This window comes from Mycobacterium sp. NGS45, from assembly GCF_059812645.1.
The window spans coordinates 1-112,431 of record NZ_JCALDB010000003.1; the positions used below are offsets into that span (position 1 = coordinate 1).

General features: G+C 66.3%; 112 protein-coding genes and 2 pseudogenes (1 of these 114 only partly in view). 63 read left to right on the top strand and 51 right to left on the bottom strand.

Going from position 1 to position 112,431, the window contains the following annotated elements:
* A pseudogene (locus AC5Y3P_RS03775) lies at window positions 1–589 on the top strand (hypothetical protein); the annotation flags it as partial.
* A 124-nt stretch (window positions 590–713) separates the two neighbouring features.
* Here the strand turns inward: AC5Y3P_RS03775 and AC5Y3P_RS03780 are convergent.
* Window positions 714–1,226, bottom strand: coding sequence for an Rv2253/PknI dimerization domain-containing protein (locus AC5Y3P_RS03780; protein ID WP_500044576.1), 513 nt, complete (start codon window positions 1,224–1,226; stop codon window positions 714–716).
* A gap of 212 nt (window positions 1,227–1,438) precedes the next feature.
* Here AC5Y3P_RS03780 and AC5Y3P_RS03785 point away from each other — a divergent pair, with 212 nt between their 5' ends.
* Window positions 1,439–1,942: an Rv1363c family protein gene (locus tag AC5Y3P_RS03785; protein WP_500044577.1), complete on the top strand. Its 504-nt coding sequence runs from the start codon at window positions 1,439–1,441 to the stop codon at window positions 1,940–1,942.
* Here AC5Y3P_RS03785 and AC5Y3P_RS03790 read toward each other — a convergent pair.
* Together AC5Y3P_RS03790 and AC5Y3P_RS03795 are read right to left on the bottom strand one after the other, a co-directional pair.
* On the bottom strand, window positions 1,911–2,564 hold the full coding sequence (locus tag AC5Y3P_RS03790) for a PaaI family thioesterase (protein ID WP_500044578.1): 654 nt from the start codon (window positions 2,562–2,564) through the stop codon (window positions 1,911–1,913). The two genes, AC5Y3P_RS03785 and AC5Y3P_RS03790, sit on opposite strands and share 32 nt — an antisense overlap.
* Window positions 2,561–4,105 (bottom strand): FAD-binding protein, encoded by a 1,545-nt coding sequence (locus tag AC5Y3P_RS03795; RefSeq protein WP_500044579.1) that lies wholly within the window; start codon window positions 4,103–4,105, stop codon window positions 2,561–2,563. The genes AC5Y3P_RS03790 and AC5Y3P_RS03795 overlap by 4 nt, the downstream gene beginning before the upstream one ends.
* Window positions 4,106–4,243: 138 nt before the next feature.
* On the opposite strand from AC5Y3P_RS03795, the gene AC5Y3P_RS03800 reads away from it, so the two are divergent.
* Window positions 4,244–4,906, top strand: coding sequence for a PadR family transcriptional regulator (locus AC5Y3P_RS03800; RefSeq protein WP_500044580.1), 663 nt, complete (start codon window positions 4,244–4,246; stop codon window positions 4,904–4,906).
* Window positions 4,907–4,942: 36 nt separating this feature from the next.
* Here the strand turns inward: AC5Y3P_RS03800 and AC5Y3P_RS03805 are convergent, their stop codons facing one another.
* Window positions 4,943–6,622 carry a 3-ketosteroid-delta-1-dehydrogenase gene (locus AC5Y3P_RS03805; RefSeq protein ID WP_500044581.1) on the bottom strand — a complete coding sequence of 560 codons (1,680 nt, stop codon included), beginning with the start codon at window positions 6,620–6,622 and terminating at the stop codon, window positions 4,943–4,945.
* Window positions 6,623–6,757: 135 nt separating this feature from the next.
* Between AC5Y3P_RS03805 and AC5Y3P_RS03810 the strand changes: the two genes are divergently transcribed.
* A complete protein-coding gene (locus tag AC5Y3P_RS03810) occupies window positions 6,758–7,915 on the top strand; it encodes a 3-ketosteroid-9-alpha-monooxygenase, oxygenase component (RefSeq protein WP_500044582.1) in 1,158 nt (385 codons plus the stop codon).
* On the top strand, window positions 7,912–8,190 hold the full coding sequence (locus AC5Y3P_RS03815) for a hypothetical protein (RefSeq protein ID WP_500044583.1): 279 nt from the start codon (window positions 7,912–7,914) through the stop codon (window positions 8,188–8,190). Before AC5Y3P_RS03810 ends, AC5Y3P_RS03815 begins: the two co-directional genes overlap by 4 nt.
* Window positions 8,191–8,355: 165 nt before the next feature.
* On the opposite strand, the gene AC5Y3P_RS03820 is transcribed toward AC5Y3P_RS03815, so the two are convergent.
* The 10 genes from AC5Y3P_RS03820 to AC5Y3P_RS03865 form a co-directional block, all read right to left on the bottom strand.
* Window positions 8,356–9,411, bottom strand: a complete 1,056-nt coding sequence (locus AC5Y3P_RS03820) for a hypothetical protein (protein WP_500044786.1) — start codon at window positions 9,409–9,411, stop codon at window positions 8,356–8,358.
* Between the two features lie 171 nt (window positions 9,412–9,582).
* On the bottom strand, window positions 9,583–10,539 hold the full coding sequence (locus AC5Y3P_RS03825; RefSeq protein WP_500044584.1) for an alpha/beta hydrolase: 957 nt from the start codon (window positions 10,537–10,539) through the stop codon (window positions 9,583–9,585).
* Between the two features lie 10 nt (window positions 10,540–10,549).
* A complete protein-coding gene (locus AC5Y3P_RS03830) occupies window positions 10,550–11,428 on the bottom strand; it encodes an SDR family NAD(P)-dependent oxidoreductase (RefSeq protein WP_500044585.1) in 879 nt (292 codons plus the stop codon).
* A 6-nt stretch (window positions 11,429–11,434) separates the two neighbouring features.
* Window positions 11,435–11,941 (bottom strand): nuclear transport factor 2 family protein, encoded by a 507-nt coding sequence (locus tag AC5Y3P_RS03835; RefSeq protein WP_500044586.1) that lies wholly within the window; start codon window positions 11,939–11,941, stop codon window positions 11,435–11,437.
* 115 nt (window positions 11,942–12,056) lie between these two features.
* A complete protein-coding gene (locus tag AC5Y3P_RS03840) occupies window positions 12,057–13,082 on the bottom strand; it encodes an acyl-CoA dehydrogenase family protein (protein WP_500044587.1) in 1,026 nt (341 codons plus the stop codon).
* A gap of 11 nt (window positions 13,083–13,093) precedes the next feature.
* Window positions 13,094–14,245, bottom strand: coding sequence for an acyl-CoA dehydrogenase family protein (locus AC5Y3P_RS03845; protein WP_500044588.1), 1,152 nt, complete (start codon window positions 14,243–14,245; stop codon window positions 13,094–13,096).
* Window positions 14,245–15,030 (bottom strand): crotonase/enoyl-CoA hydratase family protein, encoded by a 786-nt coding sequence (locus tag AC5Y3P_RS03850; RefSeq protein WP_500044589.1) that lies wholly within the window; start codon window positions 15,028–15,030, stop codon window positions 14,245–14,247. The genes AC5Y3P_RS03845 and AC5Y3P_RS03850 overlap by 1 nt, the downstream gene beginning before the upstream one ends.
* Window positions 15,027–16,451, bottom strand: coding sequence for an aldehyde dehydrogenase family protein (locus AC5Y3P_RS03855; RefSeq protein ID WP_500044590.1), 1,425 nt, complete (start codon window positions 16,449–16,451; stop codon window positions 15,027–15,029). The genes AC5Y3P_RS03850 and AC5Y3P_RS03855 overlap by 4 nt, the downstream gene beginning before the upstream one ends.
* Before the next feature lie 16 nt (window positions 16,452–16,467).
* Window positions 16,468–17,583, bottom strand: coding sequence for a zinc-binding dehydrogenase (locus AC5Y3P_RS03860; RefSeq protein ID WP_500044591.1), 1,116 nt, complete (start codon window positions 17,581–17,583; stop codon window positions 16,468–16,470).
* Window positions 17,584–17,773: 190 nt separating this feature from the next.
* Complete coding sequence (locus AC5Y3P_RS03865; RefSeq protein WP_500044592.1) at window positions 17,774–19,339, bottom strand: acyl-CoA synthetase; 1,566 nt, start codon at window positions 19,337–19,339, stop codon at window positions 17,774–17,776.
* 117 nt (window positions 19,340–19,456) lie between these two features.
* On the opposite strand from AC5Y3P_RS03865, the gene AC5Y3P_RS03870 reads away from it, so the two are divergent.
* Together AC5Y3P_RS03870 and AC5Y3P_RS03875 are read left to right on the top strand one after the other, a co-directional pair.
* Window positions 19,457–21,379: a flavin-containing monooxygenase gene (locus AC5Y3P_RS03870; protein WP_500044593.1), complete on the top strand. Its 1,923-nt coding sequence runs from the start codon at window positions 19,457–19,459 to the stop codon at window positions 21,377–21,379.
* On the top strand, window positions 21,376–22,263 hold the full coding sequence (locus tag AC5Y3P_RS03875; protein WP_500044594.1) for an SDR family NAD(P)-dependent oxidoreductase: 888 nt from the start codon (window positions 21,376–21,378) through the stop codon (window positions 22,261–22,263). The genes AC5Y3P_RS03870 and AC5Y3P_RS03875 overlap by 4 nt, the downstream gene beginning before the upstream one ends.
* 105 nt (window positions 22,264–22,368) lie before the next feature.
* Here the strand turns inward: AC5Y3P_RS03875 and AC5Y3P_RS03880 are convergent, their stop codons facing one another.
* Window positions 22,369–22,992, bottom strand: a complete 624-nt coding sequence (locus AC5Y3P_RS03880; protein WP_500044595.1) for a Dabb family protein — start codon at window positions 22,990–22,992, stop codon at window positions 22,369–22,371.
* A complete protein-coding gene (locus AC5Y3P_RS03885) occupies window positions 22,985–23,350 on the bottom strand; it encodes a hypothetical protein (protein ID WP_500044596.1) in 366 nt (121 codons plus the stop codon). Before AC5Y3P_RS03885 ends, AC5Y3P_RS03880 begins: the two co-directional genes overlap by 8 nt.
* Before the next feature lie 101 nt (window positions 23,351–23,451).
* Between AC5Y3P_RS03885 and AC5Y3P_RS03890 the strand changes: the two genes are divergently transcribed.
* On the top strand, window positions 23,452–24,690 hold the full coding sequence (locus AC5Y3P_RS03890; RefSeq protein WP_500044597.1) for an NADH:flavin oxidoreductase: 1,239 nt from the start codon (window positions 23,452–23,454) through the stop codon (window positions 24,688–24,690).
* On the opposite strand, the gene lipP1 is transcribed toward AC5Y3P_RS03890, so the two are convergent.
* The 5 genes from lipP1 to AC5Y3P_RS03915 form a co-directional block, all read right to left on the bottom strand.
* Window positions 24,656–25,603, bottom strand: coding sequence for a LipP1 family hormone-sensitive lipase (gene lipP1, locus AC5Y3P_RS03895; RefSeq protein ID WP_500044598.1), 948 nt, complete (start codon window positions 25,601–25,603; stop codon window positions 24,656–24,658). The two genes, AC5Y3P_RS03890 and lipP1, sit on opposite strands and share 35 nt — an antisense overlap.
* The gene (locus AC5Y3P_RS03900) at window positions 25,600–26,481 is read right to left on the bottom strand and encodes an IclR family transcriptional regulator (protein WP_500044599.1); all 882 of its coding nucleotides are present in this window, start codon (window positions 26,479–26,481) and stop codon (window positions 25,600–25,602) included. Before AC5Y3P_RS03900 ends, lipP1 begins: the two co-directional genes overlap by 4 nt.
* Window positions 26,482–26,776: 295 nt before the next feature.
* On the bottom strand, window positions 26,777–27,679 hold the full coding sequence (bphC, locus tag AC5Y3P_RS03905) for a biphenyl-2,3-diol 1,2-dioxygenase (protein ID WP_500044787.1): 903 nt from the start codon (window positions 27,677–27,679) through the stop codon (window positions 26,777–26,779).
* A 30-nt stretch (window positions 27,680–27,709) separates the two neighbouring features.
* Window positions 27,710–28,891, bottom strand: coding sequence for an acyl-CoA dehydrogenase family protein (locus tag AC5Y3P_RS03910; protein ID WP_500044600.1), 1,182 nt, complete (start codon window positions 28,889–28,891; stop codon window positions 27,710–27,712).
* Window positions 28,892–28,962: 71 nt separating this feature from the next.
* Complete coding sequence (locus tag AC5Y3P_RS03915) at window positions 28,963–30,027, bottom strand: 2Fe-2S iron-sulfur cluster-binding protein (RefSeq protein WP_500044601.1); 1,065 nt, start codon at window positions 30,025–30,027, stop codon at window positions 28,963–28,965.
* Window positions 30,028–30,156: 129 nt separating this feature from the next.
* Here AC5Y3P_RS03915 and AC5Y3P_RS03920 point away from each other — a divergent pair, with 129 nt between their 5' ends.
* Window positions 30,157–31,767 (top strand): flavin-containing monooxygenase, encoded by a 1,611-nt coding sequence (locus AC5Y3P_RS03920; RefSeq protein WP_500044602.1) that lies wholly within the window; start codon window positions 30,157–30,159, stop codon window positions 31,765–31,767.
* Between the two features lie 43 nt (window positions 31,768–31,810).
* Here the strand turns inward: AC5Y3P_RS03920 and AC5Y3P_RS03925 are convergent, their stop codons facing one another.
* Entirely contained in the window at window positions 31,811–32,713 is a 903-nt protein-coding gene (locus AC5Y3P_RS03925) for an LLM class flavin-dependent oxidoreductase (protein WP_500044603.1), read from the bottom strand.
* 225 nt (window positions 32,714–32,938) lie between these two features.
* Here AC5Y3P_RS03925 and AC5Y3P_RS03930 point away from each other — a divergent pair, with 225 nt between their 5' ends.
* Window positions 32,939–33,493, top strand: a complete 555-nt coding sequence (locus AC5Y3P_RS03930; protein ID WP_500044604.1) for a TetR-like C-terminal domain-containing protein — start codon at window positions 32,939–32,941, stop codon at window positions 33,491–33,493.
* A 19-nt stretch (window positions 33,494–33,512) separates the two neighbouring features.
* Here the strand turns inward: AC5Y3P_RS03930 and AC5Y3P_RS03935 are convergent, their stop codons facing one another.
* The 4 genes from AC5Y3P_RS03935 to AC5Y3P_RS03950 all read right to left on the bottom strand — a co-directional run bounded on the left by AC5Y3P_RS03935 (window position 33,513) and on the right by AC5Y3P_RS03950 (window position 38,565).
* The gene (locus tag AC5Y3P_RS03935; protein WP_500044605.1) at window positions 33,513–34,373 is read right to left on the bottom strand and encodes an alpha/beta fold hydrolase; all 861 of its coding nucleotides are present in this window, start codon (window positions 34,371–34,373) and stop codon (window positions 33,513–33,515) included.
* Between the two features lie 11 nt (window positions 34,374–34,384).
* Window positions 34,385–35,983, bottom strand: a complete 1,599-nt coding sequence (locus AC5Y3P_RS03940) for an FAD-binding protein (RefSeq protein ID WP_500044606.1) — start codon at window positions 35,981–35,983, stop codon at window positions 34,385–34,387.
* 178 nt (window positions 35,984–36,161) lie between these two features.
* Window positions 36,162–37,010, bottom strand: a complete 849-nt coding sequence (locus tag AC5Y3P_RS03945; protein WP_500044607.1) for a class I SAM-dependent methyltransferase — start codon at window positions 37,008–37,010, stop codon at window positions 36,162–36,164.
* A 22-nt stretch (window positions 37,011–37,032) separates the two neighbouring features.
* Window positions 37,033–38,565 (bottom strand): amino acid permease, encoded by a 1,533-nt coding sequence (locus AC5Y3P_RS03950; protein ID WP_500044608.1) that lies wholly within the window; start codon window positions 38,563–38,565, stop codon window positions 37,033–37,035.
* Window positions 38,566–38,691: 126 nt separating this feature from the next.
* Between AC5Y3P_RS03950 and AC5Y3P_RS03955 the strand changes: the two genes are divergently transcribed.
* Complete coding sequence (locus AC5Y3P_RS03955; protein ID WP_500044609.1) at window positions 38,692–39,717, top strand: putative nucleotidyltransferase substrate binding domain-containing protein; 1,026 nt, start codon at window positions 38,692–38,694, stop codon at window positions 39,715–39,717.
* Window positions 39,718–39,816: 99 nt separating this feature from the next.
* Here AC5Y3P_RS03955 and AC5Y3P_RS03960 read toward each other — a convergent pair whose 3' ends face one another.
* A complete protein-coding gene (locus AC5Y3P_RS03960) occupies window positions 39,817–40,383 on the bottom strand; it encodes an exonuclease domain-containing protein (protein WP_500044610.1) in 567 nt (188 codons plus the stop codon).
* Window positions 40,384–40,608: 225 nt separating this feature from the next.
* Between AC5Y3P_RS03960 and AC5Y3P_RS03965 the strand changes: the two genes are divergently transcribed.
* From AC5Y3P_RS03965 to AC5Y3P_RS03985, 5 genes and pseudogenes are all read left to right on the top strand, one after another.
* Entirely contained in the window at window positions 40,609–41,076 is a 468-nt protein-coding gene (locus AC5Y3P_RS03965; protein WP_500044611.1) for a homocitrate synthase, read from the top strand.
* Window positions 41,077–41,152: 76 nt separating this feature from the next.
* Window positions 41,153–42,883, top strand: coding sequence for a PE-PPE domain-containing protein (locus tag AC5Y3P_RS03970; protein WP_500044612.1), 1,731 nt, complete (start codon window positions 41,153–41,155; stop codon window positions 42,881–42,883).
* Window positions 42,884–43,146: 263 nt separating this feature from the next.
* Window positions 43,147–43,590 (top strand): annotated as a pseudogene (locus AC5Y3P_RS03975) (IS607 family transposase).
* A complete protein-coding gene (gene tnpB / locus AC5Y3P_RS03980; protein ID WP_500044613.1) occupies window positions 43,583–45,043 on the top strand; it encodes an IS607 family element RNA-guided endonuclease TnpB in 1,461 nt (486 codons plus the stop codon). The pseudogene AC5Y3P_RS03975 and the gene tnpB overlap by 8 nt, the downstream one beginning before the upstream one ends.
* A gap of 44 nt (window positions 45,044–45,087) precedes the next feature.
* Window positions 45,088–45,924: a class I SAM-dependent methyltransferase gene (locus tag AC5Y3P_RS03985; protein WP_500044614.1), complete on the top strand. Its 837-nt coding sequence runs from the start codon at window positions 45,088–45,090 to the stop codon at window positions 45,922–45,924.
* Between the two features lie 6 nt (window positions 45,925–45,930).
* Here the strand turns inward: AC5Y3P_RS03985 and AC5Y3P_RS03990 are convergent, their stop codons facing one another.
* Genes AC5Y3P_RS03990 through AC5Y3P_RS04030 form a run of 9 tightly spaced genes read right to left on the bottom strand, consistent with a single transcriptional unit; the run spans window position 45,931 to window position 53,242 of the window.
* Window positions 45,931–46,176, bottom strand: coding sequence for a HypC/HybG/HupF family hydrogenase formation chaperone (locus AC5Y3P_RS03990; protein WP_316510493.1), 246 nt, complete (start codon window positions 46,174–46,176; stop codon window positions 45,931–45,933).
* Window positions 46,176–46,667, bottom strand: coding sequence for a hydrogenase maturation protease (locus tag AC5Y3P_RS03995; protein WP_500044615.1), 492 nt, complete (start codon window positions 46,665–46,667; stop codon window positions 46,176–46,178). Before AC5Y3P_RS03995 ends, AC5Y3P_RS03990 begins: the two co-directional genes overlap by 1 nt.
* 4 nt (window positions 46,668–46,671) lie before the next feature.
* The gene (locus AC5Y3P_RS04000; protein WP_500044616.1) at window positions 46,672–46,923 is read right to left on the bottom strand and encodes a DUF6893 family small protein; all 252 of its coding nucleotides are present in this window, start codon (window positions 46,921–46,923) and stop codon (window positions 46,672–46,674) included.
* Window positions 46,811–48,127: a hypothetical protein gene (locus tag AC5Y3P_RS04005; RefSeq protein WP_500044788.1), complete on the bottom strand. Its 1,317-nt coding sequence runs from the start codon at window positions 48,125–48,127 to the stop codon at window positions 46,811–46,813. The genes AC5Y3P_RS04000 and AC5Y3P_RS04005 overlap by 113 nt, the downstream gene beginning before the upstream one ends.
* Window positions 48,128–48,144: 17 nt before the next feature.
* A complete protein-coding gene (locus AC5Y3P_RS04010) occupies window positions 48,145–48,783 on the bottom strand; it encodes a DUF6084 family protein (protein WP_500044617.1) in 639 nt (212 codons plus the stop codon).
* Window positions 48,780–49,403, bottom strand: coding sequence for a DUF5947 family protein (locus AC5Y3P_RS04015; RefSeq protein ID WP_316510489.1), 624 nt, complete (start codon window positions 49,401–49,403; stop codon window positions 48,780–48,782). Before AC5Y3P_RS04015 ends, AC5Y3P_RS04010 begins: the two co-directional genes overlap by 4 nt.
* Window positions 49,400–50,335, bottom strand: coding sequence for a NifU family protein (locus tag AC5Y3P_RS04020; protein ID WP_500044618.1), 936 nt, complete (start codon window positions 50,333–50,335; stop codon window positions 49,400–49,402). The genes AC5Y3P_RS04015 and AC5Y3P_RS04020 overlap by 4 nt, the downstream gene beginning before the upstream one ends.
* A 3-nt stretch (window positions 50,336–50,338) precedes the next feature.
* Window positions 50,339–52,135, bottom strand: coding sequence for a nickel-dependent hydrogenase large subunit (locus AC5Y3P_RS04025; protein ID WP_126334649.1), 1,797 nt, complete (start codon window positions 52,133–52,135; stop codon window positions 50,339–50,341).
* A 51-nt stretch (window positions 52,136–52,186) separates the two neighbouring features.
* Complete coding sequence (locus AC5Y3P_RS04030; RefSeq protein ID WP_126334648.1) at window positions 52,187–53,242, bottom strand: NADH-quinone oxidoreductase subunit B family protein; 1,056 nt, start codon at window positions 53,240–53,242, stop codon at window positions 52,187–52,189.
* Between the two features lie 223 nt (window positions 53,243–53,465).
* Here AC5Y3P_RS04030 and AC5Y3P_RS04035 point away from each other — a divergent pair, with 223 nt between their 5' ends.
* Window positions 53,466–53,747: a hypothetical protein gene (locus AC5Y3P_RS04035; protein WP_500044619.1), complete on the top strand. Its 282-nt coding sequence runs from the start codon at window positions 53,466–53,468 to the stop codon at window positions 53,745–53,747.
* 3 nt (window positions 53,748–53,750) lie between these two features.
* Here the strand turns inward: AC5Y3P_RS04035 and hypB are convergent, their stop codons facing one another.
* The 5 genes from hypB to rpe all read right to left on the bottom strand — a co-directional run bounded on the left by hypB (window position 53,751) and on the right by rpe (window position 58,762).
* Window positions 53,751–54,524 carry a hydrogenase nickel incorporation protein HypB gene (gene hypB, locus AC5Y3P_RS04040; RefSeq protein WP_126334647.1) on the bottom strand — a complete coding sequence of 258 codons (774 nt, stop codon included), beginning with the start codon at window positions 54,522–54,524 and terminating at the stop codon, window positions 53,751–53,753.
* A 14-nt stretch (window positions 54,525–54,538) separates the two neighbouring features.
* The gene (locus tag AC5Y3P_RS04045; protein WP_126334646.1) at window positions 54,539–54,874 is read right to left on the bottom strand and encodes a hydrogenase maturation nickel metallochaperone HypA; all 336 of its coding nucleotides are present in this window, start codon (window positions 54,872–54,874) and stop codon (window positions 54,539–54,541) included.
* 181 nt (window positions 54,875–55,055) lie between these two features.
* Window positions 55,056–55,940 carry a phosphoribulokinase gene (locus AC5Y3P_RS04050; RefSeq protein ID WP_500044620.1) on the bottom strand — a complete coding sequence of 295 codons (885 nt, stop codon included), beginning with the start codon at window positions 55,938–55,940 and terminating at the stop codon, window positions 55,056–55,058.
* Window positions 55,941–56,015: 75 nt separating this feature from the next.
* On the bottom strand, window positions 56,016–58,070 hold the full coding sequence (gene tkt, locus AC5Y3P_RS04055; RefSeq protein WP_500044621.1) for a transketolase: 2,055 nt from the start codon (window positions 58,068–58,070) through the stop codon (window positions 56,016–56,018).
* A complete protein-coding gene (rpe, locus tag AC5Y3P_RS04060) occupies window positions 58,067–58,762 on the bottom strand; it encodes a ribulose-phosphate 3-epimerase (protein WP_500044622.1) in 696 nt (231 codons plus the stop codon). The genes tkt and rpe overlap by 4 nt, the downstream gene beginning before the upstream one ends.
* 163 nt (window positions 58,763–58,925) lie before the next feature.
* On the opposite strand from rpe, the gene AC5Y3P_RS04065 reads away from it, so the two are divergent.
* Entirely contained in the window at window positions 58,926–59,597 is a 672-nt protein-coding gene (locus AC5Y3P_RS04065) for a response regulator (protein WP_126334643.1), read from the top strand.
* Window positions 59,598–59,602: 5 nt separating this feature from the next.
* The gene (locus AC5Y3P_RS04070) at window positions 59,603–60,799 is read left to right on the top strand and encodes a GAF domain-containing sensor histidine kinase (RefSeq protein WP_316517319.1); all 1,197 of its coding nucleotides are present in this window, start codon (window positions 59,603–59,605) and stop codon (window positions 60,797–60,799) included.
* Here AC5Y3P_RS04070 and AC5Y3P_RS04075 read toward each other — a convergent pair.
* A complete protein-coding gene (locus tag AC5Y3P_RS04075; protein WP_500044623.1) occupies window positions 60,787–61,785 on the bottom strand; it encodes a class I fructose-bisphosphate aldolase in 999 nt (332 codons plus the stop codon). The genes AC5Y3P_RS04070 and AC5Y3P_RS04075 overlap by 13 nt on opposite strands.
* A gap of 169 nt (window positions 61,786–61,954) precedes the next feature.
* On the opposite strand from AC5Y3P_RS04075, the gene AC5Y3P_RS04080 reads away from it, so the two are divergent.
* The 4 genes from AC5Y3P_RS04080 to AC5Y3P_RS04095 are packed head-to-tail and all read left to right on the top strand — an operon-like array spanning window position 61,955 to window position 65,763.
* Window positions 61,955–63,385, top strand: coding sequence for a form I ribulose bisphosphate carboxylase large subunit (locus AC5Y3P_RS04080; protein ID WP_316510473.1), 1,431 nt, complete (start codon window positions 61,955–61,957; stop codon window positions 63,383–63,385).
* An 18-nt stretch (window positions 63,386–63,403) separates the two neighbouring features.
* Window positions 63,404–63,829 (top strand): ribulose bisphosphate carboxylase small subunit, encoded by a 426-nt coding sequence (locus AC5Y3P_RS04085; protein WP_316510472.1) that lies wholly within the window; start codon window positions 63,404–63,406, stop codon window positions 63,827–63,829.
* Between the two features lie 3 nt (window positions 63,830–63,832).
* Entirely contained in the window at window positions 63,833–64,864 is a 1,032-nt protein-coding gene (gene cbbX, locus AC5Y3P_RS04090) for a CbbX protein (protein ID WP_500044624.1), read from the top strand.
* Window positions 64,861–65,763, top strand: coding sequence for a LysR family transcriptional regulator (locus AC5Y3P_RS04095; RefSeq protein ID WP_500044625.1), 903 nt, complete (start codon window positions 64,861–64,863; stop codon window positions 65,761–65,763). The genes cbbX and AC5Y3P_RS04095 overlap by 4 nt, the downstream gene beginning before the upstream one ends.
* Window positions 65,764–65,767: 4 nt before the next feature.
* On the opposite strand, the gene AC5Y3P_RS04100 is transcribed toward AC5Y3P_RS04095, so the two are convergent.
* The gene (locus AC5Y3P_RS04100) at window positions 65,768–66,829 is read right to left on the bottom strand and encodes an AraC family transcriptional regulator (protein WP_500044626.1); all 1,062 of its coding nucleotides are present in this window, start codon (window positions 66,827–66,829) and stop codon (window positions 65,768–65,770) included.
* 263 nt (window positions 66,830–67,092) lie between these two features.
* Between AC5Y3P_RS04100 and AC5Y3P_RS04105 the strand changes: the two genes are divergently transcribed.
* From AC5Y3P_RS04105 to nuoN, 31 genes are all read left to right on the top strand, one after another.
* The gene (locus tag AC5Y3P_RS04105; protein ID WP_500044627.1) at window positions 67,093–67,644 is read left to right on the top strand and encodes a DUF1641 domain-containing protein; all 552 of its coding nucleotides are present in this window, start codon (window positions 67,093–67,095) and stop codon (window positions 67,642–67,644) included.
* A gap of 100 nt (window positions 67,645–67,744) precedes the next feature.
* Window positions 67,745–68,716 carry an NADH-quinone oxidoreductase subunit B family protein gene (locus AC5Y3P_RS04110; protein ID WP_126336907.1) on the top strand — a complete coding sequence of 324 codons (972 nt, stop codon included), beginning with the start codon at window positions 67,745–67,747 and terminating at the stop codon, window positions 68,714–68,716.
* A gap of 75 nt (window positions 68,717–68,791) precedes the next feature.
* On the top strand, window positions 68,792–70,399 hold the full coding sequence (locus AC5Y3P_RS04115; protein ID WP_126334635.1) for a nickel-dependent hydrogenase large subunit: 1,608 nt from the start codon (window positions 68,792–68,794) through the stop codon (window positions 70,397–70,399).
* On the top strand, window positions 70,347–71,240 hold the full coding sequence (locus tag AC5Y3P_RS04120; protein ID WP_126336906.1) for a hydrogenase maturation protease: 894 nt from the start codon (window positions 70,347–70,349) through the stop codon (window positions 71,238–71,240). Before AC5Y3P_RS04115 ends, AC5Y3P_RS04120 begins: the two co-directional genes overlap by 53 nt.
* A gap of 5 nt (window positions 71,241–71,245) precedes the next feature.
* Window positions 71,246–71,518, top strand: coding sequence for a hypothetical protein (locus AC5Y3P_RS04125; RefSeq protein WP_316510466.1), 273 nt, complete (start codon window positions 71,246–71,248; stop codon window positions 71,516–71,518).
* Window positions 71,518–72,786, top strand: coding sequence for a hypothetical protein (locus tag AC5Y3P_RS04130; RefSeq protein WP_500044628.1), 1,269 nt, complete (start codon window positions 71,518–71,520; stop codon window positions 72,784–72,786). The genes AC5Y3P_RS04125 and AC5Y3P_RS04130 overlap by 1 nt, the downstream gene beginning before the upstream one ends.
* Window positions 72,783–73,658 (top strand): NifU family protein, encoded by an 876-nt coding sequence (locus AC5Y3P_RS04135; RefSeq protein WP_500044629.1) that lies wholly within the window; start codon window positions 72,783–72,785, stop codon window positions 73,656–73,658. The genes AC5Y3P_RS04130 and AC5Y3P_RS04135 overlap by 4 nt, the downstream gene beginning before the upstream one ends.
* The gene (locus AC5Y3P_RS04140) at window positions 73,655–74,845 is read left to right on the top strand and encodes an NHL repeat-containing protein (protein WP_126334631.1); all 1,191 of its coding nucleotides are present in this window, start codon (window positions 73,655–73,657) and stop codon (window positions 74,843–74,845) included. The genes AC5Y3P_RS04135 and AC5Y3P_RS04140 overlap by 4 nt, the downstream gene beginning before the upstream one ends.
* 11 nt (window positions 74,846–74,856) lie before the next feature.
* Window positions 74,857–77,214: a carbamoyltransferase HypF gene (gene hypF / locus AC5Y3P_RS04145; protein ID WP_500044630.1), complete on the top strand. Its 2,358-nt coding sequence runs from the start codon at window positions 74,857–74,859 to the stop codon at window positions 77,212–77,214.
* Window positions 77,215–77,218: 4 nt separating this feature from the next.
* On the top strand, window positions 77,219–77,464 hold the full coding sequence (locus tag AC5Y3P_RS04150; RefSeq protein WP_126334629.1) for a HypC/HybG/HupF family hydrogenase formation chaperone: 246 nt from the start codon (window positions 77,219–77,221) through the stop codon (window positions 77,462–77,464).
* Entirely contained in the window at window positions 77,464–78,186 is a 723-nt protein-coding gene (locus tag AC5Y3P_RS04155; protein WP_500044631.1) for a HypC/HybG/HupF family hydrogenase formation chaperone, read from the top strand. The genes AC5Y3P_RS04150 and AC5Y3P_RS04155 overlap by 1 nt, the downstream gene beginning before the upstream one ends.
* Window positions 78,183–78,863: a D-sedoheptulose-7-phosphate isomerase gene (locus AC5Y3P_RS04160; protein WP_126334628.1), complete on the top strand. Its 681-nt coding sequence runs from the start codon at window positions 78,183–78,185 to the stop codon at window positions 78,861–78,863. The genes AC5Y3P_RS04155 and AC5Y3P_RS04160 overlap by 4 nt, the downstream gene beginning before the upstream one ends.
* A complete protein-coding gene (hypE, locus tag AC5Y3P_RS04165) occupies window positions 78,860–79,972 on the top strand; it encodes a hydrogenase expression/formation protein HypE (RefSeq protein WP_500044632.1) in 1,113 nt (370 codons plus the stop codon). Before AC5Y3P_RS04160 ends, hypE begins: the two co-directional genes overlap by 4 nt.
* A 65-nt stretch (window positions 79,973–80,037) precedes the next feature.
* Window positions 80,038–80,310: a HypC/HybG/HupF family hydrogenase formation chaperone gene (locus AC5Y3P_RS04170; protein WP_126334626.1), complete on the top strand. Its 273-nt coding sequence runs from the start codon at window positions 80,038–80,040 to the stop codon at window positions 80,308–80,310.
* A gap of 11 nt (window positions 80,311–80,321) precedes the next feature.
* Window positions 80,322–81,467 carry a hydrogenase formation protein HypD gene (gene hypD / locus AC5Y3P_RS04175; protein WP_126334625.1) on the top strand — a complete coding sequence of 382 codons (1,146 nt, stop codon included), beginning with the start codon at window positions 80,322–80,324 and terminating at the stop codon, window positions 81,465–81,467.
* Window positions 81,464–82,219: a DUF6390 family protein gene (locus tag AC5Y3P_RS04180; RefSeq protein WP_126334624.1), complete on the top strand. Its 756-nt coding sequence runs from the start codon at window positions 81,464–81,466 to the stop codon at window positions 82,217–82,219. Before hypD ends, AC5Y3P_RS04180 begins: the two co-directional genes overlap by 4 nt.
* Complete coding sequence (locus AC5Y3P_RS04185) at window positions 82,216–83,061, top strand: hypothetical protein (protein ID WP_316510461.1); 846 nt, start codon at window positions 82,216–82,218, stop codon at window positions 83,059–83,061. Before AC5Y3P_RS04180 ends, AC5Y3P_RS04185 begins: the two co-directional genes overlap by 4 nt.
* Before the next feature lie 117 nt (window positions 83,062–83,178).
* Window positions 83,179–83,538: an NADH-quinone oxidoreductase subunit A gene (locus tag AC5Y3P_RS04190; RefSeq protein WP_126334622.1), complete on the top strand. Its 360-nt coding sequence runs from the start codon at window positions 83,179–83,181 to the stop codon at window positions 83,536–83,538.
* 4 nt (window positions 83,539–83,542) lie between these two features.
* The gene (locus tag AC5Y3P_RS04195) at window positions 83,543–84,097 is read left to right on the top strand and encodes a NuoB/complex I 20 kDa subunit family protein (RefSeq protein WP_126336903.1); all 555 of its coding nucleotides are present in this window, start codon (window positions 83,543–83,545) and stop codon (window positions 84,095–84,097) included.
* Window positions 84,094–84,756, top strand: a complete 663-nt coding sequence (locus tag AC5Y3P_RS04200; RefSeq protein WP_264002726.1) for an NADH-quinone oxidoreductase subunit C — start codon at window positions 84,094–84,096, stop codon at window positions 84,754–84,756. Before AC5Y3P_RS04195 ends, AC5Y3P_RS04200 begins: the two co-directional genes overlap by 4 nt.
* Window positions 84,756–86,075: an NADH dehydrogenase (quinone) subunit D gene (nuoD, locus tag AC5Y3P_RS04205; protein ID WP_316510460.1), complete on the top strand. Its 1,320-nt coding sequence runs from the start codon at window positions 84,756–84,758 to the stop codon at window positions 86,073–86,075. Before AC5Y3P_RS04200 ends, nuoD begins: the two co-directional genes overlap by 1 nt.
* Window positions 86,076–86,103: 28 nt before the next feature.
* Window positions 86,104–86,754 carry an NADH-quinone oxidoreductase subunit NuoE gene (gene nuoE / locus AC5Y3P_RS04210; RefSeq protein ID WP_126334620.1) on the top strand — a complete coding sequence of 217 codons (651 nt, stop codon included), beginning with the start codon at window positions 86,104–86,106 and terminating at the stop codon, window positions 86,752–86,754.
* Complete coding sequence (gene nuoF, locus AC5Y3P_RS04215) at window positions 86,735–88,057, top strand: NADH-quinone oxidoreductase subunit NuoF (RefSeq protein ID WP_500044633.1); 1,323 nt, start codon at window positions 86,735–86,737, stop codon at window positions 88,055–88,057. Before nuoE ends, nuoF begins: the two co-directional genes overlap by 20 nt.
* Window positions 88,054–90,408, top strand: a complete 2,355-nt coding sequence (locus AC5Y3P_RS04220) for an NADH-quinone oxidoreductase subunit G (protein ID WP_500044634.1) — start codon at window positions 88,054–88,056, stop codon at window positions 90,406–90,408. The genes nuoF and AC5Y3P_RS04220 overlap by 4 nt, the downstream gene beginning before the upstream one ends.
* A complete protein-coding gene (gene nuoH / locus AC5Y3P_RS04225; RefSeq protein ID WP_500044635.1) occupies window positions 90,405–91,712 on the top strand; it encodes an NADH-quinone oxidoreductase subunit NuoH in 1,308 nt (435 codons plus the stop codon). Before AC5Y3P_RS04220 ends, nuoH begins: the two co-directional genes overlap by 4 nt.
* Entirely contained in the window at window positions 91,705–92,229 is a 525-nt protein-coding gene (gene nuoI, locus AC5Y3P_RS04230; protein ID WP_500044636.1) for an NADH-quinone oxidoreductase subunit NuoI, read from the top strand. Before nuoH ends, nuoI begins: the two co-directional genes overlap by 8 nt.
* Window positions 92,226–93,023 (top strand): NADH-quinone oxidoreductase subunit J, encoded by a 798-nt coding sequence (locus AC5Y3P_RS04235; RefSeq protein WP_500044637.1) that lies wholly within the window; start codon window positions 92,226–92,228, stop codon window positions 93,021–93,023. Before nuoI ends, AC5Y3P_RS04235 begins: the two co-directional genes overlap by 4 nt.
* Window positions 93,020–93,319, top strand: a complete 300-nt coding sequence (gene nuoK / locus AC5Y3P_RS04240) for an NADH-quinone oxidoreductase subunit NuoK (RefSeq protein ID WP_126334614.1) — start codon at window positions 93,020–93,022, stop codon at window positions 93,317–93,319. Before AC5Y3P_RS04235 ends, nuoK begins: the two co-directional genes overlap by 4 nt.
* Window positions 93,320–93,341: 22 nt before the next feature.
* Window positions 93,342–95,222 (top strand): NADH-quinone oxidoreductase subunit L, encoded by a 1,881-nt coding sequence (gene nuoL, locus AC5Y3P_RS04245; protein ID WP_500044638.1) that lies wholly within the window; start codon window positions 93,342–93,344, stop codon window positions 95,220–95,222.
* Window positions 95,219–96,736 carry an NADH-quinone oxidoreductase subunit M gene (locus AC5Y3P_RS04250; RefSeq protein ID WP_500044639.1) on the top strand — a complete coding sequence of 506 codons (1,518 nt, stop codon included), beginning with the start codon at window positions 95,219–95,221 and terminating at the stop codon, window positions 96,734–96,736. Before nuoL ends, AC5Y3P_RS04250 begins: the two co-directional genes overlap by 4 nt.
* Complete coding sequence (nuoN, locus tag AC5Y3P_RS04255; RefSeq protein WP_500044640.1) at window positions 96,733–98,265, top strand: NADH-quinone oxidoreductase subunit NuoN; 1,533 nt, start codon at window positions 96,733–96,735, stop codon at window positions 98,263–98,265. Before AC5Y3P_RS04250 ends, nuoN begins: the two co-directional genes overlap by 4 nt.
* Before the next feature lie 15 nt (window positions 98,266–98,280).
* On the opposite strand, the gene AC5Y3P_RS04260 is transcribed toward nuoN, so the two are convergent.
* Window positions 98,281–99,165 (bottom strand): phosphoribulokinase, encoded by an 885-nt coding sequence (locus AC5Y3P_RS04260; RefSeq protein ID WP_500044641.1) that lies wholly within the window; start codon window positions 99,163–99,165, stop codon window positions 98,281–98,283.
* Window positions 99,166–99,191: 26 nt separating this feature from the next.
* Window positions 99,192–100,265, bottom strand: a complete 1,074-nt coding sequence (locus AC5Y3P_RS04265; RefSeq protein ID WP_316510453.1) for a class 1 fructose-bisphosphatase — start codon at window positions 100,263–100,265, stop codon at window positions 99,192–99,194.
* Window positions 100,266–100,382: 117 nt separating this feature from the next.
* Here AC5Y3P_RS04265 and AC5Y3P_RS04270 point away from each other — a divergent pair, with 117 nt between their 5' ends.
* Both AC5Y3P_RS04270 and usfY read left to right on the top strand, forming a co-directional pair.
* Window positions 100,383–100,817 carry a DNA-binding transcriptional response regulator gene (locus tag AC5Y3P_RS04270; RefSeq protein ID WP_316510452.1) on the top strand — a complete coding sequence of 145 codons (435 nt, stop codon included), beginning with the start codon at window positions 100,383–100,385 and terminating at the stop codon, window positions 100,815–100,817.
* Window positions 100,817–101,125 (top strand): protein UsfY, encoded by a 309-nt coding sequence (gene usfY, locus AC5Y3P_RS04275; protein WP_500044642.1) that lies wholly within the window; start codon window positions 100,817–100,819, stop codon window positions 101,123–101,125. Before AC5Y3P_RS04270 ends, usfY begins: the two co-directional genes overlap by 1 nt.
* A gap of 141 nt (window positions 101,126–101,266) precedes the next feature.
* On the opposite strand, the gene AC5Y3P_RS04280 is transcribed toward usfY, so the two are convergent.
* The 4 genes from AC5Y3P_RS04280 to AC5Y3P_RS04295 form a co-directional block, all read right to left on the bottom strand.
* Window positions 101,267–102,898 carry a SulP family inorganic anion transporter gene (locus AC5Y3P_RS04280; RefSeq protein WP_500044643.1) on the bottom strand — a complete coding sequence of 544 codons (1,632 nt, stop codon included), beginning with the start codon at window positions 102,896–102,898 and terminating at the stop codon, window positions 101,267–101,269.
* On the bottom strand, window positions 102,895–103,266 hold the full coding sequence (locus AC5Y3P_RS04285) for an ArsR/SmtB family transcription factor (protein ID WP_500044789.1): 372 nt from the start codon (window positions 103,264–103,266) through the stop codon (window positions 102,895–102,897). The genes AC5Y3P_RS04280 and AC5Y3P_RS04285 overlap by 4 nt, the downstream gene beginning before the upstream one ends.
* Window positions 103,267–103,342: 76 nt before the next feature.
* A complete protein-coding gene (locus AC5Y3P_RS04290) occupies window positions 103,343–104,539 on the bottom strand; it encodes an NAD(P)/FAD-dependent oxidoreductase (protein WP_500044644.1) in 1,197 nt (398 codons plus the stop codon).
* A gap of 37 nt (window positions 104,540–104,576) precedes the next feature.
* Window positions 104,577–105,956 carry an MBL fold metallo-hydrolase gene (locus AC5Y3P_RS04295; RefSeq protein ID WP_500044645.1) on the bottom strand — a complete coding sequence of 460 codons (1,380 nt, stop codon included), beginning with the start codon at window positions 105,954–105,956 and terminating at the stop codon, window positions 104,577–104,579.
* Window positions 105,957–106,165: 209 nt separating this feature from the next.
* Here AC5Y3P_RS04295 and AC5Y3P_RS04300 point away from each other — a divergent pair, with 209 nt between their 5' ends.
* The 5 genes from AC5Y3P_RS04300 to AC5Y3P_RS04320 all read left to right on the top strand — a co-directional run bounded on the left by AC5Y3P_RS04300 (window position 106,166) and on the right by AC5Y3P_RS04320 (window position 109,108).
* Window positions 106,166–106,759, top strand: a complete 594-nt coding sequence (locus AC5Y3P_RS04300) for a rhodanese-like domain-containing protein (protein ID WP_500044646.1) — start codon at window positions 106,166–106,168, stop codon at window positions 106,757–106,759.
* 5 nt (window positions 106,760–106,764) lie between these two features.
* Complete coding sequence (locus AC5Y3P_RS04305) at window positions 106,765–107,658, top strand: sulfite exporter TauE/SafE family protein (RefSeq protein ID WP_500044647.1); 894 nt, start codon at window positions 106,765–106,767, stop codon at window positions 107,656–107,658.
* Between the two features lie 97 nt (window positions 107,659–107,755).
* Window positions 107,756–108,025 carry a metal-sensitive transcriptional regulator gene (locus tag AC5Y3P_RS04310; protein WP_500044648.1) on the top strand — a complete coding sequence of 90 codons (270 nt, stop codon included), beginning with the start codon at window positions 107,756–107,758 and terminating at the stop codon, window positions 108,023–108,025.
* Between the two features lie 32 nt (window positions 108,026–108,057).
* Entirely contained in the window at window positions 108,058–108,477 is a 420-nt protein-coding gene (locus tag AC5Y3P_RS04315; RefSeq protein ID WP_500044649.1) for a DUF302 domain-containing protein, read from the top strand.
* Between the two features lie 163 nt (window positions 108,478–108,640).
* Window positions 108,641–109,108, top strand: coding sequence for a homocitrate synthase (locus tag AC5Y3P_RS04320; protein WP_500044650.1), 468 nt, complete (start codon window positions 108,641–108,643; stop codon window positions 109,106–109,108).
* Window positions 109,109–109,110: 2 nt separating this feature from the next.
* Here the strand turns inward: AC5Y3P_RS04320 and AC5Y3P_RS04325 are convergent, their stop codons facing one another.
* Entirely contained in the window at window positions 109,111–110,598 is a 1,488-nt protein-coding gene (locus AC5Y3P_RS04325; protein ID WP_500044651.1) for a cytochrome P450, read from the bottom strand.
* A gap of 125 nt (window positions 110,599–110,723) precedes the next feature.
* On the opposite strand from AC5Y3P_RS04325, the gene AC5Y3P_RS04330 reads away from it, so the two are divergent.
* Window positions 110,724–111,368 carry a TetR/AcrR family transcriptional regulator gene (locus AC5Y3P_RS04330; protein ID WP_500044652.1) on the top strand — a complete coding sequence of 215 codons (645 nt, stop codon included), beginning with the start codon at window positions 110,724–110,726 and terminating at the stop codon, window positions 111,366–111,368.
* Window positions 111,369–111,398: 30 nt separating this feature from the next.
* Window positions 111,399–112,298 carry an SDR family oxidoreductase gene (locus tag AC5Y3P_RS04335; protein ID WP_500044653.1) on the top strand — a complete coding sequence of 300 codons (900 nt, stop codon included), beginning with the start codon at window positions 111,399–111,401 and terminating at the stop codon, window positions 112,296–112,298.
* Here AC5Y3P_RS04335 and AC5Y3P_RS04340 read toward each other — a convergent pair.
* Window positions 112,246–112,431 carry the 3' end of an AAA family ATPase gene (locus tag AC5Y3P_RS04340; protein WP_500044654.1) on the bottom strand. Its footprint extends 942 nt past the window's final position, so the window shows 186 of its 1,128 coding nt (coding positions 943–1,128); its start codon lies beyond the right edge, outside the window; it ends in the stop codon at window positions 112,246–112,248. The genes AC5Y3P_RS04335 and AC5Y3P_RS04340 overlap by 53 nt on opposite strands.

Below are 112,431 nucleotides of genomic sequence, written 5' to 3' on the forward strand. Positions count from 1 at the left end.
GCGCACCAACCCCTATCACCACCCCGAAGACTTCCTCACACCACCGAACCCACCGGATCCAGCACCGGAACCAGCACCACCCGTGGACCCGACTGCCGCCGACCCACCCGGGACCGACCCGCCCCTGGGCGCCGACCCACCCGCGGCGGATCCGGTTGTGACCGGCCAGGCCCCGACGCCACCTGGCGCACCACCGGCCACGGCCCCAGCCGCCACCGAGCCAGCCGACACCGAGGCGCCCGGGCCGGACTCGGCGGCCACCGAGCCCGCCGCCGAGCCGCCCGCCGACGAGGCGCCCGAGCCGGACCCGTGGCTGCTCGCCGACCACCCCAGCGCCCAAGACCACCCCAACGCGCAACCGAAACCGGTCTACGACGACCACGACCACGACGACCACGACCACGACGACGACGAACTCACCGCCGCCGAGATCGACGCCCTCTACGCCCAACACGACGACCAAGACGACGTCGAGCACCCCGAGGACTACGACCCAACCACCGACACGTTCTACAACTGCGACATCGACGAACTCGCCGCCACCGACCCCGACCGCGACCACCTAGACGAACTCATGCGCATCATCTAGGGGATTTCCCCGTCAAAGGTGTTGCAGCAGAGGGTGAACCGTCGAGATAGCGTCAAGCAGAGGGCGCTGGAGACGGACACTGGACAAACAGGACGGCCGCAGCGCGCTTCGGCGTCAACCGCGCTCAGCTGACCTTGACCAGTTTGAACGGCATGTTGATGTACACCGGCTTGTTGACCCCGCACGCGCCGCTGGGTCCGGTCGTGATGTCCTCGCCGACCAAGGTGGTCGATGTCGGGTCGGCGTTGGCGCCGTCGGGGGTCATGGCCTTGAACCGGAAGGTCTGCAATCCCGGAGCGGTGCTGCCGTCCGGGCACGGCACCCATCCGTCGATGGTGTGCTTGACGTACCACACACCGCTGCGCTGGTAGATCGGTGCGGTCCAGCCCCAATCGCTGTGCACAGTCCCGGTGCACTCGCCTGGGTAGCTGCATTCGGTGCTGACCGTCCAGGTGCTGCGCAAGCTGGCTTCGTCGCGAAAGACTTCGGTGTTGCGGGCCCACTCGCCATTGGAAGTGGCGGTGTAGGTCCCGTTGATTCCCCAGTCGGTGCCGTCGGCGTGAGCGACGGCAGCGCCGCTCAGGGCCACGGCGGCTGCGGCGCTGATCATGGTGATGGGTACAGGGACACGCAGCATTACCTGCTCCTCGACTGGTTCGGCGCAAAACCGTGGGGCGGGGAAAGTAAACCGCGACGCGAGCTGGTGCTGCGCCGAGATGTCCACTCAGCGGACGTCCAGCGCCGTGCAGGCGCCCGCTGGATGGGAACGTCGCGGCCGTAGCTCAGCGCTGCCGCTTACCGTACCGACGCCGGTCCGGTCTGACCGGCCCGAGGGAAAGCGTGTGCGGCATGGGTAGCTTCAAGGTGCTGCGTCGCCGGACCGCACTCGCTGCGATTGCTGCGCTGCTGTGCCTGGGCGCGTTACTGATCGCGGGCGCATCGATGGTCCGCGCGCAGCAAGTCATCGACGCCGAGGAACACAACCGGGCCGAATTCGCAGCCGCAGCCCGCCAAGTGGTGGTCACCCTGCTCTCAGTCGACGTCAACGACCCACAGGGCAGTGTGCAGCGGATTACCGAGAATGCCACCGGAGCGTTCCTCGACGATTTCCTCAGCGCCACCGACGACTTCATCCAGGTAGCCCGAGATGCGCAGGTGACGACGACTGCCACCGCGGACGTTGCAGCCGTGGAGTCGATGACATCGGACAGTGCAGTCGTCCTGGTCGCGGCTGCCACCACGATCACCGACGCACAAGGCCGCGCGGAGGCACCGCGGTACTGGCGTCTTGCCGTCGACCTGCAGCGCGAAGGCGACCAGATCAAGATGTCGAAGGTGGAGTTTGTGCCGTGATGGCGCCCTGGTCCGACCAGCCCTTCTTCGGACGAATGAACACCCCGTCGGCGCGCACCGTGACTAGGCCTTCGGCATCCAGGAGATGGCCGGTGGCAAAGGTCTTTCCGGGCTCTTCGTTCTCGATCCAGGCTTCGGCCCGCACCCGTCCCAGGGGAGTGGGCGCCACGTAGCGGAGGGTCAAAGTACCGGTGAAGGCCGGGTCGCCGGGCCGGTGTGCGGTGGCGCTGAGTACGTGGTCGAGCACCAACGCGCATACCCCGCCGTGCACCTGACCGACCGGCCCCTCGTAGCCGGCGCCGAGGACGAGATCGGCCGTAGCCCGACCGCTGTCGTCGCGCTCGATTCGCAGCGGCGGCGCGATGGCGTTGCGCACACCGAATGCCACGTTGCCCCAATGCAGTTGCCGACCGTCGGTGGTGGTCCGTACTCCGGAGTGGGGGAGATCCGGGGTGCTCAACAAAGCGGTGGCCTGCTCGATCAACACGTGCGCGCGCCGCACATCGTGCTCGTCGGCCTCGCTGCGGATGGTGACGTCGATGAGCTGGCGTAGCGACTCGGTCAACGGCCGGAAAGCCTGCTCACAGCGTTGCGCGTGCTCCGGGGTGAGGTGCTGATTCACGGCTGCACCTGCCCGGCCATGTCGAGGGCCGCGAGATGGCTGAACAACATCGACGCACCGATCGGGTTGCCGCCGCCGGGGTAGGTGGTTCCGCTGACCGCCGCCATGGTGTTGCCGGCTGCGTATAGCCCGGGCAGTATGGTGCCGTCGGCGGTCAGCACCCGACCGCACACGTCGGTGCGCAACCCGCCCTTGGTGCCCAGATCCGAAAGACCGAACGCGGCTGCGTGATACGGCGGCGTGTCGATCGGCACCAGGGGAGACTCACCGTTGGTGAATACGCGATCGTAGGCCTCGTCGCCTCGCCCGAAGTCCTCGTCGATTCCGGCCGCCGCCAACTTGTTGAACCGCTCGATGCTGGCGCTCAGATTCTGTCGCGGGACACCGATGGCGTCGGCGAGGTCCTCGATCGTCTCCGCGGTGCGCCAAAGGCCAGCGGCGCGGTATTGCTCCGGCTCGACCATCGAGACGTTGGTGGCACCCACCGGCGGAACTTCGCCGGCCCGGCTGTCGTAGATCATCCAGAACGGCAATGTCGTTTCACCACACTCCAATTGACGCAAGACCTCGCGGCCGATCCGGTCGTAGGGCGCCGACTCGTTCACGAAGCGCCGCCCGTCCTGGTTGACGAAGATGCCGCCGGTGAACCACAACGCGAACGCCGACCGTCCGTCTGGATGCGTCATGCCGGGGGACCACCAGGCCTGATCCATCAGGTCGGTGTCGGCGCCCACCGCGATGGCCGCCCGATGGGCCGCTCCGGTGCTGCCGGGCCCGCCCATGGTGTCGTTGGCAGCACCGGGCACACCGTACTGTTCCCGCATCGCGGCGTTCTGTTCGAAACCGCCGGCCGCCAGCAGCACCCCGCGCCGGGCCTGTACCCGCACCGGTGCGCCATCCTGCTCAACGACGGCCCCGATCACCACACCGTCCTCGAGGATCAGCTCGGTCAGTGGGGCGTTGCGCCAACAGCAGACGTTCGGCAGCTTGTCCAGGGCGGCGAGGAAGCGGCCGATCAAGGCGCGCCCGCCGATCAGCAGCTCAGGGGCCGGAGCACCGAGGCGTTCGGTGTCCAGCGGTCCGCGCACCGACCCGGCGTACTGGCCGAGTTCACGATCCGCCACCGGCACCGGGACGGTGTGCCGATAACCGTCAGTGCGCGCTGCAGGGGCTTTGCCGTAGTAGTCCGGCCAGGGCAGCACCATGAACTCGAAGGCGGGGTCGGCCTCCAGGTATTCGATCAGCGCGGCGCCCCCGCGCACGTAGGTTTCCTGCAGGTCGCGGGGCGTTCGGTCGCCGACCACGGCGTGAAAATAGGTCAGCGCGTCCTCGATGGTGTCGTCGGCGCCGGCGCGCTGCAGGACCGGATTGCACGGATACCACATTCCGCCGCCGCCGGAGAATGCGGTGGTGCCGCCGAACAGGTCGGTGGCCTCGACCAGCAGCACAGAAAGACCTTCACGTGCTGCCGTGTACGCACCGGCGATGCCACCGCCGGATCCGACGACGAGCACGTCGACGTCCACGTCGAAATCGGCCATGGGCCCGCCCTTCCTCGATGCACCGGCATGCGGATGTCGTGGTAACTGTCGCGTCCGCGAGTTCTTCAGGCAATGCGACTTCCCGGTCAGCGGTAGCGGGGCGCCGCGGCCGCGTGCCTCGGTTGCTAGCCTTGGCCGGTGACGGAAGCGGCCGACGGGGCACCTGAATCAGTGAGCGTATCGCCCACCGGTTGGGCGTTGCTGGGGATGCTTTCCGGTGAGGATGAGCTTTCCGGGTACGACATCAAGAAATGGTTCAACTGGACGGTTCGGTTCTTCTACTCCAGCCCCGCATACAGCCAGATCTACTCCGAACTCAAGCGGCTGGAACAACAGAGCCTGGTCAGTTCGCGGGTCGACAGCGGCGTCCGGAACCGCCGGATGTACAAGATCACCAAGACGGGCCTGGCGGCCGTCACCCGCTGGGTCAACGAAGACACGGTGGAACCTCCCACCCTCAAACACAATCCGTTGCTGCGGGTCATGCTCGGTCATTTGTTGAAGCCCGGTCGGCTGCGTGAAGTGCTCACCGAGCACGCCGACTACGCCGAGCAGATGCATCAGACCGCGGCAAGCGAGGCGCGCGCGGCCGGTGCGGAACCCGCCTGGTCCTATGCCCGGCTCGCGCTGCGCTGGTCCGAGCAGTATTACGCCGCCGAACGTGAACTCGCGCTGCAAATGATCAAGGACCTCGACGAGGTCGATGAGGCGTTCGCGCAGGGCGGCCAGAAGTTCCCGGTCCGCGAGTACTGGTATGAAATCGAGCGTCAGCGCATCGCCGCCGAGGACGACCAGGACTGACGGTTTGTCGGTCAGGTCGATGTCGGAGGGGTCAGCTCAGTCGAGTCGCCCGGCCGCATGGTGTGCGGCGATGTACCCGAACACCAAACCCTGGCCAATCGTGGCGCCCGCACCCGGATAGCTTGCCCCGAACGTGTTGGCGGCGGTGTTGCCGATCGCATACAGCCCGTCGATCACCGAGCCGTCCTCGCGCAGCACCCGGCCGCGGGTGTCGGCGCGTAATCCTCCGCACGTCCCAAGGTCGCTGAGCACGACCTTGACCGCGTAGAACGGTCCGGGGCCGAGCGCTCGCAGGTTGGGATTCGGGGTCACGGTGGGGTCGCCGTAATAGCGGTCATAAGCGCTGTCCCCGCGACCGAAGTCGGTGTCCACTCCGGTGTGCGCCAGTGCGTTGAAACGGTCCAACGTGGCCAGGAGAGTCGCCGGGTCGACGTCGATGGCGCGCGCCAGCGTGCCGAGATCGTCGGCGCGGTGCGCGATGCCGGCGTCGTACCAGGCCTGCGGAATCGGCATCCGCGGAAACAGTTCGGCGGCCAGGAGATAGTTGTTGCGGTACTGCTGATCGAAGAGCATCCACATTTCCTCGACCGGTTGGCCGGCCCGCTCCCGTTCGAGCAGCTGCTGGCCGAACGACATGTAGTCGATGGCCTCGTTGACGAAGCGTCGCCCGGACTGATCGACCAGCAGGCAGCCGGGAAGGGAACGTTCGGCCAGCATTACCGTCGGCTCTCCGCCGGGCAGTGGGGCGAACGCAGGGAACCACCACGCCTGCTCCATCAGGGCGGTGTCGGCGCCACAGCTGTCCTGGGCCACACGGATGGCGTCGCCGGTATTGCCCTCCGAGCCCAAACTCGCGTGCTCGCCGAGCCGTTCGGACTGGAACTTGTGGCGCCACCGCATCAGGTGGTCGAAACCGCCGGCTGCCAGCACCACGCCGCGGCGCGCGGTCACGGTGACCGCGGTTCCGTCGCGGTCCACCACGGCGCCGGTCACCCGGCCGTCCTCGACGACCAGATCGGTCATCGGCGCGTCGGTCCAGACCGGGATGCCGGCGCGTAGCACCCCGGTGAACATCCCAGCGGCCAAGGCCTGTCCGCCGGCGGCGTAGCGGCGCCGCAGCGCCAGCCCGCCGATGCCCTGGAAGGCGCGGAGCAGGATGCGCGGTACAGCCTTGCGCGGCGTGCGGGCCATCAGGTTGAGCCAGCGGTAGTCGGCGCCGGTCACCGGCATCGGGAAGGAGGACTTCATCACACCGGGCCGCAGCCGGGCCAACTCCGGGCCCAGGCGAGCGGTGTTGAACGGCCGGCATTCGCAGGTGCGCCCCAATGCGCTGCCGCCCGGCAATTCCGGGTGGTAGTCCGAATAGTCCTTGGCCCAGAAGAATTTCATCGGGGTGGTGCGGCGCAGCATGCCGATCGTGGCTGCACCGTAGTCGAGAAAGGCGTGTGCCCGATCATGCGGGGCGCTGTCGCCGACGACGGCATCGAGGTAAGTGCGTCCGGCCTCCGACGTATCGCCGGCTTCTGCTTCGGCCAGGATCGGATTGGCCGGCATCCAGAAGGCGCCACCGGAGCGAGCGGTCGATCCGCCGACGTAGGAGGTCTTCTCCACGATCAAGGTCGACAGTCCCAACTCGTGAGCGGCCAGGGCCGCGGCCATTCCGGTGCCGGAACCAATGACGAGGAGATCGACGGTGATGTTCTGCAGATCGGTCACCAGACGATTCTCAGCGGGATCGCGCTGCGATTCAGCAGTGCGGCCCGGTCAGTGGAACACCACGCCGATCGGTGACTCTTGCGGTGTTACAACGAGTCTGCCCGTGCAACACATCGAACAGCGAGGATGACCGAAATGACATCGTTGCAGCCCGGCGACGTCGACGAGGTTCGTCAGATCGAGGCTCAGGCCGCACCGACCCGATTTGCGCGAGGTTGGCACTGTCTGGGCCTGACCCGTGATCTCGGCGACGGAAAACCGCACGCGATCAACGCGTTCGGCGGCAAGTTGGTGGTCTTCCGCACCGAGGACGGCAAGATCAACGTGCTCGACTCCTACTGCCGGCACATGGGCGGCGACCTGTCCGACGGCGAGGTCAAGGGCAATGAGATCGCCTGCCCGTTCCACGACTGGCGCTGGGGCGGCGATGGCCGTTGCAAGAAGATCCCGTACAGCCGCCGGGTGCCCAAGCTGGCCCGCACGGCCACCTGGCCCACCTTGGAGCAGGACGGCATGCTGTTCGTCTGGCACGACCCGGAGAAGAAGGCGCCACCGGCCGACGTAACCATCCCGGCCATCGAGGGTGTCGGTACCGACAAGTGGACCGACTGGCATTGGTACACCACGGTGGTGCACACCAACTGTCGCGAGATCATCGACAACATCGTCGACATGGCGCACTTCTTCTACATTCACGGTGGACTGCCGACCGGTTTCAAGAATGTCTTCGAAGGCCACGTTGCAACCCAGTTCTACCGGAGCGAAGCCCGGCCGGACCTGGGCTCCGGGGAGGGCGCCGAGATCCTCGGGACCACCTCGGTGGCCTCGTATTACGGGCCGTCGTTCATGATCGACGATTTGACCTACCACTATCCGCATGGCGACCAGCGCACCGTGCTGTTGAACTGCCACTATCCGATCGATGCGAATTCCTTTGTGCTGCAGTACGGCATCACGGTGGAGAAGTCGGAGGCGGTGCCCGAGGACCTGGCCATCCAGATGGCGGTCGCGCTCGGCGACTTCGTCAAGATGGGCTTCGAGCAGGACGTGGCCATCTGGAAGCGCAAGGCGCGCATCGACAATCCGTTGCTGTGTGAAGAGGACGGACCGGTCTACCAGGTGCGCCGCTGGTACGAGCAGTTCTACGTCGACGTCGCCGACGTGACACCTGACATGGTCGATCGGTTCGAGTTCGAGATCGACACCACCCGGCCTCGCGAAGCCTGGCTGAAAGAGGTCGAGGAGAATCTTGCAGCGGGCCGGCTACCGAGGCTGGTCGGCGTGAACAAATGACGGTGCGGCCCGACAATCGGCTCAGTGATGCACCGATGCTGCCGGTGACCTGCGGTTCCTGCGGGGCTACGGTGCTGGCCCGCAAGAGCAGTTGGGAGCAGACCAGCGTGCAGTGGGACGCCGCGGCGAGGCAGCGTTGCCGGCGTCTGCGATCGGCTGATGCCGACGGGCGGGCCGTCGTGACAGAGCAGTTCTTCGGGCTGTGTCCGCAACTGCGCGAATCCATCGAAGTGGCAGTGCGTCAGGGGACCTTGCGAGTCCTCGACCAGGCGTAGCCGAGTCTGACTGCCAAAGGGAAGCCACGAGAGGCGCTTTGGCACTGGTCGCGCCCCGGCGCACCACGCGCCTGATCGCCAAACAGATCAAATCCGTTCGCTGAGACGAAGACCCGCCGCGAAAACAGGTTTCACGGCGGGTCTCAGCGTTTGATCGGACGTTGGTCAGGCGAGTTGGAACGCGCTCAGCGGAGCTTCCTCCGGATAGCTCGCCGGACCACCCAGGTCATAGGCGGCATTGAGCGCGCCGATGAACTCCGGATCATGCAGAGGTGCGCTCGGGATGTCGAGTTTGACGCCCCTCTTGGCCAGATCGTCGACCATCATGTCGATCGCCTTGTCGATGGTCAGATCGTCGGAATGATCCATGTTCTTCTTCAGCTCGTCGTAGTCGGAGAAGACTTCAGCCGACCAGTGCACCAGGAACCGAAGTTCGTCGGTGTGATGACGGGCGATGACGTCGTCGCCGTTGCGCAGCACCCAGTGGTCATTGGAGCCCGGATCGCCGGCGAACACGGTGTCGAACGACAGCCCAGCCGGAACCTGTTGTTCCAGCGGCCCATTCGCCTCGCCGCGATGCACTAACATCTCGTTCTGCACCACCACACCGCGGTTGTAGACCGGCGGCAGCACCCGCTTGGGCGCCTTGAGCGGGCCGTCCGGCCAGTAGGTGAATCCACTGCTCTGATCGAGCGAGAACCAGGTGATCACCTGCGCCATCTTGATCAGGTAATCGGCGAACAACCCCGACTTGCCCATCACGCTGACCAGCCAGGTCGGCGCGTTCTCATACCGAACACCGCGGAAGCTGGGTGAATCCAGATGGCCGGGATCGCGGTTGCAGCACGGGCCGTTGATGTTGAACAACATCATCTGCGGTTTGGCGTACTGCGCACCCCAATAGGACTTCGCCTCGGCCAGGAACCGCTCGTTGTAGAAGCAGTCGTGCAGCTCCGGGTAGAGCACGGTGCCGTGGTTGGCCAGATGCCCGCGGAAGGTCGGTGTCAAGAACAGGTCGAGCGACGGTGTGAAGCCCTCCGGGAATGCGCCGCTCATGGTGGCCATCAGTTCCTCGGGGGAGGCGAAGTGCTGGGCGATGATCAGCGTCCACGGCCCATGCTTGCGTACCACGTCCAGCAGGCGGTCCCGTTGGTCATCGGTGTAGACGTCGGTGATCTCGCGCGGTGGTGAGACGGGACGGAGGATGTCGGAAAGCTCCATCCTGCGCTGGTCGGTGAGCGTCACGAGGGACTCCTTCGTTGTGTGCCGGCGCGGCTGCACGCCTTGATGTCTTCGATTTTGGGTGTCCGAACCGGGGCGGGGAGCGGAGGTGTCCAGCCATCGGGAAGTTGATCCAGATAGGTTTGCTCGGCCGGCCTGGAACGGCAAGTGTCAGAACGGCAATGGGTGGGCGAATTTGGCCCGCAGCAGTGCCCCGATCTCGGCCATCGCCAGCCGTCCACGGGCCGTGGCTTCGGAGCGCATCAGGAAGCCGTGGTAGATGCCGGGATAGCGGGTGAGTGTGGTCTGCACCCCTGCGTCGCGCAACCGGGCGGCATAGCGTTCGCCCCAGTCGTGGATGGGGTCCAGTTCGGCGGTCGCCACGATGGCCTGCGGTAAGCCGCTCAGGTCGTCGGCGTACGCGGGCACCCGCCGGATGTCGTGCGCCGTGCCGGCGCCGCGATCGGCGAGTTCATGCATGTAGACGATGTCGTCATGCAGCAGCATCGGCGCATCAGCCAGCTCGAGTACGGACTTGGCCGCCATGTCGCGGTCAAGTCCCGGGTACATCAGGACCTGGGCGAACAGCGACGGACCGCCTTGGTCGCGCGCGAACAGTGCCACGGCAGCAGCTGTCGCACCGCCTGCGCTGTCACCGGCCACCACGATCTTGCCGGCGTCCCAGCCGTTCTGATCCGCATTGGCGGCAACCCAATTCGTCACCGCCCAGGCGTCCTCGAACTGGGCCGGCGGGGGGTGCTCGGGTGCCAGTCGGTACCCGACGCCGACGACCACGGCGCCACTGGCTGCCGCCAGCGCGCGAGCCAGCGGTTCGAAGGACCGATTGGTGCCCATCACCAAACCCCCGCCGTGCAGATGCACGATCACCGGCGCCGGTGCGCCAGTGCCGTCGGGACGGTAGATGCGAAGCGGGATGGGACCGCCCGGTCCGGGCACTTCCGTGTCGGAGATGTCGGCCATTGATGGCATGTCGTCGGGCAGGGGAGCGGCTTCCAGGGTCTCGCGTACCTGTTGCAGCCCACGCTGCCGCATCGGGATCGGGGTGCCGAAAGCCGCTACCCGGGCCGCGGCGTCCGGGTCGAGCCTCGCGTGATGTGGCCCAGTCATCAAGCCCTGCTCACGGCTTGGCGGTATCGAAGCGTGACTCGGTGCGCAGCTGCGGTGGCACCAGGGTGCTCAGCACCTGCGCCCGATCGGCCATCGCCGAGCGGACCGTGTCGGGTTGGGTCAGCAGATAGAAATCGCCACGGGCTGCCTGGTCGAACACCACCTCGGCGGCCTGCATCGGGTCCATCGCCCGGGCCTTGACGTCGAACATCGCTTGGCGTTGAGATTCGGCTGCGTCGACATCGGCGCCGTCCGAGCCGGTTTCGACTCCGCCGGCGGCTTCGAAGATGTTGGATTTGACCGCCCCGGGGAGCACCGCTTGAACGTGAACGTGATGGTCGTGGCCGGCCAATTGCACTTCGAGGCGCAGACATTCGGTGAGCGCCAGGACCGCGTGCTTGCTGATGATGTAGGGCGCCTGCAGCGGAACCGTCGCCACACCGCCGATCGATGACAGGTTCCACACCCAGGACTGGGCCGGTTCGGCCAGCATCTTGGGCAGGAACGCCCGGACACCGTGAAACACCCCGCTGACGTTGATGTCCAGCACACGATTCCAGTTGGGTACCGGGGTGTCCCACAGATAGCCGAACTGCTCGACGCCCGCGTTGTTCACCAGTAAGCGAACGGGGCCGACGTCCCGATAGGTACGCTCGGCCAGCTCGGCTACCGCGTCGGGATCACGCACGTCGCAGACTACGTCGACGGCGTTGCCGCCGTCGGCTACCAACTCCTCGCGCAGCGCCGCGATGGCGGCCGCGTCCACGTCGGCGAGAACCAACGACATCCCCAGCTGGTGAGCATGCCGAGCCAGCCCGGCGCCGATGCCGGCGCCGGCGCCGGTGATGACCGCAACGCCGCCACCGAAAACCTCACGCGCGCCTGACATGTGCGGCTAGGCGTTCGCCGGGGCGTTCTCGGCCCCGGGCAGACCTTCGCCGGACAGCGGTTCGGAGTTCTTGGCGTCCAGGATCACCGCCAGCTTGGTGAATTCGAAACCGCTGGGGCTGCCGGTCGACCGCCGCACACCGACCTCGGCCACCCCGCTGGACACCGCGAAGGGTACGAAGTTCGTGATCTGGTTGACGAAGATGTAGAACCGCGCAGTGGTGACGTCCCCGTCGCTGCCGGTGACATGCAGATTGGTGGTGTGATGCCGCAGCGGATAAGGGCTGGCCTGGCGGTGCTCGGTGAGCCACGGCATGATCTCGTCCTTGCCGGACAAGTCGGCGGTCAACGCCTCCTCGAACGGGCAGTCGCCGAACTCGCTGCGGCTCAGATAGACCGCGTCGGGCGCGAAAGCCGCTGCGAGGTCGTCGTAGTGGGCCTGGTCGTAGTGGTACCAAAACTCGCCGATGAAGTTCTGCAGTTCGGTCAACGCGATGGTGGCCTCGGTGCTCACGAAATGTCTCCCGGTCTCGATCAGGTAAATCCGGACGAAGGTTCAACTGAGTCAACCGGTGCCCGAGCTTCGGCGGTACCGGCGTTGACCGGTCAGTGGAACAACGCCGCAGACCTCAACCGGTGATCAGCGGCCACAGCCCGGCGGCGCCGGCGGTCGCCGCCGCGTGGGTGACCTGAGCGTCCCAATGGTGCACCGAACCGTACTCGGAACGCCAGGCCAGAGCTGCGCGGGTGTGTTCGCCGAGTCGGTGTTCGAGCGTCGTCCCGATTGCGCCCACCGCCTGATGGGCGTTTCGGACCGTGACCGACGTCGCGTGCCCAGCGCATGACCGTGCCACCGCGATCAAGAAGTCCAAGTTGGGTGCCGTCCACCCACTGCTGGTGGCGGCCGCCACGGCGGTCTCGGTGGTGGCCCGGGCCAGCGCGGCTTCGGCGGCAACGTCGGCGATCAGGTGCTGGATCGCCTGGAACTTCGACAACGCACGGCCGAACTGCAATCGGGTCGTGGTGTGCTGCACGGTCAGGTCCAAGATGGTGTCCAGCGCCGCGCAGACCTGGATCGCCCGTAGCAGGGCGGCCTTGCGGTGCAGTTGTACCAGCAGACCGCCGCCCAGCGGACGGCCGGCCAGCGTCGAGACATCGGCGATGACGGTGTCCCGGGGTTCCCCGATCAGATTGGCGCCGGGGACTATTCGCAGTTCCGGGCGGAGCACGTCGGCGAACCGGATGCCGTCGCCGTCGTCCCACACCACAACGATGCGGTCGGCGCTGTCGGCCCACGGCACCGCCGCGGCGGTGCCGGCTTCGTCGAGCAGACATACCGTGCGTACCGCCGGGTCGACCGGGGCGCCTGCAGCTTCCAACAACCAACACGCCAAGAGGTCGTGTTCGGCCAACGGCGTCCGCACCCCGTGGCGCACTGCCGCGGCGGCCAACTCGGCCGCTTCGGGCCACCCGGCGCCGCTGCCGCCGGCGTGTTCGGCACCGGTCAGCCGCACCAGGCCCAACTCGCCGAGGGCGGACCACAACTCGGGATCCCGGGCGACCGGTGCGGTGCCGGCCCGGGCCTTGCGATAGCTGCCGAACACCGAATCGAACATGGCGACCAAGTCCCGGTCGACGGCCACAGGACTGGACACGTTGCAGGCCGTCATCGCAATCCCAATCCGCGTGCGATCACGCCGCGCAGCACCTCGTTGGTGCCACCGCGCAGCGTGAAACCCGGGCGTTGGTCCACCGCTGCCGCAACGAGTTCCCGGAACCGATCCGTCACCACGGGGTCATCACCGATGTGCCGGTCGGCGAAGTCGGCGATGTCGCCCTCGGTGCTGGTGCCGAGTACTTTGACGACTGCGGCCGGGACATCGGCCGACTCGTGTCGCTGCAAGGCGCCGGCGACCGCGGTCGACATCTGGTGTAGGCCAGCCACTCTGGCGACCAAGCGGCCGAGTACGACATCGTGCGGAAGCTGATTATCGGCCATGGCTTCGGCGGATTCCGACAACAGCACGAAGGTGGACAGCAGCCGTTCCGGTCCGCTGCGCTCGAAACCGAGTTCGGAGGTGACCTGACGCCAACCGTCGCCGATCGCACCGAACACCATGTCGTCGGGCACGAACGTGTCGTCGAGGATCACTTCGTTGAAGTGGTGCCCACCGTTCATCGAAATGATTGGCCGCACTTCGACGCCCGGGGCGTCGAACCGCACGAGGAACTGACTCAAACCGGCATGACGATGTGCTGGGTCCAACGGGGAGGTCCTGGCCAGCACGATGAAGGCATGCGCGCGGTGAGCGCCGGAGGTCCACACTTTGGTTCCGCGGATCCGCCAACCCCCGTCGGTCTGCTCGGCCCGGGTACGCACGCCGGCCAGATCCGAGCCGGCATCCGGTTCACTCATCCCGATTCCGAAGAAACAGTCGCCCGCGGTGATTTTGGGCAAGAATTCCTGCTTCTGCGCCTCGGTCCCGTACTTGAGCAGCGAGGGAACGATCTGCCGGTCAGCGATCCAATGGGCTGCTACCGGCGCGCCGGCGGCCAGCAGTTCCTCGGTGACCACGAACCGCTCCTGAAATGTGCGGCCGTGCCCGCCGTACTCCTTCGGCACCGTCATACCGAGCCAGCCGCGCGTGGCCAGCGCCTTGGTGAAAGCCTGGTCCCAGCCGCACAGCCAGGCGTCCACAGACGGAGTGAAGGTCCCGGCAGCCAGTTGCGCGGCAAGGAAATCACGGACTTCGGCGCGCAATGCGGCCGTGCCGGGCGGTTCCGGGCTGGCCGGCGGAACCAGTCGGGGTAGGGCCATCAGGTGCTCCGCCATCGAGCGATGCGCCGTTCGTGTTCGGGGTCGCGGTGCGCCAGCGGTTGCATGGCTGCGGCCATGCCCAGCGTGGATTCCAGCCCACCGGTACGCGATTCCTGCAGCAGGCGTTTGGCCATCCGCAGCGTGTGCGCGGGGTTTTTGGCGATCCGGGCGGCCAATTCGCCGGCCGCGCTGAGCAACTCCTGGTGCGGAACCACCCGACTGACCAAACCCCATTCGAGGGCCGTGGCGGCGTCGATGCGGTCCCCGGTCAGGGTCATCTCGGCCGCGCGTTCGTACCCGATGGCGCGCTGCAAAAACCAGGTGCCGCCGTCGCCAGGCACGATCCCGATCTGCACGAAACTCTCGGCGAACGAGGCCAGCTCGGATGCCACCCGGAGATCACACATCGCGGCCAGGTCGCACCCGGCGCCAATCGCCGGGCCGTTGACCGCAGCAATGATCGGCACCTCCAGCCGCGCCAAGGCCCGGGGGATGCGCTGGATTCCGTCCACGTAGGCGAAACGTTGAGCCATCGAGTCCAACCCAAACATGCCTCGGCGGTCGGCCATTTCCTTGACGTTGCCGCCGGCCGAGAAGATCTTGCCGGTGCCGGTCAGGATCACCGCGCGAACAGCGAGATCGGCATTGGCCGCATCGACCGCCTGCTCGAAGGCGTGGATGAATTCCGTTCCGCTGATCGCGTTTCCGGCGTGCGGCAGGTCGATGGTCCAGGTCTGGATGGCGTCCTCGGTGCTGACGCCCAAGGGTGTGACGGGCGCGCTCATGCCGGCATCTGCATTGACTTGACCTGTAGGTACTCCTCGAATCCGAAGCGTCCGAGCTCGCGGCCGAAACCCGACTTCTTGTACCCGCCGAACGGTGCCGCCGGGTTGTACTTGCCGCCGTTGATGTCCAACTGGCCGGCTTGCACCTGCCGTGCGAACTCGACCGCGGTGTCGTCGTCGGCGGCCCATACCGCCCCGGACAATCCGTAGCGGGTGCCGTTGGCGAACTCCAGCGCTTCGTCGGTGTCGCGGAACGGGATCACCGCCAGCACCGGACCGAACACTTCCTCCTGCCCCAACTCAGAGGCCGGGTCGACGTCGGTGAACACCGTCGGCGCGACGAAATATCCGACGTCGGTGATCTTTTCGGCGCCACCGGTCAGCAGCCGGGCGCCGTCGCGCTGCGCTCGTTCGATGAATCCGCGCACGCTGTGGTATTGACTGGCCGAGGCCGACGGGCCGATCCGGGTGGCCGGATCCCAGGGGTCGCCGACGGTGTACCTGGCCACCGCGGACTCGATCAGGTCCAGTGCTTCGGCGTAGCGGCTGTGCGGGACTAGCATGCGGGTCCAGGCCATGCAGGTTTGACCGCCGTTGAGGAACGCGTTGCCGACACCGGTCTTGACCGCGGTCCCCAGATCGGCGCCGTCGAGGATCACGTTGGCCGACTTCCCGCCGAGCTCGAGGGCGACCTTTTTGATCGTGTTGCCGGCCAGTTCGCCGACCCGGCTGCCGACCCCGGTGGAACCGGTGAAGGAGACGAAGTCGACGTCGGGGTGCGCCGACATGCGTTCGCCGATCACCGAGCCGGGTCCAGACACCAGGTTGACCACGCCGGGTGGCAGTCCGGCGTCCGCAACGGCTTCGACGAACTCGAACACCGACAGCGGCGCCTCGTTGCTCGGTTTGAGCACCACCGTGCAACCGGCGGCGATGGCCGGTAGCACCTTGGCGACCACCTGGTACAGCGGGTAGTTCCACGGGGTGATCGCCGCGACCACGCCGTAGGGTTCGCGCAGCACCAGCGAGTTGCCGATCCGTTCTTCGAACTCGAAACCGGCCAGCGCATCGGCGAACCCGCGCGCCACCGCCAGCGGCACCTGCGTTTGCACCGACTGCGCGATCCGGATCGGTGCGCCCATTTCGCTGGTGATGGTTTCGGCGATGTCGGGCAGACGCTTCTCCATCGCGGTGATCACCGCATCGAGGCGCAGGCGCCGTTCCTCGACGCTGATCAGCGGGTCGAAGGCCCGGCGAGCGGCCGCCACCGCGGCGTCGACGTCGGCTTCGGTGCCGCGCGGGACGGCGCCGATGACCTGTTCGGTGGCCGGGTTGATCACCTCGATGACCTCGGTGCTCGACGGGGTGGTCCACTGACCGTCGAGGTACAACTGGGTGCGGGTGTAGTCATGGTTGCTCACAGGGTGACTCCGAATCTCAGGGCACGATGGCGGCGCGGACGTCGCGCTTGTCCTCGGCGGCCGCGAAGGCCTCATTGATCTCGTCGAGCGAATACGTGGCTGCGGCAAGGCGATCCAGCGGCAATTTGTGCTGGTGCTGCTCCAGGAACGCCAGTGCGCGGGACAGCACCGCTGGGTCGTAGAGCGATACCCCGACCATCATCTTGTTGGCGAAGACGAACCGGGACGGATCGAATTCGAAGGTCTTGCCGATGTTGATGTTGCCGATCTCGACGTAGCGGCCGAACTGGCCGAGCAGCTTGAGTCCTTCGTCGATCGCCGCCGGATGTCCGACCACCTCGACCACCACGTCCGCGCCGTGCCCGTCGGTGAGCGAGCGGACCAGTTTGACCCGATCCCGTTCGGTGGTGGTGGTGATGTCGATGACGGCGTCGGCGCCGAACGCGGTGGCCAGCTCCATACGCTCCGTAATACCGTCGATGGCAATGACTTTCGCCGCTCCGCGAGCTTTGGCCACCGCGATGGCGTAGAGCCCCAGCGCGCCGGCACCCTGGACCACGACGTACTCGCCCAGTTGCTGGTCAACCCGTTCCAATCCGTACATCACCTGGGACAGCGCGCAATTGGCTCCGGCCGCGATCTCGTCGGACACGGTGTCGGGGACGGTGTAGACCACGGCGCCGGCCGGCAGCACGAAGTAGTCGGCGTAGCCGCCGACGAAGTACGGGGTCTCGTCGGCTCGTCCCAGCATCGCCATGGAAAGGTTCAGGCAGGCGTTGCGGCGGCCGGCCAGGCAGTTTCGGCAGGTGTGGCAGCAGAAGAAGTACGGGAAGACCACCCGGGTCCCGGCGCTCAACGCCCGGCCGTCGGAATCGGCGGACACCCCTGCGCCCAGCGCGGCCACCACGCCGACCATCTCGTGGCCCAACACGGTGGGCAGTTGTCCACCGAGGCCGCGGGTGGCGAAGGTGCCATGCCAGGCGTGCACGTCTGAGCCGCAGATGTTCGCTCGGCTGACCTTGACCAGGATTTCGCCCGGGCCGATGTCACCCAGGGTGACGGTTTCGATCACGAACGGTTTACCCGGCTCGTCGAATCGGGCGATCCGGCCCTGGAACGGCGGATGGCTCACTGTGGAGATCCCTTCGTTGATGGGCGGTTCGGCGTCGGGCGGTCAAGTCGTCGGCGCGCGCCGCGGGTGACTGCGGGCACGCTAACGTCGGCATGGTGCACTTGGGTCGGGCACTTCCCGCCCAGCGGGCAACCCGGGCAGGCGATTTCGGTGCGCTAGGGGGCGCTCAGCGCCCCCAGACGCACCGAAATCACGGGGTGAACTGGTCGCGCAACAGTCGTTTGAGCAGCTTGCCGCTGGGATTCTTGGGCAACGCTTCGACGAAGAAGATCTGCTTGGGCGTCTTGAAGCCGGCCAGCTGGGTGCGGCAGTGCTCCAGCAGTTCCGACTCGGTCAGTTGGCTGCCGGACCGGGTCACCACCGCGGCCGACACCGCCTCCACCCACACCGGGTGCGGGAGTGCGAACACCGCGACCTCCTCGACACCGGGATGGCGGTAGATGACTTCTTCGACTTCGCGGCTGGCGACGTTCTCGCCGCCGGTCTTGATCATGTCCTTCTTGCGGTCCACCACGTGCAGCAGGCCGTGCTCGTCGTAGTAACCGAGGTCGCCGGAGTGGAACCAGCCACCCCGAAACGCCTCAGCCGTCTTGGCCTGGTCGTCGAGGTAGCCGAGCATCAGATGTGGGCTGCGGTGTGCGATCTCACCGACCACACCGGTGGCCAGTTCGGCTCCGTCGTCGTCGAGGATCGCGGTTTCGACGTTCACCACCGGTCGTCCCGCCGCTCCGGCGTGCGTGTCCTGCTCGGCGGGCCCCAGAGCGGAGGCCAGCGGCGCCATCTCGGTTTGGCCGTAGAAATTCCACAGCCGCAGGTTGGGCAGGCGTTCACGCAACTCGGCCAGGATCTCGGTGGGCATGGCGGATGCCCCGTAGTACCCCTTGCGCAGGCTGGACAGGTCGACTTGGTCGAAAGCGGGTGAGCGCAGGAGCGAGATCCACACGGTGGGCGGTGCGAAATAGTTGGTGGCCGAGTGTTCTTCGATCGCCTTCAGTACCAACTCGGGGTCGGGTCGGGGCACGATGATGCTGGTCGCCCCGAGATAGACGTCGGTGATCAGGAAGTTGTCGAGTTGGGCGCAGTGGTAGAGCGGCAACGAGTGGATCTCGATGTCGGTGCTCTGCATCGAACCGGCGATGATGGTGCTCACGTAGTTGCCCATCAAGCTGCGCGACGAGTGCATCGCACCCTTGGGGTGTGACTCGGTGCCGCTGGTGTACATCAGCCGGATCAGCTGATCGTCGGCCACCGTGGGGGACGGCGCCGGTGAGGTGGTCTGCAGCCACTGACCGAAATCGTCCCAGCCGGCGGGCGGCGTCTGATCGGCCGGCACCAAGGCGGCCGTGGTCCGCACCACCCCGGCCAGCTGCATCGCGGCCTCGGCGGTGGGCACCAGGTCTGCCTCGACCAGGAAGCCGCTGACCTGGCTGTGGCCCAGGATGAACGAGATCTCCTCGGCGGTCAGCATGAAGTTGATCGGCACCAGCACCACACCGGCGCGTGCGGTGGCGAACGCGAGAACGGCGTACTGCCAGCAGTTGTGGGCCAGCAACGCCACCCGGTCGCCGACCCGGAAACCGTTGTCGTGCAGGGCTGCTGCGGCGCGGTCGACCAGATGCTCGAACTCGGCGAACGTCAACCTCAGATCGCCGTCGATGATCGCGGTCTTGTCCGGGTACTTGCGTGCCGAGCGCCGGGGAATGTCACCGAGTGCGTGACTGCGCGTCGTGGCGAGCAGGGCTTCGAGGTCCTCCATGCTCGCACCCTAGGTCCGCTGATCGGGCGTCGGCCAACCTGCGTCCCGCTCAGTAGGCAAGGGCGGCTCGCGCCGGGGCCTGCCGACCCATACTCGGCGGGCGACCAAGGAGGTTCGATGACGACCGACGCGACGGTGGCCGCCGGCCAGGCCGGAGTGGACCCGGACGAACTGCGCGCCCGCCTGCGCCAAGCCGACGCCGGTGTGCTGGTGGCGGTGCTGGCGCAATTGACCGGTGACCCGGACGTGCCGCAGCGGTTCGGCCCTCACATCTCACATCTGCCGGACCCGCCAGAACAGGCCGGCGTCACCGATCCGGAAACCCTCGAAGTCTTGGTCGAAGCAGTCGCGCAGGCCCTGGACGCACCGCGGCCCGAAGGCGCGCTGCCGTTCGACGACGCCGCACTGTTCGGCCGTATCGCTCCGCTGGCGTTGGGTACGGACGTCGGCCCCGAGTATGTCGGTCTGCTGCTGGAACAGGGCGGCTTTCACCCGTCGCAGCCGGTGCTGGCCCGCGACGCGAAGTTGCCGGACGGGTTCAAGGTGGTGATCGTGGGCGCCGGCATCGCCGGTCTGGCGGCGGCGCTGGAGTGCGCGGCGGAGGGTATCGATTACGAAATCATCGACCGCAACGACGAAGTGGGCGGTACCTGGTACACCACGGTCTATCCGGGTATCGGCGTGGACACACCGTCGGCGTACTACTCCCTGTCCCGGGACATCAACGCTGAATGGTCGAGCTACTACCCGCAGGGTGACGAATACCAGAAGTATCTGCAACGGGTCGCGGACCAGAACGGGCTGCGGGAGCAGATCCGGTTCGGCACCGAAGTGCAGGCGCTGCGCTGGGATGAGCAACGCGAGCACTGGCAGGTCCACACTGTCGCCGCCGACGGCAGCACCGACGTCAGCTACGCCAACGTGGTGCTGCCGGCTGCGGGCTACCTGAATCGCCCGCGCTGGCCCGAATTGGCCGGCCGGGACACCTTCGCCGGGGTGAGCATCCACTCCGCGCAGTGGGATCCGCAGCTGGATCTGCGCGGTAAGAAGGTGGCGATCATCGGCGCCGGCTGCACGGCGGTGCAGATCGTGGACGCCTGCGTCGACGAGGTCGACCACCTCACGGTCTTTCAGCGCCAACCTCATTGGGTGGCGCCACGCAAACGCGCCAGCGACGACGTGCCCGAGCACCGGCGCTGGCTGAACAAGCATGTGCCGTTCTACGCGAACTGGAACCGGCTGAAGTCGTTCTGGGGAACCGCGGACAACAACCATCCGGTGATCGTGCGGGACCCGGAGTGGGCCGCCGAGCACCTGTCCATCTCACCGGCCAACGACGTGCTGCTGCAGATGTGTCTGACCTACATCGACGACGTGTTCGGTGCGGGATCGGAACTGGCCCGCAAGGTCACCCCGGACTTCGCGCCCTATGGCAAGCGGATCATTCGTGACCCAGGCGGCTACTACGCGGCCCTGGCCAAGCCGCACGTCGACGTCGAGGCCAGCGAGCCGGCTCGGGTCAACGAGCACGGCATCGTGACCCAGGACGGCCGGCAGATCGAGCTCGATGTCATCATCTATGCCACCGGATACCACCTGGATTTCCTGTCCACAGTGGACATCCGCGGCCGAAATGGGTTGCGGCTCAGCGAGGTGTGGGGCGACAGCCCCAGCGCCTACCGCGGCGGCATGGTGCCCGGTTTCCCGAACATGTTCATCTCGTCGGCGCCCAACTACAGTCCCGGCCACGGGGCGGGGCACAACTTCGGTGTCGAGGTGATGGTGCACTTCGTGATGGAATGCCTGCAGCTGATGGCCCAGCGCGGGGCCGCCACCATCGAGGTCACCCCGGAAGCGTTCGAGGGATACGTCCGGCGAATCGATGAGGCGATGGCCGAGACCGTGTGGTGTCACACCCCGACCGCGCACACGTACTACCGCTCGGGCGGCGGCCGCATCGTCACGGCGTTCCCGTTCAAGCTGATCGACGTCTGGCAGAGCCACCGCGTCCCGATCGAAACTGACCTGGTGCTGGCATGAGCGCCCTGTTGAGCGGCAAGACCGCGCTGGTCACCGGTAGTAGTCGCGGCATCGGCCGGGCGATCGCGCAGCGGCTGGCCGCAGCCGGGGCCACGGTCGCAGTGACCGCACGATCTTACGAACCGTCACCGTCCGAGCGTGCCGGCCAGACGACGGCGCTGCCGGGCACGATCGGCGAGACCATCGCGTTGATCGAGGCAGCCGGCGGCGAGGCCTTCGGGATCGCGGCCGACCTCGAGGATGGGAAGCAACGTGCGGCGCTGGTCGATCAGGTGGTCGAGCGCACCGGCCGAATCGACATCCTGGTGAACAACGCCGGCTACGCGGACTATTCGGTCATCGAGGATATGCCTCAGCAGACCTTCGACCGCACCGTCGAACACTATCTCCGAGCACCGTTCGTGCTGACCCAGAAAGCTGTCCCGCACATGCGCGGTCAGGGTGCGGGCTGGATCGTCAACATCGGGTCGGTGACCGGGCTGGCGCCGGTGCGGCCGTACCGCGAGTACAACAAAACCTCCGGCGACGTCATCTATGCCTCGATCAAAGCCGCCTTGCACCGCCTCACCCAGGGCGTCGCAGCAGAACTGCTCGATGCCAACATCGCGGTGAACGCCGTGGGCCCGTCGAGTGCAGTACGTACACCCGGGGCTGCCAGTTTGATCCCGGAAACCTTTCCCACCGAGCCGGTGGAGTATCTCGCCGAGACGGTGCTGGCGATGTGTCACAGGCCGGCCGCGGAGCGCACCGGGCTGGTGGCCTTCAGCTTGCATTACCCATGGTCACAACAACTTCCGGTGTACAGCTTGGATGGGCGCACCCAGTTGCCACCGCTGCAACCGCCGGCCACGGCGAATCCGAACATCCTGCCCGCCGGACTGTGACTGCCCCGGCGCCTGCTTGACCGCTCTTCCGTCTCCTACTCGCTCTGCGGGCCCGCAGAGCGGGTGAGAGATGGCAGAGCGATGATGGCTGGGCTGGTAGGGATTTCAGTCCAGCACGGTCCGCTCGCATTCACAGAAGCTGTGTGCGACCCGGTCGCGGATGATGACGTCGGTGGTCTCCGGATCGAACCACCGGTCCACCACTGCCCAGTGGATCGGGTGCGTCAGGTAGGGACCCATCAGCCCGTCGACGTCGGTGAACTCCTGCTCGAAGACATGCGTCCAGGCCGTGTCGCCAATCGGTTCGAGCACTCGGCTCAGTTGCCAGGCGACGATGCTGCGCACGTAGCGGGGCATGGACGCCAACTCCGCTTCGAACCGGGCGAGTTGCTCCGGTGGGGTATCCGGTTGCACGCGCAGCAACAAGGTTCGGTAGATCGTCCCGGTCGGACCGCCACGGGTCGGTGCACCGGAGTAGGTCGCCCCGTTGATCCGGGTGATCGCCGGATCATGCAGCGCCACATGCAGGTCGGGCTGCGCAGCCGACCAGTCGCGCTGATCGGCGAAGCGGAGGTGGACCAGCACATCCCCGCCGTTGCGGGAACCCGGGTCGGTGGCTGCGACGACCCATCGGCGGGCGGCGCTACCGGCGGCCGCGGCCCGGATGGAGGTGATGACCCGTTCGCGATCCTCGACGCCGACGTCGAGCAGGCGGGTGACGCTAAACATCGAGCGGCCCGGGTGACTCACACAGCGCGTCGACATCGTCGGCCGCAGCGCCCACCGATCGGGTGCGTTCGAGCAGTAACTCGTCGATGTCGGACCACCATCGTCCCAGCGTAGGATCCGGCCGTCCCTTCCAGGTCATCTGCCACCACGCCGAGGGACTGGGCAGCGACCAGGTGACAGTGACGGTGTTGGACTGGTCCTCGAACCAGATCGGCGGGCTGACCAACACACTGCATAACGTCATCCCGCGGCCCCGGGCGCCGGGTGCGTACTCGGCGAGGTAACGGTCGACGAACCGTCGGGCCTGCCCGGGCTTGGCCAGCACCCGATCGACGACGAACACCGCTCCGTCTGCCATACCGGCCACAGTAGGAATCCGTGCACCGGATGGGCAGTGCTGATCCCGACCACCGGGAAGGCACCGTTGACCAACGGCGCCGACAGGTAAACGGTTGGCTGATGAGCGATCTCAGCCCAGATCCCTTCGAGCCGGTGCAACTCGGTCCGGTGCAGCTGCGTAACCGGGTGGTCAAAGCCGCCACCTCGGAAGGCCGATCCCCGGAGGGTTTGGTCACCGATGACCTGATCGACTTCCACCGGCGGTTCGCCGTCGGGGGAGTCGGCATGACCACGGTGGCCTACTGCTGTGTGTCCCGGGAAGGCGCCAGTGCACCGGGACAGATCGTGATGGATACCAAAGCGCTGCCCGGCTTGCGCCGCCTGACCGACGTCGTCCACGACGCCGGCGCGGCCATCTCGGCTCAGCTCGGCCACGCCGGCGTGGTAGCACCGAAGGCCCTGACGGGTGTCACAGCGGTGGCTCCCAGCCGATTCGTCAACCCCACCTCGTTCGCCTACTGCCGGGAAATCCGTCGCGACGAGATCTACGCCGTGATCGATCAGTTCGGGGCCGCGGCACAGGTCGCGGTCGACGCCGGATTCGATGCGGTGGAGCTGCATTTCGGCCACCTGTACCTGCCGAGCTCGTTCCTGAGCCCGCTGATCAACCGGCGCAAGGACGAGTACGGCGGCGACATCGACAACCGCTCGCGGTTGGTACGGGAGATCGCGCAGCGCGTCCGCGACGTGGTGGGTCGCCGGATCGCGGTGATCGCCAAGCTGGACATGGACGACGGCCTGCCCGGCAGCATCTGGATCGACGAGGCGCTGCGCACGGCACAACTATTGGATGCCGACGCCACTCTGGATGCGCTGGAACTGACCCAGGGCTCCTCGGTGTACAAGCCGATGTTCCTGTTCCGCGGTGATGTTCCGGTGCGCGAGTTCGCCAAGGTGATGCCGTCGGCACTGCGGCCCGGGGTGCGGATCATGGGCAAGCGGGTGATGGGTAGCTACCCGTACCAAGACCTCTACATGCTGCCCGCGGCGCGCCAGTTCGTCCCGGTGATGCGCAACACCAAACTCATTCTGCTGGGCGGTATCACCAACCGTGCGCACCTGGAGACCGGCTTGGCCGAGGGATTCGATTTTCTGGCGATGGGGCGCGCGTTGCTGCGGGAACCGGACTTGGTGAACAAGATGATGGCCGACGGCACCGTGCAGAGCCGCTGCAACCACAACAACAAGTGCATGGTGACAGTCTTCGGCCGCACCCACTGTGTGCTTGACCCCGAGCAGCGCTACGGCCAAGCCGCACCGGTCATTACGGCCGCGGAGAGCGCTCCAGCAATTCCCTGAGCTCGGTGCAGGCCTCGGCCCGAGCGCGCCGGCAGATGTCGAAGGCCGGCATCGTCATGAAACCGTGCACACCACCTTCGAAGTAACGCTCGATCACCGGGACCCCGGCGCTGCGCAAGGCCGCGGCGTAGGCCAGGCCCTCGTCACGCAACGGGTCGTGGCCGGCCACCACCAGCACGGCCGGCGGCAGCCCGGCGAGGTCCGCGGCGTGCAGGGGTGAAGCGTACGGATGGGTCCGATCCGAGGTCGCTGGCACGTATTGGTCCCAGTACCACTGCAGTGCCGGGCGCGGGTTGTAGTAGCCGCGGCCGAACCGGTGGTACGAGTCGGTGGCGAAGTCGGCAGCGATCATCGGGTACAGCAGCAGCTGCCCGGCCAGCGGTGGGCCGCCGCGATCGCGCGCCATCAACGCGGTCACCGCCGCCAGGTTGCCGCCGGCACTGTCGCCACCCACCAGTAAGGCATTCGGGTCGGCGCCGAACTCATCGATGTGCTCGGCGGCCCAATCGGTCACCGCATACACGTCTTCGGCTGCTGCGGGCCAGCGGCCCTCCTCGGGTGCCCGCCGGTAGTGCACCGAAACCACCACGGCACCAAGTTGATTGGCGAAGTCACGGCACAGGCCGTCGTGGCTGTCCAGATCGCAGAACACCCATCCGCCGCCGTGCGCGTAGACCAGCGTCGGGACTGGGTGCTGGGCGGCGGCGTCGGGTCGGTAGACCCGGATCGGGACCGGCCCGTTGGGGCCGGCGACGACGTCGTCGTAAACGGCAGCGACCGGTTCCGGGTCGGTCGACGGCGTGAATCGGGAGGCGATGATCGCTCTGGCCTGCTCGCCGGTCATGGTGTGCACGGGCGGGAAGCCCGCGTCCAACGTCTCGATGATCGCGGCGATCTGCGGGTCCAGGCTCATGCCAGTTGCAGGCTCGCGCTGCGGGCCGCGGTGTGCGCGATCGGTCCGCCGCGCAACGGCCGCATCTGCTGCAGCGTGGGTGCCACTCGGACCGGACCGTCCTCCACGGCGCGCCAGATGGCCATCGCGGCCATCCGCAGCGGTGCGACCATCCGCTGGTCGAACAGCATCCGGTTCATCGGGCCGCAGACCGAGACCGCGGCGACGGCTTCGCCGGGGTCGCCGATCGGCACGGCGACACAGCCGAAGCCGGGCAGGGACTCCTCACGGTCGAAGGCGTGCCCGTGCGAGCGGACCTTCAACAACTCGCTGCGTAGCTGAGCATGGGTGGAGATGGAGTACTTGGTCTTTCGGGGCAGCAGATCGGCCTCCCACAACTCGATCTCGCTCTCCTCGGCGAACGCCAGCATGGCCTTACCGACGGCCGTACAGTGCGCGGGTGCGCGTCCGCCGACTCGGGTCGGGACCGCGGCGGCCAGCCGATTGCCGACCTTCTCCATGTACACCACGTCCGAGCCCTGCAGGACCGCCAGGTGCACGACGAGTCCGGTCGCTGCGTGCAGTTCGTGCAAGGTGGGGATGGCGGCCTTGTGCAACCGATCCTGGTGCACGGCCAACGATCCCAGCTCGACCAACCGCATTCCGAGTTCGTAGTCCCGGCCGTGGCGGCGCAACCAGCGCAACTGGACCAGACGCTCCAGCATCCGGTGCGCCGAAGAACGGGGCAGCCCGGTCCGCCGCACGATCTGAGCCAAGGTCAAACGCCCGGGTCCCTCGAAGGCATCGAGGACCAGGGACACCCGGTCGATGACGGCACTCGGCGTTTCCGGCGTCATCTTCTTGGCGACAGCCGCCGGCGTGGTGATGGTCGCGGTCATGGTTCCTCCGAACAGCCCTATGTGCCTATTAGGCATATTACTAACGCGCATATTTCTATCACACATATGTGCCTGCTGTCACACAATTGGCTGAACGCGTGCCGGAGCACAGGTGAGCTATCGCGGTGCAGGGGATTTGCCGCGGGATCGTCAGCGCAGCACTAGGAGCCGGCCGGACCCATCGGGGTCCAACCGGCTCGGTTGCCAGCTCGGGGTTGGCTGCCGATCCGCTGACATCGCAGATTGTGTGGGCGGACTCAGTGCCTGGCCCAGCCGTACCTTATTCCGTTCCGGATCAGGGGCGCATGGCGGCGGGAAGGTCGTCCACCCACTGGTGACCCCAGTAGCTGTCGGCGGTGATTTCCTCGGCGGTGTAATGGTTTTCGTCGACCTGCAGGCCCGCGGTACCGAACTCGATGTCCCAGTCGCCAGGTGCGCGCACATAGAACGACACCATTTTGTCGTTGGTGTGCCGCCCCAGGGTGGAGGACAGTTGGAAGCCGTCCTTGGCCACCCGGTCGAGCGCCTGACCGACCGCATCGAGGGTGTCTACTTCGACCATCAGGTGGATCAAGCCCGGATCGCGCAGGGTGCCGGCCGGGCACAGCGCCAAGCTGTGATGGCGCTCGTTGACGCCGAGGAAGCGCACCCGTACCGGACCGAACTCCGGCGGCACCGGCACCCGGAACGCGCCTCGGGACCGGAAACCGAGCACCTTGGTGTAGAAGTCGAACAGTCCGTTGACGTCGAGCGCCGGCAACACCACGTGGCCCAAGCCCTGCGAGCCGGTCACGAACGTCGCGCCGAACGGCGTGACGACCGGACTGTGATCGAGCACCGGGCCGTGGAACACCTCGATGGCCGTGCCGGCCGGGTCTTCGAAGGCGATGACTTCTTCGACGCGGCGCGCGTCGGCGTCGGCCAGAGACAGTTCCTGGTACTCGACGCCGGCGGCTTGCAGTGCCGCTTTGACCCGGTCCAGGGCCGCGCGGTCGCGTACTTCCCAGCCCACCGTGACGATCTTGTCGACGTCACCGGGGACCACGATGATGCGGGCAGTGCGCTCGTCCATCCGCAGGTACAGCGCATCCGGATCGGGTCCGCTGCCCTGAGCGAAACCCAGCACACCGAATGCGAAGTGGCGCCACTGGCCGATGTCACTGGCCTGCACCGTTACATAGCCCAGACTGCTGACCAGGGGAGTGTTCGTCACCGGTTTGCCCCCCGCTCAGATCATCGCCCGCAGCGGACCCTGCGGATCCACACCGAGTGAACTCAACGCCGAAGCGTGATAGACGGTGCCCGGGACGTGAATTGCATGCGCCTGCCCGACGTGCACATCGCGCCAGTACCGTTGCAGCGGTTTGTCCATCCGGGCGGCGTTGCCGCCGCAGCGGGCAAAGATCTCGTCAACCGCCGAGACCGCGCGCCACACCGCCCGCACCTGGGTGCGCCGGCCTGCGGCGCGGTCCTCGAAGCTGACCTCCTTGCCGGCGTCCACGATGTCGAAGATGCGGTCGGCATTGGCCAGCAGTTCCTGGCGAGCCGCGTTGATGTCGGCTGCGGCCTCACCGATGGCATACATGACGTAGGGATCGTCCTTGATCGCCACGCCGCTGGAGTTCACCCGTTGCCGTTGGTAATCGAGGGCAGCGGCCAGTGCGCCCTCGGCGATGCCGATTGTCGCCGAGCTGATTCCGAGTGGGAACATCGTCGACCACGGCATCAGGTACAGCGTCTCGGTCATCCCGGCTTCGCGCTGTGCGGTGCCGTCCATCACCTTCATGCCGTCCATGGTGCGGTAGGTAGGTACGAACGCATCCTTGATGACGATGTCCTTGGAGCCGGTGCCGCGCAGCCCGACGACGTCCCAGGAGTCCTCGATGATCTCGTAGTCCTTGCGCGGCAAGATCATGTGCAGCATCTGCGGTGGCATCAGCGGGGTGCCGTCGGCGTCGCCGACCATGGCGCCCAGAATGATCCAGTCGCAGTGATCGGTGCCGGAGCTGAACTGCCAGCGGCCGTTGAAGATGTAGCCGCCGTCGGTGGGCACGGCCACACCCTGCGGTGCGTACGGCGAAGCCACCCAGGTGTCGACGTCGTCGGCCCAGATCTCGGCGCCCACCCGGGGGTCTGCGTAGGCCAGTTGGTACGGGTGCACCCCGACCACCCCGTTGATCCAGCCGGCCGACGGATCCAGGGCCGCCGTGGCCATCACCGTCTCGGCGAACTCGCGGGGGTGAACTTCGAAGCCGCCGTGCTGCTTTGGCTGCAGCAACCGGATACTGCCGATCTGCTTCATGGTCTTGACCGTGTCGTCGGTCAGCTTGCCGATCTTCTCGGCTTCCTCGGCCTGGTTGCGGAGCTGTTCGGCGAGCTCGGCGACACTGTCGATAACCCGTGTTGTCATGTCAATGATGGTGAACGGTGTGGGTGCCCAGCTGGATGCTCCGTCCCGTTGAGCGGACTGGATTGGCGAACTCAGAACTCGACCTTCACCGCATCGGTACGCGGCCGTGCCTGGCAGGCCAAGAACAGGCCCTCGGCGATGTCCTCCGGTTCGAGGATGGCGGCGTTGCCCAGCTCCACCTCGCCGTCGATCACGGTGGCCGCACAGGAACCGCAATTGCCCTCCCGGCACGAGTAGGGGACCTCGATACCGGCTGCCAACATCACCTCAACCAGGTTGCGCGACTTGGGCCAACGCAGGTCGTGCACTTCTCCGTCCAGATGGACCTGCGCGGCCGAGGCGCCGCCGTCGTCGCCGTCTCGGCCGGAAGCAGGTTGGGCGACGAACGGATCCGAGGTCAGCGAGGTGAAGACCTCGGAGTGGATCTGCTTGCGCGGAACCCCGGCCTCGGTGAGCGCTTCCTTGACCACCGCCATGAACGGCGCGGGGCCGCAGATGAACGATTCGTACCCGGTGAACATCTGGGCGAACCCGCCCAACTGGGCGCGGGTGGGAAGGCCCTGAACTGATTCCAGCCAGTGCAAGACGGTGAGTCGGCCGGTGTAGCGGGCCGCCAGTTCGCGCAGTTCGGCGGCGAAGATGACGGATCGCTCGTCTCGGTTGGCGTAGCACAGCACCACGCGCCCGTGGCCGCCGACGAGCACCGACTTGAGGATCGACATCACCGGCGTGATGCCGCTGCCGGCCGCCCACAGCAGGAAGTCGGCATCGAGGTCGGCCGGGCTGAAGACACCCGAAGGTGGCAGCACGTCGATGGTGTCACCGACGGAAGTGTTGTCGCACAACCAGTTCGACCCGTATCCGGCGTCGGTGCGTTTGACCGTGACCTTGGGGTCCTCGCCGGTGTGCGGGGAGCTGGCCAGTGAATAGCAGCGTGCCACCGACCCGGTCTGCTCGCTGGGTATCCGCAGTGTCAGGAATTGGCCAGGCCGATAGTCGAACCGTGGTCGATGTTCGTCGGGTACCGCGAAGACCAGTGACTTGGCGTCGGGGCTTTCGTCGATGACGGCGGTCACGGTCAGCGGCACCGCGCGTGTGGCGGGCGCGGATCGGCCGCTGGATTCGGCGTCGGTCATATCGGCATTCTGCGGTGGCGACCGGCTACCGGGATGCGCGGTCACCAGTGGCCGGGACGAATAACGCGGTGCCCGTTGACCGGGAAGTGTCGCCGTGGCGGGCTGGCTCGGCGGCATAACGTACCGGACGTGAGTACCGCGACCAAGAGCCATGTCGATGTCGTTGTGGTGGGTGCCGGATTCGCCGGCCTGTACGCGCTGCACAAGTTCCGCGGGCAGGGCCTGTCGGTACGGGTGTTCGAAGCCGCCCCGGAGGTGGGTGGTACCTGGTACTTCAACCGGTACCCGGGAGCCCGGTGCGACGTCGAGAGCCTGGACTACTGTTACTCATTCTCCGATGAGCTGCAGCAGCAGTGGACTTGGACCGAGAAGTACGCCACCCAGCGCGAAATCCTGGACTACATCAACTGGGTCGCCGACAAATTGGACCTGCGGGCAGGCATCACCTTCGACACCAAGGTCGTCTCTGCGGTGCTCGATGAGGACACCTTGCGGTGGACCATCAGCACGGACACCGGTGAGCAGGTCACGGCCCGCTTCGTGGTAATGGCCACCGGCCCGTTGTCCGCGCCGTTGACCCCGGACATTCCGGGTTTGGACAGCTTCGCCGGCGAGGTCTACCACACCGCGCACTGGCCACACCAGGAGGTGGATTTCACCGGCAAGCGGGTCGCCGTGATCGGTACCGGATCCTCGGGGATTCAGTCGATCCCGATCATTGCCGAGCAGGCAGCCCAGCTCTACGTCTTCCAGCGCACCCCCAATTTCAGCGTGCCGGCCGGCAACCGACCGCTGTCGGCCGAGGAGGTCGAGCACGCCAAGGCCACCTACGCTGAGCGTCGGCGCAAGTCGTGGCGCAGCGGCGGGGGATCGCCGCACGTGGCGCATCCCAAACTGACCATGGAGGCCACCGCCGAGGAACGCCGGGAAGCGTTCGAAAAGCGTTGGCAACTAGGCGGTGTGCTGTTCTCCAAGACATTCTCCGACCAGATGATCGACATCGAGGCCAACGAAGAGGCCCGCAAGTTCTACGAGCAGAAGATCCGGGCAGTGATCGACGACCCGGAGTTGGCCGAGCTGCTCATCCCCGATGATCATCCGATAGGAACCAAGCGAATCTGCACCGACACCAACTACTTCCAGACCTTCAATCGTCCAAATGTGGAGCTGGTCAGTGTGCGCAAGACCCCGATCGAAGCGGTCGACGCGACGGGCATCACCACCTCCGCGCAGCACTATGACCTGGATGCACTGGTGTTGGCGACCGGGTTCGATGCCATGACCGGCACCTTGGCCAAGATCGACATCGTCGGACGGGGCGGGCACCGACTGCTCGACGACTGGCAGGATGGGCCGCGCACCTACCTCGGCCTCGGCGTCGACGGCTTCCCCAACTTGTTCCTGGTGTCCGGGCCCGGGGCGCCGGCCGTGCTGGCCAACATGGTGCTGCATGCCGAAGCCCACATCAACTGGATCGCCGAGGCGATCAGCCATCTGCGCGCCAACGGTTACGCTGCGATCGAAGCCACACCGGACGCGGTGGACGACTGGATCGCCGAGTGCAACCGGCGTGCCGATGCCACGCTGTTCCCGAAGGCGAACTCTTGGTATGTGGGCGCCAACGTGCCCGGCAAGCCTCGGGTATTCATGTTGTTCATCGGCGGTTTCGCCAGCTACCTCGACATCTGTTCGGAGGTGGCCGAGGCCGGCTACCGGGGATTCGACCTTCTCGTAGGCTGACCAACCGGCGATCGGTCACCGCAAGGTGACCCGGCAGGGCTGATCAGATGCCCAAAACGTCGCGGGCCCGGTCGATTTCGTCGAGGTCGGCGGTCGAAGGAATCAGGCGCAGCTCGTCGAGGCCGGCTTCGCGCGCACCTTCGACGGCGGCCAGCAGCCCGGCGGGCCCGCAGTTCAACGTGCCCGCAGTCGGCGTGGTGAGGTAGTCGGTCTCACCGCCGACCGCGTCGACGTCTTGGTCCCAGAACTCCTGCACATGCTCGCGGAGCTGGGTCTCCGGGTCGGGGCCGAGGGCGAACCAGACCGGGGCCGAGAAGTGCGGCCGCTCCGTCCGGCCGGCCGCCTGCCAGGCCTCGACCACCCGCTCGCGCTGGGCTGCCAGGGCTTCGGCGTCGAAGTGCAGTGAATGCGCCGGGTCGCTCACCCCGGCGGCCCACTGCGCCGCTCGGGCGAGCGCCTTGGGGCCGACCACGCCGGCGACCAGCGGGATGCCGTCGGCCTGCATCGGTGCCGGCCCCACCGGGTGGTGTCCGGGGACCGGCGGCTGCTGGGCCCACACCTGGCGCATGGTGGCCACCGTCGCGTCCATGCGCTGCCGCTTGCGGTCGAGTGCGGCGCCGACGGCGAGGTAGTCCTCGTCCCATGCGCCGATGCCGACCCCGAGGGTCAACCGCCCCTCCGACAGCACGTCGATGGTGGCCAGGTCCTTGGCGAACAGCACCGGATTGCGCACCGGGACCGTGATGATGTCGGTCCAGAGCCGGACCCGCTCGGTGACCGCCGCCGCGGCAGCGAGTTGCGGGATGACCGACCAGCTGTGCGGATAGACCAGCCGATCGTAGGTGGTGAGGCCATCCCAGGGCCCTTCGTCGATCTTGCGGTACCAGGCCAGTTCGGTCTGGCGTCCGCGTGGAAACAGCGTCGGAAGGCCCATCGTGATCTGCATGCTGCTCGCCCCTAGCTTCGGTGTCATTCGGGTTGGCCGCGTGCGCGGCGGCGCAGCCGTGAGTAATAATAGCGACAGATTGTCTCGTTAAGAACAGGGGGTGCCGATGCGGGCGACACCGAACCACGGGCGGCGGTCGGGTGCAGCATGACTGCGTCACCGTCGGGCAGATCGCCGAATTCCACGGCTCGGCAACGGCTTCGGCCGGGAGGGCGCAGCGAGCGAGTGCGTGAAGCGGTACTGCGTGGCTGTTTGGAGTTGTTGATCGAGGGCCGCGTCGAACTTCCGATTGCAGAGGTTGCGCAACGATCGGGGGTCAACCGCGCCACCATCTACCGCTGGTGGCCAAGCTCGGTCGAGCTGCTCGACGACGCTTTGACCTTCCACGCTCGCAACCGCCTGGACGCCCCGGACACCGGCGCCTGGGAAAGCGATGTGCGCGCCCTGATCACCGAACTCGCCTCGCTGGCAGCAGATCCCGTCGAGCGGGCGATCATGGCCACCACGATCTCGGGACGGTACCCCTCGTTGCGGGACACCATGATGGGCTGGTTTCGGACTGCTGTTCCGCAGTGGTTCACCATGCTCGAGCGCGCCGTCGTTCGCGGCGAAGTGAGCCCTGAGGTCGATCCGGCGATGGTCTTCCACATGATGCTGGCGCCGGCGGTGTCGGTATCGCTGTTCGATGGCCGGGCACTGAGCACCGCGGAGATCGACGCGTTGGTGACGTTGGTGTGCCGGGCCACCGGGCCAGCGAATGGCCCAGGTGCCGGCCCCTGACTTCCGATCTGCACGCTGCTCAGCGTTCCCGAGTCAAGAAGCCCAGCACCGTCTGCTCGAACGCGGCCTTGGCTTCGATCATCACCCAGTGCCCGCAATTGGGAAACACGTGGAACTCGGCGTCGGGAATCGTGCGCATCGGGATCAAGCCCATGTCCAGCGGGCTGACCCGGTCATCGCGGCCCCAGGTCAACAGGGTGGGGGCAGCGAGCTTGTGCAGGACCGCCCACGGCATCGGGACGTCGGTGGTGCGCATCATGTCCATCACCGCGGCATAGGCGGCCTTGCCGTACAGTCGGCGAGCCGAGTCCAGGGTGGCCGGTTCGGTGGCCGACTTCCAGCGCTCCTCGATGAGTTCCTCGGTCACCAGGGCGGGGTCGTACACCATGGCATGCAGCCAGTCGATCAGCCGTTGCCGGGTCGGGTCCTCGGTGAACTCCTGCAGCAGTCGGATGCCTTCGCTGGGGCCGGGACTGAAGAGGTTGGTGCCGATCCCGCCGATGGTCACCAGTTTGCCCACCCGGTCGGGATGGTTGATCGCAAAGTTGATGCCGACCCCGCCGCCCATCGAGTTGCCGATGATGTGCGCGCGGTCGAGTTCGAGTGCCTCGGTGAACGCCACCAACGCGGTCTGGGCGTCGAGCACCGGGTGCCCGCCGAAGTCGTCGCTGACTCCGTAGCCGGGGAATTCGAGGATCAGGCAACGGAAGTGCTCGGCGAAGACCCCGAGATTTCCGCGGAAGTTGCGCCAGCCGGTGACGCCGGGCCCGGAGCCATGCAGCATCAGCAGCGGAGGGCCGACGCCGGCGTCGTGGTAGCGCAAAACTCCGCTGTCGGTGGGGATTTCGCGCAACGTTTCGGAGTAGTCGAGAGCCGGCATGCGGTCCTTTCTCAGTGCTGTGCAGAGCCCACGTGGGCTGCAGCGTGGGCGCCCGCTCGGCGGCCGCTGAAGATGCAATCGGACAGCGACAGGCCGCTGACATAGGAGTTCGAGCAGACGCCGACCGCGTTGCGGCCCACCGCGTACAACCCGGCAATGACGCCTCCGTCGCGGTGCACGACCTCGCTGGTCTGTTCATCGACGACCAGACCGCCCAGCGTCAAACCCGGGATCGGGTAGAACATCGACGAATCTGCCGAGATGTCAATGGAATAGAACGGACCTTGGGTCAGCGGGCGGCACAGCTCCGGCTCCTTGTGCGCGGGATCGCCGGTGCCCGCGCGGACTCCGGCATTGTAGGCGTCCACGGTGCGCTGCAATCCGGCCGGATCGATGCCGTTCTTCTTGGCCAACCCGTCGAGCGTGGCCGCTTTCTTGTGCCCGAAGGTGAGCAGGTACAGCAGCTGCAAGCGTTGGAACACATGTGTTTGATCGCGGATCTGCCGCTTGATCTTGCGCCAGGTCGGTGCGTCGTAGACGGCAAAGCCGCAGCCGTCGAACTTGCGCATCATGATGTTGCCGTGCGTTGCGCCGTACAGATCTTCGTTGGCGATGCGGGCGCCGTTGTGGCCCACAGTCAGGCCTTCCAAGAACCCGCTGGGCGGGGCCAGAAAGCGCCAGCCGGTGATGTTGCCCATCTTGTCGGTCCGGCCGCCGGCGGCCAGGCCCAGCGCGATCCCGGTGCCGTCGTCGCCCGGCGTGCCCAACGGCGAGATCTTCATGAAGCCGGGCGCGAACTGTTGCATCCACTGTCGGTTGTTGATGAAGCCGCCGGCGGCCAAGATCACCGCGTCGGCGTAGGCGGAGCGTTCGACGGCGGCCTCCGACCAGAGCTTCTCGGCACGCGCGACGCCGCCCTTGACCAGGTCCGGCAGCCAGGTGCCGGTCTTGCCGGTCACCTTGGTCAACAGCGCATGTTTGCGGGCGTTCGGGTGCCTGGGATCCAGCACGCGGTAGCGGACACCGCTGACTCGACCGTCGGCGTCGGTGCTCAGTTCATGCACCCGAGCCAATGGAATGACATGAATGCCCCTGGCCTGCACGGAATTCCGCAAGTTCTCGAACAGAACTCGGCCTGAGCTCATGCCGGGGGCCAGGACGCGATGACCCCGCGGCGCGGGCTGCGCGTGTTGCGCATACGGATGGGCCTTTTCGTTACCCGAGTAGTAGAGATAGTAGTCGTCGGTGGGGTAGGAGGTTTTGTACGACGACACCGGACCGCCCCGGAACTGCACGCCCTGTTGCTTGAGCCACTCGATCAGCGACGGGCTCTGCTCGCAGAATCGGGTCAGGGTTTCGTCCGACACGGCGTCTCCGACCTCCATGCGTAGGTAGGCCCGCATGTTCTCGACCGAGTCCTGATAGCCGCCGGCGTGCTGTTCGGGGGTGCCTGCGCCGGCGTAGATGATGCCGCCGGACAGCGCGGTGGCTCCGCCGCCGTAACCGCGGTCCAGGATCAGCACCCGTGCGCCGCGGTCGGCGGCCTCGATGGCCGCCGCCGCGCCCGCGGCACCGAATCCAACCACGATGACGTCGTATTCATCCTGCATAGTTCGGCGACGGTAGTCCGGGTCGGGCCCAGTTCGGGTCCGTCGTCTCGGTGAGTGAAACAACGTGCGCCGGTGCGCGCTACTTCCTCGGCCACGGCCGGCTGGAACCAGAGCACCGGGCCGCGTTTCCGGGCGGTGTTGAAGGACGAGTTCATCCCGGCATGCGCTGCCTCGGTCTTCAGAGATCCGTAGTCGTGCCGCGCCTGGCCACGATCGCGAAGTTCAGCGGAATGCGCGGAACACCTTCCGGCAGAACCCAACCGCGCGGATCGGGGAGCAGCTCCGGGAATGCGGGCCAATCCATGTAGGGCAGTTCGTGAACGGCCTCGATGCGCAGGCCGGCTGCCAACAGGGCGGTGACGACTTCGCCGAGGTCGTGGCGCCACTCGTAATTGGTGCTCTGGCGGATCGCCACGTCGGTGTTCTCGGTGTAGCTGCCGGTGTCCTGGTAGGTCCGGGTGCCGCCGCCGCAGAGATAGTCGTCGCTGATCGTCCACGGTTGGAACGCCATAGCCCCCAAGATCGGGTGGTCGTCGCGGATCAGGAAGACACCGCCGGGCGTGAGCAGGTCGTGGATGGACGCTGCCCACGCGGTCAATTCCGGCAGCCAGACGATGGTCCCGGCGCTGGTGACGATCACGTCGAAGCGGTCCTCGAGCACCGCCGAGGCGAACCGGGCATCACCTTCCACCCAGGTGACGGCCCGGCCGTCGGCCGTCGAGATGCGTTGGGCGTGTGCCAGCGAGTTCGGCGAGAAATCCAAACCGGTGACGTCGACCGCGCCCAGCCGCGCCCACGACACCGTGTCGATCCCGATGTGGCATTGCAGATGCAGCAGCGAGCGGCCGGTCACCCCGGACGACGGCAGATGCGGTGCCAGCACCGCCACGTCGTTGCGCACCACCGACGAGATCATCGACCGGTCGGCCAGGAACCCGTCCAGGTCATACATCTGTGAGCGGGCGTGCAGGTCGGCACGCTCATCCCAGTTCGCTCGGTTGCGGGCAAGCTCATCGGCATGATCCATCGCTGGCCAGGCTAGTGGGCCGCTACTTCTTCGGCCGCACCAGCGCATCCACCGGGACGGGGGCACCGTCGCGGTCCTTGACCACCCGATAGGCGGCGTAACCGGCGACCAGGGTGAGCACCACGAAGATCACCGCGAAGTACTGCATGAACAGTGAGTCGCCGGCCGGGTTGTACACCTCTTGTCGGGGCCAGGCGATGTTGACCACCAGCAGCGATCCCATCACCACGGCGATCAGATTGACCGGGATACCCCACCGGCCCAGGTCCAGCACGGGCTTGCCGTGCGAGAGCTTGGCCCCGCGCAGCCGGTGGATCAACGCCGGTACCGTCACCATCAGGTAGGCCAGGTAGACGATCACCACCGACACCGAGGCGATCGCGGCGAACACACTGGCCTGCCCCAGGTTCACCAGCAGCACCGCGATGGCCAGCATGCTGACCGCGGTGCCGGTGATCACCGGGGTGCCGGTGCGCTTGTTGACCTTGGCCAGCACGCTGCCGAACGGCAACCGGTTGTCGCGCGCCATCGAGAACATCACCCGCGAGGCCGAAGCCTGAATGGCCAGGGTGGCCGAGAACATCGCCACCGCGACCAGCGCCAGCAGCGTCTTGCCCAACGCGGTGTCCAGCTGGGATTCGATCACCCAGGCCATGCCGCCGTGCGCCAACTCGGAGCCGAGCTCCGGTGCCGACATCAGCGCCGCCAGGATCATCAGGCCGCCGCCGAGGAACGACACCAGCAGCGCGTTGACGATCGCCTTCGGAGCGGTCCGGCGCGGATCCCGGGTTTCTTCGGAAAGCTCTGCGGCCGAATCAAATCCGTACATCACGTAGGCAGCCATCAGCATCGAGGCCAGGAATGCGGGCAGATAACTCACCCCGGTGCCATGCCCACCGGTGTCCAGTACGGCCTGGGCGGGGGTGCGCTCGGCGGTCAGGAACATCGCACCGACGATCAGCAGCACACCGATGATCTCGAGCGTGACACCGGTGATCGTGATCCGGGCCATGAACCGCACCCCGGCCGCGCTGATGATGGTGCACACGATGATCGTGATGCTGCCCAAGATGATGCCGTTGGTGGCGCCGTCCACCGAGAGCGGATCGATGTCGGTGCCCACCAGCTGGAAGCCGCTCCAGATCGGCGGCAGCACGGTCTGCATGGCGATGGCCAGGGCCGCGATCGACACGATGTAGCCGACCAGCATGAACCAACCGGCGAACCAGCCCACCGCGTTACCGGCCAACCGGCGCGACCACTGGTAGATGGCCCCGGCCACCGGGAACTTGCCGGCCAGCTCGGCGAATACCAGACACACGCAGAACTGGCACAGGAACACGATCGGCCAGGTGAAGAAGAAGGCCGGCCCGCCGAGTGCGAAGCCGAGCGGGAAGAAGGCGAACACCGTGGTCAGGATCGACACGAAGGAGAATCCGGCAGCGAACGCCGCGTAGCCGCCGATGCCGCGGTGCAACTCCTGGGTGTAACCGAGTTCTTCCAGGGTGGCGGCGTCCGCGGGGGACGATATCGCCCGGTTGATGGTGCCGGTCATGCACTACTCCTACCGATGAGCTTGTTTATCTATCGCGTGACAGAAAATATCCCGGGATCTGTCACACAGCATGTCGAGAGTGTTACTTCGGTGTGAATCTCGGTCCCAGGGGTGAGAATCGAAGACATGCGAGGCATTGCCGCCACTTTGGGAAGCATCGACGCCGCACACGACGAATCCGCCCTGCATGACGCCATCGGCGCGGCCCGCCAAGCCGTGGCCGCCGAGTTGGCGGCCCACACCCCGGCCGCCGCGTTGGCCGCGGCCTGGTCGGAGGTGCTGCGGCACAGCGTGGCCGCCGCGGTGCGCGCGGTCGGCCCCGACCAGCCGTGGACCTGGTTCGTCTCGGGTAGCGCCGCGCGCGGCGAAGTGGCACCCGGCTCCGACGTGGAGACCATGGTGGTGCTCGACGACGACGTCGACGAACCCGCGCGCGCCGCGCTGCTGACCCGGGCCGCCGAGGTGCACGCGGTCCTGGAACGCTGCGGGGTGCACGGCGACCGCAACGGCGTTTTGGGCAGCCGCGCCCGGTTCTCCCGCACGCTGTCGGAGTGGGCGCGCGGGGTGGCGGCATGGACCAGCGAACCGCGGGAGGACCGCGGCGTGGTGATGACCGCCCTGGTGGCCGACACGCTCGCGGTACCGGGTGCCCGGACCCTGGACGCAGATGAGTTGCGGCGCTTGGCGGTTGACGCAGCGGGGGAGAGCTACCCGGTGCGCCGCGCCATGCTGCAGGACGCCACGTCGCTGCGCGCGAGCATCCCGTCCCGACTGCGGATGCTCACCCCGGTCGGCGACACCGTCGACGTCAAACGCGCCGCGGTGGACCCGGTGGTCAAGATCGCGCGCTGGGCTGCGCTGTCGGCCGGTTCGGCCGAACTGTCCACGGTGGAGCGCCTGGACGTGGCCGCCGCGGCCAACGTGCTCGACGCCGACGACGCCTCGAGTCTGCGGGACTGCACCAGCTGGCTGGTGCGCTTCCGGTGGCGGCACCGGGTGGGGCCGTGGCTGCGGGGTGAGGAGTTCAGCGACGTGCTGTCGCTGTCCGAGGTGGCTCCGCAGGAACGCGCGATGCTGCGCAGCGTGGCCCGCGAGGTCGCCGGCATCAGTCGCAAGCTGACCTACCTGGCCTCGACGCAGTCGTTCCGCTGACCCTCGTTGAGTTAGCGCTGGGGTACGGCTGCTCTCGTACTTTTGCTACCTGGATTCTGACTCAACGCAGGTGGGTGCGCTCAACGCAAGTGGGTGTGCTCAACGCAGGTGGGCGGACATCAACGCGTCGAACCAGCGCATCGCCCAGCGGGCATCGCCGAGCGCGGTGTGCCGGTCAGCCCCGCTGGGTGGTCGGACCCCGCACTGCCGGGACAGATCACCGTAGTCGCGTTCGGGTTCCAAGCCGAGCGCGCGCACCCGGGCGACGGCGAGGTCGACGACGTCCACCGGATGCGGTTGCCACCTCGGTGAAAGACCATGCCGGGCAAACGGATTCGCCAGACATTCGGTGTCGAACTGAGGAATCACGCCGACGATCCTGGTATCGGCGGTCCATTCGTCGACCAACGTCGCGGCCTGCTCGCCGGAATGCACCCGGGGAAAGGTCGCCGGGCGTTCCCGCACTTGCGGATGGCGTTTGTGGAAGCCGCTGATCGTCAGCCCGGCTGGTTCGGCGGCCGCGAGGTCCAGGTCATCGACGTCGATGCACAGGTGCAGCCGGGTCTGCTCGTCGCCGTCGCGGCGGATGATCGCGATTTCCCACGGCCGGCGCGCCGGGTGCAAACCCGTGGTTTCGGTGTCCAGGAAGGCCAGCGGCGTCGACATCGACTCGCAACGCTAGTACACCACCGCCGCCGCCGGACCCGAGTACGGGAAGGACCTGCGAAAACGTGTTTGCGCCGACCGCGCGCGGCCCGGTATGGTCGGCGACGTGCAACACCTTCTCGTAGTAGCCAGCACCCGCAGCGGGGTCTGATCTGACCGACCCCCCGCTGTGGGTCGGACGCTACTACCCGTCGGTCATCTCCTTCGATCCGAGAAGACCGGCACATGATCACCAATTCCACCCCCACGCTGGCGAACCGCTTCGCCGACTTCTTCGATGCGCCGCTGCCGCGCGGCGTCCGCGAACTGGCCGCCGACCTGAGCTGGGACGACGTCGCCGCCAGCTTCGGCTCGGTCGACGGCCCGGTGCGGTTGCAGAGCTGGCAGCGCGCCGCCGCGCGGGCCCGAACCGCGCACACCTACCAGGCCGCGCTGGGTCTGGGTGAGCAGACCATCACCGCGACGGCCACCGGTTCGGGTCCGCTGGCCGCGCTCACCGCAATGCTCTACGAGCAGGGCGTGCCGGTCGAGATGCTGCGATTTCACCAGCTCAGCTCGGGTGGACACACCGCAACGTTCATCCAGGGCACCGACGGTGTCCACGACGAATGGGCAATCGGCTGGTCGGCCGACCCAGGTGAATCGGCGTTGCGCGCCCTGATCTCGTGCGCGAACCGGCTGCTCGCACACTGAGTCGGAGCACGGCGACGGTTTTAGTAGCATCTGCGCCGACGGGCACCGCCAGGTTGGCCGTCGGGAGGAGGCCGAGGTGAAGACGGCGTGGACGGCCTCGGTGACGGCAGTCGCGACCGTCGTCTCGGCAGCGCAACTGTGGACCATGCCGGTCGGCGGGCCCGCCGACCGGGTGGCCAGCCTGCCGGCCAATCTGCTGGCCAACACCGTTCTGGCGATGGGTGGCAACGGCAACGCCAGCGCCCTGGGAATGGACGATCAACTCGCCGGCTACCTGAACCCGAAAAGCCCGAACTGCAACTACTGCGCGGCCGACGACTACGAGTTCAAACGCGCCGTCTGGAACGCCTCGGTGTGGGCGGTCGGCTCGGACTTCGATCGGCAGCAGGCCGACGGGGTCGCCAGCCTGGACGCGCAGCTGCGAGAAACCTTGGCCGACAACCCCGGTGACCACGTCATGGTGGTCGGCTATTCCTCCAGCGGTGACGTGGTGATCAAGGAGTTGCGGGTGCTGCAGGCCCAGCGCGCGGCCGGTGACCCCGCGGCGCTCGACCCCAGTCAGGTGAGCTTTTTGGTGATGGGCAGCCCGAACCGGCCCAACGGCGGGATCTTCGCCCGGTTCCCCGCGCTGACGGTGCCGATCCTGGGCGTCACGGTGGGCGGCAGCAACCCGGATACCGGGGCGCCGAACCCGGAGTACGCCCCGGATGAAGACAAGGCCTACAACCTGACCGACGTCAGCTGGGAATACGACCTGGTCTCCGACGCGCCGGCCTATCTGAATCCGCTGTCCTTCGCCAACGGCGTGATCGGCTTCTTCTATCAGCACAGCTTCTACTTCGGCCTCGACCCGAATGATCCGGAGGCGGTGATCTACGACCAGGTGGATCCGAACACCGGGTACCGCTACATCACCGTCGCGGCCAGGCACCTGGCGCTGCTGCAACCGCTCTACGACTTCGGTGTCCCGGTCCGGATTCTGGACTCGGTGGAGCCGACGTTGCGGGTGCTCATCGATCTCGGCTATGACCGCGTCACCCCGGCCTGGGAGCCGACCCCGCTGCGGCTTGCCCCGTCGGCCGAGCAACTGGCCGCGGCGGCACCGAAGTTGCGCGACGCGCTGCAGGACGGCGCCGAGATCGCGTTGGGGCTGAAGCCACCGCCGTCGGCCGACGACGAGGTCACCGGAAACGCGACGCTGGACGTGATCGAGAACGTGCTCGGCGGACTGCTCGAGGAGGGATCCTGGGACACCATCCGCGACCTCATCGAAAACGTGCTGAACCCGAACCGGGCGGCGCCGCGCGTCGGGAATTCGCCGGTCGTGCCGGTCGCGGACAGTGTGCCGGACGCGGTTCAGAAGGCCGCACCGGAGGCTCAGGCCGAGTCCGAGGTCGAGTCCGAGCCGGAGGTCGAGCCCGAGGTCGAGTCCGAGACCGGCTCGGTGCGTCAGTCTGTTCTACGTCCGCGGCCCAACGACGGCGTCGACGAGCCGCGGGGGAGTGCGCGGCTGCGAACCGGGAACGAGTCTCGGATCGGTGTGCGGCTGCGCAGCCTCGGGAATCGCGTCGAGCGGCCCACCCGCCCGAAACCGGTGCCGCCGAACCGAACCGAGCCGGAGGCGTCGTCGCCAACTCAGGACGACGACGTCGTCGCACCCAAACTCGAGACCGGTTCAGGCTCCAAACCGGTGCGGGCCGGGGTCACCGACCGGATCGCCAAGAGCATCGAACGCGTCCGAAACCCGCAGCGCGGCCCGGATTCTGGTCCGGACCGCCGCCAGCGGGATGAGCGGGCTGCGAGTTAGCTAACGCGGCGTCGAGGACTAATCTGAGGACCAGCCAATCAAAGGAGTTGGTCATGACACGCCGAGATCGCGATCGTGAAGGACCCAGGCCCTTCTCCAACGACGGCTGCCGATGCGGCTGCGAGAAGTGCAGAGGCTCGTCGCATTGCCGCAACGTGGCCGCGGGGTGCGCCATCCGCAAGTAGCCGGCCAGGCAGGGGGTACCGAACTGTTGGGTGATATGTGAGCAAACATGATCAAATGTGTGTTTCGCTGAGTGTGTGATGTTGGCTGGGTGGGCGCGTGCGGGTGGTGCATCCGCAGACGGCGTATCGGTGGTTCCGTGAGGATCGGACGCCGCTGCCTGCTCACCGGTGGGAGTCGGGGACGATCTGGGTCGACGCCGCGGCCAACGGTGAGGCTGGTGGCACAGTCGTGTACGCGCGGGTGTCAACGCATTGTCGGACTCGTGTGCTTCGGTGGTGGTCGTGGAACACCGTGACCGACTCGCGCGCTTCGGGGTTGAGTATCTCGAAGCCGCGTTGTCTGCCCATGGTCGCAAGGTTGTCGTCACCGGTCAGGGCGAGACCGCCGATTATTTGGTGCGCGACATGATCGAGGTGCTGACCTCGATGTCCGCGCGCCTGTATGGCCGCCGCGGGGCGCGCAACCGTGCGACGTGGGCGGTGACGGCCACCAGACAGGTAGAGGTTGTTGCCGGTGGTTAGGTTCGAGATACCCGAGGGTTGGACGGCGCAGGCCTACCGGTACGCACTGGATCCGACACCAACACAGTTGCGGGCGTTGGCGTCTCATGCTGGTGCGGCGCGGTTCGCGCACAATCACATGTTGGCGTTGGTGAAAGCGGTGATGGATCAGCGGGCTGCCGAGTGCAGCTACGGCATCGACGGGGCCGAGCTGACTCCGGTGTTGGGGTGGTCGTTGCCGGCGTTGCGCAAGGTGTGGAATCAGCGCAAGGACTCGTGTGCGCCGTGGTGGGCGGAGAACTCCAAGGAGGCCTACAACACCGGCCTGGACGGGCTGGCCCGCGGTCTCGATGCCTGGTCGAAATCCCGAAAAGGTGAGCGGGCCGGCCGAGCGGTCGGTTTCCCGCGGTTCAAGTCGGCCCGCGCCCCGCGTTCGGTGCGGTTCACCACCGGTTCGCTCCGGATCGAGTCTGATCGCCGCCATGTCACGCTGCCGCGACTGGGCGCGGTCCGGACCCACGAGTCGACCCGTAAGTTGGCCCGCCGGATCGAGGCCGGCACGGCGCGGATCTTGTCGGCCACCGTGCGCCAAGACAGCGTCGGACGGTGGCACTGCTCGTTGCACACCATCGTCGCGGGCAAGGGGCGGCCGGCGCACGCAGGCCGGTCGACGCATCCGGTGGTCGGGGTCGACGTCGGGGTCAAAGCCGACGCCCTGCTCGTGGTGGCCAGCCCCGACGGTGTGGAAGTCGACCGGATCGGCGCGCCGAAGTCGCTGACAGCCGCGCAGGGCCGGTTGCGGGCGCTGCAGCGACGCGCTGCCCGCCAGCACGGCCCCTACGATCCGGGCACCAAGACCAAGCAGGCACCGTCGAAGCGGTGGCGAAAAACTCAGGCCCGCATCGGGCGTACCCATGCTCATGCCGCCGCGGTGCGCCGTGACGTGCTGCACAAGGTGACCACCGCGTTGGCCCAGCAGCACGACGTCGTGGTGGTCGAAACACTCAACGCCGCAGGCATGCGCGCCAAGGGAGGGGCTTACAAACGGGGCCTCAACCGGGCGCTGGCTGATGCCGCGCTGGCTGAGGTGCGGCGCCTGCTGGGCTACAAAACGCGGTGGTATGGCAGCCGGTTGATGGAGGCCGACCGGGTTTTCCCGTCGTCGAAGATGTGCACGGTTTGTGGGAGGCGAAAGTCAAACCTCACCCTGGCCGATCGGGTCTTCGAATGTGACGACTGCGGCCATCGGATCGATCGTGATCTGGGGGCTGCGATCAACCTCGCCCGACTCGGCGCACCCACACAGTTGGGTGATCAGAGTCTCGCCGGGAGTGGCCCGGTGGCAGGACGTGGAGCCATGCGTGAGACCGAACCCGCGCCAGCGGGCGAGGCAGTGGGCGATGAAGCGTCAACCCCGCACCACCACCGGGTGGATCAGACGGGTACCGCCTCACCGCAAGGCGAGGCTGCCTGATGAACAAGCGCACTCACAATCGCTCACCAAAAGGCAACGGTGGTGTGAACGCACCGAGATCCGCGGTCCCGGACCGCGAACTGGAAGACAAGCATCGTCGGCTGTGGGGGCTGGGGGACTACCCGACCATCGCGGCCGAAGTGGTGGCGCCGCTGGGCCAGGCGTTGGTCTCCGCGGCCCGGATCGGACCGGGCATGCGGGTGCTCGACGTGGCCGCCGGCACCGGCAACGCGGCGCTCGCCGCTGCGGCGGCCGGCGCCGACGTCACGGCCACCGACCTGGTGCCGGAGCTGCTCGAGAGCGGCGAACAGCGCGCGGCGGCACAGGGTTTGGAGCTGACCTGGAAGGCCGCCAACGCCGAGGCGTTGCCGTTCGCCGACGGTGAGTTCGACATTGTGATGTCCTGCATCGGGGTGATGTTCGCACCGCACCACCAGCGGGCGGCCGCCGAACTGGCCCGGGTGTGCAGGCCCGGAGGCACCATCGCGGTGCTCAGCTGGACCCCGGAGGGATTCGTCGGCCGGATGTTCGCGGCGATGCGGCCGTACGTGCCCGCGCCACCGGCCGGCGTCTCGCCGCCGCCGCTGTGGGGCAGTGAGGGCCACGTCGTGGCCCTGCTCAACGGCGACGTCGACGACCTGATCACCGAGCGGCACGCGCTGGCCGTGGACCGGTTCGCCGACGGCGCCGCGTTCCGTGACAATTTCAAGGCCAACTACGGGCCGACGATCGTCGCCTACCGCGGCATCGCGGATCACCCCGACCAGGTGGCAGAGTTGGACGCGGCGCTGGCCGAACTCGGCGACTACGCGCTGGCCGAGGAGTCGGGGATGGAGTGGGAGTACCTGGTGGTCGTTGCGCGCCGCGCCGCGGCCTATTGACTCCGGTTACGGCGGGGCTTCGCCGCGTCCGATGATTTCCAGTCCTGCCATCGCTTGGGCGGCACCGGCGGCGTCGGTCCGCTCCATGACGAAGCCCATGTGGATGATGACCCAGTCACCCGGGGCCAACGATTGGTCGGGCAGCATGCCGATGTTCACCTTGCGATGCTCACCGGCGACATCGACGAGTGCGAGCTGACCGGAATACCCGTCGAGTAGCCGAACCACCTGGCCGGGAATGCCAAGGCACATCAGTCCGCGCTCCCCGACAGCGCGCCGTCGGATACCAGCAACGACGCCACGGTGGTCTCGACTGCCTGCACCGCACCGGGAACCGCGCCGCGGACCGGATCGGACAGACCGATCCCCTCGGCGACGGCCTGTACCTGGCAGCCGACCACGATGGTGCGTGGCGGGCTGCCGCCGAGTGCTCGGAGGCTGGCGAACACCGCGGCGGGATCCATCCCGTGGGCGTCCAGCATCGGCACCGTCTCAGGCGATTCGCGATCGACCTCGAAGACCCGCACCTGTCCGGGGGCACCCCGGTCCGGGAGCGCATCGACGAGCACCAGGATGCCGCAGCCGTACAGCAGGTCGTAGGCCAGGTGCATGCCGCGGATACCGTAATCGACGACGCACACATCGGGATTGTCGACGACGACGTGTTGAATCACCTCGGGGCCGAAGCCGTCGTCGCCGAGAAAGATGTTGCCGATCCCGGCAACGAGGATGCGTACCGCCACCGATCTACATCTGTCGCATCTTCAGGTAACGCCGGATATCTGGAATCGACCGCACTCCGACCGCCGCAGCCGCCAGTAGTACCAATGCGACCACCGCGGTGGCGGTCCACCCAACTACGTCCATGAGAAGCTCCTTTCGGGATCTAGGGTTCGGTCTCCGGCAAGGGTTCGATCTCGTCGGGGGAGAAATACAGGTGGCGACCGTAACTTTCACGAAGGGTCGCGCCCGGATCGTCCTCGACGACCACGCCGACATGCTTCTCGCCGTCGACGTCTTCGTGCACCGAGGTGACCCGGGCCGTTTTTCCGGCGACGAACATGTCCTGGGCATCCGCGCGTCGGACCGGTCGCAGCCGGACTCTGCTGCCGCGTGCCACCCGCACGCCGCTGATCAGGACGCCGTCTGTCTCCGGGGCAACGGCGTTGTCGGCCAACGGGTCCCACCACTGCACACCGTCGGGTATCTCCGGGATCAGTCCGGCCGGCCGACAATGTGGGTCGGCGTGCGGATTGCGCAAGATGCCGTGCAGGTCCAACATCGCCTCGGCGGACATGCCGTCACACTGATCGATGATGCGAGCGGCACGTGGATCGGTGGCCCGAGCTTGGTTCTTCTCTTCGTCGGTCATCGTCATCACCCGCAGCGTCAGGATCTCGTCGATCTCCGTTGCGTCGAAGAGTTCGCCTCGACTCGCCTCGGCAATCTCGGGGTGGTCGTAGAGGATGATCGGTGAGATCAGCGCCAGCTCATCGCAGCCGGGTGGTCCGGCCAGCACCGGGAAACAGCGGTGGCGCTCGCAGCCGCGCGCCGCCACCAGGGCGTCAGCGGAGGGGTCGAGTAGCGACACGAAGCCGCCCGACACGGTTTCGAGGATGACATGGGTGCCGATCATCGACCGGGCGATCGCGTCGTGGCGGTCGACTGCGGGGGCACCGGTGTTGTGGACGGTCACGGTGACCCGGTCGACGGCTCCCGCGACTTCGACGGTGACGTCCAGCAGTCCGTGGACGCAGCGCCGCTCCCGCACCAGTCGGCCGCCGGTCAGCTCCTCGATATCGGTGGCCGCGGGCGCGGAGACCGGAAAGCAACGTTGGGAATCACTGAAATCCCAGGGGCCGTAGTGAAGCTCCGTTTCGACGGCTTCATCCCAGGTCATCCAGGAACCCGTCGGTGTGCTGAGTTCGTCGACCAGTCGGTATCCGCCCGACTCCAGTGCGCGTTCGGCACGGCGGTGCTGCAGATGCAGGAACCGCACCACCAGTCGGAGCCCGGTGGCGTCGCGGACGAGCAATTGCGCCGACATCGAGGAGTTCTCGCCGAGACCCGCGCGCTCAGCGCCGGGCGGGCCGAGCACACCGAACTGCCAACGCGCCTGGTTCTTGCTCGACGTGGCGCGGTATGGATAGAGCAGATAGCCCTCGTAGAGCACCGCGTCGGCTACTGCGCGGGCCCGGTCCATCACGGTGCTGTCGACGCTCACGGCACGTCCTCCGGTACCGGCAACAAGCTGGCCAGCGCGTCGTCTAGGCCCAGTAGACCGCGTCGCGACCTGTACGCGGCCAGGGCGGCGATGGTGTCGTGGCTCAGCCGCACCCAACCCAGGCTCGGATAGTGCGTGTCGATCAGCTCGCGCCACACCGATACCGGAAGATCGTAGCGGGCGTCGCGGTCCCAGGGCACCTGCTGCACCCATAATCCGTTGGCACCCTTGCGAAAAACAGTTCCGCTGAACAGGAACTGCAGCGGCAGCGATCCATCGCGCAGCGCGTGCAGATATTTCGCCGCAGAGACCTCGAAGTCATAGGTGCACTCCAACGGTAGGTCGACGGTGGCCGTGCCGGTGAATCCGGGCACCATCGTGGCGGCCTGCTGCCACAGGAAGGTCTGCTGGGTCTGGGCCCAGCGCGATCGCGGGCCGAACAGATCGAGCAGTCCCGCGGCCTCGGCGTCGGAGTATCCGCGCCGCAGCGGTTCGATACGCACCTGGCAGCGCAATGCGATCGCGTGGACGGGGTCCTCGGTGCGCGCCGACACTGCGATGTGCGCCGTCAGCACCGGCGTCGCCGCATAGGGTTCCGGCTCGACGTTGACCACGGTGAACGTCAGATCGCTCACGGTGGAACCTCCTTGGCCCGCTCGCCGATCGTGCCGAAGAACCCGTCGATGAATGCGTGGACGTCGGTGCCGCCGTCGAAGCCGCGCCATAACGAACGCAGCCCGCCGACGAATTCGTAACAGGTGTCGATCGGGAGCAGAAAGCATTGCGGTGTGCCGATTTCGGGCATCCGGATCAGCAGCGCTTCGACATCGTCGGCGAGCAATGCGCTCCGGTCGTCCCCGGCCGTGACCGCATCCCACAGGTCGAGTTCCAACTCGGATTCACATGCCCCGGCCGCGCCCGGATAGAACGCGACAACCCGGTCCAATGCCGAGTTGCGGAAGAAGAAGGCGACCTCGACAGGGATTTGCAATGCGCTCCAGGCATGGCGGTCCACGGTGAACTCTGGGAACGACAGAAACCGGTCCGGTACGGCCCGGTAGCGCAGGTCCGCCCGGCTGTCGGTGAACAGCAGATAGCATCCGCGGCATACGCACATCAGTTGGCGGCCAACGACATCGACCACGTGTTGATGGTGGTCGCCGATATCTTCGGCGCACATCTCGCAACGCTCGCCGGCTACCGGTTGAGGACGGCGGGAAGTGATGCGCGACAACACGTCATACGGTCCACTCATGCTGAGACCCCGGTGGGCGCGACGTCCATGGCCAGCGATAGCACCCCGTCACGAACCAGCAGCGGCAGCGGCTCGAGGTGCCCGGTTGTTTCCGCCAGGCCCGCTCCGGCATGCACGACGTCGTAATGGGCGCCGCAGTGCGGACAGCGCAGCACCGGGTCGCGTGATCCCAGGACGCGGTGCAGGACCGCCCCGGCCATGGAGTCATCACAGGATGGGCAGTGGTCCCGGTAGGCGTAGAGGTTGTCTCCGATAAGGCAGGCCAGCACGACGTAAGGACCCACGTCGAATCCGCCGACCTCGCCGGGGGCCAGATCCGCGATGTCGGGAACGGGGTGCCAGGACGTCCGGGTCGGATGTGCGCGCACCCGGCCCAGCAGGGATTCGGCGGGAATCACCGCCGCGGCGGGCTCGGAGGGACTGTCCGGCGCGGCAACCACTTCGATGGCGGTCACCTCGGGGGCGGCGGCCCGGACGGCATCCTCGACGGCCAACTCGAGGGTGATCGCCGAGGATGGACAGCTCTTGCAGCTGCCGGTGAAGCGGAGCCGCACGGTGGCACCCTCGGGTCCCGAGGTGATCTCGAGGAGATCCACATCCCCGCCGTGTGACCCGAGGTACGGGCGGACCCGGTCCAATGCATCCGAGACCCGACGCTTCAGGTCGTGCGGGTGTAGGCCGTGCACCAGGAGCAGGCTGGCGACCAGATCGTCCTCGGCCAGCTGCTCCAGGTGGTGATCCTCGGCCATCGCCACGATGCGCTGCAGCGCTTCACCGTAGAGTTCGACGACCTCGCGGACGAGTTGTTCGGCACGCTCCCGCCCCCGGGGGCCGCCCGTCCCGGTGCCGGCGGCATCGAGCAGGGTCTCGATGCGGTCACCGGCCGTACGCCACCGGCCGTCATCACCCGGGGGACTGGCGCGGCCGGTCATGTCCTACTCCCCGGTGGCCGTCTGCGTCGGTGAATGCAGTCTCTGCAGGGTTTTGCCCTCCCCGAGGTACATGTGCACACCGCACGGCAGACACGGATCGAAACTGCGCACGGTACGCATGATGTCGATGCCCTTGAAGTGCTCGCGGTCGTTCTCTTCGAAGATGGGACTGCCGGCGACGGCATCTTCGTAGGGCCCAGCCGTTCCGTAACTGTCCCGCGGGTTGGCGTTCCACGGCGTGGGTGGATAGGGGTGGTAGTTGGCGATCTTGCCGTCCCGGATCACCATGTGGTGACTCAGCACGCCGCGGACGGCCTCGGTGAAGCCACAGCCGATGCCCGCCTCGGGCACCTCGAACTTCTCCCAGGTCTTGGTACGCCCGGCGCGGATCTCCACGAGCGCCTTCTCCGCGAAATGCAGTGCGGCCGCAGCGGCATAGGCCTGGAAGTAGGTCCGGGCCCGGTTGCGCTCGAGCGTGTTGCTGCCGTGCTCGGGAATGTTCCACTCCAGCTCGACGGGTCCCTTCAGCGCGGTCTTGGGCAGGTTGATCTTCACGCTGTGACCCGTCGACTGCACGTAGCCGATGTCGACCAGCCCGGCAAGCGCCGTTGTCCACAGCCTCGCAAGCGGTCCACCGCCGGTGTCGAGGGCGAGGTGATCCTTGCCGTCGAACCAGCGAGGGGACATCACCCAGCTGTATTTGTCTTCCATATCGCGCTTTTGTGGCCGCGGATTGGTGTGTTGGTTCCATGGATGCCGGCGGTCCACCGGGTTGCCCAACGGATCGCGTTGCACGAACATCTCCTGATCGGTCCAGTCGTCGTAATACGAACTGCCCAACAGGATCCGGATGCCCAGGTTGATGTCGACCAGCGAGGTCGTCACCAGCTTGTCGTCCACCACCACGCCCGGTGTCACGAACATCGCCCTGCCCCAGCGCTCCATGTCCTTGTAGTCGAAGTTGCATACCTCGGGGTCCTGGAAGCTGCCCCAGCATCCGAGCAGCGTGCGCCGCAGGCCGACCTGCTCGTAGCCGGGAACCGCGTCGTAGAAGAAGTCGAACAGATCGTCGTGCATGGGCACGACCTTCTTCATGAACTCGACGTAGCGCATCAGCCGGGTCATGTAATCGGTCATCAACTGGATGGTGGCGGTGGTTCCGATGCCGCCGGGATAGAGGGTGGACGGGTGGACGTGCCGGCCCTCCATCAGGCAGAACATTTCCCGGGTATAGCGGCTGACCTGCAGCGCCTCTCGGTAGAACTCGCCGGAGAACGGGTTGAGGGCTCGCATGATATCGGCGATTGTCTTGTGACCGTGGGCATCTGCGTGGGGCGCCGCAGTGTTCTCGGCCTTCTTGAGCACGCTGGGGTTCGTCTCCGAGACCATCCTCTCGCAGTAGTCGACCCCGACCAGATTCTCCTGGAAGATATTGTGGTCGAACATGTACTCGGCGGCCTCGCCAAGGTTGATCAGCCACTCGCCCAGATGCGGCGGCTTGACGCCGTAGGCCATGTTCTGCGCGTAGCAGGAGCAGGTGGCGTGATTGTCGCCGCAGATACCGCAGATGCGGCTCGTGATGAAATGCGCGTCGCGAGGGTCCTTGCCCTTCATGAAGATCGAGTAGCCGCGGAAGATCGACGAGGTGCTGTGGCATTCGACGACTTGGCGGCTCTCGAAGTCGATCTTGGTATAGATGCCGAGGCTGCCGACGATCCGGGTGATCGGATCCCAGGCCATCTCGACGAGTTGGCCCGGCACGTTCTTCATCTGTGACGGCTCGGGGATGATGGTTGTCATCTTGGTGCCTTCTATTCGAGTTGTCCATCGGGCAGTTGGTCGACGCGGCACCTACCAGGTGCGTCGCGCCCCGGTGACGAGTTCTTTACCGCGGTGCCGCCACTTGGGTTCCTTGTCCACGGTGTACTGGGTGACGTGGCGCAGGCTACGCACCACCGATCCGTAGATCCCCGACGCGGCGGTCGAAAGTTTGCCGCCGGGCGGTTCATCCATGAACGGCATGAACTTGTCGGGGAATCCCGGCATGGTGCAGCCGATGCAGATGCCGCCGACATTGGGACAGCCACCGATTCCGTTGATCCAACCTCGCTTCGGCACATTGCATTTCACGACTGGCCCCCAGCAGCCCAGCTTGACGATGCACTTGGGTGACCCGTACTCCTTGGCGAAGTCGCCCTGTTCGTAGTAACCCGCCCGGTCGCAGCCCTCGTGCACGGTGGCGCCGAACAGCCACTGTGGTCGCAGGGCGTCGTCGAGCGGAATCATGGGCGCCTGACCAGTGGCCATGTACAGCAGATAGGTCAGCGTTTCCGACAGGTTATCCGGCTGGGTGGGACATCCTGGCACGCAGACGATCGGGATGCCGGCCTTGCTCTTCCAGTCCCAACCCAGATAGTCGGGTACGCCCATCGCGCCGGTCGGGTTGCCGGCCATGGCGTGGATGCCGCCGTAGGTGGCGCACGTCCCCGCGGCCACGATCGCGGTGGCCTTCGGCGCGAGCCGGTCCAGCCACTCGCTGGTGGTCATCGGCTGGCCGGTGGCCGGGTCGTTGCCGAACCCGCACCAGTAGCCCTCGGCGTGGAGTTGCTCATTGGGGATCGAGCCCTCGACGACGAGCACGAACGGATCGAGTTCGCCGCGGTCGGCCTTGAAGAACCAACCGAGGAAGTCGTCGGCCCCGCCGGCGGGGCCGCACTCGAAGTCGATCAAGGGCCAGTGCATGGCGACCTGGGGCAGACCGGGCAGCGCCCCGAGCGCGATCTCCTCGATTGTGGGCTGGGTAGCGGCAGTCAGCGCCACCGAATCGCCGTCACAACTCAGGCCTGCATTGATCCACAGAACATGGATCAGTGCTTCTTCTGCTTTGACTGCTGCTTCCGTGGGCATGCTGCAGCTTCCCGGGGCTGGGCTGGAGCCCCTGCGCCGCCGGAGTCGACCGTCGGCCCACTTGCGCGGCGTTAGTCCAGGGTCTACCCGGCAAGCATGTGATGTCAATCACAAGTTTGGCCGAGGCGAGGTCAGGAGCGGCCAGTTTCGAATAGTTAGGTTAGGTAGCCCTCACTTATGGCGGTTCCTTCGACATGCTTTGCCGATGAGCAGTGGATTTCAGATGTCCCAGTCAATCCGCGAGTGCGCCTGCGAAGGGGTGGCAGAGTGGAAGGCTCGGCCAACGGCGGTGCGTCCTGAGAGCTGCGCCGATGAAGCCCATGGAGTCGAAACCTTCGTGGTCGAGGAGTGCGGTCAATGGGCGGTGGACATCGTCGTAATTTTCGCCGACGGCGTGGTGCGCAAGCGCATCGCCTCGCACCGTACTCGGAGTCGCGCCGAGATTGCCGCGAGCTTGATCAAACGTGCCGCCGAGCGCGGTGGGCGCCAGCTGCGCTTCTCCTGAGTGCTATCCGGCGACAAAACTGCGCACCCAGTCGTACCACGCTGACATTCCATCGCCGGTCCGGGCGCTGACCGGCAGGATGGTCGCCGCGGGGTTGACCGCGCGAATACTCGCGATGTAATCGCCGACATCGATGTCGAGGTGCGGCACCAGGTCGGTCTTGTTGAGCAGCACCAAGTCGACGGCGCGGAACATCACCGGGTACTTCAAGGGCTTGTCGTCACCCTCGGTGACCGAGTAGACCATGGCCTTGGCGTGTTCGCCAACGTCGAACTCGGCGGGGCAGACCAAGTTTCCGACATTCTCGATGACCAGCAGGTCCAGCTCGGACAGCCGGAGTCCCGCCAGCGCGCGGTTTACCATCGGGGCGTCCAGGTGGCATTCGCCGCCGAAGCCGTTGTTGGTGTTGAGCAACGATACCTGTGCGCCGCGACCACTCAGTTTGGCGGCGTCGAGGTCGGTCGCGATATCGCCCTCGATCACGCCGATACCCATCTCGGCGGCCAGGGTGTCCAGCGTGGACGCCAGCACGGTGGTCTTCCCGGAACCCGGGGAGCTCATCAGATTCAGGGCGCGGATCCCGTTCGCCTCGAGGAGATCGCGGTTGATGCCGGCGCGGATGTCGTTCTCGGCGAAGATCGATTCGAGCACCTCCACGCGTTGGGCGCCGGTTCCGTATCCGCTATGGTCGCCGTGGTCGTGCCCGTCGTGCCCGTCGTGCCCGTGATGTTCGTGATCGTGCACCGTACCGTCATCGTGGCGGTGGAATCGACCCATAGTGAGACCTTTCGTCACGTGACGTCGAGTGATGTCACCAGAAACTCATTGCCGCGCAGTACCTCGACTTCGCCGCTCCGACATCGAGAACAGCACACCGCCCAGCGTGATTCGAGCCCCCCGCGGTGTCCGCATTGGCCGCAGCGCACTTCGGCGGGGACCAGTTCGAGTTCGAGTTCGGCTTCGGGCATGTCCTCATGGCTTCGTACCAACGTCCAGCAGAACTCCAGCGATTCGGGCACCACCTGGCGCAGGGCGCCGACTTGGACCCGCACGACATCGACCTGCCGACCGGCGGTATGCGATTTGACCACCCCGGCGATGGCGTGACACAGCGATAGTTCGTGCATTACCCCATGTTGCCTTGAGGAGGACGTAGTCGCCGAGCTTTCGACCAGCAATGTTGGTGGATGGCGCGGCATTGGACGGCGAGCAGCGGTGGCGCTGGTAAACCGACAGCCGAATCTTGCACGGCCAGCTCGTCTGAACGCGCGCCGACGTCGAGGATGCCGGAGTTCAGCGCGACTCGGGTCATCGCGTCGCCTTGAGCAGATGGAACAGCAGCATCATCTGGGTCACCGCCAACGGGGTGCTGTGACCACCGGCGATCGCACCGAGCGCGTCGGTCATCTCGAGCCGGTCCTCGGTGAGCGCTCGCCAGAGCAGCTTCTCCGTCCGCGCGGACTCCTCGGGATCGACGTAGCCGTGCACGTGCAGGCTGTCCACCGGGCGCCCGTCGTGATCATTGGCCAGACCCATGTGCATGGTGGCGGTGATCTCGGGCCGCAGCACCGAGGTGAGATCGGGTTGGGGAATGTTGGGTCGCAGCAGCAGGGTCGCCGACAGCGGCGTATCCGGCGGGTCGTTGCGCTGCTCGATGGGTGCGAACCGCACCACCAGGTCGGCGAATGCCCGCTGCGGCAATACGAATTGCTGCGCGTCGGACTCCCGGTCGGCAAGTTCGGTCAGCACCTGATCGGGGGTGTACCCGCGAGACGCGCAGTCGCGCTGGGTCTTCCAGTCCCGACGGACGTTGTCATCCGGATCGAGATACACGGCGAGGTCGAAACACGCGCGGCACAGATTGGTGTGCAACGGCAGCAGGCCCTCGACAATGATGTAGTCGGCGGGATCTACCACGACAGGACGCAGCAACCGCCCGCTGGCGTGGTCGTATACCGGTTTGAGGACGGACTGCCCGGTGGCGAGCAACTGTAGGTGCTGGCCGAGGATGTCGAGGTGATTGCAGTCCGGGTGCAGGGGAGTCATCCCGTTGAGCGAGCGTTCGAGCCGATCGAAGCGGTGGTAATCGTCGGTCGAGATGGACAGGCACCGATGCGGCCCCAGCGTGTTGACCAATCCCGCGGCGACCGTACTCTTGCCCGAGGCGCTGTCCCCGGCAATCGCGAGTATCACCGGCCGCCGACGAGATCCCCGGTGATTGTCGAGGAATCGGACCAGTTTGCCGCGAACCACGAATCCGCCCGAGGCTCAGCCGGTTCGGCCCGACAGTGCATCCTCGGCGACATCCGCGACCACGGCGGGCGTCAAACCCATGTGTGCGGCGACCGCCGCGCCGGGTCCGCTCTCTCCGAAGCGTTCGATCCCGACGACTCGATCGCGGGGGCTCGACAGCGCCCGCCAACCGGTGGTGACACCTGCCTCGATCCAGACGACCGGCGCGTCCGGGAACCCGGCCCACGTGCCGTGCGATGTGCACTCCAGGCGCTCCCGGCACATCACCGATGCGACCGTGGTCGCCACGCCGCGTTCACCGAGGATTTCGGCGGCCTCGAGGGCAAGTCCAACCTCGGACCCACTGGCGGCCAGAACCACGTCGGCGGACTTGCCGCCGGACCGGACGATCCGCGCGCCGTGGGTACCGATATCGTCGAGCCCGTCGCCGCCCAGGGTCGGCAGATCCTGCCGGCTGAGGATGAGTGCCGTTGGCCCACTGGTATTTTCCGCGGCCAGCTGCCAGGCCATCGCGGTCTCCGCCGCGTCCGCAGGGCGCAGCACCGTCAGCCCCGGAATGAGCCGCAACGCCTCGATCTGCTCGATTGGCTGATGCGTGGGCCCGTCCTCCCCGACGTGCACCGAATCGTGCGTGAAGATGTAGACGACGGGCAGTTTCATCAACGCCGACAGGCGCAGCGCCGGCCGCAGATAGTCGGAGAACACCAGAAAGGTGCTCCCGAACGGACGCAGGCCGCGATGCAGCGCCATTCCGTTCATCACGGCCGCCATCGCGTGTTCCCGGATGCCGAAATGTATCGTGCGGCCGCTGAAGTCATCGGCGCTGACATCGCCGCCGGGAATCGCGGTATTGGTCGACCCGGCGAGGTCCGCCGATCCTCCGACGAGCCCCCGGTAGACTTCGGCCAGGGCGTTGAGGGCTTTGCCCGATGCCTTTCTGGTGGCCATCCTGTCGGCGACCGCCACGTCGCGGGCGCAGCGGCCGAGCGCATCTGCGGCATCGGTGGGCAGCGCGATTCGGTCCAGTGCGAAATCGGCGGCCAGCTCGGGATTGGCCGACTGCCAGGCGGTGTGGATGCGGGTCCATTCGGCGTGTGTGATGGTCCCGGCGGCGGCGAGCGCAGCCGCGCTGGCGCCGACCGCATCCGGTACCCGGAACGACTGGTCGGGCCAATCGAATCGCTTGCGCATCGCGGCGAGCGTGGCCGCGCCGAGCGGGCTGCCGTGCGCTTTCGGGGTACCTTCCACGCCCGGCGCGCCGAAGCCGATGGTGGTCTGGACCTGGATGAACGTGGGCCGACCATCGGACTCCATTGCCGAACGAAATGCCTGGCCCAGGGCTTCGGCATCGTTACCGTCCGGCACCGAGACCACTCGCCAGCCGTAGGCGGTGAATCGCGCAGCAGCGTCATCGGCGCACGAGTTCGACGCGGCGCCATCGATGGTGATGTCGTTGTCGTCGAAGATGACGGTCAGTTTGTCCAGGCCGAGGCGACCGGCCAGCGACGCGGCCTCATGGCTGAGCCCCTCCATGAGATCGCCGTCGCCGGCGAGCACCCAGGTTCGGTGGTCGACCACGGTGTGTTCAGCGGTGTTGCACCGCGCGGCCAGCATCCGTTCGGCGAGAGCCATCCCGACCCCGTTGGCGATGCCTTGGCCCAGCGGCCCGGTCGTGGTCTCCACCCCGGGGGTGTGGCCGAACTCGGGGTGTCCGGGTGTGCGTGAGCCCAGTTGGCGGAACTTGCGTAGTTCGGACATCGGCAGGTCGTAGCCGAACAGGTGCAGCAGCGCGTACAGCAGCGCCGACCCGTGGCCCGCGGACAGCACGAATCGGTCCCGGTCCGGCCACTGCGGGTCCGCCGGATCGTGGCGCAGGTAGCGCGACCACAGGGTCCAGGCGATGGTGCTGGTCCCCAGCGGGAGCCCGGGGTGGCCGCTGTTGGCGGCCTCCACCATATCGGCCGCCAGGAAGCGCAGGGTGTTGATCGCCAGCGCGTCCAATTCCGCTGAGTAGGAAGGTGTTTTGCGTTCGTTGGCCGCGGTGACGGTGTTCGTCGTGGTGGTGGTCATCCTGCGACGAGCCTTCCGGTCTGTTCGCCGGCCGCGGCGCGCAGTGCGGCCGCCTGCTCGGACATGGTGGATGAGTTGCTGAACAGGGCCGACCCGGCACAGAATGTGTCGGCGCCGGCCCGCGCCGCACGACCGATGGTCGCCGTGCCGATGCCGCCATCGACCTCGAGTTCGATGGGAAGCCCGCGTCGATCGATTTCCGTTCTGGCCGCGGCGATCTTGGATTCCATGCTGGCCAGGTACCGTTGGCCGCCGAAGCCGGGATTCACCGTCATCACGAGCAACAGATCGGTGCGGTCGAGTACATCGGCCACGGCGCACAGTGGGGTTGCCGGGTTGATCGCGACTCCTGCCTTGGCGCCGAGATCCTCGATGGCGCAAAGGGTTCGATGAAGATGCCGACATGTCTCGGCGTGCACAATGACGATCTCGCACCCGGCCTCGACCCAGCGCGCCAACATGGGATCGGGATCGTCGACCATCAGATGGGCTTCGAAGCCGATGTCCACCCGGTCCCTGCAGGCGGCGATGACATCGGGTCCGAAGGTCATGTTCGGGACGAACACACCGTCCATCACATCCCATTGGATCCGGTCGATTCCGGCATCCGCGATCGCGGTGACGTCGCGGCCGAGTTCGGTGAAATCCGCAGGCAGTACGGATGCGACCAGGGTCGCGGGGGGAGATGTCACGAGCAGAACCTCCTGAGGGCTGGATGCCTCACGACGCTATGACGGTATGCCCGTTGGCGACTCCCCCGAGTGGGGGAATCGAAGGTTGTTCCCCAATTGTGCGGTCGGTGACCTGCCAGGAATTCTTCGTACGGTTCCTTGCTGTCGCGTTTATGGTGAACACATGACGGCGGCAACGGCGGCAGTTCCGGTGCGGGTGGTACTGGTCGATGATCACGAAATGATCATCGAGGGACTCAAGGCGATGTTGGCGTCGTTCAAGAATCGTGTCCGTGTCGTCGGTGAGGCCGTCGGAGCGGAGAATGCGCTGGGCGTCATCGCCAGCCTTCAGCCCGATATCGTGCTCTGCGATGTACGCATGCAGGGGGCCAGCGGTCTGGATCTGTGCCGCACGATTCGGGAACGGGACCCGGACCGCAAAGTGGTTCTGCTCTCGGTGTACGAAGATGAGCAGTACCTGTTCCAGGCACTGCGAGCGGGTGCGTCGGGGTATCTGCTGAAAGGCATCAGCAGCGACGAATTGGTTCGTCAGCTCGAGTATGTGCAGGCCGGTTCGACCGCCATCGACGCCGGACTGGCAGCCCGGGCGGCCGATACCGCGGCGCGGCTGCAACGGGACGAGTTCTGGCCGGGCGCGCGGCACGGGTTGACCCAGCGGGAGAGCGAGATCCTCGCGTTCGTGGTCGCCGGGCTGTCGAATCGCGGTATCGCAGGCAAACTCGTGATCGGTGACGAGACGGTCAAGAGCCACCTGCGCTCCATCTACCGAAAGTTGGGCGTCGGTGACCGCACCGCCGCGGTCGCCACCGCGCTACGTGAAGGCATCTACCAGTGACCGGCCTGGTCCATGGGTTGGTCGATGAGGATCGCGAGGTCGAGCTATTGCTTGGCATCGTTGCGGCCACCTCGAGCGGCCCGGGAGTCGAGTCACTGGCTGCGGCCGTCGCGGAGCTGATCACTTCGGTCACCGCTTCCGACGTGTGCTTCGTGCACGTGCTGGACGATTCCGGACGCTCGCTCACCCTTGCGGGTGCGACGCCCCCGTTCGACGAACAGGTCGGTCTGATCACCATGCCGCTGGGCGAGGGCGTATCCGGCTGGGTGGCCAGTCATCGTGCGCCCGTGGTGATCACCGACAACAAGGACGAGGATTCGCGCTATGTGCCGATCGCGTCGCTGCGTGGTTCGGACTTCACCTCGATGGCCTCGGTACCGATGCAGACCGAACTCGGTGGGTTGGTTGGTGTGCTGAACGTGCACACCGTTGCCCGGCATGACTTCACAGGTCGGGACATCGAGTTGTTGCTCGCGATCGGAAGGCTGCTTGCCGGTGCGCTCGACCAGGCCCGGATGCACCGCCAGGTCGCGGCCCGCGAGCGGGCTCACGAGAACTTCGCCGAACAGGTGATTGCCGCACAGGAATCCGAGCGGCGCCGGTTGGCAGGCGATATTCATGACGGGATCTCGCAACGGCTGGTGAGCCTGACGTACCGACTCGATGCGGCGGCGCGGGCGGTCGGCGCATCCGACGGACCCGAGGCCGCCGAACAGTTGGAGAAGGCCCGCGATTTGGTGGATCTGACGCTGGCCGAGGCGCGCGCGGCGATCGGTGGGCTGCGCCCGCCGGTGCTGGACGATCTCGGTCTGGTCGGCGGGCTGGCCAGTCTGGCTTCGTCGATACCCGAAATCGATCTGGACCTCGAGCTGGCCGACCGGCGATTGCCCGAACACGTCGAGGTGGCGCTGTACCGCATTGCGCAAGAGTGTCTGCAGAACGTGGTCAAGCATGCGCGGGCCATGACGGCCAAGGTGTGGTTCGAGGTCGACGATGGCGGCACGGCGCGCCTAGAGGTCAGCGATAACGGCGTCGGTTTCGATCCAGCCCCGGACCGCGCTCCGACCAGCTACGGCATGCTGTCGATGAGTGAGCGCGCCGAGCTGGTCGGCGGCCAGCTATCGGTCCGTTCCCGCCCTGGTTGGGGCACCACGGTCACGGTGACCGTGCCGGTCGACGCGGCCGCCGATCACGCCGGTTGAAGCCTCTCGCGGCCCCGGAGCGCGTTGGCGTTCGCCGCGACATGACTGGCCAGCGCCCGCTGTCCGGCCTCGACCAAACCTTCGTCACCGTGCCAGGCCGCCAAGGCCGGCGACACCAGCGCTCGGCCGAACGAGAACGTCAGCGGCCACGGCGTGTTGTGGCTCTGCATCGCCGCGAGGTTGGCGGTGGCCCGCTCGGGCTCCTGCCCGCCAGAGAGGAACGCCACCCCGGCCAGCTCGGCCGGCCAGGCCCGGAGCACGGCGACGGTGGCCTCGGCCACCTGTTCCGGGGTGGCCCGGACCGGATGATCCTCGCCCTCGATCACCATGTTGGGCTTGAGCACAATCCCGGCCAGGTCCACGTTCATCGCGCGGAGTTGCTGGCGTACCGCGGCATGCACGCTCGCCGTGACTTCGGCGCAGCGCTCGAGGCTGTGTTCACCCGACATCAGGACTTCCGGTTCGACAATCGGAACCAGGTCGGCCTCCTGACACGCCGCGGCATACCGGGCCAGCGCACTGGAGTTCGCCGCGATGGCGCCCCAGCTGGGTCTTTCCTCGGTGATCGTGAATACCGCGCGCCATTTGGCGAATACCGCTCCCGCCTCGGCGTAGCCGGCCAGTCGGGCAGGCAGCCCGTCCAGCCCCTCGGTGATGGTTTCTCCCGGCAGGCCCGGGCACGGTTTGGCCCCGGTATCGACCTTGATGCCCGGCAGGATGCCGAGCGTCCGGATCGCCTCGGGGAAAGGTCGGCCGTCGCTGAACACCTGTCCCAGGGTCTCCTCGCACAGGATGACGCCCGATACCCCCGCCGCCAGATCGGCCGTGGTCACCAACAGCTCGCGATAGTCGCGGCGGCTCTCGGCGGTCGGCACCACACCCACCTGCTCGAGTCGCGTCGACATGGTGCTGATGCTCTCGTCGGCGGCAAGGATGCCCTTGCCGGGCATGGTCATGGCGGCCGCGGTCTCGTTACACGTACTCATCGGAACTCCTGTCCTTGATCGATTGAGCACAACGTAGGTCCGTCGAAACACGCCGACCTCACCCGATCGGAGGAATGCCCGGGGGTGGTTTAATAGTTAAGTATTTACTTCAGTTTCAACCCATTTCTATCGATAGACAGGTTTAATATTGGCTGCCACGATCGTTCGCATGGCAGATAGATGGAACGCGGGAGTCATTCCCTACGCAGAGATGGGCTACTGGCAGCCGGATTACGTCCCGAAGGAGTCAGATGTGCTGTGTGCCTTCCGGATTACCCCCCAGGACGGTGTGCCGCCCGAGGAAGCCGGTGCGGCCGTCGCCGGTGAATCCAGTACCGCGACATGGACCGTGGTGTGGACCGACCGGCTCACCACCTTCGAGCACTACCAGGCGAAGTGCTACAGCGTCGAGGCGGTGCCCAATGCCCCCGGGCAGTGGATCGCGCTGATCGCCTATGACATCGACCTGTTCGAGGAGGGGTCGATCGCCAACCTCACCAGTTCGATCATCGGCAACGTGTTCGGGTTCAAGCCGCTCAAGGCGCTGCGACTGGAGGATATGCGGATTCCCACGCATTACGTCAAGACGTTTCAGGGGCCCGCGCACGGCATCGTCATGGAGCGCGAGTATCTGGGCAAGTTCGGCCGACCGCTGCTGGGCGCGACCACCAAACCCAAGCTGGGCCTGTCGGCGCGCAACTATGGCCGCGTGGTGTACGAGGCCCTGCGCGGCGGCCTGGACTTCACCAAGGACGACGAGAACATCAACTCGCAGCCGTTCATGCGGTGGCGCGACCGGTTCCTGTTCTGCATGGAAGCGGTCAACCGTGCCCAGGCGGCCACCGGTGAGATCAAGGGGCACTACCTCAACATCACCGCGGGAACCATGGAAGAGATGTACGAGCGGGCGGATTTCGCCGCCGAACTGGGTTCCGTGGTGGTGATGATCGATCTGACCATCGGCTATACCGCCATCCAATCGATGGCCAAATGGGCTCGCGACAACAGCGTGCTGCTACATCTGCACCGTGCCGGGCACGGCACCTACACCCGGCAGAAGTCACACGGTGTGAGCTTCCGGGTGATCTCCAAATGGATGCGGCTGGCCGGTGTCGACCATATCCACGCGGGCACCGTCGTTGGCAAGCTCGAGGGTGACCCGAACACCACGGCCGGCTTCTACGACACATTGCGTCTGGACAGCATCCAGGCCGATCCGGTCAAGGGTCTGTACTTCGACCAGGAATGGGCATCGATCCCCGGCGTCATGCCGGTCGCTTCCGGTGGGATCCACGCCGGCCAGATGCATCAGCTGATCCACTACCTGGGTGAGGACGTGATCCTGCAGTTCGGCGGCGGCACCATCGGACACCCGATGGGTATCGCCGCGGGTGCCGAGGCCAACCGGGTCGCGCTGGAAGCCATGATCAAGGCCCGCAACGAGGGCCGGGACTACTACAAGGAAGGCCCAGACATCCTCAAGAAGGCCGCGGCCAAGAACCGCGCGCTGGACACCGCGCTGGCCACCTGGGGCGATATCACCTTCAACTACGAATCCACCGACACCCCCGACGCCGTCGCGACGCCGACGACCGTCTGACACGAAAGGAGCTCACACATGCGAATCACCCAGGGCACCTTCTCGTACCTGCCCGATTTCACCGATGAGGAGATCACCGCACAGATCAAATACGCACTGTCCAATGAGTGGCCGCTGTCGGTCGAGTTCACCGACGACCCCCATCCACGCAACACCTACTGGGAGATGTGGGGTCTGCCGATGTTCGACCTCAAGGATCCGGCCGGCGTGCTGCTGGAGGTCAACGCGTGTCGATCGGCGAACCCGAACAGCTACATCCGGCTGAACGCGTATGACGCGAGCCTGGGCCGACAGACGACGGCGCTGTCGTTCATCGTCAACCGGCCCGCCGAGGAGCCCGGCTTCCGGCTCGACCGCGCCGAGCGGGCCAACCGCCAGATCGGGTACACCACGCATTCGTATGCCACCGAACGTCCCGAGGGGGACCGGTACCGATCGGACTGACCGATGACATTGCAGACACCAAATAAGCCGCAATCCGCCGAGAACCCGCGCAGCTCATTCGGGTACCGGCCACGTCCGGCCCCCGGTCCGCAGCTGGACGGGGAACCGGACGTGCCCGCGGAGGACCTGCTGCCCCCGGGCGCGGTCGTCGACATTGCCGCCGCACGGAAGGATTCGGGCGTCGATGACGTACTGGCCGGACTCGATCGCGAACTGGTGGGATTGGAGCCGGTGAAAACCCGGATCGCCGAAATCGCCGCGCTGCTGCTCGTCGACCGGATGCGGGCCCGCTTCGGGGTCAATGCGCCCCAGCCAACGCTGCACATGTGCTTCACCGGGAACCCCGGGACGGGCAAGACCACCGTGGCGCTGCGGATGGCCGATCTGCTGCACCGGCTGGGGTATCTGCGGCGTGGCCACTTGGTCAGCGTGACTCGCGATGATCTGGTCGGGGAGTACGTCGGGCATACCGCTCCGAAGACCAAGGAAGTCATCAAGCGTGCGATGGGTGGCGTGCTGTTCATCGACGAGGCCTACTACTTGCACAAGGTGGAGAATGACCGCGACTACGGGTCGGAATCGATCGAGATTCTGCTTCAGGTGATGGAGAACCATCGTGCTGACCTGGTGGTGATTCTGGCTGGCTATGCGGACAAGATGGATCAGTTCTTCTCGGCCAATCCCGGAATGCAGAGCCGGATCGCCCACCACATCACCTTCCCCGACTACGCCGTCGGCGAGCTGGAGGACATCGCGCTGTTGATGACCGACGAGTTGGGCTATCGGTTCTCCGATGAGGCCCGCGAGGTCTTACGCCGGTATCTCGAGTTGCGGATCGACCAACCCTGGTTTGCGAATGCGCGCAGCGTGCGCAATGCACTGGAGCGGGCCCGGCTTCGGCACGCCCGACGTCTGCTCGCAACCGGGGGCGATGTCGGTTTGGCCGGGCTTTCCACCATCGAGCCGGCCGATATTCTGGCGAGCCGGGTGTTCGGTACCGATCCCGTCGACACCGTGGCAGGAGGGCGCCGATGACCACCAACGCGCGGCTGCGTGCGCTGGTCGAGCTCGCCGAAACCGGCTCGGTTCGCGGTGCCGCGGAGCGCCTGGTGGTGACCGAATCCTCGATCTCGTCGGCGCTGCGCGCGCTGAGCAACGACATCGGGATAGCCCTGGTGGACCGGCACGGCCGTGGGGTGCGGCTCACCCCGGCTGGGGAGCGGTACGTCGAGTACGCGCGCCGGATTCTCGGCCTGCACGACGAGGCGATCCTGGCCGCCCGCGGCGAAGCGGATCCGGAGCACGGATCGGTGCGGTTGGCGGCCGTCACGTCGGCCGGCGAGCTGCTCATCCCGGCAGCGCTGGCTTCCTTCCGGACCAGGTATCCCGGAGTCGTACTGCACCTCGAGGTCGCTTCCCGCAGCCTGGTCTGGCCCATGCTGGCGCGACACGAAGTCGATCTGGTAGTCGCCGGCCGCCCGCCCGAGGATCTGCGCCGGAAGGTGCGAATGCGGGCCGTGAGCCCGAACACCCTGGTCGTCGTCGGCGCCCCGGCGCTCGCCAAGGGGATCGACCCGGCCACCGCAACCTGGCTGTTGCGCGAGACCGGGTCGGGTACCCGGTCCACCCTGATGGCGCTGCTCGAGGATCTGGAGGTGACGCCGCCGCATCTCGTGTTGGGTTCGCACGGCGCGGTGGTCGCGGCCGCGGTGGCCGGGCTGGGCGTCACGCTGGTGTCCCGGCAGGCGGTGCTGCGCGAACTCGACGGCGGCGATCTGGTCGAGATCGCCGTGCATGGCACGCCGATCAGCCGGCCCTGGCACGTCGTCAGTCAGTTGTCGCCGACCATGTCGACCGAGCTGTTGATCGACCACCTGACGGCCAATCCCGGGCTTGGCTGGCGGCCGGCGAAGTCGGTGCAGCAGGCGTCCTGACCCGTCACCGCCGCAGCGTCTCCGACGGTGTCTCGCCCCAGCGCTTCCGGTACTCGATGGCGAAACTGCCGAGGTGGTGAAAGCCCCAGCGTTCGGCGACCGCGGTGACGGTGACCCCGTCCGACGGCACCGCGTCGATGAGTTCCTCGTGCACCCGGTCGAGGCGCCGGCTGCGCAGATAGGCCATCGGTGACATGCCCAGCTCGTCTCGAAAACCCTGCTGGATCGACCGCACACTCATGTGCACGCTCTTGGCGACGGCGTCCATCGTGACGCGCTCGGCCAGGTGGTCGTCGATGTAGTTCATCGCGTCCCGTACGACGGTACGGGATTGATCCGGCTGCGCGGGTTTCAGCAGTTCGCGGTGATACGTCGATGGCTGCAGCTGCAGCAGCGTGCTCATCACCAGCTCCTCGATCGCTCCGATGCCCTGACCACGCTGGATCAGCGAACCCGGATGGAACACCTCGGAGTGGATCAATTGGACCGCGGTGTGCCAGCGCATGGCAGCCTCGGTGGCCAGATCGAATTCGGGCTCGAACTCGAGCGGCTTGGTCAAGCTGCGGCCCAGCAGCCGGGTCAGGTGGGCGATCATCGGCTGCTGTTCGATGCGGATCAGCAATTGTGGGGAGTCGTAGTCGAGTCCCATTCGTAGCGGCGCTCCAGGGCTGGTCACCAGCGCCCGTAGGGTGTTGGCTTCGAAGGCGGTGTCCCGGTATTCCACCAGTGCGCGACCGTTCATCGGCATGTGCACGGCGAAGTATTCGCCAAGGGCGGGAACGTCGATGCGGGCCGGCGTGTGCAGGTCGAGGTACAGCATGCTGACATTGCGCAGGCGCACGCCGTGCAGCACCGCAGCAAACTCTGCCGCGGCGTCGTAGGCCACGTTCAGCGACAACGGAGCGAGGGCTTTGCCGACGAGTCGGGTGGCCTCGGCGGTGCTCTCGGTATAGAAGATCTCCTTGTCGGCAAGGGCCGGCGGCACGCCGCGGGAGCGCACCTTCCGGCGCACCGGGTTGCTGGTGCGCCGATCGTCGATGAACCCGATTCGGGTCAGCCGGGACAAGGCCGCCGCCTCACCCAGAATGTGCGGCTCAACTGCCGCGATGATGAGGATTTCGTTAAAGTGTCGGTGCCGATCATGCAAGCCTCGGAGGGGATGGGCGCGCGTCAACGCGTTCAACTTTGCGTAATTTTGACAGGTATTGCGTGAAAATGATAGGCAAGCGCCCGTCGGCTCGTTAAATTGTGATCGGAACCACATCCCTCATCCAAGTGTCGTCCAGCCCACGGGCCAGCCCGCCCGTACAGGACTTAGGAGGCCACGTGGTGGCAAACGGTCAGATTGTTGCGGTGTCGCCGGAGCAGCAACTCCGCGAGCGGTTGGCGGATCCGAGAGTTGCGGAATCGTTGAACAGGCTGCTCGATCATGCCGATCTGTTGGCTGTCCTGGTCGACGGACTCGACGGATTCGTCCGCCGCGGTGATGAGATCAGCGCGTCGTTGTCGTCGGCGGTCGATGAACTGCGCGGCCCGGTCGGGAGCCTCAGTGCTCGGTTCAGCGGGTTCGACGAGCTGAAATCGGTGGACCGGCAGGGTTTGGCGGACAGTGTGAGTTCACTGGCCGCGGCCCTGGTGGCCGCGATGCCGGCGATGAACAAGATTCTGCAGTCCCCGCTGATGGATCCGCAGGCTGCCGAGGTGCTCGCCGGGATGGGTACCGCCCTGGTCCAGGGGAAGGCCGCGGCTGAGGCCGACCCGGGTGGGCCCAAAGGGCTGTTCGGGCTCTGGCGGGTGTCCAAAGACAAGGACATTTCCCGGGGTTTGGGATTTCTCGTTCAGGTGGCCCGCGCATTCGGCCGACAGCTCCCACATGACTGAATCAATCAGACTGATAACCGTAACCAAATAGCCGACACAGTTTCTGTTCAGCCCAACAGGAAATGTGGCCGATTCCCGGTCGCATTCCGAGAGGAGAATCATGGCATCCGTTTTGTGGTTCCAAGGTGGCGCGTGCAGTGGTAACACCATGTCCTTTCTCAACGCCGAGGAACCCAATGTCGTCGATTTGATCGTCGACTTTGGACTCGAGTTGCTGTGGCATCCTTCGTTGGGGTTGGAACTCGGCCAGAATGCCCAGAAAGTGTTCTGGGACTGCGCCCGCGGTGAGCGTCCACTCGACATCTTCGTATTCGAGGGCACCGTCATCGAGGCACCCGATGGGACCGGGCGGATGGATATGTTCGCCGATCGAGCCATGAAGGATTGGGTCACCGACCTTGCCGGGGCGGCACAGGTGGTGGTGGCCCTCGGTGACTGCGCCTGCTTCGGCGGTATCCCGGCGATGGAACCCAACCCTTCGGCGTCCACCGGACTGCAGTTCCACAAGCGGAACAAGGGCGGCTTCCTGGGCCCTGACTTCCGCTCGAAGATGGGGCTGCCGGTCATCAACATTCCGGGCTGTCCCGCGCACCCGGACTGGATCACCCAGATCATCGTGGCGTTGGCCACCGGCCGCGCCAGTGACATCGCGCTGGATGAATTGCACCGTCCGGAAACATTTTTCAAGACATTCACACAGACCGGATGCACGCGCGTGCAGTTCTTCGAGTACAAGCAGTCCACCTTGTCGTTCGGCGAGGGCACCCGAACCGGTTGCCTCTTCTACGAATTCGGCTGCCGCGGGCCGATGACCCATTCACCGTGCAACCGCATTCTGTGGAATCGGCAGTCCTCCAAGACCAGGGCGGGCATGCCGTGCCTGGGCTGTACCGAACCGGAGTTCCCGCACTTCGACCTGGCGCCCGGCACGGTGTTCAAGACGCAGAAGGTCAGCGGGATGATCCCCAAGGAAGTGCCCGAAGGTTCCGACCACCTCACCTACATGGCGCATGCGGCGGCCGCGCGGATCGCTGCGCCGCAGTGGTCCAAGGAAGACATGTTCGTGGTGTAGCGGCGCGCCGCGCACTCCCGACGTCGCCCACACCCGACATAGCCAACGTGGTCAATCGAAAGGACCTGTGAACAAATGACCGAACTCGATCTTTGGGTCAGCCCGCTGGGACGTGTGGAGGGCGATCTCGACGTGCGCGTCACCGTCGATTCCGGGGTGGTTACCTCCGCGTGGACCGAAGCCGCGATGTTCCGTGGCTTCGAGATCATCCTGCAGGGTAAGGATCCCCAGGCCGGCCTGATCGTGTGTCCGCGCATCTGCGGCATCTGCGGTGGCAGCCACCTGTACAAATCCGCCTACGCGCTGGACACCGCGTGGCGGACGCATATGCCGCCCAACGCCACGCTGGTCCGCAACATCTGCCAGGCCTGTGAGACGTTGCAGTCGATTCCGCGGTACTTCTACGCGCTGTTCGCGATCGACCTCACCAACAAGAACTATGCGAAGTCCAGCCTGTACGCCGAGGCCGTCCGCAGGTTCGCCCCCTATGTCGGCACCAGCTACCAGAAGGGCGTGGTGCTGTCGGCCAAACCCGTCGAGGTGTACGCGATCTACGGTGGCCAGTGGCCGCATTCGAGCTTCATGGTGCCCGGGGGTGTGATGTGTGCCCCGACCCTGTCGGATGTCACCCGGTCCATCGCGATCCTCGAACACTGGAACAACAACTGGCTCGAGGGGCAATGGCTGGGCTGCACCATCGACCGGTGGCTGGAGAACAAGACCTGGGAAGACGTGCTGGCCTGGGTCGACGAGAACGAGGCGCAGTACAACAGTGACTGCGGGTTCTTCATCCGCTACTGCCTGGACGTGGGTCTGGACAAGTACGGCGCCGGCGTTGGCAACTACATCGCCACCGGCACGTACTTCGAACCATCCCGCTACGAGAACCCGACCATCGAGGGCCGCAACGATGCGTTGATCGGCCGCTCCGGCGTGTACGTCAACGGTGACTGGCACGAGTTCGATCAGGCCAAGGTCACCGAGGACGTCACGCACTCGTTCTATGCCGGTGACCGGCCACTGCATCCGTTCGAGGGGGAGACCATCCCGATCGATCCGGAACAGGGCCGCAAGGACGGCAAGTACAGCTGGGCGAAGTCACCCCGCTATGCGGTGGGCGAGCACGGGAACATCCCGCTGGAGGCCGGGCCGCTGGCGCGGCGGATGGCCGCGGGCGCACCCAACGCCGCGGCGCATCAGGACTACGATCCGCTGTTCGTCGATATGTACAACAAGATCGGCCCCAGCGTGATGGTGCGTCAGTTGGCACGTATGCACGAGGCCCCCAAGTACTACAAGTGGACCCGCGAGTGGCTCGATCAGCTGGATCTGCGGGAGAGCTTCTACACCAAGCCGGTCGAGCATGCCGAGGGTATGGGGTTCGGCGCCACCGAGGCCGCACGCGGTGCTCTCTGCGACTGGATTGTCATCGAGGACAGCAAGATCAAGAACTACCAGGTGATCACGCCCACGGCGTGGAACATCGGTCCGCGTGACGGTGATCAGGTCCTCGGGCCAATCGAGCGAGCGCTGGTCGGATCGCCCATCGTCGATCCCGAAGACCCTGTCGAACTCGGCCATGTGGCAAGAAGTTTCGATTCCTGCCTGGTGTGCACCGTACACGCCTACGATGGGAAGACCGGTAAGGAGCTGTCCAAGTTCGTTATCAACGGAATGGTGTGATCTGCCCTTGAATTCACCGTCAAGCCAGAGCCATGTCGACATCGAAGCCCCCGGGTGCGCGGTGCTCGTCGTCGGATGCGGGAACCTGCTGCGAGGTGACGACGGGGTGGGTCCCGTTCTGGTGCGTCACTTATGGGAGCGGGGTGCTCCCGAAGGCGCGCGTCTCGTAGACGGCGGTACCGCCGGCATGGACGTGGCGTTCCAGATGCGCGGTGCCGGCCAGGTCGTCATCGTCGATGCGGCGGCCACCGGCGCTGCACCGGGCACCGTTTTCCAGGTGCCCGGTGCCGAACTGGCCGAGCTGCCACCACTACAGGGGTTGCACACGCACTCGTTCCGATGGGACCACGCCATCGCATTCGCGCGCTGGGCGCTGGGCGACGATTGTCCGACCGACATCACGGTCTTCCTGATCGAGGCCCAGTGCGTCGACTTCGGTGCCGATCTCTCCGAACCCGTACAGGCCGGAATGGATGCCGTGATCGAACGCATCGAGGCCGATTACTTTGCGCCGCTGCGACCTCCGGGTGCCGATGACGTCAGCGTCGAGTTCAGCGCCGACGGCGATCTGCGTCTGGACTCGGCGTTGGCCGCCAGTCGCTTCCCGTCCGACGCGGTTGCCGCGGTGCTGCGCGGCGACGATCTCTGGTTGATCCCGCTGCGAGGACCACGCAGCGGTGGCCTGCTGCTCAAACAGCGCAACCCGAAGGGTGACCGGTCGGTTCTGGTCCGCGAGGTTCTGCAGGGCCGTTCGGTGGCGGGACCGCGATCGGCATCCTGGGATGACCAGCAGAAAGCACTGTGTATTGCGCTCGGGGTGCCGCCGGAGTCGCGAAGGTGATCCTGATGGTAGGGCAATCGCCGGATGAAGATTCCCCGGAACGCCCCCGCGCCGAGGCCCGGTCGAAGCGTTCGACCGACGATGCCCTCAGCGTCGACGCCGTGATTGTCGAGGAACATCGTCGGTGGGCCGTCGACATCGTGGTGGTGTTCGCCGACGGGGTGGTCCGGCACCGGATCAGTGTCCATCCCAGTCGACGACTCGCCGAGATCTCCGCCGACCTCATTCGGCGTACCGCCGAACGTAATATCTGTGGCCCACTGAATGGTTCGAGCTGATGACCACTGCCCCCGATTTCACCGAGTTGGTCACCACGCTGCCCCGACCGCAGCCCATCGGCACGTTCCCGCTGCCGCTGGGCTACCTCCTCATTCCCAACGGCCCGGGAGCCGACGAGGCGCGCACCGCATTGCTCGATGGCCACGAGCCCGCGACCTGGCCGGATTCGTTGCGGGCGCACGAACTGGCGCACCGCGGTGAGGTCGATCAGGCCGTTGCGCTGCTGGTCGACGACGATCCCGTCACCCGCTACAACCGATTCGTACTGGATCCCGAAGGTGTTGACACCGACCAGCTTCGCGGTGACCTTGGGCGCTTCGGTGTGCTGGTGGATGTGGTGCTGTTCACGCTGGGTCGCATCGATGACCCGCCTCGGGACGAGGGGACCGACGGTGAGCTGACCGCGGTTGTGCTGGCCGCGCAGGCCAGTCATCTTTTGACGCAGGGTGATTCGGACGGCGCGGCCAATGTGCTGGAACGCGCGGCGCAGGCCGTGACTGCGGACTCGCCACGCCTGGCGGGTGTGCTGATCGGATCCGCGGGTGCGATCGGCGCCGACACCGCCGACACGGTCGCACAGGCTCGCCTGGAGCGGGCGTTGCGGTTGCTGGACGGGGCGGATGGCCTGCGCATCGGCCGCGCCGAAATACATCTGAGTTTGGCCGGACTGTTTCATCACCGGGCAGTGCAGAATCCGGGCCTGCTGGCCCAGGCGATACCGCACTACCACTCGGCTCTGCAGTTGGTGTTGCGCGACGAGGCCCCGCTGGTATGGGCGTCCGCACATGCCAACCTGGCCACCGCCTATCTGACCATGCCGATGGTGGAGGCCTCGGATCAATTGCGTCTCGGCGTCGCCGCGAACTCGTTGCGTTCGGCGCTCAAGGTCTATACGCCCCAGGACTATCCGGAGCAGTGGGCCAGCGTTCAGCTCAATCTGGCGAACTCGCTGGTGTACACGCCGTCGAAACATCAGGCCGACAACCTGGTGGAGGCCGTGGAACTGTACGAGGCGGTGCTGGCCGCGCGTGATCGGGACAGCGACCCGCTGGGCCGCGCACGGGTGCTCACCAATCAGGGCAACGCGCTGGCGCACCTCGGTGCGTTCGATCAGGCCAAGGCCAAGCTCTACGAGGCGCGGTTTCTGTTCGAAGAGCAGCAGGACCACGAATCGGTGCGGACGGTGCGCGGAGTGCTCGACGAGGTGGCCCGCCAGGTCGCGTTGTTGCGGACCGCGGCCGAGGCCGACGGAGTGGCCGAACGATGACCACGATCCTCGAACCCACTCTGGAGGAGCTGGCCAAACGCGTCGACGACGCGATCACGGCGCTGGCCGACCTCGACCCCGCGGCGCGTGCCGTCGCCGAGGAACTCAAGGCAGCCCTCGAGGCCGTACACCGCGCGGGCCTGGTGACCATGGTCCGACGGATGCGCGCCGACGATGCCGCGCGGGCCGTGCTCTTCGACCTGGTCGATGACCCGGTGGTGCACCTGCTGCTATCGCTGCACGAGATCGTCCGCCCCGACCCTGTCACGCACGCGAATCGGGTGTTGGTCGCGGTGCGGCCACAATTACAAAGCCATGGCGGTGACGTCACGTTGGTGCGCATCGAAAACGGTACCGCGTTCGTCCGACTGGAGGGTGCCTGCAACGGCTGCTCGATGTCGTCGGTAACCCTGCGCAACCTGGTCGAGCAGGCGCTCGTCGAGGGCGTCCCGGCGGTATCCGGGGTCGAGGTGTTGCCCAATGAGCCCTCGCCCACGCTGATTCCGCTCGAATCACTACGGATCGGGCCGAACCCGTCGCTCGAGGGTTGGGCCGATGCGGGTCCGGTGACCGATGTGCCCGACGGCGGCCTGATAGGCCGCAGCCTGGTGGCCGAGTCCGGTGAACAGGCCGAGGTCGTCATCGTCAGCCTGGGACGGCGACTTTCGGCCTACCGCAACGAATGCGCGCACGAAGGGTTGCCGTTGGACAACGCACTCGTGGACGTCAACAACGGAACGTTGACCTGCCCGTGGCATGGATTCTGCTACGACGCATCGTCGGGGGAGTGCCTGAGTGCCCCCGAGGCGCAACTCGAGCCGTTGCCGCTGCGGATCGACAACGGAACCGTCTGGATCCGGGTGCGGGAATGAGTCGGCTGGTCGTCCGACACAACATCACCGGATTGCGGACGCGACCGGCGGAGGTAGTAGACCGCACACTGGCCGGCGGCTGGTCCGCCGAGGTGTGGCTGGGAGCGCCCGCACCCGGCGGGCTTGCGCTGCCGCCGGCCAGCCCGAGCATGGCCTGGATGTATTCGCCGCGCGGTGTGTTCCTCGGGGCCGACCACCTGGTGGTCGCGGACTCGGGCAACCATCGCGTCCTGGTATGGCAGGGCATCCCGGTCACCGATGAGCAGCCGGCGGATGTTGTGCTGGGACAACCGGATGGATCGACCGAGGGCCCGGCGGCGGGAGGGCGCGGTCCCGAACGGGGGATGCACCTGCCGACCGGCGTATTGGTGCACGACGGACGATTGATCGTCGCCGATGCGTGGCACCACCGGATCCTGGTATGGGATGAGGTTCCACACCGTAGTGACGTCGCACCGGATCACATTCTGGGACAGCCGGATTCATCCGCGGTGCAGCCCAACGCCGATGGTGAGTGCTCGGCGTCGTCGATGTACTGGCCGTTTGGCATCGCGATCGTCGGCGGGTCGTTCTGGGTCGCCGACACCGGTAACCGTCGGGTGCTGGGGTGGCGCCGCGGCGTTCCCGAACCGGGGCAACCCGCCGATGTCATTCTCGGTCAACCGAGTGCCGCGGATCGCCAGGAGAACCGCGGCGGCGTGGCCGGGCCGGCCAGCTTCCGCTGGCCACACGCCATTGCCGGGCGAGATGACCTGCTGTTGATCGCCGATGCGGGCAATCACCGGGTGCTGGGCTGGACCCCGCACCCCGAATCCGACAAACCCGCGGACCTCCTCATCGGGCAACCCGATTTCGCCTCGGCCGCGGAATGGCCCTACGGCCCGCACACTGGTGATCGGTTCCGTTTCCCGTACGCGGTTTGTCTGGACAGCGGCGCCGGCGACGAATGCTTCGCCGTCGCCGATACGGCGAACAACCGAATACTGTTGTGGGACGGTGTGCCCCGCGATGGGCGAGCTGCCGATCATGTGCTGGCGCAGCCGGACTTCGCCTCCAATGGCGAGAATCGCTGGACCTCGGTGCAGCGTGACACGCTGTGCTGGCCGTACGGCATGTCGCTGCGGGGGGACCGGTTGGCCATCGCGGACTCCGGAAACAATCGCGTCACCGTCTGGCGGCGGACGTGAGGACCTCCATCGTGTCGGGGCCGTCTGCCCGGATCTGCCGGCGCCGTTTCACCGTCGTCGGTGTGGTGCAGGGTGTCGGGTTTCGCCCGTTCGTGCATCGGGTGGCCACCGGGCTGGGCCTGACCGGATTTGTCGGCAACGATTCGGCCGCGGTATTCATCGAGGTGCAGGGTCCGGTGGCCGCGGTCGACGAGTTCGCGCAGCGCCTCGTTGCCGACGCCCCGCCGCTGGCCACGATCAGCGAACTGTCCGCGGCCGAGTTGTCGGCGCAGGACGGTGACGGGTCCGGCTGCTTCTACATCGTCGCCAGCCAGTCCGCGGCCGGCGCCCTGACCGCGATTCCACCGGATATCGCGACGTGTGACGCCTGTGTCCGGGAGCTGTTCGAGCCGGCCGATCGTCGGTACCGGCATCCGTTCATCACCTGTACGGACTGCGGTCCGCGGTTCACCATCATCCGGGAGCTACCGTACGATCGCCCGGCCACCACGATGGCCGGGTTCCGCATGTGCGCACGATGCGACGCCGAGTACCACGATGTCACCGACCGGCGGTTCCATGCGCAACCGGTCGCCTGTCCGGACTGTGGTCCGACGCTGTGGTTCCAGGACGGCCCCAACCGTACGGACGGCTCGGATGCGGCCGTAACGGCGGCGCAGCGGGCGCTCGCCGAGAGTAGAATTGTCGCAATCAAAGGGATCGGCGGCTACCACGTGAGCTGCGCCGCCGGAGACGACGCAGCGGTGACTGCGTTGCGCCGCCGGAAGGCCCGTGGAGGCAAACCTTTCGCCATCCTGGTGCGAGATCTCGACGTTGCGCGACGATACGCGGAGATCGACGACCATGAGGCCGCAATTCTGTCCAGTCGGCAGCGACCGATCGTGCTGTTGCGCCGCCGCCGGGATGCGCCCATAGCGGATGCGGTGGCGCCGGGTAACCCGTGGATCGGCGTGCTGCTGCCCTACACGCCGGTGCACCATCTGCTGCTGGCACCCGCCCCGGGGACAGCGCACCGGGTTCTCGAGGCGATCGTCCTGACCAGCGCGAACCGCTCCGACGAGCCGATTTGCTACTCCGCCCAAGATGCGGCACAACGACTTCCGGAGCTGTCCGACGCGGTGCTCGACCACGACCGGCCGATCCATGTGCCGTGCGACGACTCGGTGGTTCGGGTGGTCGATGGGCGCGAACTGCCGATCCGCCGGTCCCGGGGCTTTGCCCCGCTGCCGGTAGATCTCGGCCGCGACGGGCCGGCCGTGCTCGCCGTGGGCGGGGAACTGAAGAACACCTTCTGCCTGACCGACGGCCGGCGCGCCTATTGTTCGGCGCATATCGGCGATATGGGCACATTGGAGACGCTGCGCGCGTTCGAGCACTCGGTCGGTCAGATGTCCACCATGCGTCGGTCGCCGACTCGGCTGGCCGCCGACCTGCACCCGAGCTACCTGACTCGCGGCTGGGCCGAACGTAATGCCGGGGCGCGGCCCCTGGATCTGGTGCAGCATCACCACGCCCATGTCGTGTCGTTGTTGGCCGAGCATGGGCGGCTGGGCGAGCCGATTGTCGGAGTTGCCTTCGACGGCACCGGGTTTGGCACCGATGGCGCGGTATGGGGTGGCGAGATTCTGGCGCTGGGCACCGACAGCCGGCGTTTCACTCGGGTCGGTCATCTGGCCGCGGTACCGATGCCCGGCGGGGACGCGGCGGTGCGCAACCCGTGCCGGATGGCGTTGTCGCACCTGTGGTCGGCCGGGATCGAGTGGACTCCGGACCTGGCGTCGGTGCGCGCGCTGTCCAGCTCCGAACTACGTCTGCTGAACTCGCAGTTCGGCAGCGGAGTGGGATGCGTGTCCTGCACCAGCATGGGGCGGCTGTTCGACGCCGTCGCATCATTGCTCGGCGTGCGGCACACGATCGAGTACGAGGGGCAGGCCGCGATCGAACTCGAGTATCTGGCGGAAACTGCGGCACCGGCTTCGGCTTCAGGCGCCGTGCCGACGTTGGCACTGCCGGTGACCGCCGACGGTATTCTCGATCCGGCCCCGCTGATCCGGGATATCGTGGCGCAGTTGCGCGCTGGGGCCGGTACGGCCGAACTGGCAGCCGCGTTCCACCGAGCCGTCGCTGTCGCTGTCGCGGATATTGTTGCCCAGGTCAGTGTTTCAGGACAGCTGGTCGGACTTACTGGCGGAGTGTTCCAGAATGTGTTGCTGCTGCGCGCTTGCCGGAGTCTGTTGGAAGGGTCGGGGTTCGAAGTACTGGTACACCGGACCGTCCCGCCCAACGACGGCGGGCTGGCGCTGGGGCAGGCGGCGGTCTCGGTGCTCACCGCTCGCGATGAGCAGCAGGCCATGATCGAGGAGGGCTGATCGAATGTGTTTGGGGATTCCCGGCCGGATCACCGAAATCTGGGACGAGGCCACCGGGGCACGGATGGCACGGGTGGCTTTTCCCGGGGAGGAGAAGCTGGCGTGTCTGGCCTACCTTCCCGATCTGCAGGTTGGTGACTACACCATCCTGCATGCCGGCTTTGCACTGACCAAGATCGATGAGGACACCGCGAGAGTCACCATCGCGACGATGACCGAATACGGCGTCTTCGGTGAGGAGGTGTCGTGATGGACACGGTGGTCGAGAATGCCGTGGATGCCGATCTGGCGGCAGATCTTGCCGCTGCCGCGTTGACTCTGGCCAGAAGGTTCTCCGCGGGTGGCACCATGTGGTGTGTATCGCCGGCCTGGCAGCCGCATGCGCAGCACATCGCCGTCGAGTTCGTGCATCCGGTGATCGTCGGTAAGCGGGCGCTGCCCGCCGTCGCACTGACCGGTCCAGATTTGATTGACGTGGTCCGGGTTTCGGTGCGTCCGGGTGACATCGTGATCGCGGTGGCCGACTCCGCCGACGCCGACGTGCGGTCGATCATGCGCCGCGCCTCGGCCTGGGGTGCCACCGCGATCTGGATTGGCAACGGGGTGCGCCCGGCTGCCGGCGCCGCCGATCACGTGCTGTGGCTCGACGATCCGGACCCGCGGATACCCGCGACCGGCGGCTTCGTACTGCTGTATCACGTGCTGTGGGAGCTGACCCACGTCTGCTTCGAGCACCCGGGTCTGCTCAATATCGACGACTGTGCCGGGGAAACCTGTGTGGTGTGCAGCGACGAGGGGCGGCTCGCCGAAGTGGTTGCCGCGTCCAGTGAGCATTCGGCCCGGGTCCGCACAGCCGAGGGCTCGGAGTCGATCGAGACCTCGTTGGTGGGGCCCGTCGACGCGGGGGATCTGCTGCTGGTGCATGCCGGTATGGCAATCAGCCGGGTCGAGGAAGAGGTGAGTTCGTCATGACCGCACAGGATTCCGGTGCCAAGACGCCCGAGGAAGCCACCAACTTCCTCTATCCGTTCATCGATTCCGAGGAACACGACCCGCAGGCCCTGCTGGTAGATCTTGCCCAATCGGCACAGGCCAAGGCCGCCGAAAGTACCGCCTTGCGGCGATCCACGCTGGCGGCGAGCGGCGAGCTCGTGGAATCGGCGGGCGCGGAGTTGGCGCGGCGCTTCGCGGCCGGGGGACGGCTGTTCACCTTCGGCAACGGCGGTAGCTCAACGGATTCCGCGACGCTGGCTGCGCTGTTCGCCAGGCCGCCGGTCGGGGATCCACTGCCGGCCTGGTGCCTGACCGCCGATCAGGCGATTCTGACGGCGCTGGGCAACGACGTCGGATTCGAGTTGGTGTTCGCCCGTCAGCTGATCGCCCGGGCCAAGGCGGGCGATATCGCCGTCGCCTTGTCGACCAGTGGCAGCTCGGCGGATCTGACGGTGGCGTTGCGGGAAGCCAAACGTCGGGGCATGTACACCATCGGGTTCGCCGGATACGACGGCGGCGCTTTTGCCACCAGCCCGGATGTGGACACCTGCTTCATCGTTAGATCGCAAAGTGTGCACCGTATCCAGGAGGCCCAGGCGCTGCTCGGCTATCAACTGTGGTCGTCGGTACACGAGAAGGGGGCGGTGGTCGCATGAACAGATCCGTGGGCGACTATTTGGACGCTGGACCCGGCTTTGCCGAAGGTGAGGTCATCGAACGTATCGAGGCGTTCCGGCGGCGCAGGCCCCGGCTACGCGACGATATTGTCACGTTGGCGCACGGCGCGGGTGGCAAGGCGTCGGCCGCCCTGGTGGACGCGGTGTTCGTGGAGGCGTTTCGCAACCCACAGCTGGAATCGCTGGGTGACGGTGCCGTCGTCGCACTGCCGAGTGGTGAGCGGTTGGCGCTGTCCACCGATTCATTTGTGGTGCAGCCCTTACGGTTTCCGGGTGGTTCCATCGGACACCTTGCGATCCATGGCACGGTCAATGACCTCGCGATGACAGGCGCCATCCCATCCTGGATCAGCGCCGCCTTCGTGCTCGAAGAGGGCTTCCCGATCGATGAACTCAAGGAGATCGTGGCGGATATGGCGGACGCGGCCGCCGGGGCCGGCGTCGCGATCGTCACGGGTGACACCAAAGTGGTGCCCAAGGGCGCCGCGGACGGACTGTTCATCACCACGGCCGGGGTTGGCGCCATTCCGGTCGGCCGCGAGCTCTCTGCGGCGTCGGTTCGCCCCGGCGACAAGGTGCTGCTGTCGGGATCGATCGGCGATCACGGTATGGCGGTGATGCTCGCGCGCGGTGACCTCGAGCTCGAGGCCGACATCCACTCCGATACCGCCGCGGTCAGCGAGTTGGTCGAGGTGCTACTCGCGGCGGCGCCAGCGACCAGGTGGCTGCGCGACCCGACCCGTGGTGGCGTCGGCACGGTGTGTAACGAATTGGCCCGGTCGGCCAACGTCGGCATCGTGCTCGATGAGGAGCGCCTGGTGGTGCAACCGATGGTGGCCGGGGCGTGCGAAATGTTGGGCATCGACCCGCTGTACGTGGCCAACGAGGGCAAGTTTCTCGCGGTGGTGGCGCCTGACGAGGCCGGGGCCGCGCTGGCTGCCCTGCATGCGCATCCGCTGGGCGCAGAGGCCGCCGAGGTCGGCGAGGTGACCGAACAGCCCGCGGCAACCGTGGTACTGCGTACCCCGTTTGGGGGTACCCGGATCGTCGACATGCTGGTAGGAGATCCATTACCCCGAATTTGTTGAGACAGCCCTGCGAGCACACCCCGGCGCAGCCCGCCGGTGCGTAGAGAGGAAGGGAGGCGACGCTCATGTGTCTCGGAATTCCAGGCCGAATCGTCGAGATCACCGATCCCGCGAACTTCATGGCGAAGGTCGACGTGAGCGGTGTGAAGCGCACCATCAGTGTGCGCCTGCTCGAGAAGGACATGCCCGAACCCGACGATTGGGTGTTGGTCCACGTCGGATTCGCGATGGCGAAGATCGATGAGCGCGAGGCCTTGCTCACGCTGGCCGCGGTCAAGAAACTCGGCGATGCCTATGACACCGAACTCGAAGCATTCGACTCGTCGTCGATCATCTGAAAGGAAACATCATGCGATTCATCGATGAATTTCGTGATCCGGCAGCGGCGCGCAAACTCCTGGGCGCCATCGAGGTGCTTGCGGACGGCGGCAACGACGGCGAACCCTTCAAGTTCATGGAAGTCTGTGGGGGGCATACCCACACCATTTACCGACATGGCATTGAGCATTTGTTGCCGTCGACCGTGGAGTTGGTGCACGGACCGGGTTGCCCGGTATGCGTCATCCCGATGGGCCGAATCGACGATGCGATGTGGCTGGCCGGTCAGCCCGACGTGATCTTCACCTGCTTCGGCGACATGATGCGGGTGCCCGGCTCCAACGGCAGCCTCCTCGATGCCAAGGCCCGCGGCGCGGATGTTCGATTCGTGTACTCCCCGCTGGACGCGCTGAAGATCGCGGTGGACAACCCCGACAAGCAAGTGGTGTTCTTTGCGATCGGGTTCGAGACCACGGTGCCTTCCACCGCCGTAACCCTGGTCAGGGCGCGCGAACTCGGCGTGACCAACTTCAGCGTGTTCTGCAACCACGTCACCATCGTCCCGCCGATCAAGGCGATCCTGGAGTCGCCCGATCTGCGGCTGTCGGGGTTCCTTGGCCCCGGGCATGTGTCGACCGTGGTCGGCAACCGGCCGTACCGGTTTGTTCCCGATGTCTACGGGAAACCGTTGGTGGTCGCCGGATTCGAGCCGCTGGACATCCTGGCGTCGGTGGCGATGCTGTTGCGGCAGATCCGCGAGGGCCGATGCGAGGTGGAGAACCAGTATTCCCGCATCGTGCACCCCGAAGGTAATCCCGCGGCACTGGCCCTGATGGGACGGGTGTTCGCATTGCGGCCGCACTTCGAGTGGCGTGGACTCGGCTTCATCTCGCAGAGCGCGCTCAAGGTCAACGACGACTTCGCCGATTACGACGCCGAACTGCGCTACGACATGCCCGGCGTCCGGGTCGCGGACCCGAAGGCATGTCAATGCGGTGAGGTGCTCAAGGGTGTGCTCAAGCCGTGGGAGTGCAAGGTATTCGGCACCGCTTGCACGCCCGAGACGCCAATCGGCACCTGCATGGTGTCCCCGGAGGGGGCGTGCGCGGCCTACTACAACTTTGGTCGTATGCATCGGGATGCCGCGCAACTGGTCGGGTCGGCCAGCCAGGGATGACATCGGTGGGCGACGTCGACATTCGGGGACCGGAGATGTTCGCCCGTTACGCCTATGCGCCCAACCAGCTTGGCTATTGCGGGCCGCCGGACCTCGACGCGTTGACCGGCGGCTCGGTCGAACGCATCCGGACCGCCGCCCGGCGGTTCTCCGGCGCATGGCCCTATCTTCGGGTGCTGTCGGCTCTGACCGGGATTTCCGATCCGCTGGACTACCGGCTGGTGGAGTCGTACTGGCTGGGCGGCGGTGTCGGCGCGGCACTCGATGCCGATGAGTTCTACGCGGCGCTGCTGGCCGTCATCGGTCCACAGGCCGGTCATTACTGGTCGCACCTCGACGACGAGTTGGCCGGCGAGGCCGCCGGAAATCACTGCTTCCACGTATTCGGGGTGTATCCGTGGACCCGATTCCTGGGCCGCGGCATGGACGAACACCCGTTGCACGTGCTCGATAGTTGCCGAATCACCCCCGCCACGGTGCTGGCCCGGCACGGTGATCACGCGGAGGTGCGTTGTCAGCGGCTGGAATGGGATGGCACGTCACTGCAATTGTCCGTGCCGACAACGCAAACCGTTGAGGTGCGCATCGAGGGGTACAGCGCGGTACCCGATGTGCAACCGGGAGAATCGGTGGCGGTGCACTGGGGCCGAGTGTGCGGCCGACTGGACGCAACCCACGTGCGCGATCTCGACGACAGTACGGACCGACAGCTCTCGGTCACCAACCGCCGGCTTGCGGTGGTCGCCGGATGAGACCCCGAATCGTCCAGGACGACGAGCAGATCGGGTTCTACTGGACCACCGTGACCGGTGGGCCAACTTCGTTGCAGGCGTTGGTGGAGACCGATGACGAGCCCGACCGGTTGATCGCCACACACCTGGCGGCGCTCGACGATGCACTCATCATTGCCGCCGAACGCTTCGCTGAGATCCTGGGTGGGGGGCGGCGCCCGGCCGACGCCCAAGAGCGCGCTGCACTGCTGGATCTGCATCGCACCCTGGACCGGTTGTGTTTCGAATTCGCCGCCGCGCTGCAGCGTCGCGGGCAGATAGCAGATCTGCGGGCCGGCAAGATCATCGGGACCGCGGCCCTCTTCTCGATTCGGGCCCGCGGTCCGCTGGATCTGCTGGGGCCGGTGCCGTTCGACGGTGAACTCGACGAACCCTCGATCGGTGTGGTCGGCGGCTACGGACAGATGTGCCAAGTCGACCCCGATCGCCCCTGGATGGGTGGCCGGTGGATAGTCAGAACTGAATCAGGGCAACGGCTTCCACTCACTCTGTCGATGTTGATGTTCGACAGCTCCGGGGTGGAGAAGGAGTCCGCACGCAAAGAGCATCTGGATGCCCTCAACGCGGTGATCGACTCTGCCGGGATGCCCGACGCCGATCCGTTGGCGGTCAGCTGTGCGATCGACTGGCTGCTGTATGACTGGCTGATGGCGCACCGGGACGGGCCGGACAGTGCCGAGATTGTCTTTCCCAAAGGGCATGAAACCGACGCCGGCGTGGTGGTTGCCGCGGCGGCGGCGTCGGTTTCGGCCCGCGCAACATTTGATCCGGGCCTGGTCGGGCTTGGATCGGTGTACCGCTAGCCATACCCCGGACTTTCACCTGGCGAATCCCCCGTAGTGGGGTACAGGCCGATTCGGCCAATCGATAAACAGGGATCAACGCATTCGTATCCCGTCACCCCATCGATTGGAAGCGATATGGATTTGTACCTGCCCATCGCGGTTCTGGGTGTGATTGCGGCCGCGTTTGCTTTTGGCTCGGTCGGCATGGCGTTGGTTCTGGGTCCGCGTCGGTACAACCGGGCGAAGTTGCAGGCCTACGAGTGCGGCATTGAACCCGCGGTGCAGTCGGTGTCGGGCGGACGGTTTCCGATCAAGTTCTATCTGACGGCGATGTTGTTCATCGTGTTCGACATCGAGATTGTGTTTTTGTATCCATGGGCGGTGTCGTTCGGCCAGTTGGGTGTGTTTGCACTGGTGGAGATGGTGTTGTTCATGGGGGCGGTGTTCGCGGCGTATGCGTATGTGTGGCGTCGCGGCGGGCTGGCTTGGGATTAGTGCCATGGGTTTAGAGGAGCAGTTGCCCGGCGGCATCCTGCTGTCCACAGTGGAGAAGGTCGCCGGGTTTGTCCGCAAGGGTTCGTTGTGGCCGGCGACGTTCGGGTTGGCGTGTTGTGCGATCGAGATGATGGCGACGGCGGGTCCGCGGTTCGATATCGCCCGGTTTGGGATGGAGCGATTTTCGGCGACGCCGCGGCAGGCGGATCTGATGATCGTGGCGGGCCGGGTGAGCCAGAAGATGGCCCCAGTGTTGCGGCAGGTCTATGACCAGATGGTCGAGCCGAAGTGGGTGTTGGCGATGGGGGTATGTGCCTCCTCGGGCGGCATGTTCAACAACTACGCGATTGTGCAGGGTGTCGATCATGTGGTGCCGGTGGATATTTATCTGCCGGGTTGTCCGCCGCGACCGGAGATGTTGTTGAACGCGATTGTGATGTTGCACGCCAAGATCGCCGAGATGCCGTTGGGTGTGCACCGCGATGAGGTGGTGGCGGCGGCGGAGGAGGCTGCGTTGTCGGCGCCGACAACGCTGGAGTTTCGGGGGTTGCTGCGGTGATCGGTGGTCGTGAGGTCATCGGGGTGCGCCGGGGCATGTTCGGCACCGCGGGCAGCGGTGATACGTCCGGTTATGGGCGGCTGGTCTCCGAGATCAGCCTGCCCGGTGGTGGTCCGCGCCCGTATGGGGGGTATTTCGACGAGGTGATAGACCGGCTCGCGGCCGCGCTCGGAGAGGGTTTCGAGGCCGCTATCGAGCAGGTGGTGGTGTATGCCGGGCAGCTCACCGTCGATGTTGCCCGTGCGCACCTGCGGTCGGTGGCCACGGTGTTGCGTGATGACCCGGGGTTGCGGTTCGAGTTCTGCGCCGGGGCCTCGGGGGTGCACTATCCGGACGAGGCCGGGCGGGAGTTGCATGTGTTCTATCCGTTGATGTCGATCACCCATGACCGGCGGATCCAGGTGGAGGTGGCCTGCCCGGAGGCCGATCCGCGTGTGCCGTCGTTGTTTTCGGTCTACCCGACGGTGGACTGGCACGAACGGGAGACCTACGACTTCTTCGGGGTCATCTTCGAGGGCCATCCCGCGCTCACCCGCATCGAGATGCCCGACGATTGGGTCGGGCATCCGCAGCGCAAGGACTACCCGTTGGGCGGGGTGCCGGTGGAATATCACGGCGCGCAGATCCCGCCACCGGATGAGCGTAGGACGTATCACTGATGACCGATATCCGGGACGCAGCAGAGTCCACCATCACCCTGGGTGGGCAGGATTGGGACGACATCGTCGCGCTGGCCCAGCAATCCGCGCACGTCGATGCTCGTGATCGGATCGTGGTGAACATGGGTCCGCAGCATCCGTCGACGCATGGGGTGTTGCGGCTGATCTTGGAGATCGAGGGGGAAACGGTCACCGAGGCGCGCTGCGGTATCGGGTATTTGCACACCGGCATCGAGAAGAATCTGGAGTACCGCAACTGGATCCAGGGTGTCACGTTCGTGACCCGGATGGACTATCTATCCCCGTTCTTCAACGAGACCGCGTACTGCCTGGCCGTCGAGAATCTGCTCGGGATCACCGACGACATCCCCGCCCGGGCGAGCGTGATCCGGGTGTTGTTGATGGAACTCAACCGGATCTCGTCGCATCTGGTCGCGTTGGCGACCGGGGGTATGGAGTTGGGGGCGATGAGCGCGATGTTCTTCGGGTTCCGTGAACGCGAAGAAATCCTGAAGGTTTTCGAGGCCATCACCGGTGTGCGGATGAACCACGCTTACATCCGGCCCGGTGGCCTGGCCGCCGACCTCCCCGAGGACGTCCCCGCCCAGATCGCCGCGCTGTGTGAGTTGTTGCCCGGCCGGCTGGCCGAACTGGAAGCGCTGCTGCGTGGTAACGCGATCTGGAAAGCCCGTACCGTCGATATCGGCTACCTCGATCTGACCGGGTGCATGGCGCTCGGGATCACCGGCCCGGTGCTGCGCTCCACCGGACTGTCGCACGACCTGCGCAAGGCCCAACCGTACTGCGGGTATGAGACGTACGACTTCGACGTGATCACGGGCACCCACAGTGACTGCTACGACCGCTACGTCATCCGCGTCGAAGAGATGAACGAATCCTTGCGCATCGTGCGCCAATGCCTGGACCGTTTGGAGCCCGGGCCGGTGATGATCGAAGACCGCAAGCTGGCCTGGCCCGCCGACCTGGCGCTCGGCCCCGACGGTTTGGGGAACTCCCCGGCGCATATCGCCAAGATCATGGGCACCTCGATGGAAGGCCTGATCCATCACTTCAAATTGGTCACCGAGGGTATCCGGGTGCCGGCCGGGCAATGCTATGTCGCCGTCGAGTCGCCGCGCGGTGAACTCGGTGTGCACATGGTCTCCGATGGCGGCACCCGGCCGTACCGGGTGCATTACCGCGACCCGTCGTTCACCAATCTGCAAGCCGTGGCGGCGATGTGTGAAGGCGGCATGGTGGCTGACGTCATCTCCGCGGTCGCCTCGATCGACCCGGTAATGGGAGGAGTCGACCGATGATGAGCGCTCGCGCGAAGAACGGATGGCTATGACCAGTATCGATCTGACGTTGGGGCCGCGCCCCGACGAACTCGGACCACCGATCGGTGGCCCACTGACCTACCCACGCGAGATCGAAGACCGGCTCGCGATCGATGCCGCGACCATCATGGCCCGCTACCCGCAGCCGCGTTCGGCGCTGCTGCCGCTGCTGCATCTCGTACAAGCCGAAGACGGCTACCTCACGGCCGCGGGTATCGGGTTCTGCGCCCGCACACTCGAACTGACCGACGCCGAAGTGACCGCCGTGGCCACGTTCTACTCCATGTACCGCCGCGCCCCCACCGGCCGCTACCTCGTCGGGGTGTGCACCAACACGCTGTGCGCGATCATGGGCGGCGACGCGATTCTCGACACCCTCCAACACCACCTCGGCGTCACCTCCGGTGACACCACCGATGACGACCTGATCACCCTCGAACACCTCGAATGCAACGCCGCCTGCGATTACGCGCCGGTCATGATGGTCAACTGGGAATTCTTCGACAACCAAACCCCCAGCACTGCCGTTGATCTGGTGGACCGACTACGTGCCGGAGAACAAGTCACCGCCAGCCGCGGCGGAGTCATCTGCCCTTTCACCCACACCTCACGCACCCTCGCCGGCCTACCCCACCCCGATGAGTCTGGAGGGATCTGACGTGCCGTTGGTTTCCGTTCTGACACGGTCCTGGGGCGAACCGGAATCCTGGTCGCTCACCAATTATTTGCGCCATGAGGGTTATCAGGCGCTGGACAAGACGCTGACCATGACGCCTGGCGAGGTCATTGACCTGGTGAAGGAGTCCGGGCTACGGGGCCGCGGCGGCGCCGGGTTCGCCACCGGGAACAAGTGGTCGTTCATACCGCAGGATCGGTCCAAGCCGCACTATCTGGTGATCAATGCTGACGAGTCGGAACCCGGTACCTGCAAGGACATTCCACTGATGTATGCCACCCCGCATGCGTTGGTGGAGGGAGCGATTATTGCGGCCTATGCGATTGGTGCTCGGCATGCATTCATCTACCTGCGCGGTGAGGTGGTGCCCGTATTGCGCCGGCTGCGAGATGCCGTGAACGAAGCCTATGACGCGGGCTATCTGGGTACCGATATCTGTGGGTCGGGGTTCGACCTGGATCTGATTGTGCATGCGGGTGCGGGTGCCTATATCTGCGGTGAGGAGACCGCGCTGCTGGATTCGCTGGAGGGCCGCCGCGGCCAACCCCGGCTGCGGCCACCCTTCCCTGCGGAGGAGGGTCTGTATGCCTGCCCGACGGTGGTGAACAATGTCGAGTCCATCGCCTCGGTGCCGCCCATCGTGGTGAACGGGTCGGATTGGTTCCGTTCGATGGGCACGGAGAAGTCACCGGGTTTCACCCTGTACTCGTTGTCCGGGCATGTCAGCGCGCCGGGCCAGTACGAGGCCCCGCTGGGAATCACTCTGCGCGAGTTGCTGTCCTACGCCGGTGGCGTCCGGTCCGGGCATGAGCTCAAGTTCTGGACGCCCGGCGGCTCGTCCACGCCGCTGCTGACTGCCGAGCATCTCGATGTGCCCTTGGATTACGAGGGCATGGTGTCGGTGGGCTCGATGCTGGGGACCAAGGCGTTGCAGATCTTCGACGAAACCACCTGCGTGGTCCGGGCGGTGCGCCGCTGGACACAGTTTTACGCGCACGAATCCTGCGGTAAATGCACACCGTGCCGGGAAGGCACCTACTGGCTGGCCCAGATCTACGAGGGGCTGGAGGAGGGGACCGCGTCCGGTGACGATCTACAGAAGTTATCGGATATTTCCGATGCGCTTCTCGGTAAGTCATTCTGCGCGCTCGGTGATGGCGCGGCCAGCCCGATCATCAGCTCGCTGAAGTATTTCCGCGCCGAGTACGAGGCTCACCTGGGCCGCGGGTGTCCGTTCGACCCGTATGCGGCCATGCTGGCCGCACCGGAGGGGGTGGGCGCATGACACTGGCCGAACACAACCAACAGGCGCCTCCGGTCGAGTTGGTCACGCTGACCATCGATGATCAACAGATCTCGGTCCCCAAGGGCACGTTGGTGATTCGGGCGGCGGAGCTGATCGGGGTGCAGATTCCCCGGTTCTGTGACCACCCACTGCTCGATCCCGTCGGGGCGTGCCGGCAATGTCTGGTCCAGGTCGAGGGCCAGCGCAAGCCGATGGCGTCGTGCACCATTGCGGTCGCCCCGGACATGGTGGTGCGCACCCAGCACACCAGCGAGGCCGCCGACAAGGCGCAGCACGGTGTGATGGAACTGCTGCTGATCAATCACCCGCTGGACTGCCCGGTCTGCGACAAGGGCGGCGAATGCCCACTACAGAACCAGGCAATGTCCAACGGGCGCCCGGAATCGCGCTTCGACAAGGTGAAGAGAACGTATCCAAAGCCAATTCCGTTGTCTGCCGAGGTGTTGTTGGATCGGGAGCGCTGTGTGCTGTGCGCGCGCTGCACCCGGTTCGCCAACCAGATCGCGGGTGACCCGTTCATCGAACTGCTGGAACGCGGTGCGCTGCAGCAGGTCGGCATTGCCTCGGGGGAGTCCTTCGATTCATATTTTTCCGGCAACACCGTCCAGATCTGCCCGGTGGGTGCGCTGACCGGCACGGCGTACCGGTTTCGGGCCCGGCCGTTCGACCTGGTGTCCTCGCCGAGTGTGTGCGAGCACTGCGCCTCCGGTTGCGCGCAGCGCACCGACCACCGACGCGGCAAGGTGCTGCGCCGGTTGTCCGGTGATGACCCGGAGGTCAATGAGGAATGGAACTGCGATAAGGGCCGCTGGGCGTTCACCTATCCCACCCAGGGCGATCGGATCCGCACCCCGCTGCTGCGCGATACCGACCGCGGGTTGCGGCCGGCGTCGTGGTCGGAGGCGATCGGAGTAGCCGCGATGGGCCTGTCTGCCGCGGCCGGCCGGGCCGGTGTTCTGGTGGGTGGTCGGGTCACGGTCGAAGATGCCATGGCGTATAGCAAGTTCGCACGAATGGTGCTGAACACCAACGATATTGATATGCGGGCGCGAGCACATTCGGCCGAGGAAGCCGAGTTCCTGGCGGCCCGGGTCGCCGGCCGTGTCGTGGCGGTCAGCTACGCCGACCTCGAATCCGCGCCGGCGGTACTGCTGGTCGGCTTCGAGCCCGAGGAGGAATCCCCGATCGTGTTCCTGCGGCTGCGCAAGGCCGTGCGCCGCACCGGCCTGCAGGTGATCGGTATCGCCCCGTATGCCTCTCGTGGGCTGTCCAAACTCGAGGGCCGGTTGGTGATGACGGCGCCCGGCAGTGAAGCGGCCGCACTCGACGCCGTGGCCGGCGACGTGCCCGAAGGCTCGGTGATTCTGGTCGGTGAACGCCTGGCCGGTAGTCCCGGCGCATTGTCGGCCGCGGCGCGGTTGGCCGATGCGACGGGGGCGCGGCTGGCCTGGATCCCGCGGCGAGCGGGTGAACGCGGCGCCCTGGACGCCGGCTGCCTACCCAACCTGCTGCCCGGAGGCCGACCCGTTGACCATCCGCGGGCCCGCGAGCAAGTTATGAATGCCTGGAATATTGCGGAGTTGCCCGCCCTGCCCGGGCGCGACACCGACGCGATCCTCGCCGCCGCCCGCAGCGGAGACCTGGAGGCATTGGTGGTGGGTGGTGTGGAACTTGATGATCTGCCCGACCCCGTGGCGGCACGGGCGGCCGTCGAGGCCGCACCGTTCGTGGTGAGTTTGGAACTGCGGGAAAGCGCGGTCACCGCGCTGGCCGATGTGGTGTTCCCGGTGGCGCCGGTGGCGGAAAAGGCCGGCTCCTACCTGAACTGGGAAGGACGACTGCGGCCGTTCGATCGGGCCATTGCCACCACTTCCGATTCCGATGCGCGGGTGTTGAACGAGCTTACCCGGGCCATCTCCGGTCGATCATTGGATCCGGCCTCGCCGGCGCTTGGCCCCTGGAACGGCGCCCCGATACCGGCGCCCAGCACCGAACCCGCGCCGCCGAACCCGGCTGCCGGCGAGGCGGTGCTGGCGTGCTGGCAAATGTTGTTGGATGCGGGTCGGTTACAGGACGGCGAGCCGCATCTGGCCGGTACGGCACGCCCGCCGGTGGCGCGGCTGTCGGCGGCCACCGCAGCCGAGATCGGTGCCCACGACACGCTCACGGTACGCACGACCCGGGGGTCGATCACGCTGCCGCTGCTGATCACCGAGATGCCCGACCGGGTGGTGTGGCTACCGACGAACTCACCCGGCAGCCACGTACACACCCAACTGGGCGCGAGTTCCGGAGACATCGTCGATATCGCAGCGGGGAGCCCGTCATGAGCTATCCCGGTTTGGAAGCGTTCGGCCACGACCCGCTCTGGCTCATCATCGTCAAGGCCGTCGCGGTCTTCGCCTTCCTGTTGTTGACCGTCCTGGTGGCGATCCTGGTGGAACGCAAGATCCTGGGCCGCATGCAGATGCGATTCGGCCCCAACCGGGTCGGCCCATTCGGGCTGCTGCAATCGCTGGCCGACGGCGTCAAACTCGCCCTCAAGGAAGGCCTGACGCCGGCCGGGGCCGACAAGCCGATCTACCTGATGGCCCCGGTGATCGCGGTCATCCCGGCCATCCTGGCGTTCGCCGTGATCCCGCTGGGTCCGGTGGTGTCGATCTTCGGCCACCACACCCCACTGCAGCTGACCGACCTGCCCGTCGCGGTGCTCTACGTGCTGGCCGTCACCTCCATCGGCGTGTACGGCATCGTGCTGGCCGGCTGGTCCTCCGGATCGACCTACCCGCTGCTGGGCGGGCTGCGCTCGAGCGCACAGGTGGTGTCCTACGAAATCGCGATGGCCCTGTCGTTCGTGGCGGTGTTCCTGTACGCGGGCACCATGGCCACCTCCGGGATCGTTGCCGCCCAACAGCACACCTGGTTCATCTTTCTGCTGCTGCCGTCGTTCGCGGTCTACCTGGTGGCCATGGTCGGCGAAACCAACCGCGCCCCCTTCGACCTGCCCGAAGCCGAAGGCGAACTGGTCGGCGGCTTCCACACCGAATACTCGTCGCTGAAATTCGCGATGTTCATGCTCGCCGAATACATCAACATGACCACCGTGTCCGCCCTGGCCACCACCATGTTCCTCGGCGGCTGGCACGCGCCACTGCCGATCAGCCTGTTCTTCGAGGGCGCCAACACCGGCTGGTGGCCCCTGATCTGGTTCACCGGCAAAGTCTGGGCCTTCCTGTTCTTCTACATGTGGCTACGCGCCACCCTGCCGCGGCTCCGCTACGACCAGTTCATGGCCCTGGGCTGGAAAGTCCTCATCCCCACCTCACTGGCCTGGATCATCACCGTCGCCGTCATGCGCGAGCTGGGTCAAGATGATGTGCTTCCTGCGCTCGGGGTCGGAGTGCTCTTCTTGCTGCTGGTCGCCGGGGTATACCGCCGTGCGCGTGCACGCGGCACGCATCGGCTGGGCACCGGTTCCGAACCGGTCATCCAGCTTGCGGGTGGTTATCCGGTACCGCCGCTGACGGGACCTGGTGAACAGCCCGGTGTCAGAACCGATTTCGCTCCACCTTCCCGGAATGGGAAATCGATTCACAGCAACGTATTGAGCCAACGGGGGAGCAGCGATGACTAGATTCGGAGACGCGCTGGCCGGTTTCGGTGTGACCTTCTCGACGATGTTCAAGAAGCCCATCACCGAGCAGTATCCGGAGGGTAAGCAGCCCACCCAGGCCCGCTATCACGGCCGTCACCAGTTGAGCCGGTACGACGACGGTTTGGAGAAGTGCATCGGCTGCGAACTGTGCGCGTGGGCCTGCCCCGCCGATGCCATCTACGTCGAGGGCGCCGATAACACCGACGCGGAGCGGTTTTCACCGGGTGAACGCTACGGCCGGGTCTACCAGATCAACTACCTGCGCTGCATCGGCTGCGGACTGTGCATCGAGGCGTGCCCCACCCGGGCACTGACCATGACCAACGACTACGAGATGGCCGACGACAACCGGTCGGACCTGATCTACGGCAAGGACAAACTCCTGGCACCACTGCAACCCGGCATGCAGCCCCCACCGCACGCCATGGCCGACGGTGCCACCGACGACGACTACTACCTGGGACACATTTCCTCGGAAGGAGGAGCCCACCGATGAGCACCGAATCGATTGTCTTCTGGGCGATTGCACCGCTGATCGTGGTATTTGCCCTCGGTGTGGTGGCCGCGCCGAAGGCGGTGTACTCGGCACTTTGCTTGGCCGGCACCATGGTCGGCCTGGCGATTGTCTATGCGAGTCAGGATGCGCTGTTCCTGAGTGTGGTGCAGGTAGTGGTGTACACCGGCGCGGTGATGATGCTGTTCCTGTTCGTGCTGATGCTGGTCGGTGTGGATTCCTCGCAGTCGCTCACCGAAACCATTCGGGGGCAACGGGTTGCCGCGATCGTGGCCGGAGTGGGGTTCGGGCTGCTGCTGACCGCCGCCATCGGTTCGGCGTCGATCTCCGGGTTCACGATCGGCGGAGTCGATGCTGTCTCCGGTGGTCGCTCGGCAAGCCTCGCTCCCGAAGGTAACGTGCAAGGGCTGGCCGCGCTGATTTTCACCAAGTACCTGTGGGTCTTCGAACTGACCAGCGCCTTGTTGATCACCGCCGCGCTGGGCGCCATGGTGCTGGCGTACCGGGAACGCTTCGAACACCGCAAGAGTCAGCGCGAACTCGCCCAGGAACGGTTCGCGAACATCGGTGCCGCATCGTCCTACCCGTCGACGTTGCCGTGCTCGGGCGTGTACGCCCGACAGAACTCGGTCGACACACCCGCACTGCTGCCGGACGGCAGTATCTGCGAGCTGTCGGTAAGTCGCACGCTCGAGCGGCGAGGACTTGTCCTGACGCTTCTAGTTGCCGGTGACGGTGACGCATCGCCGTCCAAGCGGGCGGGAGGTGCCCGGTGAATCCGGACCAGTATCTGTATCTGTCGGCGTTGTTGTTCACCATCGGCGCTGCGGGAGTGTTGTTGCGCCGCAACGCGATCATTATGTTCATGTGTGTGGAGTTGATGTTGAACGCCTGCAATCTCGCCTTCGTCAGCTTTTCCCGCATGCACGGCCAACTCGACGGTCAGGTGGTGGCATTTTTCACCATGGTGGTCGCCGCCTGTGAGGTGGTGGTGGGCCTTGCGATCATCATGGCCATCTACCGCACCAGGAAGTCCGCCAACGTCGACGACGCCCACCTGCTGAGGCATTGATCAGGTGGCTACGGGAGTGACCATGTTGTGGCCGTTGATCGCGCTGCCGCTGGCCGGGGCCGCGGTGTTGCTGCTCGGTGGCCGACGCACCAACGGCTGGGGGCACCTGTTGGGGTGTGCCACCGTGGTGGCGTCGTTCGGCTGGGCGGCGGTGCTTTTCGCGGATCTGCTGGGGCGCGAGGCCGCGGGCCGGGTGATCGGTGAGCGGTTGTTCGCCTGGGTGCCGGTGGCCGGGCTGCGGGTGGACTTCGGGCTGCAACTCGATGCCCTGAGTGTGTGTTTCGTGTTGCTGATCACCGGGGTGGGCGCGCTCATCCACATCTATTCGATCGGCTACATGAAACAGGACGCCGGTCGCAGGCGTTTTTTTGCCTACCTGAACCTGTTCGTCGCCGCGATGCTGCTGCTGGTGCTGGCCGACAACTATCTCGGTCTTTACGTCGGCTGGGAGGGTGTGGGCCTGGCGTCGTATCTGCTGATCGGGTTCTGGGCGCACAAGCCGAGCGCGGCGACGGCGGCGAAGAAGGCGTTCGTCGTCAACCGGGTCGGCGACATCGGCTTGGCGATCGCCATGATGGTGATGTTCGCCCAGTTCGGAACCCTGTCGTACGCCGGGGTTTTCGCCGGTACCACCGGCGCGTCGACCGGGGCGCTGACCGCGATCGGCCTGCTGCTGCTGCTCGCGGCGTGCGGCAAGAGCGCCCAGGTGCCGCTGCAGTCCTGGCTCGGCGACGCGATGGAGGGCCCCACCCCCGTTTCGGCGCTCATCCACGCCGCCACCATGGTGACCGCCGGGGTGTACCTGATCGTGCGCTCGGGCCCGGTGTTCAACCTGGCGCCGGACGCGCAGACCGCGGTGGTGACGGTCGGCGCGGTCACGCTGCTGTTCGGCGCCGTCATCGGGTGCGCCAAGGACGACATCAAGAAGGCGCTGGCCGCCTCGACGATGAGCCAGATCGGGTACATGGTGCTGGCCGCCGGCCTGGGACCGGTCGGCTATGCCATCGCGATCATGCACCTGCTGACCCACGGCTTCTTCAAGGCGGGGCTGTTCCTCGGGGCCGGATCGGTGATGCACGGCATGAACGACGAGACCGACATCCGTCGCTACGGCGGACTGCGCGCCCTGATGCCGGTCACCTTCGTCACCTTCGGGCTGGGTTATCTCGCCATCATCGGTGTGCCGCCGTTCGCGGGTTTCTTCTCCAAGGACGCCATCATCGAAACCGCGTTCGCGGCAGGCGGTTTACGCGGCTGGCTGCTGGGCGGAGCCGCGCTGCTGGGCGCCGGCATCACCGCGTTCTACATGACCCGCGTGATGATCTTGGCGTTCTTCGGCCCACGACGCTGGGCCCCGCAGACCCACCCCCACGAATCCCCACCGAGCATGACGCTGCCGATGGTGGTGCTGGCCGTCGGATCCGTCGGCGCCGGCGCGCTGCTGGCCCTCGGCGGCCGACTGGTCGATTGGCTCGCCCCCGTCGTCAACCCCGACGGCGCGCACGCCCACCACACGGTGCCGGTGTGGGTGATGTCGGCGATCACGCTGTCGGTGGTGCTCATCGGCGTCGCCATCGCCCACCGGGCCTACTCCACCCGGGCGGTGTCACCCGTCTCCTCCGAATGGGTCACCGGCACAACTGAAGCTGCCCGAAGTGATCTCTATGGTGATGCGTTCAACGAAGCCGTCTTCATGCGACCGGGTGCGCGGCTATCCGAGACCTTGGTCGGGGTGGAACGGCGCGGGATCGACGGTGCGGTCGAGGGCCTCGCTCGAGGGATCAGCGCGATATCGTCCACGATCCGCCGGAGCCAGACGGGCTTCGCCCGGTCCTACGCATTGTCGATGCTGGGCGGCGCCGTGCTGCTACTCGGGATCCTCGCGACGATGGGTCTGTCATGAATCAGCTACCCGTGTTGAGCGTGCTGTGGTTGGCACCCCTGGTCGGGGCGTTGGTGGTGGTAGCCCTCCCGTCGAAGAGGCCCGACTGGATCAAGGGCACCGCCGTGCTGACGGCACTTCTGGTGCTGGGGCTCGCAGTCGCGGTTGCGGTTCGGTTCGATCGCGCAGGCGGGCAGTACCAATTGGTCGAGGAGTTGCCGTGGATTCCGTTCTTCGGGGCCGGTTACACACTGGGCGTGGACGGCATCGCGATGGTACTCGTTGTGCTGACCGCAGTGCTGACGCCGCTTCTCCTGCTGGCGGGGTGGCACGACACCCGTCGCCCCAAAACCTACTTCGCACTGCTGCTGGTGGTCGAATCGATGGTGTTGCTGAGTTTCATCGCGTTGGATGTGCTGCTGTTCTACGTGATATTCGAGGCGATGCTGATCCCGATGTACTTCCTCATCGGTCGCTACGGGGGACCCGATGCGGGACGGGCGGCACTGAAGTTCTTGTTGTACAGCCTGTTTGGCGGAGTGGTCATGTTGGTCGCCGTGATCGGAGTGTACGTAACAGCCGGGACCTTCGATTTCCGCACCATTGTCGGCGCGGTATCGTCCGGCCAGTTGAACCTCAACCCCGCCGTCATGCACGCGATGTTCCTGGGCTTTCTGTTCGCCTTCGCGGTCAAAGCCCCGCTGTGGCCCTTCCACACCTGGCTGCCCGGTGTAGCCACCGAGGCCACCCCGGTTACCGCTGTGCTGATGATGGCGGTCGTCGACAAGGTCGGCACCTTCGGCATGCTGCGCTACTGCCTGCAACTGTTCCCCGACTCGGCCGTCCTGCTGAGTCCGGCGGTGATCACGCTGGCGGTGATCGGAATCGTGTACGGGGCGATACTGGCCGCCGGGCAGACCGACGTCATGAGACTCATTGCCTATGCCTCCATCTCGCACTTCGGCTTCATCATCCTGGGCATCTTCGTGATGACCAGCCAGGGCCAATCCGGCGCGACACTGTACATGGTCAACCACGGCATATCGACCGCAGCACTGTTCCTGATCGCCGGATTCCTGGTATCGCGCAGGGGTTCTCGGCTCATCGCCGACTACGGCGGCGTACAACAGGTCGCCCCGCTACTGGCCGGTACCTTCCTGGTCGCGGGCCTCAGCGCCCTCGCGCTACCGGGCCTCGCTCCGTTCATCAGCGAAATCCTGGTGCTCATCGGCAGCTTTACCCGGTACCCGGTAGCCGCCGTCATCGCCTCGGCGGCACTGGTGCTGTCCGCGATCTACATCCTATGGCTGTACCAGCGGATGATGACCGGACCGGTCACCGACGGCAACCACCGGCTACGCGATCTATTGCCCAGGGAACTCGCGGTGGTGGCACCGCTGATCGCCCTGCTGTTGGTGCTCGGGGTGCATCCCAAACCCGCGCTCGACGTGATCAACCCGGCGGTTGCACACACCCTGACCACCATCGGGGTCAGCGACCCCGCGCCCGCCACAGCGAGAGGACCCGCGCCATGACCACACTCGCCGCACTTACCACGCCTTCGGTCGAATACCGGTCTGTGCTACCGCTTTTGGTGGTGTTCGGTGCAGCCGTCGCGGGCGTGCTGATAGAAGGGTTCGTACCGCGTGCTCGGCGGGTCCGTGCTCAGCTGGCACTGGCGTACACGGCGCTGCTCGCAGCATTGCTGGCCGTCGTCACGCTGGCGGGCACCAGCCAGCTTGCCGTCATGGGTGCCGTCGCGATCGACGGGCCCACGCTCTTCCTGCAGGCCGCCATCTTGATCATGGCGCTGTTCACCATGGTGGTGCTGGGCAGTCGGAGTTCGATGACGATCACCGCCCAGGCTTCCTCGGTGCCCGGCGGTGCCGAGGAACGAACGGCGATCCGGGTCGGCGCGATCCAGACCGAGGTGTTCCCACTGCTGATGTTCGCTGTCGGCGGCATGTTGCTGATGCCCGCGGCAGCCGACCTGCTGACCATGTTCATCGCCCTGGAGGTACTGTCCCTCCCGCTGTATGTGTTGTGCGGCCTCGCCCGTCACCGCCGGGTGCTGTCGCAGGAGGCGGCGTTGAAATATTTTCTGTTGGGCGCCTTTTCGTCGGCGCTGTTCCTCTACGGGGTGGCGCTGCTGTACGGGTACAGCGGCACCCTGACACTCCGTGGGATCGCGACAGCCATCGCGGACAACGGTGACGGCACGCTGGCGGTGATCGGGATGGGGCTGGTGTCGGTCGGCCTGCTGTTCAAGGTAGGTGCCGTGCCGTTCCACTCCTGGGTCCCCGACGTCTACCAGGGCGCGCCCACGCCCATCACCGGGTTCATGGCCGCGGCCACCAAGGTGGCGGCCTTCGGTGCAATGCTGCGGTTGTTCTACGTGGCGTTACCCGATCTGCTTGCCGAATGGCGGGCCGCATTGTCGGTGATCGTGGTGCTGACCATGGTGGGTGGCGCGTTGATGGCGATCGGACAGAATGATGTCAAGCGATTGCTGGGCTATTCGGCGGTGGCGCAGGCCGGGTTCTTGTTGATGGGCATTGTGGCGGCCAACGACAGGGGGGTGGCAGCCGTCATGTTCTACCTGTTGGTCTACGGGATCGCCGCGATAGCCGCATTCGCGCTCGTCGAACTGGTCCGCAATCTCGACGGAGTCGAGGACAACGACATCCGGAGATGGAGTGGGCTGGCACGCCGATCCCCCGCGCTGGCGTGGGCATTCACGGTGTGCCTGCTGGCCTTCACCGGGATTCCGCTGACGAGTGGATTCATCAGCAAGGTGGCGGTGTTCAGTGCGGCGGCGGAAAGTGGCGCAATGGCACTGGTCGTGGTTGGAGTGCTGGCGAGTGCTATCGCGGCATTCGTCTACCTGCGGGTGATCCGGGTGATGTTCTTCGCTGAACCGCCGGCCGACGCGCGGGTGTTCATCGTGGGCAGCCCGCCGGTGTCGATCGCGGTCGGGGCGGCGGTGGCGCTGACCGTGCTGATGGGTGTACTGCCGCAGCCGCTGCTGGGCCTGGTGGGCTCAGCCGGTGCTTTCGCCGGCTGAGCCCCGGCCTCGAATCTATCCCTCGGCCAGCGCAGCTTTACGCCGCTCGAGCAGCCTGAGGACCATCGGCGTGAAGATCAGCTGCATGGCCAGATCCATCTTGCCGCCCGGGCACACAATGGTATTGGGCCGAGACATCAACGAGCCGTGCAGCATCGACAGCAGATAGGGAAAGTCGATGCCGTGCGGATCGCGGAATCGGATGATCAGCATCGACTCGTCCGCGGTGGGGATCGCCCTGGCGATGAACGGGTTTGAGGTGTCCACTACCGGAACCCGCTGAAAGTTGACGTCGGTATGCGAGAACTGGGTGCACATGTAGTTCACGTAATCGGGCATCCTGCGCAATATCGTATCGGCGACCGCCTCGGAGGTGTATCCGCGGGAAGCCCTGTCGCGGTGCAGTTTCTGAATCCACTCCAGGTTGATCACCGGAACCACCCCGATACGCAGATCGGCGTAGCGGGCCACGTCGACCTCGTCGGTGACGATCGCGCCGTGCAAACCCTCGTAGAACAGCATGTCGGAGCCGTCCGGGATGGCCTCCCACGGGGTGAACGTTCCGGGCGGCTGGTCGTAGGCTGCGGCCTCGTCCTCGTCGTGCAGATACTTGCGCACCTTCCCGCTGCCGGTGTCACCGTAGGACTGGAACAGTCCCTGCAGTTCCTCGAAGAGGTTACCGTCGGGGCCGAAATGACTGAACGCGTTGTTACCTTGCTCGGCCGCTTGGGCAATCGCGGCCTTCATCCCGGCGCGATCGTAGCGGTGGAAGCTGTCACCCTCGACGTACACCACGTTGATTTCTTCGCGCCGGAAGATCTGTTCGAAGGTTCGCATCACCGAGGTGGTTCCGGCTCCCGAGGATCCGGTGATGGAGATGATGGGGTGCAGACGTGACATGGTTTACCTCGACTCGGATCCAAAAGTCATTGCAGGGCAGCGCGGAACAGTCCTCGCTCGCCGTACAGCGGCGACGAGGGTGGAAGGTCGTTCTTCTCTCTGTGGTACTCCTCGATCTTGAGCACTTCTTCGGCGGCACCGAAGACCAGCGGCACCCGCTGGTGGATCTGCGTGGGTACAACGTCGAGCAGTCGGGAACGCCCGGTGCTGGCGATGCCGCCGGCCTGCTCGATGAGCAACGAGATGGGGTTCGCCTCGTAGAGCAGTCGCAGGCGGCCGGGCTTGCTGGGGTCCTTGGAGTCCCGCGGATACAGGAAGACCCCGCCGCGGGTCATGATCCGGTGTGTTTCGGCCACCAGCGAAGCAACCCAACGCATGTTGAAATCCTTGTGCCGCGGACCGGTACGCCCAGCCAGACATTCGTCGATGTAGCGGTGGACCGCGGGCTCCCAGAACCGTCGATTTGAGGTGTTGATCGCGAATTCGGTTGTGGTGCGCGGGATCTGGATGGACGGACTGGTGAGCACGAACTCACCCATGCCGCGGTCCAACGTGAAGGCATGCACACCGGTGCCCACTGTCAGCACCAGCACGGTTGCCGGACCGTAGATTGCGTAACCGGCGCAGACCTGCTCGCAACCCGGTTGGAGGAACTCCTCGACGGTGGGATCCTCGCCGGGTGATGGTGCGCGCAGGATCGAGAAGATGCTTCCGACAGAGACGTTGACATCGATGTTGGAGGAGCCGTCCAGCGGGTCGAAGACCAACAGGTACTTCCCGCGCGGATACTGCGTCGGCAGCAGGTAGGGCTCATCGAGCTCCTCGGACACCATGCCGGCGACCTGGCCGGTCCACTCGGTGGCCCGCAGGAAGTAGTCGTTGGCCAGTACGTCGAGCTTGTGCTGCACTTCACCTTGCACGTTGATCGCGTTCGCGCTGCCCAGTACGCCGCCGACGGCGCCCTGGCCGAGCCGGTAGGCGATGGCCTTGCACGCCAACGCGACATCGAGAATCAACCCGTTGAGGTCACCGCTGGCGCCGGGATGTCGGCGACGTTCCTCGATGAGAAACTGCACCAGGGTCGTGTGATTAGCGAGCATGGTTTCCAGCCTGGGGCACCGCATCCGATGGACCATCACCCCGGCGGGTGGCTCGGCAGGGGATAGTGCCCGCAATGGCTGGTGCGGTGCGAGCGGACCGGCCTAGCATCCTCGGGCATGCGAGTCCTCATCTACAGCAGCGATGCTGCGACCCGCCGCGAGATCCGGCAGGGGCTGCGTGCCGACACCGATTGTCTCGAAGTCGGCACGCAGGCCGTGCTGCTGGCGCACATCGAAGCCGCTGTGTTCGAGGTGGCGATCCTGGACGGGGAGTCCACCCCAGCGGGCGGGATCGGTCTCGCGAAACAGCTGCGGGACGAGTTCTCGACGCTGCCGTGGCTCATTGTGCTCACCGGCAGGCCCGGTGACGGTTGGCTGGCCCGCTGGTCGGGCGCCGACGCGGTGCTCTCGCGGCCGATTGATCCGTTCGCGCTGGCCGCGGCGGTGTCCGCGGCCCGCGATTCGCCTCCTCCCATCCCCCTGATGGGGGATGGGAATCGGAGCGGATCGAGCCATTGTGACAGGCACGTACTGACCCTCGAGGAGGCATGATGGGCGACACACATCACGATCCGACCGATCACTTCCGCACGACGAATCAGCATGCGGGCGAGCACATGATCGACGTGTACTTCTGGCCGGGGTTGTTCCTGCTGGTTATGGGGGCGGCCGCGGTGATCGGAGCGGTCGCGTCAGCGGCCTATGGCCATTCGACTGGTGTCGCCCTGATGGCCCCGACCGCGGTCGGGGCGACGATCGTTGGCGCGCTGTGGATCGGTTACGAACGGCGCCGGGTTCGCCGCATCGAAGCGCGGTGGCTGTCGGCGCACCCCGGCCATCCGCGCGTCGGTATCCATTGACGGTTGAGCGCCGCTCAGGCTTTGGTCGATGGTGGGCGAAGTGCTTGCCATCGGTGCGGTCGGGCCGGGGTCCACTGAGCAAGTAGGCCCCGGCCCGAAACCCTTTGCTCGTACTGGGTTTCACCGACGAGGAGCGCGACGTCAATCCGACGACGCGGCGTGACTGCGGGCGTGTGCGATCGCGTCGTCGAGGGAGTCGATGAGGTGGTTCTCGTGGCGCAGCGAATCGATGACCCCGACGTTGGTCAGCAGCTTCAGGTGCTCGGCTTGCACACCCTTGATGATGACGGTGATGCCGCGCGACTCCAGTTCCTCGGCGATGCGGCCCAGGGTGTGCGCTCCGGTGGCATCGAGCATGCCCAGTTGCGACATCCGGATGATGACCACCGTGACCTCGGGTTGGTCGGCACCGGTGATGCTGGTCGAAATGCGTTCGGCCGCACCGAAGAACATCGCGCCGTCGAGTCGCAGCAACGCGATGCGCTCGTCCCCGGGCTGTGCGGGGCCGGGTAGCCTCTCGCGGGTCACGCTGCTGCGCCGGGCCACCGAGCGCAGCGCGAAGAACGCGGCGACCAGGATGCCGATCTGCACGGCTTCGATGAGGTCGAAGCACACCGTGATCGCCGCCGTCAGCACGAAGGTCAGGGCATCCGAGCGTGTCGAGCGCAGGATGGTGAGGATCGTGGCGCGCGAGATCATCCGGAACGCCGTGACCATCAGGACCGCCGACAGCGCCGCCAACGGGATGGTCGAGACCGGCCCGGTGGCCAGGTACACCACCCCGAGCAACAACAACGAGTGCACGATGGCCGCGACGCGGGTGCGGGCCCCGGAGCGCACATTGACCGCGGTGCGGGCGATCGCGCCGGTGGCCGGCATGCCGCCGAACATCCCCGAGGCCACCGAGGCGAGGCCCTGCCCGACCAGTTCACGGTCGGGGTCATACGGTCCGGTCGGTGCCATGGCCGCCGCGACGCGCGCCGAAAGCAGCGATTCGATGGCCGCGAGCGCGGCGATGGCCAGCGCCGCGCCCAGCAGGGCCCGCAGCGCGCCCAGGTCGGCGTGGGGCAGGATCGGCGCGGGGAGATGATTGGGCAGCTCGCCGATGCGAGCGACCTGGAGGTCGAGAGCGATGACCAGCAGCGTCGCGGCGACGACCGCGCTCAACGACTCCGGGATTGAACGATGCAGCCGGGGCAGCCCGATCATCAAAGCCGCGGCGAACGCCACCACCGCCAAAGGCGGTGCCGCCGTGCTCCATTCGGCTGCCGTGAGAACGTCCCAGGCCGCGAACAGGGCGGTGTTGCCCTCGGGGGTAGGCTGGCCGACTGCGGCGGGGACCTGCTGCAGGAAGATGATGGCGGCGATGCCCAGGGTGAAGCCCTCGATCACGGGCCACGGGATGAACGTGACGGCGCGGCCCAGTCGCGTGATGCCGGCGGCCAGCACGATGATTCCGGCGAGCACCGTGACCAGTGCGATGCTGCCCAGGCCGTAGACCGCGACGATGGGGGCCAGGACCACGGCCATCGCGCCCGTGGGGCCGGAGACCTGCACGTGCGATCCGCCGAAGACCGCGGCCACCAGACCGGCCACGACCGCGGTGACCAGTCCGGCGGCCGCACCGACACCGGAGCTGATGCCGAACGCCAGCGCCAGCGGCAGGGCAACCACGCCCACGGTGACGCCGGCGACGATGTCCTGCCGCCAGGAGCGGGGGAGTTCGGCGTAATCGGTGCGGTGCGGCAGCAGGCGGGTCAGGGCCGACGTCACCGCGGGCCCTGGATCGGGGGCAGGCCCCGCATGGCCTCCAGGTGCTTACCGGCCGTCGACAGGGAGTCGGCGAGGAAAGTCCGGGCGATCAACAGCAACTCGGCGACCTTCGGGTGCGCCAACCGGTAGAAGACGGCGTTGCCCACGCGTTCGGCGGTGACCACCTGGTGGCGCTTGAGCACAGCCAGATGTTGCGAGAGCAGCGTGGCCTCCATCCCGGTCTCGGCGAGGATCTCGCTGACCGGGGTGGGCTCGGCCGCCGCGGAGAGGATCTCGAGCACGCGGATGCGGGCCGGGTGGGCCAGCGCTTTGAACAGGTTCGCCTTGATCTCGTAGAGCGGCGTGTCGGATGCGAACGGCACCGGCAGATTCTTTCACTTTATGGATTGACGGAATTATCAAGTCACTATACGGGTGGTCAACGGTGACCGCCAACTCGGTGGGCTACGCCAATCCCTTGAGCATCAGGTTCCAGTACAACAACGGCAGGCCGTACTTCTTCAGGTACCAGTACGCGCGATGCGGGGTGGTCGGGTTCAATACCGGCACCGACGGCTTCAGGTTGAGGTCGTAGTCGAACTCGGCGAGCAGCATCGACCGCGAGGACGTCACGATCGGGCACGACCCGTAGCCGTCGTAGGCGGCGCGGGGGGACCGGCCGGCCAGATGGTCCTCGATGTTGGCGACGACGACGGGTGCCTGCTTGCGGATCGCCGCGCCGGTCTTGGAGTTCGGCGTCGACCCGGCATCGCCGAGCGCGAACACGTTCGGATAGCGCACGTGTTGCAGGGAGTGCTTGTCGACCTCGACGTAACCGTTGGCGTCCCCGGTGGACAGCGGGCTGGACTTGATCCAGTCCGGCGCCGACTGCCGAGGCACCGCGTGCAACATGTCATAGGGCAACATGTCGGTGGCGCCGGAACCGTCGAGACTGCTGACGGTGACCTTGCGTGACGGGCCGTCGACCGCGGAGACCTCGGCTTCGGTGTGCACCGTGATGCCGTAGTCGGCGGCCACCGCGTCGAGGCTGTCCGCGATTGCGGGGATCCCGAACAGGCGCGGCGTGGGGACCACCAGGTGCACGTCGATCTTGTCGAGCACACCTTGGCGCCGCCAATAGTCACTGGCCAGGTAGGCGATCTTCTGCGGCGCCCCCGCACACTTGATCGGCCCCGACGGCATGGCGAACACCGCACTGCCGGAACGGGTTTCCCGAATGAAGTCCCAGGTGCGCGGTGCCAGGTCGTAGCGATAGTTCGACGAGACGCCGTCCTTGCCGAGAGTCTCCTCCAGGCCCTCGATCCGCTCCCAGTCCAGCTGGATGCCGGGACTGACCACGAGCACCTCGTACCCGTAGTCAGTCCCGTCCGCGCAGGTGACCGCATTGCGGTCGGGGTCCACGCTGACCACCGAGTTTCGGATCCAGGTGGCGTTCTTCGGTATCACCGAGGCCATGGGGCGCTTCGTCGCCTCGGCGGCGGCCTGGCCGCCACCGACCAGCGTCCACAGCGGCTGGTAGTAATGCTCCGCGGACGGTTCGATGACCGCGAGGTCGCGATGGCCCTGCCGAGCCAATCGCGCGGCCACCGAGATGCCGGCGGTGCCGCCACCGATGATCAGGATCCGAAACCGGGTGGTCATGATGAGCAGTTCCCTTCTTGGTGGATGAGCCGATGTCCTAGGCGTCCTGGCGCGCTTCTGCCCAGGCGTTGTAACCGCCCAGGATGTCACTCACATCGGCGAATCCCTTGTGCCGCAGCAGGCTTGCCGCCACCGACGACCGATAGCCGCCGGCGCAGAACACCACGGTGGGCTTGGTGGGATCCAGCTCATCGTGCCGGGCGGGCAGCTGCCCCACCGGGATGCCGACCGCGTTCGGGATACTGCCGCCCTCGACTTCACCGGGGTTGCGGACGTCGACCACCTGCAGGTCGGTCAGCTCGCCGGTGCGTTGGTCGAACGCCGACGCGGTCAACCGGGAGGCCGCCTGCACGTCGCCGGGATGGTTGATCATCGCGTCGAACGGATTCTCCAGGTAGCCGATCACCCGGTCGAAGCCGATGCGCGCCAGCCGAGTCTTGCCTTCCTGCTCGAAACCCGGATCGGTGAACAGCACGATGTCGACATCCGACGCCAGCACCGACCCCGCGTACTCGGCGTAGCGGCCTTCCAGCCCCACGTTGATCGCGCCGCGCAGGTGGCCCTGCGCGAACTCCTCGGGGCCACGACCGTCGACCAGCACCGCGCCGGCTTCGACGGCCTTGCGGACCTGTTCGTAGGTCATCGCGGCCGGCATCTCGGCCTCGTCGTACAGCCCGCGGTCCTTCCTGTTGAGGATCGCGTCGTAGACGAAGTAGCTCGGTGCCGGCGGCTGTCCCTCGGTGACCAGGGCCATGAACCGCTCCCGGGTGGGGGCGCGCAACGCGTAGTTCGACAGCTTCTGATCGCCGATGGTCGACCACAGGTCGGTCGACAGGTTCTTGCCGCAGGCCGAACCGGCGCCGTGTGCCGGGTAGACCCGGGTGGCGTCGGGCAGCGTCATCAGCTTGTTGTGCAGCGAGTCGTACAGCTTGTGGGCCAACTCCTCCTGGGTGAAGCCGATCGAGGCCAGCAGGTCAGGGCGGCCGACGTCACCGATGAACAGCGTGTCCCCGGTGAGCACCCCGTAGGGCACCGTGTCCTCGGCGTGCTCGTAGACGACGATGCTCAGCGATTCGGGTGTGTGCCCCGGGGTGTGCAGGAACTCCAACGTCACGTCGCCCAGTGAGTAGCGCTCGCCGTCGGCCACGCCCATGGATTCGAACTCGGTCTCGGCCACCGAGGAGTAGACGATCTTGGCGCCGGTGGCCTTCGCCAACTCCAGATGGCCCGACAAGAAGTCGGCGTGGAAGTGGGTTTCGATGACGAGTTCGATGTTGAAGCCGTACTTCTCGGCGTCGGCCACGTACTGGCCCACGTCGCGCTGCGGATCGACAACGACTGCGCGCCCGGTCTTTTCGTCGGCGACCAGATACGACGCGTGGGACAGGCACTCCAGGTAGTACTGGATGAACTTCATCTCGGATTCCTTTCGGGAGAACTTCCAATCGGTGCTCGGTAGGGCCTCGGTGTCCCGAGGGTGTCATACCCCTACGGGTATATCAAGTACCCTAGGGGGTACAAGTATTCCGCGGTTGCGGGTACCCCATGGGGTATGTATATCATGTGCAGGACGATACCCCTCGGGGTATAGCCAAGCAAGTTGCCCAACCCGGAAGGAGCTCTCCGATGACCGTCCCCGCCACCATCCCCGCGCACGATCTCCACGCCATGCTCGAGTCGCCGCGACCGCCGCGGATGCTCGACGTCCGCACTCCCGGCGAATTCGAAACGGTGCACATCGCCGGGGCCTACAACGTGCCGCTGGACCTGCTGCGCGAACACCGCTCCGAGATCCTGCAGCATCTCGATGAGGATGTGGTGTTGGTGTGCCGCTCCGGCCAGCGAGCGGTGCAGGCCGAGGAGACACTGCGCAACGCCGGCCTGACCAACGTCCACATCCTCGACGGCGGCATGACCGCCTGGACGGACAGCGGCTTCGCGGTCAACCGCGGCGCCAGCCGCTGGGACCTCGAACGGCAGGTCCGCTTGGTCGCCGGTCTGATCGTGGCGCTCAGCATCCTGGCCAGCATCGTCTTTCCGTGGGCCAAGTGGATCGCCGGCGCCGTCGGCATGGGTCTGACTTTCGCGGCGCTGACCAACACCTGCGCCATGGGAATGCTGCTGTCCAAGCTGCCCTACAACCGCGGCGCTCGTTGTGACGCCCAAACCATCGTGTGCCAGCTGGTGGATTCCGGCGCCACGGCCAAGAAAGCGGGCTGACCGCCATGATTGCGCTCACAATCGCCCTGGCCGTGTTCGTCGGCATCGCCCTGGGCCTGCTCGGCGGCGGCGGCTCGATCCTGACGGTGCCGCTGTTGGCCTACGTCGGCGGGATGGATGCCAAACAGGCCATCGCCACCTCGCTGCTGGTGGTCGGTGTCACCAGCGCAATCGCGGCCGTCTCGCACGCGCGGGCGGGCCGGGTGCAATGGCGCACCGGGCTGCTGTTCGGCGCGGCCGGCATGGTCGGCGCCTTCGCGGGCGGCCTGCTGGCCCGCTTCATTCCCGGCACCGTGTTGCTGATCGGCTTCGCGGTCATGATGATCGGCACCGCCGTGGCAATGCTGCGCGGCCGGACCCACGCCCCGGCGGCCGGCACCCGCCGGCTGCCGGTCGTGCGGATCCTGGTCGACGGGCTGGTGGTGGGGCTGGTCACCGGACTGGTCGGTGCGGGCGGCGGCTTCCTGGTGGTCCCGGCGCTGGTCCTGCTGGGCGGGCTGTCCATGCCGACTGCGGTCGGCACCTCGCTGATCGTGATCACGATGAAATCCTTTGCCGGACTGGGCGGTTACCTGTCCAGCGTCAGTATCGACTGGAACCTGGCCCTGGCGGTGACCGGCGCGGCCGTGGTGGGTGCCCTGCTGGGTTCGCGGCTGACGTCCAAGGTGGATCCCGACGTGCTGCGTCGAGCCTTCGGTTGGTTCGTGCTCACGATGTCCTCGGTGGTCCTGGGGCAGGAGATCCATCCGGCCGTGGGCATCGCCGGCGCGGCGTTGACCGCGCTGGCGGCACTCGCGGTGTACGTCTGTACTCGCCGGGCGGATTGTTCGGGGCTGCGTCGGGTGTTCGGCGGCGCGGCCGGTGGACGCCGGATGCGCAAGCAGGCCGTCGGGGTCTAGTGGGTCAGTGGATGAACAAATCTGGCGGCCGCGACGTCATACCCCGGAGGGTAAAGTCGACCATAACCCGGACACGTCCGAACAAGGAGGTACACCCATGGTTGGTGACGAAGATGCCATTGCCGCGGTGCTCAACAGGTTGCGCCGGGCTCAAGGTCAACTCGGCGGCGTGATCTCGATGATCGAGGAGGGACGCGACTGCAAGGAGGTCGTGACCCAACTCGCCGCGGTCTCGCGGGCGCTGGACCGCGCGGGCTTCAAGATTGTGGCCACTGGTTTGCGGGAATGTCTGACCGGTGAGGCAGCCGAAGGACAGGAACCGATGAGCGAAGCCGAGTTGGAAAAGCTTTTCCTGGCGCTGGCGTGACGAGACGAGACGAGACGAGAGGACGATCGAGTATGTCCACCACCGATGTGGCTCTGACCACAACGCTGCACACCTCTTTCGAGGACGCGGTGACGCGCACCCGTCAAGCCCTGAGCGATCAGGGTTTTGGCGTTCTGACCGAGATCGACATCCGCGCGACCCTGAACACCAAGCTGGGTGACGGCGCCGGCGACGAGGTGGGGGACTATCTGATTCTGGGGGCGTGCAATCCGCAGTTTGCGCACCGCGCCGTCGGACTGTTCCCCCGAATCGGCGTGCTGCTGCCGTGCAACGTGGTGGTGCGTGCCGACCCGGCCCGGGACGGCGCGGTCATCATCGACGCGATGAATCCGCGGCTGATGGTGCAGGTGACCGACGAACCCGCGCTCGGCGAGATCGCCGACGAGGTCGGCCAACGGCTGCAGACCGCACTGGACAGCCTCAGCGCGTAATGCCGTTGCCGCACCCGATTCCGATTGGCTAAGGTGGCGGACATGCAACGGCGTCTTCTCGTAGTAGCGCCCCGCAGCGGGGTCTGATCCAGACCGACCCCCCGCTGTGGGTCGTCAGCTACTGCCCGTCGGTCGCGTCAGTTCGACCAGAGAAGACCGGCACATGCCTTTCCCCACCACGCCACCGTCGACAATCGTGGACGCGGCCCTGCCGCGCGGCCTGCGCGACCGCACCGCAGGCATGTCCTGGGAGGCGGTCCTGGCCGCCCACGGTCCCACCGTCGGACCCCTGCGGCTGGGCGGTTGGAAGTCCTCCGAATCCCGGCACCAGGGCCGCCGCCCGTGGCTGGGGCATCGAAAATTCCAGGCCACCTTGGCAATTGGGGATCGCATCTGCACTGCGTCGGTGGCCGCCGGCGGTCCGGTGGCCGCGCTGACCGAGATGCTCTACGAAAACGGCTTCCCCGTCGAGATGCTCGAGTTCCACCAGCGCGACACCGGCACGCACACCGTCACCTTCGTGCACGGCAGCAACGGTCTGCGCGACGAGTGGGCGGTGGGTTGGGACTCCGACGCCACCCAGTCGGCGCTGCGAGCAGTGGTCGCCTGCGCCAACCGGGTGTGCGCCTGACGTCAGTGCAGCGGGCGCAGCACGATCGGCGCGCCGTCCACCGGAACCGGCATGCCGCCGTAGTCGTAGATCGGACGGTAGCCCGGGTGCGGCAACTCCAGCCGGTAACGGGTGAGCAGACGGTGCATCACGGTCTTGATCTCGAGCTGACCGAACACCATGCCGATGCACTTGTGTGCGCCGCCGCCGAACGGTGCGAACGCATACCGGTGCGCCTTGTGCTCGTTGCGCGGCTCGGCGAAGCGCAGTGGATCGAACTTGTCCGGATCGGTCCACAGCTCGGGCAGCCGGTGGTTGATCGACGGCCAGGTGACGATGTCGGTGCCGGCCGGGATGTGGTGGCCCAGCAGATCGGTGTCGCGGATGGCCCGGCGGAAGTTGAACGGCAGCGGCGTCTGCATCCGCAGCGACTCGTTGATCACCAGGTCGTAGGTCTCGAGCTTTTCCAACGACTCGATGTCCAACGGGCCGTCGCCGATCCGCGCGGACTCCTCCCGCAGTTTGTCCTGCCACTCCGGGTTGGCGGCCAGGTGATAGGCCATCGTGGTCATGGTCGACGTCGAGGTGTCGTGCGCGGCCATCATCAAGAAGATCATGTGGCTGATGATCTGGTCGTCGGTGAAGGTCTGACCGTCCTCGTCGGCCGAGTGACACAGCACGCTGAACATGTCGGTGCTCTCCGAGGCGCGCTTTTCGCCGATCCGGCTGGCGAAGTAGTCCTCCAGCGTCTTGCGGGCCTGGATGCCGCGCCACCAGGTCAGCGGTGGAATCGGCTTGCGCACGATGGCGTTGCCGGCCCGCGTGGTGGTGGTGAAGGCGTGGTTGACCGTGGTGACCAGTTCCTTGTCGGTGCCGGCCGGGTGCCCCATGAACACCTCGGACGCGATGTCGAGGGTCAGCTCCTTGATCGCCGGGTGGAACAGGAACCGGGGATCGTTGGCCACCCAGTCGTTGGACAGCACCTTGGTGGCCACCGAGTCGATGTGCGGGATGTAGCCGGTGAGCCGGGAGCGGGTGAAGGCCTCCTGCATGATCCGGCGGTGGAACAGGTGCTCGTCGAAGTCGAGCAGCATCAGGCCGCCCTCGAAGAACGGCCCGATCACCGGATCCCAGGCGCGCTGCGAGAAGTCCTTGTTGCGGTTGGTGAACACCGCCTGGGTGGCGTCCGGTCCCAGCGCCATCACCGAGGACAGTGCGGGGGACTTGATGAAGTACACCGGCCCGTGCTTGCGGTACATCTCCAAGACGAAATCCGGTCCGCCGCGGAAGATTTCGATCATGTGCCCGAGGATCGGCAGCCCGGCATCGCCGAGCACCGGCTTGAGATCGCTACCGGCCGGCGGTTCGGCCAGCACGAACTGATCCCACTCCTTGTCCTTGAGTCGCTGCTCGACCAGTCCCATGCCGGGGATGGTCACCGGTGTGGGCTTGAGCCGGCGCTTGGCCTGGTCCAACAGGTACTGCGGGGTGCTCACCGTCGCTGCTGCCACCGGGCGCTCCTTCGTCGAGATACAGGCGGGCTGGGCCTGTGGTGTAGGCCACTGACACCATTTCACCGGCTAACTTGACGCGTGTCAAGTTTCGTTCTGGCCGCGGCGTGGTGCATGGTTGAACTGTGAGCGTTGACCAGCAAGCCGGCGGGGCCGAGAACGGCTCCCGTCGTCGTGGTGACAAACAGCGCCAGGCGATCATCGACGCGACCCGCGAGTTGCTGCAGACCCGATCGTTCGCCGATCTGTCGGTCAGCGCGATCAGCGATCGCGCCGGGGTGGCCCGGTCCGGCTTCTACTTCTACTTCGATTCCAAGTACGCCGTGCTGGCCCAGATCCTGGCCGAGGCTGCCGAGGAGCTCGAGGAACTGACCCAGTACTTCGCGCCGCGTGGCGCCGATGAGACGCCGGCTGCGTTCGCCAAACGTATGGTCGGCAGCGCGGCGGTGGTGTTCGCACACAACGACCCGGTGATGGCGGCGTCCAACGTCGCGCGCGCCACCGACCCGGAGATCCGGGCCATCCAGGACGGTCAGATCACCACCGTGATCGACCAGATCGTCAAGATCATCGAGGCCGAGGTCGCCGCGGGCACCGCCCATCCGATCAGCGACGACCTGCCGATGTTGATCCGCACGCTGGGCGCCACCACGGTGATGACGCTGTCCGGTGATCCCACCTTCGTCGGCCCCGACCCCAATCCGCAGCGCGGCGTCGCGGTGCTCGAGCAACTGTGGTTGCACTGCCTGTGGGGCGGTTCGGCCAACTGATTCGGCGTTACCGCCGGTATCGTCATCGCCATGATCGATGACTACGCCGGTAAACGGTGCTTCCTGACCGGCGCGGCCAGCGGGATCGGGCGTGCCACCGCGCTACAGCTGGCCCGCGAGGGTGCCGAGCTCTTCCTGACCGATCGGCACGCCGAGGGGCTCGAGCAGACCGTCGCCGATGTGCGCGCCCTCGGCGGGGTGGTCTCCGAGCACCGCGCCCTGGACATCTCGGATTTCGATCAGGTCGCCGATTTTGCCGCCGACATCCACACCCGGCATCCGGCGATGGACGTCGTGATGAACATCGCCGGGGTCTCGGCCTGGGGCACCGTGGATCGGCTCACCCACCGGCAGTGGCGGTTGATGGTCGACGTCAACCTGATGGGCCCGATCCACGTCATCGAAACCTTCCTGCCACCGATGATCGCGGCCGGTCGCGGCGGACAGTTGGTCAACGTGTCCTCGGCGGCCGGATTGGTTGCGCTGCCGTGGCACGCGGCCTACAGCGCCAGCAAGTACGGGTTGCGCGGGGTGTCGGAGGTGCTCCGCTTCGACCTGGCCCGGCACGACATCGGCGTCTCGGTGGTGGTGCCAGGCGCGGTGAAGACCGGGCTGGTCAAGACCGTGGAGATCGCCGGCGTGGACCGGGAGGACCCCAAGGTGAGCCGCTGGGTCGACCGGTTCAGCGGGCACGCCGTCAGCCCCGAGAAGGCTGCCGCAAAGATCCTGGCCGGAGCCAAGAAGAACCGCTTCCTGATCTACACCTCGGCGGACATCCGGGCGCTGTATGCGTTCAAGCGGCTGGCCTGGCTGCCGTACTCGTACGCCATGCGGCAGGCCAACTTGTTGTTCACCCGCGCGCTGCGACCCACCCCGGTCATCGCGAACCCCAGTGCCACGCCGGAGCAGCCAGCAATCCCTGGCCACTGACCTGCGTCGCGCCGTCGGACTTGATCAGTTCGAGTTGGGTGGCGTCGGCGTCCAGGAACTCCGACAATGCCGCCGAGTGCGTCACGACGACGACCTGGGTGACCCGCGCGGCGCGGGCGATCAGCGCGGCCAG

Bases quoted from the DNA above. Each gene is read 5' to 3' on its own strand.
- AC5Y3P_RS03780 (WP_500044576.1), bottom strand. From the start codon at position 1,226: ATGCTGCGTGTCCCTGTACCCATCACCATGATCAGCGCCGCAGCCGCC.
- AC5Y3P_RS03785 (WP_500044577.1), top strand. From the start codon at position 1,439: ATGGGTAGCTTCAAGGTGCTGCGTCGCCGGACCGCACTCGCTGCGATT.
- AC5Y3P_RS03795 (WP_500044579.1), bottom strand. From the start codon at position 4,105: ATGGCCGATTTCGACGTGGACGTCGACGTGCTCGTCGTCGGATCCGGC.
- AC5Y3P_RS03810 (WP_500044582.1), top strand. From the start codon at position 6,758: ATGACATCGTTGCAGCCCGGCGACGTCGACGAGGTTCGTCAGATCGAG.
- AC5Y3P_RS03815 (WP_500044583.1), top strand. From the start codon at position 7,912: ATGACGGTGCGGCCCGACAATCGGCTCAGTGATGCACCGATGCTGCCG.
- AC5Y3P_RS03820 (WP_500044786.1), bottom strand. From the start codon at position 9,411: ATGGAGCTTTCCGACATCCTCCGTCCCGTCTCACCACCGCGCGAGATC.
- AC5Y3P_RS03825 (WP_500044584.1), bottom strand. From the start codon at position 10,539: ATGACTGGGCCACATCACGCGAGGCTCGACCCGGACGCCGCGGCCCGG.
- AC5Y3P_RS03830 (WP_500044585.1), bottom strand. From the start codon at position 11,428: ATGTCAGGCGCGCGTGAGGTTTTCGGTGGCGGCGTTGCGGTCATCACC.
- AC5Y3P_RS03845 (WP_500044588.1), bottom strand. From the start codon at position 14,245: ATGGCCCTACCCCGACTGGTTCCGCCGGCCAGCCCGGAACCGCCCGGC.
- AC5Y3P_RS03850 (WP_500044589.1), bottom strand. From the start codon at position 15,030: ATGAGCGCGCCCGTCACACCCTTGGGCGTCAGCACCGAGGACGCCATC.
- AC5Y3P_RS03865 (WP_500044592.1), bottom strand. From the start codon at position 19,339: ATGGAGGACCTCGAAGCCCTGCTCGCCACGACGCGCAGTCACGCACTC.
- AC5Y3P_RS03870 (WP_500044593.1), top strand. From the start codon at position 19,457: ATGACGACCGACGCGACGGTGGCCGCCGGCCAGGCCGGAGTGGACCCG.
- AC5Y3P_RS03875 (WP_500044594.1), top strand. From the start codon at position 21,376: ATGAGCGCCCTGTTGAGCGGCAAGACCGCGCTGGTCACCGGTAGTAGT.
- AC5Y3P_RS03880 (WP_500044595.1), bottom strand. From the start codon at position 22,992: ATGTTTAGCGTCACCCGCCTGCTCGACGTCGGCGTCGAGGATCGCGAA.
- AC5Y3P_RS03885 (WP_500044596.1), bottom strand. From the start codon at position 23,350: ATGGCAGACGGAGCGGTGTTCGTCGTCGATCGGGTGCTGGCCAAGCCC.
- AC5Y3P_RS03890 (WP_500044597.1), top strand. From the start codon at position 23,452: ATGAGCGATCTCAGCCCAGATCCCTTCGAGCCGGTGCAACTCGGTCCG.
- lipP1 (WP_500044598.1), bottom strand. From the start codon at position 25,603: ATGAGCCTGGACCCGCAGATCGCCGCGATCATCGAGACGTTGGACGCG.
- AC5Y3P_RS03900 (WP_500044599.1), bottom strand. From the start codon at position 26,481: ATGACCGCGACCATCACCACGCCGGCGGCTGTCGCCAAGAAGATGACG.
- AC5Y3P_RS03910 (WP_500044600.1), bottom strand. From the start codon at position 28,891: ATGACAACACGGGTTATCGACAGTGTCGCCGAGCTCGCCGAACAGCTC.
- AC5Y3P_RS03915 (WP_500044601.1), bottom strand. From the start codon at position 30,027: ATGACCGACGCCGAATCCAGCGGCCGATCCGCGCCCGCCACACGCGCG.
- AC5Y3P_RS03925 (WP_500044603.1), bottom strand. From the start codon at position 32,713: ATGCAGATCACGATGGGCCTTCCGACGCTGTTTCCACGCGGACGCCAG.
- AC5Y3P_RS03935 (WP_500044605.1), bottom strand. From the start codon at position 34,373: ATGCCGGCTCTCGACTACTCCGAAACGTTGCGCGAAATCCCCACCGAC.
- AC5Y3P_RS03940 (WP_500044606.1), bottom strand. From the start codon at position 35,983: ATGCAGGATGAATACGACGTCATCGTGGTTGGATTCGGTGCCGCGGGC.
- AC5Y3P_RS03945 (WP_500044607.1), bottom strand. From the start codon at position 37,010: ATGGATCATGCCGATGAGCTTGCCCGCAACCGAGCGAACTGGGATGAG.
- AC5Y3P_RS03950 (WP_500044608.1), bottom strand. From the start codon at position 38,565: ATGACCGGCACCATCAACCGGGCGATATCGTCCCCCGCGGACGCCGCC.
- AC5Y3P_RS03955 (WP_500044609.1), top strand. From the start codon at position 38,692: ATGCGAGGCATTGCCGCCACTTTGGGAAGCATCGACGCCGCACACGAC.
- AC5Y3P_RS03960 (WP_500044610.1), bottom strand. From the start codon at position 40,383: ATGTCGACGCCGCTGGCCTTCCTGGACACCGAAACCACGGGTTTGCAC.
- AC5Y3P_RS03965 (WP_500044611.1), top strand. From the start codon at position 40,609: ATGATCACCAATTCCACCCCCACGCTGGCGAACCGCTTCGCCGACTTC.
- AC5Y3P_RS03990 (WP_316510493.1), bottom strand. From the start codon at position 46,176: ATGTGCCTTGGCATTCCCGGCCAGGTGGTTCGGCTACTCGACGGGTAT.
- AC5Y3P_RS04000 (WP_500044616.1), bottom strand. From the start codon at position 46,923: ATGTCGGCGTGGTCGTCGAGGACGATCCGGGCGCGACCCTTCGTGAAA.
- AC5Y3P_RS04005 (WP_500044788.1), bottom strand. From the start codon at position 48,127: ATGGACCGGGCCCGCGCAGTAGCCGACGCGGTGCTCTACGAGGGCTAT.
- AC5Y3P_RS04015 (WP_316510489.1), bottom strand. From the start codon at position 49,403: ATGAGTGGACCGTATGACGTGTTGTCGCGCATCACTTCCCGCCGTCCT.
- AC5Y3P_RS04020 (WP_500044618.1), bottom strand. From the start codon at position 50,335: ATGACCGGCCGCGCCAGTCCCCCGGGTGATGACGGCCGGTGGCGTACG.
- AC5Y3P_RS04025 (WP_126334649.1), bottom strand. From the start codon at position 52,135: ATGACAACCATCATCCCCGAGCCGTCACAGATGAAGAACGTGCCGGGC.
- AC5Y3P_RS04030 (WP_126334648.1), bottom strand. From the start codon at position 53,242: ATGCCCACGGAAGCAGCAGTCAAAGCAGAAGAAGCACTGATCCATGTT.
- AC5Y3P_RS04035 (WP_500044619.1), top strand. From the start codon at position 53,466: ATGTCCCAGTCAATCCGCGAGTGCGCCTGCGAAGGGGTGGCAGAGTGG.
- hypB (WP_126334647.1), bottom strand. From the start codon at position 54,524: ATGGGTCGATTCCACCGCCACGATGACGGTACGGTGCACGATCACGAA.
- AC5Y3P_RS04045 (WP_126334646.1), bottom strand. From the start codon at position 54,874: ATGCACGAACTATCGCTGTGTCACGCCATCGCCGGGGTGGTCAAATCG.
- tkt (WP_500044621.1), bottom strand. From the start codon at position 58,070: ATGACCACCACCACGACGAACACCGTCACCGCGGCCAACGAACGCAAA.
- AC5Y3P_RS04065 (WP_126334643.1), top strand. From the start codon at position 58,926: ATGACGGCGGCAACGGCGGCAGTTCCGGTGCGGGTGGTACTGGTCGAT.
- AC5Y3P_RS04075 (WP_500044623.1), bottom strand. From the start codon at position 61,785: ATGAGTACGTGTAACGAGACCGCGGCCGCCATGACCATGCCCGGCAAG.
- AC5Y3P_RS04080 (WP_316510473.1), top strand. From the start codon at position 61,955: ATGGCAGATAGATGGAACGCGGGAGTCATTCCCTACGCAGAGATGGGC.
- AC5Y3P_RS04085 (WP_316510472.1), top strand. From the start codon at position 63,404: ATGCGAATCACCCAGGGCACCTTCTCGTACCTGCCCGATTTCACCGAT.
- cbbX (WP_500044624.1), top strand. From the start codon at position 63,833: ATGACATTGCAGACACCAAATAAGCCGCAATCCGCCGAGAACCCGCGC.
- AC5Y3P_RS04095 (WP_500044625.1), top strand. From the start codon at position 64,861: ATGACCACCAACGCGCGGCTGCGTGCGCTGGTCGAGCTCGCCGAAACC.
- AC5Y3P_RS04110 (WP_126336907.1), top strand. From the start codon at position 67,745: ATGGCATCCGTTTTGTGGTTCCAAGGTGGCGCGTGCAGTGGTAACACC.
- AC5Y3P_RS04115 (WP_126334635.1), top strand. From the start codon at position 68,792: ATGACCGAACTCGATCTTTGGGTCAGCCCGCTGGGACGTGTGGAGGGC.
- AC5Y3P_RS04120 (WP_126336906.1), top strand. From the start codon at position 70,347: ATGGGAAGACCGGTAAGGAGCTGTCCAAGTTCGTTATCAACGGAATGG.
- AC5Y3P_RS04125 (WP_316510466.1), top strand. From the start codon at position 71,246: ATGGTAGGGCAATCGCCGGATGAAGATTCCCCGGAACGCCCCCGCGCC.
- AC5Y3P_RS04130 (WP_500044628.1), top strand. From the start codon at position 71,518: ATGACCACTGCCCCCGATTTCACCGAGTTGGTCACCACGCTGCCCCGA.
- AC5Y3P_RS04135 (WP_500044629.1), top strand. From the start codon at position 72,783: ATGACCACGATCCTCGAACCCACTCTGGAGGAGCTGGCCAAACGCGTC.
- AC5Y3P_RS04140 (WP_126334631.1), top strand. From the start codon at position 73,655: ATGAGTCGGCTGGTCGTCCGACACAACATCACCGGATTGCGGACGCGA.
- AC5Y3P_RS04150 (WP_126334629.1), top strand. From the start codon at position 77,219: ATGTGTTTGGGGATTCCCGGCCGGATCACCGAAATCTGGGACGAGGCC.
- AC5Y3P_RS04155 (WP_500044631.1), top strand. From the start codon at position 77,464: ATGGACACGGTGGTCGAGAATGCCGTGGATGCCGATCTGGCGGCAGAT.
- AC5Y3P_RS04160 (WP_126334628.1), top strand. From the start codon at position 78,183: ATGACCGCACAGGATTCCGGTGCCAAGACGCCCGAGGAAGCCACCAAC.
- hypE (WP_500044632.1), top strand. From the start codon at position 78,860: ATGAACAGATCCGTGGGCGACTATTTGGACGCTGGACCCGGCTTTGCC.
- AC5Y3P_RS04170 (WP_126334626.1), top strand. From the start codon at position 80,038: ATGTGTCTCGGAATTCCAGGCCGAATCGTCGAGATCACCGATCCCGCG.
- hypD (WP_126334625.1), top strand. From the start codon at position 80,322: ATGCGATTCATCGATGAATTTCGTGATCCGGCAGCGGCGCGCAAACTC.
- AC5Y3P_RS04180 (WP_126334624.1), top strand. From the start codon at position 81,464: ATGACATCGGTGGGCGACGTCGACATTCGGGGACCGGAGATGTTCGCC.
- AC5Y3P_RS04185 (WP_316510461.1), top strand. From the start codon at position 82,216: ATGAGACCCCGAATCGTCCAGGACGACGAGCAGATCGGGTTCTACTGG.
- AC5Y3P_RS04190 (WP_126334622.1), top strand. From the start codon at position 83,179: ATGGATTTGTACCTGCCCATCGCGGTTCTGGGTGTGATTGCGGCCGCG.
- AC5Y3P_RS04195 (WP_126336903.1), top strand. From the start codon at position 83,543: ATGGGTTTAGAGGAGCAGTTGCCCGGCGGCATCCTGCTGTCCACAGTG.
- nuoD (WP_316510460.1), top strand. From the start codon at position 84,756: ATGACCGATATCCGGGACGCAGCAGAGTCCACCATCACCCTGGGTGGG.
- nuoE (WP_126334620.1), top strand. From the start codon at position 86,104: ATGACCAGTATCGATCTGACGTTGGGGCCGCGCCCCGACGAACTCGGA.
- nuoF (WP_500044633.1), top strand. From the start codon at position 86,735: ATGAGTCTGGAGGGATCTGACGTGCCGTTGGTTTCCGTTCTGACACGG.
- AC5Y3P_RS04220 (WP_500044634.1), top strand. From the start codon at position 88,054: ATGACACTGGCCGAACACAACCAACAGGCGCCTCCGGTCGAGTTGGTC.
- nuoH (WP_500044635.1), top strand. From the start codon at position 90,405: ATGAGCTATCCCGGTTTGGAAGCGTTCGGCCACGACCCGCTCTGGCTC.
- nuoI (WP_500044636.1), top strand. From the start codon at position 91,705: ATGACTAGATTCGGAGACGCGCTGGCCGGTTTCGGTGTGACCTTCTCG.
- AC5Y3P_RS04235 (WP_500044637.1), top strand. From the start codon at position 92,226: ATGAGCACCGAATCGATTGTCTTCTGGGCGATTGCACCGCTGATCGTG.
- nuoL (WP_500044638.1), top strand. From the start codon at position 93,342: ATGTTGTGGCCGTTGATCGCGCTGCCGCTGGCCGGGGCCGCGGTGTTG.
- AC5Y3P_RS04250 (WP_500044639.1), top strand. From the start codon at position 95,219: ATGAATCAGCTACCCGTGTTGAGCGTGCTGTGGTTGGCACCCCTGGTC.
- nuoN (WP_500044640.1), top strand. From the start codon at position 96,733: ATGACCACACTCGCCGCACTTACCACGCCTTCGGTCGAATACCGGTCT.
- AC5Y3P_RS04260 (WP_500044641.1), bottom strand. From the start codon at position 99,165: ATGTCACGTCTGCACCCCATCATCTCCATCACCGGATCCTCGGGAGCC.
- AC5Y3P_RS04265 (WP_316510453.1), bottom strand. From the start codon at position 100,265: ATGCTCGCTAATCACACGACCCTGGTGCAGTTTCTCATCGAGGAACGT.
- AC5Y3P_RS04270 (WP_316510452.1), top strand. From the start codon at position 100,383: ATGCGAGTCCTCATCTACAGCAGCGATGCTGCGACCCGCCGCGAGATC.
- usfY (WP_500044642.1), top strand. From the start codon at position 100,817: ATGGGCGACACACATCACGATCCGACCGATCACTTCCGCACGACGAAT.
- AC5Y3P_RS04290 (WP_500044644.1), bottom strand. From the start codon at position 104,539: ATGACCACCCGGTTTCGGATCCTGATCATCGGTGGCGGCACCGCCGGC.
- AC5Y3P_RS04295 (WP_500044645.1), bottom strand. From the start codon at position 105,956: ATGAAGTTCATCCAGTACTACCTGGAGTGCCTGTCCCACGCGTCGTAT.
- AC5Y3P_RS04300 (WP_500044646.1), top strand. From the start codon at position 106,166: ATGACCGTCCCCGCCACCATCCCCGCGCACGATCTCCACGCCATGCTC.
- AC5Y3P_RS04305 (WP_500044647.1), top strand. From the start codon at position 106,765: ATGATTGCGCTCACAATCGCCCTGGCCGTGTTCGTCGGCATCGCCCTG.
- AC5Y3P_RS04310 (WP_500044648.1), top strand. From the start codon at position 107,756: ATGGTTGGTGACGAAGATGCCATTGCCGCGGTGCTCAACAGGTTGCGC.
- AC5Y3P_RS04315 (WP_500044649.1), top strand. From the start codon at position 108,058: ATGTCCACCACCGATGTGGCTCTGACCACAACGCTGCACACCTCTTTC.
- AC5Y3P_RS04320 (WP_500044650.1), top strand. From the start codon at position 108,641: ATGCCTTTCCCCACCACGCCACCGTCGACAATCGTGGACGCGGCCCTG.
- AC5Y3P_RS04335 (WP_500044653.1), top strand. From the start codon at position 111,399: ATGATCGATGACTACGCCGGTAAACGGTGCTTCCTGACCGGCGCGGCC.